This is a genomic window from Tardiphaga sp. 20_F10_N6_6, from assembly GCF_052076045.1.
In the GTDB taxonomy this organism is placed as follows: Bacteria; Pseudomonadota; Alphaproteobacteria; order Rhizobiales; family Xanthobacteraceae; genus Tardiphaga; species Tardiphaga robiniae.
The window spans coordinates 2,945,237-3,057,842 of the sequence record NZ_CP197239.1 but is presented as its reverse complement, the minus strand read 5'-3'; the positions used below and the strand labels follow the sequence as shown (position 1 = coordinate 3,057,842).

The 112,606-nt window shown below is 58.7% G+C and carries 107 protein-coding genes, 3 tRNA genes and 1 pseudogene (2 of these 111 cut by a window edge); 72 read left to right on the top strand and 39 right to left on the bottom strand.

The window, feature by feature from the left end:
* Positions 1–1,017, bottom strand: the start of a protein-coding gene (locus tag AB7813_RS14795; RefSeq protein ID WP_439064920.1) for a glycosyltransferase family 4 protein. 1,260 nt of this gene lie to the left of the window's left edge; only the first 1,017 of its 2,277 coding nucleotides appear in the window; the start codon lies at positions 1,015–1,017; its stop codon lies beyond the left edge, outside the window.
* Positions 1,018–1,315: 298 nt separating this feature from the next.
* On the opposite strand from AB7813_RS14795, the gene AB7813_RS14790 reads away from it, so the two are divergent.
* The 5 genes from AB7813_RS14790 to AB7813_RS14770 all read left to right on the top strand — a co-directional run bounded on the left by AB7813_RS14790 (position 1,316) and on the right by AB7813_RS14770 (position 6,997).
* Positions 1,316–1,444 (top strand): hypothetical protein, encoded by a 129-nt coding sequence (locus AB7813_RS14790; RefSeq protein WP_256461248.1) that lies wholly within the window; start codon positions 1,316–1,318, stop codon positions 1,442–1,444.
* Positions 1,445–1,564: 120 nt separating this feature from the next.
* On the top strand, positions 1,565–1,756 hold the full coding sequence (locus AB7813_RS14785) for a hypothetical protein (RefSeq protein ID WP_439064919.1): 192 nt from the start codon (positions 1,565–1,567) through the stop codon (positions 1,754–1,756).
* A gap of 516 nt (positions 1,757–2,272) precedes the next feature.
* Positions 2,273–3,499, top strand: coding sequence for a tyrosine-type recombinase/integrase (locus AB7813_RS14780; protein ID WP_441228234.1), 1,227 nt, complete (start codon positions 2,273–2,275; stop codon positions 3,497–3,499).
* A gap of 553 nt (positions 3,500–4,052) precedes the next feature.
* A complete protein-coding gene (locus AB7813_RS14775; protein ID WP_441228233.1) occupies positions 4,053–5,891 on the top strand; it encodes a DUF3696 domain-containing protein in 1,839 nt (612 codons plus the stop codon).
* Positions 5,888–6,997: a hypothetical protein gene (locus AB7813_RS14770; protein ID WP_441228232.1), complete on the top strand. Its 1,110-nt coding sequence runs from the start codon at positions 5,888–5,890 to the stop codon at positions 6,995–6,997. The genes AB7813_RS14775 and AB7813_RS14770 overlap by 4 nt, the downstream gene beginning before the upstream one ends.
* 202 nt (positions 6,998–7,199) lie before the next feature.
* Here AB7813_RS14770 and AB7813_RS14765 read toward each other — a convergent pair whose 3' ends face one another.
* From AB7813_RS14765 to AB7813_RS14750, 4 genes are all read right to left on the bottom strand, one after another.
* Positions 7,200–7,853, bottom strand: coding sequence for a DarT1-associated NADAR antitoxin family protein (locus AB7813_RS14765; protein WP_441228231.1), 654 nt, complete (start codon positions 7,851–7,853; stop codon positions 7,200–7,202).
* 18 nt (positions 7,854–7,871) lie between these two features.
* Entirely contained in the window at positions 7,872–8,405 is a 534-nt protein-coding gene (locus tag AB7813_RS14760) for a DarT ssDNA thymidine ADP-ribosyltransferase family protein (protein WP_441228230.1), read from the bottom strand.
* A gap of 649 nt (positions 8,406–9,054) precedes the next feature.
* Positions 9,055–10,038 carry a GTP pyrophosphokinase gene (locus tag AB7813_RS14755; protein WP_441228229.1) on the bottom strand — a complete coding sequence of 328 codons (984 nt, stop codon included), beginning with the start codon at positions 10,036–10,038 and terminating at the stop codon, positions 9,055–9,057.
* Positions 10,035–11,111, bottom strand: a complete 1,077-nt coding sequence (locus AB7813_RS14750) for a nucleoid-associated protein (protein ID WP_441228228.1) — start codon at positions 11,109–11,111, stop codon at positions 10,035–10,037. Before AB7813_RS14750 ends, AB7813_RS14755 begins: the two co-directional genes overlap by 4 nt.
* 348 nt (positions 11,112–11,459) lie before the next feature.
* On the opposite strand from AB7813_RS14750, the gene AB7813_RS14745 reads away from it, so the two are divergent.
* Positions 11,460–12,068, top strand: coding sequence for a recombinase family protein (locus AB7813_RS14745; protein WP_441228227.1), 609 nt, complete (start codon positions 11,460–11,462; stop codon positions 12,066–12,068).
* Positions 12,069–12,291: 223 nt separating this feature from the next.
* On the opposite strand, the gene AB7813_RS14740 is transcribed toward AB7813_RS14745, so the two are convergent.
* The gene (locus tag AB7813_RS14740) at positions 12,292–13,197 is read right to left on the bottom strand and encodes a hypothetical protein (RefSeq protein WP_441228226.1); all 906 of its coding nucleotides are present in this window, start codon (positions 13,195–13,197) and stop codon (positions 12,292–12,294) included.
* 161 nt (positions 13,198–13,358) lie between these two features.
* Between AB7813_RS14740 and AB7813_RS14735 the strand changes: the two genes are divergently transcribed.
* The 6 genes from AB7813_RS14735 (at position 13,359) to AB7813_RS14710 (ending at position 21,892) form a co-directional block, all read left to right on the top strand.
* Positions 13,359–14,594, top strand: a complete 1,236-nt coding sequence (locus tag AB7813_RS14735; RefSeq protein WP_441228225.1) for a hypothetical protein — start codon at positions 13,359–13,361, stop codon at positions 14,592–14,594.
* Positions 14,595–15,319: 725 nt separating this feature from the next.
* Positions 15,320–16,015: an NlpC/P60 family protein gene (locus AB7813_RS14730; RefSeq protein WP_441228224.1), complete on the top strand. Its 696-nt coding sequence runs from the start codon at positions 15,320–15,322 to the stop codon at positions 16,013–16,015.
* A gap of 234 nt (positions 16,016–16,249) precedes the next feature.
* On the top strand, positions 16,250–17,161 hold the full coding sequence (locus AB7813_RS14725; RefSeq protein ID WP_441228223.1) for a hypothetical protein: 912 nt from the start codon (positions 16,250–16,252) through the stop codon (positions 17,159–17,161).
* Positions 17,118–20,024, top strand: a complete 2,907-nt coding sequence (locus tag AB7813_RS14720; RefSeq protein WP_441228222.1) for an nSTAND1 domain-containing NTPase — start codon at positions 17,118–17,120, stop codon at positions 20,022–20,024. Before AB7813_RS14725 ends, AB7813_RS14720 begins: the two co-directional genes overlap by 44 nt.
* Positions 20,025–21,086: a hypothetical protein gene (locus tag AB7813_RS14715; RefSeq protein ID WP_441228221.1), complete on the top strand. Its 1,062-nt coding sequence runs from the start codon at positions 20,025–20,027 to the stop codon at positions 21,084–21,086.
* Positions 21,087–21,691: 605 nt separating this feature from the next.
* A complete protein-coding gene (locus AB7813_RS14710; protein WP_441228220.1) occupies positions 21,692–21,892 on the top strand; it encodes a hypothetical protein in 201 nt (66 codons plus the stop codon).
* Positions 21,893–22,039: 147 nt separating this feature from the next.
* Here AB7813_RS14710 and AB7813_RS14705 read toward each other — a convergent pair whose 3' ends face one another.
* From AB7813_RS14705 to AB7813_RS14685, 5 genes and pseudogenes are all read right to left on the bottom strand, one after another.
* Complete coding sequence (locus tag AB7813_RS14705; RefSeq protein WP_441228219.1) at positions 22,040–22,357, bottom strand: hypothetical protein; 318 nt, start codon at positions 22,355–22,357, stop codon at positions 22,040–22,042.
* A gap of 46 nt (positions 22,358–22,403) precedes the next feature.
* Entirely contained in the window at positions 22,404–23,333 is a 930-nt protein-coding gene (locus AB7813_RS14700; RefSeq protein ID WP_441228218.1) for an efflux RND transporter periplasmic adaptor subunit, read from the bottom strand.
* A gap of 27 nt (positions 23,334–23,360) precedes the next feature.
* Positions 23,361–24,392: a DUF1254 domain-containing protein gene (locus AB7813_RS14695; RefSeq protein ID WP_441228217.1), complete on the bottom strand. Its 1,032-nt coding sequence runs from the start codon at positions 24,390–24,392 to the stop codon at positions 23,361–23,363.
* Positions 24,393–24,455: 63 nt separating this feature from the next.
* Positions 24,456–25,508, bottom strand: coding sequence for a SphA family protein (locus AB7813_RS14690; protein WP_441228216.1), 1,053 nt, complete (start codon positions 25,506–25,508; stop codon positions 24,456–24,458).
* Between the two features lie 107 nt (positions 25,509–25,615).
* Positions 25,616–25,845, bottom strand: a pseudogene (locus tag AB7813_RS14685) (SUMF1/EgtB/PvdO family nonheme iron enzyme); the annotation flags it as partial.
* A 225-nt stretch (positions 25,846–26,070) separates the two neighbouring features.
* On the opposite strand from AB7813_RS14685, the gene AB7813_RS14680 reads away from it, so the two are divergent.
* A complete protein-coding gene (locus tag AB7813_RS14680; protein WP_441228215.1) occupies positions 26,071–26,832 on the top strand; it encodes an IS5 family transposase in 762 nt (253 codons plus the stop codon).
* A gap of 457 nt (positions 26,833–27,289) precedes the next feature.
* Here the strand turns inward: AB7813_RS14680 and AB7813_RS14675 are convergent, their stop codons facing one another.
* Together AB7813_RS14675 and AB7813_RS14670 are read right to left on the bottom strand one after the other, a co-directional pair.
* Entirely contained in the window at positions 27,290–27,775 is a 486-nt protein-coding gene (locus tag AB7813_RS14675) for a hypothetical protein (protein WP_441228214.1), read from the bottom strand.
* Positions 27,776–27,838: 63 nt separating this feature from the next.
* Positions 27,839–28,222 (bottom strand): hypothetical protein, encoded by a 384-nt coding sequence (locus tag AB7813_RS14670; protein WP_441228213.1) that lies wholly within the window; start codon positions 28,220–28,222, stop codon positions 27,839–27,841.
* A 130-nt stretch (positions 28,223–28,352) separates the two neighbouring features.
* Between AB7813_RS14670 and AB7813_RS14665 the strand changes: the two genes are divergently transcribed.
* Positions 28,353–28,730 (top strand): helix-turn-helix domain-containing protein, encoded by a 378-nt coding sequence (locus AB7813_RS14665; protein ID WP_441228212.1) that lies wholly within the window; start codon positions 28,353–28,355, stop codon positions 28,728–28,730.
* Between the two features lie 3 nt (positions 28,731–28,733).
* Here the strand turns inward: AB7813_RS14665 and AB7813_RS14660 are convergent, their stop codons facing one another.
* Together AB7813_RS14660 and AB7813_RS14655 are read right to left on the bottom strand one after the other, a co-directional pair.
* Entirely contained in the window at positions 28,734–29,126 is a 393-nt protein-coding gene (locus tag AB7813_RS14660; RefSeq protein WP_441228211.1) for a DUF3768 domain-containing protein, read from the bottom strand.
* Complete coding sequence (locus AB7813_RS14655; protein ID WP_441228210.1) at positions 29,120–29,707, bottom strand: hypothetical protein; 588 nt, start codon at positions 29,705–29,707, stop codon at positions 29,120–29,122. The genes AB7813_RS14660 and AB7813_RS14655 overlap by 7 nt, the downstream gene beginning before the upstream one ends.
* Positions 29,708–30,134: 427 nt before the next feature.
* Between AB7813_RS14655 and AB7813_RS14650 the strand changes: the two genes are divergently transcribed.
* From AB7813_RS14650 to AB7813_RS14635, 4 genes are all read left to right on the top strand, one after another.
* Positions 30,135–31,598 (top strand): amidase family protein, encoded by a 1,464-nt coding sequence (locus AB7813_RS14650; RefSeq protein WP_441228209.1) that lies wholly within the window; start codon positions 30,135–30,137, stop codon positions 31,596–31,598.
* 61 nt (positions 31,599–31,659) lie between these two features.
* A complete protein-coding gene (locus AB7813_RS14645) occupies positions 31,660–32,151 on the top strand; it encodes a DUF302 domain-containing protein (protein WP_441228208.1) in 492 nt (163 codons plus the stop codon).
* A 31-nt stretch (positions 32,152–32,182) separates the two neighbouring features.
* A complete protein-coding gene (locus AB7813_RS14640; RefSeq protein WP_441228207.1) occupies positions 32,183–32,764 on the top strand; it encodes a TetR/AcrR family transcriptional regulator in 582 nt (193 codons plus the stop codon).
* 356 nt (positions 32,765–33,120) lie between these two features.
* Positions 33,121–33,294 carry a hypothetical protein gene (locus AB7813_RS14635; protein WP_176454720.1) on the top strand — a complete coding sequence of 58 codons (174 nt, stop codon included), beginning with the start codon at positions 33,121–33,123 and terminating at the stop codon, positions 33,292–33,294.
* Positions 33,295–34,292: 998 nt separating this feature from the next.
* Here AB7813_RS14635 and AB7813_RS14630 read toward each other — a convergent pair.
* From AB7813_RS14630 to AB7813_RS14615, 4 genes are all read right to left on the bottom strand, one after another.
* The gene (locus AB7813_RS14630) at positions 34,293–35,387 is read right to left on the bottom strand and encodes a hypothetical protein (RefSeq protein WP_441228206.1); all 1,095 of its coding nucleotides are present in this window, start codon (positions 35,385–35,387) and stop codon (positions 34,293–34,295) included.
* A gap of 214 nt (positions 35,388–35,601) precedes the next feature.
* Positions 35,602–35,862 carry a hypothetical protein gene (locus tag AB7813_RS14625; protein ID WP_441228205.1) on the bottom strand — a complete coding sequence of 87 codons (261 nt, stop codon included), beginning with the start codon at positions 35,860–35,862 and terminating at the stop codon, positions 35,602–35,604.
* A gap of 51 nt (positions 35,863–35,913) precedes the next feature.
* Positions 35,914–36,597, bottom strand: coding sequence for a hypothetical protein (locus AB7813_RS14620; RefSeq protein WP_441228204.1), 684 nt, complete (start codon positions 36,595–36,597; stop codon positions 35,914–35,916).
* Positions 36,598–36,804: 207 nt separating this feature from the next.
* The gene (locus AB7813_RS14615; protein WP_441228203.1) at positions 36,805–37,080 is read right to left on the bottom strand and encodes a helix-turn-helix transcriptional regulator; all 276 of its coding nucleotides are present in this window, start codon (positions 37,078–37,080) and stop codon (positions 36,805–36,807) included.
* Between the two features lie 154 nt (positions 37,081–37,234).
* Between AB7813_RS14615 and AB7813_RS14610 the strand changes: the two genes are divergently transcribed.
* A complete protein-coding gene (locus AB7813_RS14610) occupies positions 37,235–38,239 on the top strand; it encodes a hypothetical protein (RefSeq protein WP_441228202.1) in 1,005 nt (334 codons plus the stop codon).
* A 4-nt stretch (positions 38,240–38,243) separates the two neighbouring features.
* On the opposite strand, the gene AB7813_RS14605 is transcribed toward AB7813_RS14610, so the two are convergent.
* The 8 genes from AB7813_RS14605 to AB7813_RS14570 all read right to left on the bottom strand — a co-directional run bounded on the left by AB7813_RS14605 (position 38,244) and on the right by AB7813_RS14570 (position 45,861).
* Positions 38,244–38,318, bottom strand: a tRNA-Gln gene (locus AB7813_RS14605).
* 312 nt (positions 38,319–38,630) lie between these two features.
* The gene (locus tag AB7813_RS14600) at positions 38,631–40,289 is read right to left on the bottom strand and encodes a urocanate hydratase (RefSeq protein WP_439064918.1); all 1,659 of its coding nucleotides are present in this window, start codon (positions 40,287–40,289) and stop codon (positions 38,631–38,633) included.
* 19 nt (positions 40,290–40,308) lie between these two features.
* A complete protein-coding gene (locus AB7813_RS14595) occupies positions 40,309–41,397 on the bottom strand; it encodes a DUF917 domain-containing protein (RefSeq protein WP_439064917.1) in 1,089 nt (362 codons plus the stop codon).
* A gap of 64 nt (positions 41,398–41,461) precedes the next feature.
* Complete coding sequence (locus tag AB7813_RS14590; protein WP_439064916.1) at positions 41,462–42,841, bottom strand: dihydroorotase; 1,380 nt, start codon at positions 42,839–42,841, stop codon at positions 41,462–41,464.
* 64 nt (positions 42,842–42,905) lie between these two features.
* A complete protein-coding gene (locus AB7813_RS14585; RefSeq protein WP_120286993.1) occupies positions 42,906–43,565 on the bottom strand; it encodes an amino acid ABC transporter permease in 660 nt (219 codons plus the stop codon).
* The gene (locus AB7813_RS14580) at positions 43,565–44,266 is read right to left on the bottom strand and encodes an amino acid ABC transporter permease (RefSeq protein WP_199711958.1); all 702 of its coding nucleotides are present in this window, start codon (positions 44,264–44,266) and stop codon (positions 43,565–43,567) included. The genes AB7813_RS14585 and AB7813_RS14580 overlap by 1 nt, the downstream gene beginning before the upstream one ends.
* Before the next feature lie 3 nt (positions 44,267–44,269).
* Positions 44,270–45,031: an amino acid ABC transporter ATP-binding protein gene (locus AB7813_RS14575; RefSeq protein ID WP_439064915.1), complete on the bottom strand. Its 762-nt coding sequence runs from the start codon at positions 45,029–45,031 to the stop codon at positions 44,270–44,272.
* A complete protein-coding gene (locus tag AB7813_RS14570) occupies positions 45,028–45,861 on the bottom strand; it encodes a transporter substrate-binding domain-containing protein (protein WP_439064914.1) in 834 nt (277 codons plus the stop codon). The genes AB7813_RS14575 and AB7813_RS14570 overlap by 4 nt, the downstream gene beginning before the upstream one ends.
* A 166-nt stretch (positions 45,862–46,027) precedes the next feature.
* On the opposite strand from AB7813_RS14570, the gene AB7813_RS14565 reads away from it, so the two are divergent.
* The 6 genes from AB7813_RS14565 to AB7813_RS14540 all read left to right on the top strand — a co-directional run bounded on the left by AB7813_RS14565 (position 46,028) and on the right by AB7813_RS14540 (position 52,132).
* Positions 46,028–47,248: a LysR family transcriptional regulator gene (locus AB7813_RS14565; RefSeq protein WP_439064913.1), complete on the top strand. Its 1,221-nt coding sequence runs from the start codon at positions 46,028–46,030 to the stop codon at positions 47,246–47,248.
* A 183-nt stretch (positions 47,249–47,431) separates the two neighbouring features.
* Complete coding sequence (locus tag AB7813_RS14560; RefSeq protein WP_439064912.1) at positions 47,432–48,640, top strand: ABC transporter substrate-binding protein; 1,209 nt, start codon at positions 47,432–47,434, stop codon at positions 48,638–48,640.
* A gap of 155 nt (positions 48,641–48,795) precedes the next feature.
* Positions 48,796–49,668 (top strand): branched-chain amino acid ABC transporter permease, encoded by an 873-nt coding sequence (locus tag AB7813_RS14555; RefSeq protein ID WP_439064911.1) that lies wholly within the window; start codon positions 48,796–48,798, stop codon positions 49,666–49,668.
* Position 49,669: 1 nt separating this feature from the next.
* The gene (locus AB7813_RS14550) at positions 49,670–50,674 is read left to right on the top strand and encodes a branched-chain amino acid ABC transporter permease (protein WP_439064910.1); all 1,005 of its coding nucleotides are present in this window, start codon (positions 49,670–49,672) and stop codon (positions 50,672–50,674) included.
* Complete coding sequence (locus AB7813_RS14545; RefSeq protein WP_309943632.1) at positions 50,667–51,425, top strand: ABC transporter ATP-binding protein; 759 nt, start codon at positions 50,667–50,669, stop codon at positions 51,423–51,425. The genes AB7813_RS14550 and AB7813_RS14545 overlap by 8 nt, the downstream gene beginning before the upstream one ends.
* Positions 51,425–52,132 (top strand): ABC transporter ATP-binding protein, encoded by a 708-nt coding sequence (locus AB7813_RS14540; protein ID WP_309943634.1) that lies wholly within the window; start codon positions 51,425–51,427, stop codon positions 52,130–52,132. The genes AB7813_RS14545 and AB7813_RS14540 overlap by 1 nt, the downstream gene beginning before the upstream one ends.
* Positions 52,133–52,136: 4 nt before the next feature.
* Here the strand turns inward: AB7813_RS14540 and AB7813_RS14535 are convergent, their stop codons facing one another.
* Together AB7813_RS14535 and AB7813_RS14530 are read right to left on the bottom strand one after the other, a co-directional pair.
* The gene (locus AB7813_RS14535) at positions 52,137–52,610 is read right to left on the bottom strand and encodes a hypothetical protein (RefSeq protein ID WP_439084142.1); all 474 of its coding nucleotides are present in this window, start codon (positions 52,608–52,610) and stop codon (positions 52,137–52,139) included.
* Entirely contained in the window at positions 52,607–53,518 is a 912-nt protein-coding gene (locus AB7813_RS14530) for a helix-turn-helix transcriptional regulator (protein WP_309943636.1), read from the bottom strand. The genes AB7813_RS14535 and AB7813_RS14530 overlap by 4 nt, the downstream gene beginning before the upstream one ends.
* Before the next feature lie 158 nt (positions 53,519–53,676).
* Here AB7813_RS14530 and AB7813_RS14525 point away from each other — a divergent pair, with 158 nt between their 5' ends.
* The 20 genes from AB7813_RS14525 to AB7813_RS14430 all read left to right on the top strand — a co-directional run bounded on the left by AB7813_RS14525 (position 53,677) and on the right by AB7813_RS14430 (position 76,554).
* Positions 53,677–55,227, top strand: coding sequence for a benzoate-CoA ligase family protein (locus tag AB7813_RS14525; protein WP_309943638.1), 1,551 nt, complete (start codon positions 53,677–53,679; stop codon positions 55,225–55,227).
* Positions 55,228–55,248: 21 nt separating this feature from the next.
* On the top strand, positions 55,249–56,067 hold the full coding sequence (locus AB7813_RS14520) for an alpha/beta fold hydrolase (protein ID WP_439064908.1): 819 nt from the start codon (positions 55,249–55,251) through the stop codon (positions 56,065–56,067).
* Between the two features lie 36 nt (positions 56,068–56,103).
* Positions 56,104–56,574 carry a DUF309 domain-containing protein gene (locus AB7813_RS14515; protein WP_439064907.1) on the top strand — a complete coding sequence of 157 codons (471 nt, stop codon included), beginning with the start codon at positions 56,104–56,106 and terminating at the stop codon, positions 56,572–56,574.
* 111 nt (positions 56,575–56,685) lie between these two features.
* Positions 56,686–58,374, top strand: coding sequence for a 2,3-epoxybenzoyl-CoA dihydrolase (gene boxC, locus AB7813_RS14510; RefSeq protein WP_439064906.1), 1,689 nt, complete (start codon positions 56,686–56,688; stop codon positions 58,372–58,374).
* A gap of 105 nt (positions 58,375–58,479) precedes the next feature.
* Positions 58,480–59,925 (top strand): benzoyl-CoA 2,3-epoxidase subunit BoxB, encoded by a 1,446-nt coding sequence (boxB, locus tag AB7813_RS14505; protein WP_120286981.1) that lies wholly within the window; start codon positions 58,480–58,482, stop codon positions 59,923–59,925.
* 77 nt (positions 59,926–60,002) lie between these two features.
* Positions 60,003–61,196: a benzoyl-CoA 2,3-epoxidase subunit BoxA gene (boxA, locus tag AB7813_RS14500; RefSeq protein ID WP_439064905.1), complete on the top strand. Its 1,194-nt coding sequence runs from the start codon at positions 60,003–60,005 to the stop codon at positions 61,194–61,196.
* A gap of 93 nt (positions 61,197–61,289) precedes the next feature.
* Positions 61,290–63,179 carry a feruloyl-CoA synthase gene (locus AB7813_RS14495; RefSeq protein WP_439084143.1) on the top strand — a complete coding sequence of 630 codons (1,890 nt, stop codon included), beginning with the start codon at positions 61,290–61,292 and terminating at the stop codon, positions 63,177–63,179.
* Positions 63,180–63,798: 619 nt separating this feature from the next.
* On the top strand, positions 63,799–64,518 hold the full coding sequence (locus tag AB7813_RS14490) for an aspartate/glutamate racemase family protein (RefSeq protein WP_089266079.1): 720 nt from the start codon (positions 63,799–63,801) through the stop codon (positions 64,516–64,518).
* A 75-nt stretch (positions 64,519–64,593) separates the two neighbouring features.
* A complete protein-coding gene (locus AB7813_RS14485; RefSeq protein ID WP_439084144.1) occupies positions 64,594–65,454 on the top strand; it encodes a VOC family protein in 861 nt (286 codons plus the stop codon).
* On the top strand, positions 65,454–66,575 hold the full coding sequence (locus AB7813_RS14480; protein ID WP_439084271.1) for a M14 family metallopeptidase: 1,122 nt from the start codon (positions 65,454–65,456) through the stop codon (positions 66,573–66,575). The genes AB7813_RS14485 and AB7813_RS14480 overlap by 1 nt, the downstream gene beginning before the upstream one ends.
* A 21-nt stretch (positions 66,576–66,596) precedes the next feature.
* A complete protein-coding gene (locus tag AB7813_RS14475; RefSeq protein ID WP_439084145.1) occupies positions 66,597–67,610 on the top strand; it encodes a quinone oxidoreductase family protein in 1,014 nt (337 codons plus the stop codon).
* Positions 67,607–68,032 carry a PaaI family thioesterase gene (locus tag AB7813_RS14470; RefSeq protein WP_439084146.1) on the top strand — a complete coding sequence of 142 codons (426 nt, stop codon included), beginning with the start codon at positions 67,607–67,609 and terminating at the stop codon, positions 68,030–68,032. The genes AB7813_RS14475 and AB7813_RS14470 overlap by 4 nt, the downstream gene beginning before the upstream one ends.
* Before the next feature lie 87 nt (positions 68,033–68,119).
* On the top strand, positions 68,120–69,694 hold the full coding sequence (locus tag AB7813_RS14465; RefSeq protein WP_439084147.1) for an ABC transporter substrate-binding protein: 1,575 nt from the start codon (positions 68,120–68,122) through the stop codon (positions 69,692–69,694).
* 14 nt (positions 69,695–69,708) lie between these two features.
* Positions 69,709–70,677, top strand: a complete 969-nt coding sequence (locus AB7813_RS14460; RefSeq protein ID WP_439064900.1) for an ABC transporter permease — start codon at positions 69,709–69,711, stop codon at positions 70,675–70,677.
* Between the two features lie 3 nt (positions 70,678–70,680).
* A complete protein-coding gene (locus AB7813_RS14455) occupies positions 70,681–71,526 on the top strand; it encodes an ABC transporter permease (protein ID WP_439084149.1) in 846 nt (281 codons plus the stop codon).
* 7 nt (positions 71,527–71,533) lie between these two features.
* Positions 71,534–72,556: an ABC transporter ATP-binding protein gene (locus AB7813_RS14450; RefSeq protein WP_439084272.1), complete on the top strand. Its 1,023-nt coding sequence runs from the start codon at positions 71,534–71,536 to the stop codon at positions 72,554–72,556.
* A complete protein-coding gene (locus tag AB7813_RS14445; protein ID WP_439084150.1) occupies positions 72,534–73,523 on the top strand; it encodes an ABC transporter ATP-binding protein in 990 nt (329 codons plus the stop codon). The genes AB7813_RS14450 and AB7813_RS14445 overlap by 23 nt, the downstream gene beginning before the upstream one ends.
* 24 nt (positions 73,524–73,547) lie before the next feature.
* Positions 73,548–75,056 (top strand): class I adenylate-forming enzyme family protein, encoded by a 1,509-nt coding sequence (locus AB7813_RS14440; protein ID WP_439084151.1) that lies wholly within the window; start codon positions 73,548–73,550, stop codon positions 75,054–75,056.
* Complete coding sequence (locus AB7813_RS14435) at positions 75,053–75,814, top strand: SDR family NAD(P)-dependent oxidoreductase (RefSeq protein WP_439084152.1); 762 nt, start codon at positions 75,053–75,055, stop codon at positions 75,812–75,814. Before AB7813_RS14440 ends, AB7813_RS14435 begins: the two co-directional genes overlap by 4 nt.
* Positions 75,815–76,038: 224 nt before the next feature.
* Positions 76,039–76,554 carry an Lrp/AsnC family transcriptional regulator gene (locus AB7813_RS14430; RefSeq protein WP_089266090.1) on the top strand — a complete coding sequence of 172 codons (516 nt, stop codon included), beginning with the start codon at positions 76,039–76,041 and terminating at the stop codon, positions 76,552–76,554.
* Between the two features lie 434 nt (positions 76,555–76,988).
* On the opposite strand, the gene AB7813_RS14425 is transcribed toward AB7813_RS14430, so the two are convergent.
* Positions 76,989–77,063, bottom strand: a tRNA-Thr gene (locus AB7813_RS14425).
* A 90-nt stretch (positions 77,064–77,153) separates the two neighbouring features.
* The gene (locus AB7813_RS14420; RefSeq protein ID WP_439072914.1) at positions 77,154–77,306 is read right to left on the bottom strand and encodes a hypothetical protein; all 153 of its coding nucleotides are present in this window, start codon (positions 77,304–77,306) and stop codon (positions 77,154–77,156) included.
* A gap of 81 nt (positions 77,307–77,387) precedes the next feature.
* On the opposite strand from AB7813_RS14420, the gene AB7813_RS14415 reads away from it, so the two are divergent.
* The 5 genes from AB7813_RS14415 to AB7813_RS14395 all read left to right on the top strand — a co-directional run bounded on the left by AB7813_RS14415 (position 77,388) and on the right by AB7813_RS14395 (position 81,304).
* Positions 77,388–77,609: a hypothetical protein gene (locus tag AB7813_RS14415; RefSeq protein ID WP_439084153.1), complete on the top strand. Its 222-nt coding sequence runs from the start codon at positions 77,388–77,390 to the stop codon at positions 77,607–77,609.
* Between the two features lie 35 nt (positions 77,610–77,644).
* Positions 77,645–79,354, top strand: coding sequence for an FAD-dependent oxidoreductase (locus AB7813_RS14410; protein WP_439084154.1), 1,710 nt, complete (start codon positions 77,645–77,647; stop codon positions 79,352–79,354).
* A gap of 20 nt (positions 79,355–79,374) precedes the next feature.
* Entirely contained in the window at positions 79,375–79,683 is a 309-nt protein-coding gene (locus tag AB7813_RS14405; RefSeq protein ID WP_092145281.1) for a UBP-type zinc finger domain-containing protein, read from the top strand.
* Between the two features lie 41 nt (positions 79,684–79,724).
* Positions 79,725–80,648: an alpha/beta fold hydrolase gene (locus AB7813_RS14400; protein ID WP_439064893.1), complete on the top strand. Its 924-nt coding sequence runs from the start codon at positions 79,725–79,727 to the stop codon at positions 80,646–80,648.
* A gap of 149 nt (positions 80,649–80,797) precedes the next feature.
* Positions 80,798–81,304: a hypothetical protein gene (locus AB7813_RS14395; RefSeq protein WP_093756961.1), complete on the top strand. Its 507-nt coding sequence runs from the start codon at positions 80,798–80,800 to the stop codon at positions 81,302–81,304.
* Positions 81,305–81,335: 31 nt separating this feature from the next.
* Here the strand turns inward: AB7813_RS14395 and AB7813_RS14390 are convergent, their stop codons facing one another.
* Positions 81,336–82,007, bottom strand: a complete 672-nt coding sequence (locus AB7813_RS14390) for a TetR/AcrR family transcriptional regulator (RefSeq protein ID WP_244628296.1) — start codon at positions 82,005–82,007, stop codon at positions 81,336–81,338.
* A gap of 101 nt (positions 82,008–82,108) precedes the next feature.
* On the opposite strand from AB7813_RS14390, the gene AB7813_RS14385 reads away from it, so the two are divergent.
* The 14 genes from AB7813_RS14385 to AB7813_RS14320 all read left to right on the top strand — a co-directional run bounded on the left by AB7813_RS14385 (position 82,109) and on the right by AB7813_RS14320 (position 92,424).
* Positions 82,109–83,044 carry an SDR family oxidoreductase gene (locus AB7813_RS14385; protein ID WP_089266097.1) on the top strand — a complete coding sequence of 312 codons (936 nt, stop codon included), beginning with the start codon at positions 82,109–82,111 and terminating at the stop codon, positions 83,042–83,044.
* Between the two features lie 42 nt (positions 83,045–83,086).
* The gene (locus AB7813_RS14380) at positions 83,087–83,752 is read left to right on the top strand and encodes an epimerase (RefSeq protein WP_439064892.1); all 666 of its coding nucleotides are present in this window, start codon (positions 83,087–83,089) and stop codon (positions 83,750–83,752) included.
* A gap of 126 nt (positions 83,753–83,878) precedes the next feature.
* A complete protein-coding gene (gene murA / locus AB7813_RS14375; RefSeq protein ID WP_439064891.1) occupies positions 83,879–85,168 on the top strand; it encodes a UDP-N-acetylglucosamine 1-carboxyvinyltransferase in 1,290 nt (429 codons plus the stop codon).
* A gap of 19 nt (positions 85,169–85,187) precedes the next feature.
* On the top strand, positions 85,188–85,634 hold the full coding sequence (locus AB7813_RS14370) for a DUF2948 family protein (protein WP_439064890.1): 447 nt from the start codon (positions 85,188–85,190) through the stop codon (positions 85,632–85,634).
* 103 nt (positions 85,635–85,737) lie between these two features.
* Positions 85,738–87,033: a histidinol dehydrogenase gene (hisD, locus tag AB7813_RS14365; protein WP_439064889.1), complete on the top strand. Its 1,296-nt coding sequence runs from the start codon at positions 85,738–85,740 to the stop codon at positions 87,031–87,033.
* Complete coding sequence (locus AB7813_RS14360; protein WP_089266102.1) at positions 87,030–87,527, top strand: UPF0262 family protein; 498 nt, start codon at positions 87,030–87,032, stop codon at positions 87,525–87,527. Before hisD ends, AB7813_RS14360 begins: the two co-directional genes overlap by 4 nt.
* Positions 87,528–87,533: 6 nt before the next feature.
* Positions 87,534–88,001 carry an arsenate-mycothiol transferase ArsC gene (locus AB7813_RS14355; RefSeq protein ID WP_068734774.1) on the top strand — a complete coding sequence of 156 codons (468 nt, stop codon included), beginning with the start codon at positions 87,534–87,536 and terminating at the stop codon, positions 87,999–88,001.
* 74 nt (positions 88,002–88,075) lie between these two features.
* The gene (locus AB7813_RS14350; protein WP_184511824.1) at positions 88,076–88,699 is read left to right on the top strand and encodes a Maf-like protein; all 624 of its coding nucleotides are present in this window, start codon (positions 88,076–88,078) and stop codon (positions 88,697–88,699) included.
* A complete protein-coding gene (gene yacG, locus AB7813_RS14345; RefSeq protein WP_175366280.1) occupies positions 88,689–88,865 on the top strand; it encodes a DNA gyrase inhibitor YacG in 177 nt (58 codons plus the stop codon). Before AB7813_RS14350 ends, yacG begins: the two co-directional genes overlap by 11 nt.
* Before the next feature lie 158 nt (positions 88,866–89,023).
* Positions 89,024–89,099 (top strand) — tRNA-Phe (locus AB7813_RS14340).
* A gap of 177 nt (positions 89,100–89,276) precedes the next feature.
* Entirely contained in the window at positions 89,277–90,536 is a 1,260-nt protein-coding gene (locus tag AB7813_RS14335) for a tyrosine-type recombinase/integrase (protein ID WP_441228201.1), read from the top strand.
* A gap of 88 nt (positions 90,537–90,624) precedes the next feature.
* Complete coding sequence (locus tag AB7813_RS14330) at positions 90,625–91,164, top strand: lytic transglycosylase domain-containing protein (protein ID WP_441228200.1); 540 nt, start codon at positions 90,625–90,627, stop codon at positions 91,162–91,164.
* A 194-nt stretch (positions 91,165–91,358) separates the two neighbouring features.
* Positions 91,359–91,634, top strand: coding sequence for a hypothetical protein (locus AB7813_RS14325; protein WP_441228199.1), 276 nt, complete (start codon positions 91,359–91,361; stop codon positions 91,632–91,634).
* Positions 91,603–92,424: an IS110 family transposase gene (locus tag AB7813_RS14320; protein ID WP_441228198.1), complete on the top strand. Its 822-nt coding sequence runs from the start codon at positions 91,603–91,605 to the stop codon at positions 92,422–92,424. Before AB7813_RS14325 ends, AB7813_RS14320 begins: the two co-directional genes overlap by 32 nt.
* Before the next feature lie 846 nt (positions 92,425–93,270).
* On the opposite strand, the gene AB7813_RS14315 is transcribed toward AB7813_RS14320, so the two are convergent.
* The 3 genes from AB7813_RS14315 to AB7813_RS14305 all read right to left on the bottom strand — a co-directional run bounded on the left by AB7813_RS14315 (position 93,271) and on the right by AB7813_RS14305 (position 96,740).
* Positions 93,271–94,431, bottom strand: a complete 1,161-nt coding sequence (locus AB7813_RS14315) for an IS30 family transposase (protein ID WP_441228164.1) — start codon at positions 94,429–94,431, stop codon at positions 93,271–93,273.
* A gap of 146 nt (positions 94,432–94,577) precedes the next feature.
* On the bottom strand, positions 94,578–95,768 hold the full coding sequence (locus AB7813_RS14310; RefSeq protein ID WP_441228197.1) for an FAD-dependent monooxygenase: 1,191 nt from the start codon (positions 95,766–95,768) through the stop codon (positions 94,578–94,580).
* A gap of 33 nt (positions 95,769–95,801) precedes the next feature.
* Entirely contained in the window at positions 95,802–96,740 is a 939-nt protein-coding gene (locus AB7813_RS14305) for a tripartite tricarboxylate transporter substrate binding protein (protein ID WP_441228196.1), read from the bottom strand.
* Positions 96,741–96,979: 239 nt separating this feature from the next.
* On the opposite strand from AB7813_RS14305, the gene AB7813_RS14300 reads away from it, so the two are divergent.
* From AB7813_RS14300 to AB7813_RS14280, 5 genes are all read left to right on the top strand, one after another.
* Positions 96,980–97,741 carry an IclR family transcriptional regulator gene (locus tag AB7813_RS14300; RefSeq protein ID WP_441228195.1) on the top strand — a complete coding sequence of 254 codons (762 nt, stop codon included), beginning with the start codon at positions 96,980–96,982 and terminating at the stop codon, positions 97,739–97,741.
* An 88-nt stretch (positions 97,742–97,829) separates the two neighbouring features.
* Positions 97,830–99,431, top strand: a complete 1,602-nt coding sequence (locus AB7813_RS14295; protein ID WP_441228194.1) for an FAD-dependent monooxygenase — start codon at positions 97,830–97,832, stop codon at positions 99,429–99,431.
* A gap of 66 nt (positions 99,432–99,497) precedes the next feature.
* Positions 99,498–101,231, top strand: coding sequence for a thiamine pyrophosphate-requiring protein (locus AB7813_RS14290; protein ID WP_441228193.1), 1,734 nt, complete (start codon positions 99,498–99,500; stop codon positions 101,229–101,231).
* A gap of 53 nt (positions 101,232–101,284) precedes the next feature.
* On the top strand, positions 101,285–102,262 hold the full coding sequence (locus AB7813_RS14285; protein ID WP_441228192.1) for a Bug family tripartite tricarboxylate transporter substrate binding protein: 978 nt from the start codon (positions 101,285–101,287) through the stop codon (positions 102,260–102,262).
* Positions 102,263–102,286: 24 nt separating this feature from the next.
* Complete coding sequence (locus tag AB7813_RS14280; RefSeq protein WP_441228191.1) at positions 102,287–103,960, top strand: FAD-dependent oxidoreductase; 1,674 nt, start codon at positions 102,287–102,289, stop codon at positions 103,958–103,960.
* Between the two features lie 61 nt (positions 103,961–104,021).
* Here AB7813_RS14280 and AB7813_RS14275 read toward each other — a convergent pair whose 3' ends face one another.
* Positions 104,022–104,570 (bottom strand): MarR family winged helix-turn-helix transcriptional regulator, encoded by a 549-nt coding sequence (locus AB7813_RS14275; RefSeq protein WP_441228190.1) that lies wholly within the window; start codon positions 104,568–104,570, stop codon positions 104,022–104,024.
* An 80-nt stretch (positions 104,571–104,650) separates the two neighbouring features.
* On the opposite strand from AB7813_RS14275, the gene AB7813_RS14270 reads away from it, so the two are divergent.
* Positions 104,651–105,442, top strand: coding sequence for an SDR family NAD(P)-dependent oxidoreductase (locus tag AB7813_RS14270; protein ID WP_441228189.1), 792 nt, complete (start codon positions 104,651–104,653; stop codon positions 105,440–105,442).
* Positions 105,443–105,597: 155 nt separating this feature from the next.
* The gene (locus AB7813_RS14265) at positions 105,598–106,758 is read left to right on the top strand and encodes an IS30 family transposase (RefSeq protein ID WP_441228164.1); all 1,161 of its coding nucleotides are present in this window, start codon (positions 105,598–105,600) and stop codon (positions 106,756–106,758) included.
* Between the two features lie 124 nt (positions 106,759–106,882).
* Here the strand turns inward: AB7813_RS14265 and AB7813_RS14260 are convergent, their stop codons facing one another.
* From AB7813_RS14260 to AB7813_RS14250, 3 genes are all read right to left on the bottom strand, one after another.
* The gene (locus tag AB7813_RS14260; protein ID WP_441228976.1) at positions 106,883–108,814 is read right to left on the bottom strand and encodes a caspase family protein; all 1,932 of its coding nucleotides are present in this window, start codon (positions 108,812–108,814) and stop codon (positions 106,883–106,885) included.
* Positions 108,815–109,199: 385 nt separating this feature from the next.
* A complete protein-coding gene (locus AB7813_RS14255) occupies positions 109,200–110,123 on the bottom strand; it encodes a dienelactone hydrolase family protein (RefSeq protein WP_441228188.1) in 924 nt (307 codons plus the stop codon).
* Between the two features lie 109 nt (positions 110,124–110,232).
* Positions 110,233–110,430, bottom strand: a complete 198-nt coding sequence (locus AB7813_RS14250; protein ID WP_231079525.1) for a hypothetical protein — start codon at positions 110,428–110,430, stop codon at positions 110,233–110,235.
* A 67-nt stretch (positions 110,431–110,497) separates the two neighbouring features.
* On the opposite strand from AB7813_RS14250, the gene AB7813_RS14245 reads away from it, so the two are divergent.
* Positions 110,498–112,606: the 5' portion of a CHAT domain-containing protein gene (locus AB7813_RS14245; protein ID WP_441228187.1), read on the top strand. Its footprint extends 1,056 nt past the window's final position; 2,109 of the gene's 3,165 nt are visible here — the first part of the coding sequence; it begins with the start codon at positions 110,498–110,500; its stop codon lies beyond the right edge, outside the window.

Below are 112,606 nucleotides of genomic sequence, written 5' to 3'. Positions count from 1 at the left end.
GATCTCGACGCCGATCGCATTCGCATCCGCGAACGGGACGATAATGCCGCGGCCATCGGCAAGCAGTTCGCGGGCATGCCAATAGGGAGTCGATACCACAGCCTTTCCCAAGCCAAAACTATAGGCCAGGGTGCCTGACGTCATCTGAGATTCGTTCAGATAAGGCGTGACATAGACATCGCACATCGAGATGAAATCGAGCAGGGTCTCCTGGTCAACGAAACGATCAAGGAAGACCACGTGATCCGCGACGCCAGCTTCGCGGGCCCTTGCAATGAGGGATTCGCGATAGGCCTCGCCTTCGTCATGTACCAGATTTGGATGGGTTGCGCCCAATACGACATAGACTGCACCCGGACAGGTGCTCAGGATGGACGGCATCGCATCGATCATGAATTCGATGCCCTTATTGGGCGAAAGCAGGCCGAAAGTCAGAATGACAGACCTGCCGGCAAAGCCGAGCCTCGTTTTTGCATCGTCGGGCTCCACAAAAGCGAATTCCGGAATTCCATGTGGAATGATCTCGATCTTCTCTTCGGTGACCTGATAGATGGTTCGAAGCAGTTCCCGACCTTTCTCCGCCATCACCACCACTTTCGACGACATCTCGACAACGCGTGTGAAGACATCCTTTTGTGCGGCGGTGGGCTCTGCAAGAACCGTATGAAGTGTCGTCACGATCGGCATCTTGAGTAGCGAGAGAAGCTGGATGATATCGCTCCCGGCTTCGCCGCCGAAGATACCGAACTCATGTTGAAGCGACACCACGTCGAAATGGCCGCTGTTCAGGAATTCCGCTGCACGTATGTAGTCGTTGATCAGCTCGTCATTGATCTGAATGCCAACGGTGGCTGGATAGTCATAGAAATGACCGTGATCGGTCATCGCCACGATGACGGTTTTGGAGTCTGCGCGGGCGGCTGCTACTGCGCTTTGCAGATCGGTGGTGAACGTGGCGATCCCACATCGGCGTGGAAGTGAATTGCCAATGAATGCAATGCGGCTGAACACCGTCAATCTGCTGCCTCGCGATTTCAATGTTGAAAGGGCAATCGCTCAAAATTGGCAATGCTGCGCCAGCCGCGGCATATCGGACAATTTCGTGACAAAAGCAGCGCGCGCTCGGCAGGGACCATCAGGGTCATCAATGCGCGCGAGCGCAGGGTGCGCTCTTTCTTCGCGAATAGCCATCAGTATCTTCGAGGGCTGGGAGGCGGAACAAGTCGGTGGGAGGTTGGCGAGAGAGCGGTGATAATAAATCGGTCTTTAAGCGCCAGCCGTGGTAACGCTTGGGCTCACACAGCGGGAGTACGATATGGCCAAGGGAAATCGCGAAACCAAGAAGCCGAAGAAGGTGCCGGTCAAGACGATCGCTGCTGCAGAGAGCCTCAAGGGCGGCGGTCCCAAGATCATGCCGGCACTGGGGGCGGTCAGAAAGAAATAGTATCACTCCTCGCGCGGTAGCACTGGACGCTTCCCGTCCGGCGTTGAACAGAGAACCCGCTCACGCGGCGACGATGCGCCAACGTTACGTCATCGAAATGTTCACAGATCGAGGAAAGACATGTCGATCAAGTCGACCATTCGAGATGCATACGGCACGCCTGCGATGTTCGCCGGCTCCAAGACAGGGCAGGAAGATGCACCGTTTGTTTTCATCAATGTTGGCGGCGAGGAACGTCGGATGAGATCTGCCGAGTGGGAAGCGCTGCCGCCATGGCTAGGCGAGCGCCCGGCCTGGGCAGGCAAAGGCTGATATTCGAGGTCTCTCCCCGCCTGCTGGAACGTAAGTGCATACGGCGACTTGTCGGGCTTGAACAATACCAACCAGAAAATATGAGGCCCTGCAGTAGCGGGACCTTTTTATTGGAGGACGCCCATGGCCGATGGCATTGCTCTATCCGCACCGTCAGCATCTCTCTCGGAGGCTTCAGGTCTGACCTTGTCGGCCACCCGCAAGCGGCGCGCGTAAAAGCTGGCGAACGAACCGTCAACAGTTGTTCAGAATGAGCAGAAAAACGCTGTTCAGAACGAAAATGGCGCAAAGTCGATAAGGAATTGAAATCGCTTGCTAAAACATGGCTGGGGCGGGAGGATTCGAACCTCCGCATGGGGGAATCAAAATCCTAGCCGGCAGGCTGACACATGCCGCCATGTTACGACTGTACTACCTGAAGCTCTTTGTTTTCATTGACTTAGCGCATTTCCATCCCGACTGTGCCCGTCAGCAGTATGGCACACGGGGTCGACTCGGGGTCGACTTAGGAATCGCATGTCTGTCCAAAAAATAACTAAGCGCGTAGTCGACGCTGCCTCGCCTCCCACCGACATTATACGCGACACTGAGGTGAAGGGCTTCCTGCTTATCGTCTCAAAAAACGGACATAAGACTTACGGTATCGAATATCGTGTAGGAAATGGACGCGGCGCACCGAAGCGCCGGTATTCAATCGGCGCTCACGGTTCACCATGGACGCCGGATCAAGCTCGCTCCGAAGCGAAGCGGCTACTCTCGCTTGTCGCTCAAGGCACTGATCCACTCACCTCCCGTTACGCCCATCTGGAAGAGATGACGCTTAAAGAGCTGTGTGAGCATTACCTCAAGGAGGGTACCACTCATAAGAAGATTAGCACCCTTCGTGGAGACAAAAGTCGAATCAACCACTACCTGATTCCGCAATTAGGCAAGCGGCCGATTTCATCTGTTCAGCGAGCAGATGTGGAGCGGCTCGTCAGGGAAGTCTCCACGATGCCTGCCAAGATGAAAGCCAAAAAGCCCAAAGGCGGAATCATCGGAGGTCCCGGCGCAGCTTTTCAGTGCTTGGCTGTTCTTGGCGCAATTTACTCCTTCGCAGTCCGTAGGGGCTTGTGCAAATTTAACCCGACCAGCGGCGTCAAAAAGCCACCCGTCCGCAAGATGGAACGCTTCCTATCGGACAGTGAGGTCGCGGCCCTCGGCGATGCGTTGGCCACAGAGGAGAAAGCATCGGGCACCCTACATTTAGCCGCTGCAATCAAATTGTTGCTGCTGACGGGATGTCGGAAGGGTGAGATTCTCGATTTGCACTGGAAGGATGTCGATTTTGAAAACCGGTGCCTTCGCCTTCGGGATAGCAAAACGGGTGCTAAGATTGTCTATCTCAACGACGGTGCTTTAAACATCCTTAGGCGATTGCCGAAAGTTGACGGAAATCCATTCGTGATCGTTGGCTCGAAGGTCGACAGTGGGCACGCCGGGATTGACGGCGTATGGCACCGCGTTCGGCGCGGTGCAAAGCTTACCGACGTTCGGCTCCATGACCTTCGGCATTCGTTCGCCAGCATCGCTGTCAAAAACGGTCTAAGCCTGCCAATCGTTGGCGCCCTACTTGGTCATAAGCACCCTGTGACGACGATGAGATATGCGCATCTCGCGGCCGAACCTCTGCGCTCGGCGGTCGACACAATCGGAATGAATATCGCCCTCGACACACCTGATGATTCGAGCAAACCGTTGTAAGTGGCGACCGGAAGCTCGCGTTCGGATAAAATCGTAAAATCAACGATTAATGCGGGCCTTGATTGCGTTCGCGAAGCGCTGGTGCGCGGTTATCGTTGGTTCAAAGTTGGGAGGCGCCGCTTGCGTCAGATACGCAAGGTGCCGCGAGTTCTTCGAGTGGGAGACTAGCCCATCGTTCTATACCATGGATCTTGGATAACATTGACAGCTGCGATCTATTGGTCAAAGCTTCAATTTTTGGTTGAAACGTTGAGGCCTGCTTGCCTGATTGTGCCGCATTTTAGTTCATGACTGGTGCTCATTCCGTTCCGAAGAGCTTTGCAAGTCGTTCGAGCAATTGACCGGCCAAACGCCGAGTTCTCTGCGTAGAAAGTACTGGCATTTACTGCCAGAACTCTCGCATGTGAGGAATCGCACAGCTGCCGCATGGATGGAATATGCGAATCGGAACAGCGTATGCGAATAATGTTGAAGAACCGCTCGCGCAAACAGAGCCTGAGTATTGCATTTTGACGGAGCGTTTTCCACGACGCGGTGACCCCACAGGTGAGATATGCTTAAGCGCTGGTCTATCGAAAATTTCAAATCTTTTGCTGGGCGAACCGATTTAGCACTTGCTCCCATCACGATTTTCGCTGGCGCAAACAGCAGCGGAAAGAGTTCGATCATTCAAAGTATCTTACTGCTGAAGCAAACGCTTCAATACGCCCCCCCGAGCCGGTCAATGGCGTTGAACGGCCCGTTGGTGAAGCTCGGAACGTTTGATGATATCAAGAACTCGAAGTCCGATGCGGGCTACATAGGGATTGCTTGGGCGATGGATGTAGAAAATACATCCCAGCGGCTGAGATCTTCCTACGATACGTACTCCGATCAATTCTATTATGTCGGACGAGATAATGTTTCGACCGTCACTGGTGATTTTAGGTGGGATGCGGCCCCGTCCTTGGGGGTGGTCGGTCCAGCAATTAAGCTCGTGAGCGCTGATCTGCTTCAACTGAATCCGCGAATTCTTACCACTGCTCTATTGGCAACATCGAACGAAACCGATGCTCCCCCGGTCATGTTGTCGATGGAGCGTCAGCCGGATAGTAAGCTCACGGTCGAGGTTATCGACGATTTGTCTGAAGCCGAGGTCTTCGATACAAAGCCCGAATGTTCGATTGTGGGTGGGACTTTGCGACACTTCTTTCCTGCCGCAGTTGCCGTGAATTTCAACGCGACACTCAATCGCGCTCGTGAGATGGCTAAATTGATATGCGGGGAAAATAGTTTCCTAACGTATCGGCAGCGCGACATCGGGAAGCACGAAGTTTCAGCAGAAATCGCGAACGAGATATTCGTTATACTCACCGGCGAATCTCGTACAGCAAACCTTTCGTTGTTCCCCGAGTTAGATAGATCAACGAACGTCGAAGAGATCGCCAACCGTTACAGGCGTTACCGTCTTGGTCACCGCTCAAAGCAGAGCGAGATGAAGATTACACGAACGCCGAATGAGCTCCGCACAGAAATTGAGGCGGTTCTCTTTCGCGATCAAACGTCTCAGTTCAAAACTGAACTTAACTTCCCCGGGATTCTTAACGAAGGCGAACAATACGCTGCACAGTATTTCATATCGTCTGTAAGATATCTCGGCCCGCTTCGCGATGAACCTAAACCCATCTATCCGCTCGAAGCGCTGGCAAGCACAACGGAGGTGGGATTTAAGGGGGAGCACACTGCTGCCGTCCTCGACTTGCATAGGGACAAGTCGGTGCGATACTTGCCAAGCTCCTTTATGACGAAGGATGGTTTCAACCTAAATTCCAAGTATGTAACATTGCACGATGCTGTAGTTGACTGGTTGACGTACGTGGGTGTGGCGAGCGAGGTGTCAACTGAAGATCGCGGGAAGGTTGGGCACCAACTTCAAGTCAAGACGGAGGGGCTAGATCGCTTTCATGATCTGACCAATGTTGGCGTCGGTGTCAGTCAAGTGCTGCCTATCATCGTTTCGGCGCTGCTCGCTGAATCCCCGGCACTTTTGATCTTCGAGCAGCCCGAACTTCATCTGCATCCCAAAGTTCAGGCAAGGTTGGCTGATTTTTTCCTTTCGGTTGCGTTGATTGGAAAGCAATGCATCCTCGAAACACACAGTGAATATCTCATTGATAGATTCCGCCACCGAGTCGCGGCAGCAGCGGGTGATTCATTAGTAGGCACAACAAAAATCTACTTTACCGAACGAGATGGGGGCACGACAAAGTGTCGTGAGGTCCCTGTGACCAGATACGGAGCCATCTCAGATTGGCCCAAGGACTTCTTTGAGCAATCTCAAATGGAGTCCGAAGCAATTCTTCGAGCTGCCGCCGCAAAGCGCCAAACTGAAAAGAACGCTCGGAAGCAATGATTTTAAATTTCGATCCGGCACTGTTGGCTGTGCCAAATCATGCAACTAGTCAGGATGAGGCCGAACAGATAATCGGCCGTCTCAAGTATTGGGCTAAGCCGTGTTTTTTTGGAGGAGAATTTCGCGCCCTGCTTCCATCGTCCACTTTGGATTTTCTGGCAGATAACGGTTTCTTCCCCAGCCCGCCAAACATTTCGACGTTGTTGGATAGTTGGAATTTACGTCACGTATATTCAACTGAGGATGTCAGGCGCTCGATCAATTTCATTCTGAGCCGAGCAGGGGCGATAGAAGATGTTATTGATGTTGAAGTAACGGAGGCGCTGTATGAGTCCTCGGTCCCTGATGTTTCTGCGTACCAGCAACGCCCCCTGCTTTTTGATGCAACACTTCGAATGTTGGTTACTCTCGCTCTGCAGACGTTAACGCCAAAGTCGGACGTGTGTGGAAATGTGGTAGTATCGAGCTTTGCAGGGCATGCGGGCCTGATCTCGTTGAAGGCAACCGCGCTAGAGGGAGCGGTAATAAGTTCGGTCGGCGATGTCGATTTCCCTCTCAGTACAAAGCATAGTTACCTTCTCGTGGAGAACGTTAGGGAGTTGGCGCTCAGTTTTGGTGCGCGCGCCTTGTGGTCGCGTGCTGGCGATGCGGACGGTTTGCATTTTGCAATTGTGGTTGAGATCTTGCAGCTTCTTGCGACTAACAATCCCGGATTGCAGGCGAATGTGCCGAAGTTTAGAATCGGATCAGGTTTCTTTACATCGGCACAGAGCCACGGTGCGATAGGAGCAAGTGCAGCCAACGGCGATTTGTTGAGAGAGGCCTGCGCAAGGATAGCAGTTGGTCAGCCAAAAAATGAGATCGGAGACCTAAAGCGTGCGGACCACAAAGGTGATCTGCACCCCGTTGTCCGAAGCGCGGATGGTGCAGCAGCGCGTCGAACTCATTTGCAGAAAAGCCACGAGGCGTTGCGCTTGATGTTCTGGGAACATAAAGACGGAAGCATTGAATTCGCAAACATAGGACCCAAAAATGAACTTGAAATCATCGAGGGCTCCGGCGTGTGTGTGACGGAGCACGCATGCTGGTCGGATGATGGAGATTGATTGGTTTGATTAGTCGTGCCGAGGACGTGAACCGAAGAAAATCCGGTAATCCGTCCCAACAGTAGTAGCTGTGGCTGCTAGACCGCGATGTGATCCGTTATCGAATGCGTCTGATAGTGTTAGCCAAATCGGCGAGCCGCCTCGCCGTTTGCCACCCGGACGAAGCGGGTGACAAGGAGAACTGATTTATCTTTCGCGCATTCTAAAGTTGTGGCCAATCCATGACTGATTTAAAGGTTTCGAATGAAGATACAGCTTCGTCGAGTTCATCGCGACGTAGAAGGCAGATAAAGGCAGCAAACGATCTCGCCTGGCAATTGATCGAGCGCTGCGGATTAAACTCAATGTCCGTGAATCCCATCCATTCCTCTCGTTCGCTGATCCACGCTCGGTGCGGATACAAGGCACCGAAGTAAAGCCAGTCATAGAAGACCGTAGGTGGCGAAAGGGGAAAGTCGGTCCCATGAAGCCTAAAGCCGACAAGTCGACCTGATGTTTTCAAACGCTCGTCTCGTTTTGCCTCACGACTATCGACCCAATACAATTCTTCAAACGGTCCACCATGCTCAAAGACTTTGCTGCCTTGAAAAGCGCATTCAACCGTAGTTTCTCTTTCATCAATTTTAGTTTTCAAATGGAAAGCGCTTAGACTCCGTCCGATCTTGAATTCGGACTTGCTCGATATTTCGAGAAGCGGAGACAGATTATGAGTTTCCGCTGCGGCCAAGTGAAGTTCGGCCACATTCTTTTTCTTTTGGGAAGCTGCGAGTCCAGAGTGCCACTTGAAGCTTATAGCAATCTCTTCAACAAGTAGCCTTCCAGATGTTGTTGGCACAAAGACTGGTCGTTCAGCCATGGTCTCGATCAGTCACAGTTATAAGCCATGTATTATCGCCTCCACGGGTACTCGATCCGGAATAAGAATCTCGTATTTTTCCGCTGCTTGCAATCGCGTCTGTATTTCCGGCAATTTCCAGTCAGTGCGTTTGTAAAGGACATCTAGATCTAGGCCGTCAAGCGCCTCGGCAGCGGATACGCGCACAACTCCATGTTGATTGGAGGCGGCATTCGTAATCATTACCCCCGGAAATTTCAAAACTTCGGGGCTGATATGAAGATAGACAGGATTTAGGCCCCGCTGAGTTCGCGCGATGTATTGCATAGGGTGGCCGGTGGTGAAGCAAAGGCATACATATTGGTCGGTGCCTTTGGCCGCGTCAGTCGCAAGACTGTTTGCGTCGCCGCCCGTCGCAACATCCTTTAGAAGATTTTTCTGGCGTAATTGCTGCGTAGACAGCAACCCATGCGTTCGTATTGATCCGATATTACTCTGGTCGGTGAAATGATAGAAGCGCCTATGTTGAGTGCTTGTGCGCACGAAATCTGCCAAAAACTTCTCGATATCCATTGAGTTGGCTCCCAGGTAATGATCACCCTTAAATAGATTGTGTGATAAATTGCAACCTTCGTAGACATGGGATATCACTTCTTTGATTTCGAAATGGATTGTAGAAGGCTCTACGCTTACCTACTAAACAGGGCGCGACCCTATGGATCGGTTTGACCACGTTTGGGCCCAAAAGCAGATCCCGGTCATTGTCCGAAGAACTGGGAAGGGTGAATTGCTCCAGATGCGACTGCCATATTCGGGCGACAATCGGCAGTGGATCAGAAATAGTCGGAAGACTCATCCCGAGTGGGTCGCGTCTAAAGGCTATTGGGAATTGCCAAAAGCTTGGTTCAACGACCTTGTTGATCGATGCCTAGTTCGCTTCAAGAGCGTTTACATCATCCAGCCATACCAAGAGCAAGAAAAGTGCTCCCCAGCTTGTCAGAATGCTGTAGGCCACGAGTGCCAGTGTTCGTGCATGGGTCTGCATCATGGTGCTGGCAACGACGGTAGCTGGTTTGAGGTCTCGGAAACATTCTCAACTCGCTGGCAATCCCGAGAACTGGCGTGTCGGCTCCTTACTGAAAAGAAGGGCGCTGGCATTTGATTGGACAAACAATCAAACTGGACAGCTGGCATATGAGTCGGATGATGGAGAGGCGACGTACTAACCATTCATCGCCAAGCCGAGGTCGGCGTATATTGGAGCCAATTCGCTCCGTGTCAAAGGCCAACGGTTTAGTGCGTCTGACGGACGCTCTGATACGGCTAGATAAGCAATCAGTATGCTAGGTTGCCTAAATAGGATTTTTATTTTTGCTCTATTCGCGATTTTCTCGCTGACAAACGATTTTTGATTTAGGAATGCGGTGACCTTCTCCAGAACCCCGTCCGAGTTTGGTGAAAATGCTTCCATCAGAAGTGAGTCCACACGCGTCATTTCCGCGCGAATTCCTGTTCTCTGCTCGTATAGATAGGCCAGCTGATCAGTGAGCTTCCGAGTGTCGCTTACTGCCACCTCGATACGCGCGGCAACTTGTTCAAAATAGTCGTTGGTCGCCTCGATTAAAGCCATTGCTTTTGACACGGCTCGTTCCATCTCTGGCGTTTTTTCCACGCTAGGCTTGTAAATCGTGTCGTGCGTCAGCTCGCTGTGAGCATGTTGCATCAGTGTCCGGATTTGAATTTCGCAAGGCAGTGATTCTGGAATATCGATATTGGCGATACGCATAGGCGTCTTGTTACGGACAACGTAGTGGACTGATTGATACTCAAAAGCCGATGGCCGAGCGGCGACTTCGGACTCGTAGTCGCGATCTTTAGAGTAGTTCCATGCGTCGCACTGTTCGATGGCCGAGGTAACCTTGGATATCTGGCTTGCGAGAAGCACAACTAGCCGAACGCCGACCTTATCTGTGATTTGCTGAAACGGGTCGTCATATGTTTTGTTTGGATTGTAAAAGGCCTTCGTCAGAAAGGAGCCGGTGGTTTTGACCCGAGGTAAAATGGGGATGCGTACAAACACATCGGTTGTTACGGGAGCTACGATGGCCTCAAGCGCTTTTATGAGACGGTCTGCAACGTATTGCCCCCACTGCTCGTACGCAGGGCGTTCGGCGTGCCATCTTTGGATAAACTCATCTTCAGTCATTGATCTTCACGGATGTGATCGCGAATTGTAATGCGCGTCCATTCCTGCGGCGATCCATCACTTCCTTCACCATTAATGGTTTCAACGGTTACCATGTCTTTAAAGGCCTCCGGTGGAGCGGTAAATTTGATGCTGTTCGAGAAGACCATTTTTCTTAACCGCAGCACCCCTTTCAAGTCGGATGTGTCTTTCTGAACGGTACCGGACGGAAACTTTTTCTGCTTCATATAGTGCGAAAAATCGTCCACCGTGTTCGCGGGTAGATAAGTCTTGGCGAAAGAGCTAACGCTAATCGTTGGTGTCTGATCAACTTTCAAATACGTATAAAGCCCTGTAAGTAGATCCGCGCGCTCTTCGCGCGGGATGCTGAGTCCTTTCACGAATTCTTTCGTGTGCTCGAAGAATTCCTTCGTTAGAAAAGAACTGTTCTTGGGAATCACGCAGCCTAAAAATGCTTCGTAGAAGTATTGAGCTGCACCGTCTCGCTTTGCGCTGCTCATATGGCTGTCAAATACAAAGGCCTGCCACCCGTTGGGAAATTCGCTGATACCAGAAGGCGGAGCAACGAAGACACCAATCTTATAAAGCTTCGCAGCTGGCGTTAGGAATAGATCTTTCAGGTAAGCAGCATCCATCCCACTTCTGCTAACCTCACGCAGAAACCCCGATTGAGTTTCTGCTTTTATGATGCCGAGATATTTTCGACTTGGGCTTCCGATTTGCCCCGAGAAAACAACAACGATTCCACCGGGCAGAGTGCGCGATATCTGAGTTTTTGCAAGTTCGTCCGCTATCGTCTGCGAAAGCGTGATGAACTTGTCGTCGCGTGCCTTGATCAAATCAGTTGCAATATGGGGAACACTGCCAACGTTGGTGTTGGAGATGGTCATTTCCATGCTCTTGGAATTGTTGCCGAGGGCTTCGATGACCCGACCACTGAAATCGTCGAGCGCTTCTTGCGGCAGCGAAATCATATGGCCGCCGTAGCGCGGCGGCACCAGTAACTTGTCGTCCTTTCGTTTGAAAACCTCGTGCAGAATTATTCTCTCAACCGAGATGTTTTCGAAGATCATCGTTCCCCCCCAAATAATATCCGGGAACTTATGCAGATTGCTTCACAGGCGCAAAGTGGGTCGATAGCACTCTTAAGTCGTATATGTTGACCGCATAAGGCTGGGATGAGCTGAGTGTTCGATCCGAATCCAATGTAAGAACAAAAAGAGAACAATGCAACGGTTCAGGAGGTTGAGGCCTCGTCGGGCCATTGGTGCTTGCGAGCCATATCCCCACTCAATGGGCCGTACCGAAAACCCTGCCAGAAAATGGTGCATTGGGGATTGAAAAACATCAGTATTTTCAGCATCTTGTGGCCATGCGAAAAACATGTATTATCCGTATAGTCGCGAGGAGGTGGCTGGCGGATGCTGCGGCACAAGCGAGTTGCCCTTTATTTACGGGTATCGACGCAGGACCAACGAACCGACAATCAATTGCGCGAACTGACGGCCGTCGCCGACCGGGCAAGTTGGCGAGTAGTCGGGACGTTCGCCGACACTGGCATATCTGGAGCCAAAGGCCGCAAGGACCGTCCCGCATTCGACAAGTTACTTAAGGCGGTCACGCGTCGGGAAGTCGATTTGGTCGCGGCGTGGTCGGTCGACCGCTTGGGTCGATCCCTCACCGATCTCTTGTCGTTCCTCGGAGAGCTGCACGCTAAGGGCTGCGACCTATACCTTCACCAGCAGGGGCTCGACACCAGTACGCCTGCCGGACGGGCGATGTTTCAGATGATGGGCGTATTTGCCGAGTTTGAGCGTGCCATCATTCGTGAACGCGTTGTGGCAGGGCTATCCCGAGCAAGAGCCGAAGGCAAAGTGCTGGGACGCCCAACGGTCGGAACCGAAATTGAAAACGCGATCAGGCGAATGCGTGGCAGCGGTCTCGGTATTCAGAAGATTGCGAGGACGCTTGGCGTTGGAGTGTCCGTCGTCCAGCGTGTGGTAAAGACAACGACAATTCAAGCGCGTTGAGCCGCAGATTTCGAATCCCCGGCTCCCGGATTACCCAATACCACATTTAACGTCGCTGATGCGCCATAGCGTACGGCCTCCAACCGAGGCGAACCAATACCATTCCACTCGGAAATCGAAGGGAGTGTTCCATTTTTGCGCGTTCGCAGCGGCTAAAAGTGTGGGCTGTGTTGCCTATACGGACGCGCGGTCAATTCGCGAAAGGCTTCGGATCGCTCGAACACTACTGCGACCTATGGAAGTCTAGTAGCCGGGCGGCGACTCCGAGCGATTCGCGTATCTGTTCGTCCGACACGGTTGACCAAAGCTCTGGCGGCTTTGAAACTTCGACCCGAAACACTGTTGTTGTTCCAATGACGAGAAAGCGAGCTCCTGTCGGAGCCGCAGATAACTCTGTTGGTCTATTTGTCGCTCCACGCCAATAGGACAGGTCCACAAAACCGTTCTTTACTTTCCAGTCGATTGTCGTGAATTTTGGTAAGTCGCCTTTGAATATAAGCCACCACGAATCGCTGCCCTTATCATCGGGCTTCTTCATCATCAATTGTGGGAATTCGGCAGTCGCTGTTCGATAAACGCGCTGCCACAAGTTCGTGACCTCGGGCGCAGGGATAGCGAACGAAGGTTTCCTTCCTTGCTGAACCGCGCGCAACAAGAGCGAGGCGCGGTGCTGTGCACGAGCCGTTCCCAAGTCGCCAATTGCAAGAGCAACATCTTCGTATGTAACGACGATGTCGAACAATTTTGCTGCGGCGTTCACCTCGGAATACTTCGCCGGGGAGATAAGAATGCAGAAAACCAATCTCCCGTCGCTCAAGAATGCTTCAGCACGTTCCTTGTACCGTTCGGGCTGTCGCGGTTGAAATACCGCATCGATCTTGTTCTCAATCAACAGAACGCCAGACGCACCATCAACACTAAATCGTGCCAACAAATCGGTTTCGCCGGTCTCATCGATGACAGAAAGCAGGCATTCGTTGATCGATATCGTTGAAGAAACGCCTATAGCTCGAGAAAAGAGGTCGCAGACGCGGTCGTTGAATAGCAGTTCCTCCTGCAAAAGCACATCGATATCTCGCTCGTAAAGTCTTGGTAAGTTGATGGATATGATCTCTGGCGTCTTCGGCATTCTTGATACCTCTCCCAGCTTTCGATTCACCCGCGAGTTTGCGAATGATTTGTATAGCGATTGTGATTGATTGGTAAAAAGTCAGATGCCTTGGGCGTTGTCTCGTCATATAATGGGGTGTGACGCGGGTCATTGAAACCGAACGCGAGAGCCGTCGATAAATGTCGAGCTTCTATCATTCGATTACTGGATATTTCGATAAGGGCAAGCATGGCCGTTTCTTAGCTATCCTGCTGCTCGAGTTGGCGCGGCACGAGCCCCAGAGCTTCGCCGCTCTCATTGAGGCACATCGTGCTCCTCAAAGATCTAAGCGTGCAGGTTTTTGGAGGCGGAAAGCCTCAATAATCAAGGCTGGTGAGTGTTCCATCGAGCGGGAGTATCCGTTCATGGGGCTAAAGGGGGAGCGGCGGGCCGATCTCGCATTGGTCACGGGTAAGCATGTCGATATTGCGTTTGAAGTGAAGGAGTTTGATGGAGCGCACTCCAAGCACAACACAAGTCAATTGGAGGACTACTTGCGTATGGTGAAGCCGGACCGTGGCTTCGTTTACGTTTACAGATTCCTACCAGATGACCGGACCAGAAGGCGTCTGGAAGCTGAACAGGAAAAAGATAGGCCTGTAGCCTTGCTTAGCTACGACAGAATTCATTCGACCCTGTCGCGGTTAGATCAGATGAAAGCACCACTGGCTCGGCTTTTGTGCAGTTACATGGAGGATATCGGGGTGGGCATCTACACAAAGCTCAATCTTCGCGGTGATGACAAGAGCGCTGCAATTTTCCTTCTTTCGCAGATTCTCGGGATGCCTCACGCAAGTGGATTTAAGAAAAACCAAAGCGATCAAAGCGTCCGCCGGGGAGCGGATATTATTAAGCTGATGTATTCAAACACCGAAGTGCTCATGGAATGGATGCGGCATTCAAACACCAAAATAATGCCAAAAAAATCGACACGTCGGCTCTGGATCAATCCGGTCTTTGATATCAAGAAGCTCCGAGGCGATCTTAACGTGATGCCGAAAGCGTCGAAACCAAGACAGCTACCCAAGAAAATGTGGCCCTATGTCATGGGTGGTGATGTGTATTTCGAAAGTAGTTGCGGTATCCGTTCGCCTGCATCCATCAGCCGACGGTTGTCATTGAAAATCGGTATCTCACTCAGCCTCCGTAAAGAAGGTAAGCACGTCAAGGCGCAGTTTTACGCTTACTTTGAGCCCGCCGCTCGATCTGAAGGCGACGACATTGAGCCTGTAGAATCGGTCATCACATTTCCGACCGAGGAGACGGCTCAGCGCATCGTTTTGCGACTGGTAGAAAAGCTGATCGAGGCTGCGAGAACATCTGAACAGCCAATTTTTAGATATTTATCGGATTTCGAATTACCCATCACACCATAGGCCGCTGCCGGTCCTCGGGTCCGCTATAGATTGTGAGCACCTTCTTCTGATCTCCACCGCAGCCCTGCTATCGTATTTCAGGCGCCGGCTGACCACGCAATCTTACGGTCGACCTGCAGAAAATACTGTGAACGTTTTGGCTCAGACTGTCATCAGGAGATATCTCAAGGCAGACGGCAGTTTGTTTGAGCGCCATTTTATGCGATGTCCCGTCGCCCATTTTGACCCGAGAGTAGCAACTCTTCAACGTGATGACTTTAAACTCATAGCCCAGATGTCCATTGGGTCGAGGCCCAAGAGGCAATCGACAACTGCGACCCGACTGCGAAATGTGATGTTCACTAGCAAAATCGAGTCGGCGAGGCATAGCCCGTTTGGGTCAAACTTTAGTTGTCGGTGTGGGCGTGAAGTCAGCCCAAACGAATATTGTGAAACTCATCCTTGACCGTAGCGGACGCATGACAGCCGAGCCGAAGCCTCTTGTCTGCGGCTGGTAATAAGAACCTCCGCAACGGGGCTAGGGGCGGGAGCGGTATTTGAGCTTAGCAAAGCACCACGCCACAATGGTACCGGTAGCGTGTTGAAGCCTTAAGGACTCTCATTGATGCGGCACTCCCGCGGCGCGCCTCGGCGGCAAGACCAATTGTCGGGCCATATCCGCTCCCACTTGACTCTCGACCCGGGCCATATAATTCTAGCACAGGTTGTAGCGCGTGGGGTGCCAAATGGAGCCGTCGCAGATACAGGAGCGACTGATCGAGCGGGGCTATGACATTGGCGTCCGAGGAGCCGACGGAGACGTAGGCGCCGAGACCATCGCGGCGGTAGTTTCGTTCCAGCGAGCGAATGGCCTTGTGCCGGATGGCATAGCGGGCCCTCTAACGATTGCCGCACTGAGCCGGGATAAGGATCCCCCGCTGGTAGCTGAGCCGAGAGTGCCCAATTGGATCGTGCTCGCGAGGGCCGACCTCGGCACTCTAGAGGGGGTCGGAGAAAGCAACAATCCAAGAGTCATATCCTACTTCGTAGACGCCGGATTTTCGGGGGTGAAAGAAGACGCGGTGGCTTGGTGCGCAGCTTTTGTTGGCGCCCAGTTAAAAAGAGCAGGCATTAGGCCTTCGCTATCGCTCGCGGCCCGATCTTATGAGCGATGGGGAGTCGGAATTCAGGCTCCCGCCTTCGGCTGCGTTGCTACCAAGCGCAGAGGAGGATCTAGCTGGCAGGGGCACGTCGGCTTCGTCGTTGGGGCCAACGACAAGAAAGTATTCTTGCTAAGCGGAAATCAGGACGACGCGGTTTCTATCGCGACTTACCCCAGAGCAGAGTTCACTGCGTTTCGCTGGCCTTCTGAGGTGCCGCTGACCCAAAATGTGCTGCCTAAGACAATCGCGGGCGCTCGCGCTGCGGGTCGCGAAGTATAGACCAGTCTGGCTGAGGGCTCGGAAGTGGGAAGATATCGTCTTAGCATATCCCCGGAATCCGGTGACGAGTATAAACTTGTCTGGGGTGATCCGACGAGCGATCTCCAACCATACTGTGTAAGTGGAACGTTAGTCGCGGAGGCCTCCGAGAGCGTTCGTGCTGTTCTAAACGACATTAGTGCGTACCACCGCCAATGCGAGGTTACTCTTGAAGCTCCTGACTACCGAGCGTTCATGAATCGACTTGCATCCGCGGGTGAATCGCTCGCGGAGTCGATTCTTCAACCTACGAGTGGCGATAGATCTTCAGCGGAAGCTGCGCGTGAGTTAGTTAAGCAGATACGATCAAGTGTTCCTTTGAGTATTGTCGTGTCAGGAACGCCACTGCACGTTCCATGGGGATTCTTGTACCGCGGTCAGGCGGATGGTGAGTTTCAATACTCAGGTGACGCATCGGATTTTGATGATTTCTGGGTGAACCTCTTTGATCTCAACGTGAGCTACAGTCGGACGTCGTTTCTAGCGCCCTCGAATAAAAAGGTTAGCGAGAGTTCGTTTATACTGCATGCTCTACACGCGGAAAATTTCTCCGCGGCGAAGAATCTCCTTGGAAAAAATGAGCAAGCGCAAATTGAAGCGCTGCTGAACCTAAAGGTTGGAAATTTTACCGACTGGCATTCTTGTCGAAAAAATTGGCGAGAATGCCAAGACGTAGATAGCATCATATATGTTTTTGGGCATTCCGATGGTAAGAGCATCTATCTAGAAAATGGCACCGAAGATGCCAAGTTTCGAATGGACGCAAACAGCTTCTCAGCAAGTTTTCGGAAGCGTTCTAATACGAACTCGCGCACCATCTGTTTTCTCAATGGTTGCCGCAGCGGAGCAGGGGATCTCGGTAGTAGCTTCCTAAGCGTTACGTCTAGTCACGGCTTCTACGGCTTTATTGGGAGTGAGGCGGAAGTCTCCAATACTTTCGCAGCACGATACGGTGCTGCTTTTATGAAAATGCTGTGTCTGGAAAGTGCATCCGTGCAGGAAGCAATGGCTGCCCTTAAGGCCACGCATGAATTCTTCCCGATGAATCTCTTTTATACTTGTTATGCATCTCCCGATTTTCGGTTGCATGACAAAGCGGGGGTTTGACGTGCTTGTGCCTCCATCCGAACTTCACCGATTGAGTGACCAGCCAAAGTCACGAGATTGGCCAGCCGAGCCATACAAAGGGCTCAACTATTTTCAGTACTCGGACGCGCCTCTTTTCGGGGAGAGAGACGCTGATATTCAGAATTGCTGCGCGCTAATCGGTCTCGCGACAAATAAAGTCTTGTTACTTCACGGTAGAAGCGGAACTGGCAAATCGTCTTTCCTGCGCGCTGGCCTCCTGCCGACGTTGGAGCTGGCTCGTTTCTCAAGCTTTCGAGGTAACGTTCATAAGGGGCCGCTCTTAATTCGATGCACTGCGGATCCTGTAGGACAGATCCATACATGGCTGCTCGAGCGGTTGCAGGAGAATACTTATGAATTTATCGACAAAGAGAAGCAGGTCGCGGCAGTCGAAGCGTTGCAGCGAGGTGATTATCTGCAAAAGAGAGAGCTGGTTTCCTCGATATTAGAGGCATGCTCGCTCCTTTCGAGGGCGTCGATGCGCCCCCTCGTAATAGCGTTAGATCAAGCGGAAGAGATCTTCACATTGGGGGTCGTCCCGGACGCCTTGGCCGCGCTTTTCAATTTGATTGAAGAGCTCTGCATCCGAAGCATTGATATCAAACTGATTGTTGCGATACGAACAGAATATTATGGCCAGTTCTGCGATCAACTCAGGATAGATCCCAATCTGAGTGTGTCCGCCAGACGCACCTCGTTGGATCAGTACATGTTGCATGGACTGAAGGATAAAGAGCAACTCGTATCCACAATTGTGCGACCCACAATTGACGTGCAAATCGGAGCCATGATCGCGCCGCGCGAAGTCTACAGGTTCTTCTACAGTAAAAGATTACCGGAGATTATCGCCGACGATTTACTCGCCCATTGCGGGACGGAAGCAAGTGTGCTGCCCGTCCTCCAGATAGTTTGTCGTGATCTTTACCGTTCAAAAACTGAGGATCAAGTAACCCACCTTAGCGAGATAACCCATGAGCAATATGCAGCGCTAGGTAAAGTGAATGGACGTGTAAACGCTTTCGTCGAAAAATCGATTGCTGATGCTATCGTTCAAGTGGAAGGATCTCCTCCTAGCAGACAGGAAGTGGAGCGGTGGCAGGAGCTGCTTTCCGATCTTGTAGGAAGGCAAGAAGGTGGAGTTGTAACGACCCTGCTTATAGACGAGGAATCATTCATTTTGGATGCCGAAGCAAAGGGCATCAAGGGCTCCATTCGCCTAGTGCTGGAGCAAATGGCTGACCAGAGTAATGGGCTGCTAAGAATATCAAGACATTTGGACGTCGAGGGGACCCCCTCCCGACAGTTCAGTTTGGGGCACGATTCCTTAGCTCCGTCGCTCTTCGCTTGGGGCGAAAACCGATACGATGTGCTGCAGGTACGAAAGGCATCTAGGCGCCTCAAAGTGTGGCTTGTGCTGTCGCTGGCCGTGATTGTCGCGGCGGTTGCCGCACTTAGTTATCAGACATATGCGATCAGACTCCGGAACGTTCGTCTGCTCGAAGTGCGAGCTGAAGCTGACACGTCTGTCGGGTATCGCTCGCGCATTTTATTGACCTTAGCTGCAATTGACGCAGGGCAAGGGGTATTCTCGCGTTATCTCTCTGCCGAGGCTAATTTGGTCCGCTTAAAGTCTTTGATAGAACGGATTCCAGCCTATGTTAGCGAGCCTAACCTAGCTCTAGCCGAATCTAGATTGCACAACAGTTTTGTCGGATTGAACACGAGAGGACAGATTCAGCTTATTGATCGAGCTTCCTACGTTTCGACTGCAGTTGGTACGATCACGGTTCGGTCAACCAGCGAAGTTACGTCTCCTCAAGCCGCCATTGGATATGTGGATGGTTTGAATGCCCCGGTCGTGTACCAAGGTGGAGTATTGTCTTGGTGGCCAAATGAACGCCTTCCGCTACAATCTCCGCCAGATGAAATAAATATTGCAAAAATTTTCCCATCGGCCTTTGGCGACCAAGGTTTCACGTGGGTTGAGGTCGCAAAGGGTCATTTGAGACTAACTCAGGTAACCTTCGCCCCCCGTACCTACAAGTTTGTGGAGCTAAAATTCGACGGAGCGAACTTTCGAGCCGGTGATGTCATTCCTATGGCGTGGCCCGGCGCAATTTGGCCGACGTTTTCAAATTCCTCGGATCGGTTTGCATACTTCAACGCCAATTTAGAGCTTTTTCATTCTTCGCGCTTGCGTCCGGGAACAACGACTAAGGTCGGGGCGCCTCCCGAAAACAGTCTAAAAGGCGGAGCGCAATCTGCTGAACAGTTCTTTCAATCGCTAGGGTTCTCGTCTTTGGAAGAAGCTATCGTGTCGCGAAGGTCGCGTGCGGAAATTTTCATATACCCGTTTGCTTCGCCCGATGCCCCGATCAAGTTAGAATTGTACGAAGCCAAGCAGGATCGGCCGGTTCGTCCCCGCTTCGGAAGTTCGCGTCCACTGATCGCGGCAGTGCGCTTGGGGAACGTTTGGCGTGTGGCTTGGATGTCGGAAGAGGGCATTAATGTCGTCGAGGGGGCAGGTGGCCGGATAGCGAAGTTAGTAAAGCCCCAAGAGCTGCTGCCAGCCGTTCCGGCCGATTCCATTGTCAGACTTGAATTCGCGGCCGACGGAAATAGGCTCGTAGCAGTGTCTCAGTCGAGTTTCCAAGATCCGTTGATCTTCAAAATCTGGGACCTGAGCGACGCATGGCGTGCGAAGGTCGATGGCATGAACAAAAGTGAAGCACAAACCTACGCATGCAATCGATTGGGCAAAAGGGACGCTAATCTAACTGCTCTTGAAATTAACAGCTGGTTTGAAGGACGACGGGTTCGGCCGCCATGCGAGGGGGATTAGATGTCTCAACTATTAACACGTGCGAGTGAGTTGCTCGAGCGATTGATCTCAGCGCCTTATCCGAGACCCACTCTGGTCCGTATGCCTTCGTCCAGCAGCTTCCCGTCGGGAGTCGCAGGCGTCAAAATTCCGAAGGACAATGGATATTTTAGCGTTCGCATCAATGAGCTGTTTCTGTTGGATGGCCGCACTTGGTTTGAAACGTTCGATCCAATGGCCGTTGTTGTTACCGAATTCTTGTATGGCGATAAAAGACTTGCCGTTCCGTTCGTGGTCGGTTCAGAGCTGTTTAAGCATCAGCCGGGAAAATTACCTCATGGACTTCTTTTCAACGACATCTTAGTCGCAGGTCCTCATCCGTTTCGAGGCGGAAATGTTTCTATAAGCATAGTTCTATACAAAGTTAGGCGCGATAACTACGCCCGGAACGTACTGAAGTTCGTAGAGGGGCTGTCATCTGCGGTCGGGATTCCTGCAGACGTCGCGTTTCTGGCAAAAGCCGGGGAATCGGTGCTGGATGGAATTGAAGCACTATTGGGACTCGCGGATACTCAGCCAATTATGGGGCATCGAATAGAGCTCGATACTTCTTCGATGTCTGGTCTATCTTCGACCACATGGATGCTATCGAAGAACAGTGTCGATGACCCTTCAAAATTGGTTGTCGAGGACGGAAGGCTTTTCGTTCGAAGCGCGGAGAAGGCATCAGATCCATACCGAGGCTCCGATTACATTCTTTATAGCATCACCGGCAACTCCCGTCGGGGCGACGAGAGCAGCCTCCCATTTTACGGTCTTCGAAAGCAGGCATTCGAAGCTATTCTTGGTGGTGACGAAGGTTGGAAGCGTGCGAAGGCAATCCTGTTGTCGGTTTATCAGCAGATGGTCACTAGTGACGACCTGACCGCCGCTGAGGCCGACGAGCTGTTTCAGAAGTATAAAAATGAATTGGTGGAAGCACGGGAGGTATTCAAAGGGACGACGATGCTGTCTCGGGCAAAAGGACTTGAGGCGGTGCGTGAGTCTCGCTTAGACATCGCTACTAGCATTCTAGATCTGTAAGCAGAGCATAATTGCTTCGTATCCCGCTGGCGTTGCGAGTTGTGTTCTGTCGACGATCTCTGGATCATCGCCGTTTGCTAGTCGTTAAAGGCATTGTCCTCGGCCACTGGCCGGACTGACACTAAGCGCCAATCACTTCGGCCTCGGCGCCGGTGGACGAGTGGAACGACCGTGACCTGTGCCATGTCTCAGGGCATTCGCCTTCGACAACCGTTGTCCCGTTCACACCATCGCTCACTAACTCCGTTGGCATTCTACTTGGCTGCTGCCGGAGTTGAGCGCGCCGCAGTTAACGACAACAATCAGAAGTCCGGGGCAGGCGATTGACCCTCGCTACGATGGCGTTTAGCTAGTACATTGCCTACATACCGAGTTTATTATGAGTATAAAATATTTTGAACTGCTCGCCGACGAAGTTTGGGAAGGTAACCCGGCCACAATCTCTTCAGTTCGCCATCTTGGCGACCGCGAACGAAATGCGCTGGAGGCAACGATCCTCAATAAGTACGGGAAGTCTCTGAGCCTCCGAGGAACGCCCGCGCAAGTTCACGCAACCCTTGACGCGGCAAAGCGTTCCTAACAACACACGTTGGCAAGGAGCCTTGATGCCCTACGCTTTGTTTGATGATGACCAGCAGCGGAGTAAGCAATTTCCAACCAAGGACGACGCTTGGAAGCACGCTGACGAAGCCGGGCTTGTCGATGTCGTTGATGGGAAGACTGTATTGGAAGACGGTTACACGATACAGCCGTGCGGCTTGGACGAGAACGGTGTGGTGGTGGCGATGCCGCCAGCAGTCCAATAGGCGGCACAAACTAGGGCGTGTACTCATAAATTGAGGTTCGGAGCGCTCGAACGATTTCCGCTATCCGGCGTATTGCAGACTGCATCCGGAATTCGCCTTAGATGCGTCAATTGCAATAACGGACGTGCTTCCATTCGCGCATTCAATTCAATGTTTCAGCCGCATTTCTATGACCTGGATTGCAAGCAAATCGGTGTAGCGACGTTCCATCGTTTCAACCCAATCGTCCGCAAAGTGTGCCCCGCTTTCCTGTGACAGTGCTTGCCAGGCCGCTTGCTTCTCGTCACGACAGGACAATATTGCCAGGCGTGAGACCACCAGAGCGGGTTCAGTAGTTTTTGCGTATCGTGTCGCTGCGGCGTCGGCGCAGGTCCGCCACTTCTTGACTGCGATTTTTGATTCCTCTTCTGCTGTCGCGGCAAAAGAGACGAGGCATACGATAGCAGCAAGCATAAATTTGTACATTCGTTGGCTCCTTAGATTGATCGGAAATGTCCATTCCTTGCAAAGTCTAGAGATAAAGCGCCAAGGCTCTACCGTAGAGCAGCACCCAACCAAAGAAATCAAACGGTGCAGAATTTGCTGCATAGGCGGTTGCGGTGCCGGACATGCCGGGCCGCAGCGCGGCGGGATCGATTCCCTTAGGTCGATCGATCAGCGCGGGATACTCGGCCGTCATCGGGAGGGACGTGACGCGCGTCAGTTCTCCTGACGAGGCAATCTGCCCCTCGCCGACGCCGCTGACGACCTCGCCGATCGTCGAGGTGTAGAGGTGGCCGGGATTGTTGGAAAGCGCGAACTGGACCCGCGCGCCCGGGCGGATGGCCTGGTATCCGTTCTGCGAGAAGATGCCCACCAGTTGGACGGCGTCGCCGACGAGGAACGAGAGGACCGCCTTCGATGATGTCGCGCGGTCGCCGCTGCTCAAGGCCAGATTGGTAACGGATCCGTCGGCGGGCGCGAACACCGTCGTCTGCGCGAGGTCGTACTTCGCCTTGTCCAGTTGCGCCTTTAGCTGGTCGACCTCGGACTGGCGCTCCTGCACGTCGAACGCCCGGCCGGCACTGCTGGCCTGGAGATCCTTCATCTGGGAGAGCCGAAGCTCCTGAAATCCGAGCTGAGCCTCGACGAGACGGACTTGGGCTTCGTAGGGAGCCGGGTCGATCCTGAACAGCACCGCCCCGGCCTTCACGGGCGCGTTCGGCTTCACCGAGATCTCCGTGATTTGGCCGGTGACGTTCGGCGTCACCTCGACCACGCGGCTGATCACGACCACCCGGCCGGTGGGTGCCAGGTAGTTCAAACAGCCCGCGAAGAGCGCCGCAATGAACAGCCCTACCAGCACGGTCGCCGTTCCAGTCCCCCATCCCCAGCGAAGCCATTTCAGCTTGGCAAAGACGAGCCAGACGATCAGTGCATACACGATCGCAATGATGACCATGCTGGATCTCCGGTCCCCGGTCTCCCTTTAGCTCGCCGGCTTCATCTCTGGAAACTTCCACGTTCCCTTCAATATCTCGTCGCGCGGCCGGTAGAGTCTCGCGGCGGTATTCCAGCCTTTCATGATCGGCAAGCAGTTCGGGACCTTGCCGTCACAACCGCCGAACTGAATGGTTATCGAGCCGTCAGGGTTTTTCTGTCCGGTGATGTTGTTGATCGAATAGGCGTTGTACGGGTTCTTCTCGAAGTAGCCTTGGCCGTTATAGACGCTGACGGACCAGAAGCCGTTCACCGGGACGTCCTTGACAGTGAGCTTATAGACACCCTCGCCGTCGTTCTTGGGTGGTATGATCGAGACATAGGTTGCGTCCTTGTCAGGATTACCTCCCCAACCCGAGGCGGCTCCGAGTATGAAGCGGATCGGGTCCACGGACTGCTTGGTGCCGAAAGCCCTCTTGTAATCAGGCAGGGTCGCGGCAAGGACCAGCAAGGCCTCGCGCACCTTCTTGTGGCTGTCAGGCTCCCAGTTGGGAATTTCAAATTTGCCCACGTCCTTTTGTCTGATCTTGACGCCGTCCTGCAGGGCCTGGACCTGTTCCACATCCTTGGGGTTGGCAGGATCGACCAGAGTTCGAAGGAAGGTCGCGGCGTAGCGCGTGCCGACCTTCTGCCTGGTTAGTGTGTAGGACCCGGCGCCATATACGACCTCTACCGTGTACTGATCCTCATTGACCACCTGCATCGACATGAAGCGCTTGCCCGAATTAGGCAGCGTGATCGTTACCGGTCCTGCATCGAGGTCGAACACCGCGGTCGAATACAGCGTGTCGCGGTTCATCCGGATCACGGTCTGGTTATCGATCGAGGCCGGCTCGCGGGCATGGTGATACTTGCTCAGTCCGCCGCTTTCCTTGACCAGCTTTGCGAAATAGACGTCGCTCTCGGCGCGGGTGAAATTCTCTACCGTGACCGGAACGGGATTGCCCGTTTGCGACTGCGCGAACGCCTGTCCGGAAAGGCTCAACAAGACGGCTAGTGACAGTCTGGCGTTGGAAATCATCCTGATGGCTCCTGAGGCGTTAAGAACGGATACGGCGCGGATTTCGGCGCGGATTCTTCATGCTTACTTCGTCACCAGATGTTTCGTCGGCGTCACGGCTTTCGGCGCTTCTTCCGAGATCGAGAAGGTCAACCACGTATTCCAACCCGCCGCCCTGTTGGCCTGAGCGAACTCTCCATAGGCCTTCACGCCGAGAAATCCTTGCATCTCGGCAACGGGGAACACGTATCCGAGCTGGGGGCCGACGCCGAGAACGCGCGATCGGAATCCGCCGAGCACCGTTGGCTGGCCGAAATCGTCCGTCACCTGCTGGTATGCGTATCCGACGACGCCCACGAAAACCTGCTTCGACAGGAACTTCGAGGCGCCCCAGTCGAAGTGGAAATCGATCCCGCTTTGGTACTGCGTATCCGGATTCTTGAAGTTGTAGGTGACCCCCGCGACCCCCGAAAATTCGATGCCCGCCGCCGGGTTGAAGTAGGTGTAACCGCCACCGAGGTCGATTGCGCCGTGTCCCATGCCTACGTTGGAGAGGCGGCCGGGGTCGTAGTCTCCCACCGGAATGTCGCCGGCGGCGTAGACCATGTAGTTGTGGACGCCGCTATTCCATTTCAGCTTCAGCGTCGGATATAGGTCGCCGTAGGAGACAAGCGTGTCCTCGAGGAATCCTTGCCTGGTAGTGAAGAGCGGACCGGCCGCAGCCGTCAGTGTGCCGGCGATGCTGGCGCTGCTCCTCCCATAGACGCTTGCCAATGTCGCAGATAGCTGGCCGCCGAACACGGGCGTCGCAAACGTGTAGGTCGGCGCGACGAAGATCAGATCGCCCTGGCCGCTCAGCGACAGGTTCAGGTTGACGTTCACGGTCGGAGAGAACCTGCCGACCTGTGCCTCGCGCGCGGCGGCGGCGGCGCCCGACGCGTCCACGCTGGTGTGGTAGTAGATCGTGCCCAAGGACCAGCCCGGCGTCGAAGGCGTCGCCGCTTGGCTGCCGTACTGGCCGGGAAGCCAGAACGAGAGCCCGCTATCGTCAGCGCGCGATGCCGCAGGAGCGCACGCGAGAGAGACGGTGGTTGCGGCGACGACGATCCGGCTGCATGCCGTTTCATAGAGTTTCATCCGGCCAACCCTTTCGACTTCGACGGAGGCCGACTGGCCCAGAGAGGCACTGCAGCTTCTTCTTCGAGGATCATCGCGCAGCCCGCGCTACTCGCAATAGTCCATAAACGCTGCGTGAACGTGATGTGACCAGTCGCGTTTACGAACTCCTTGAACTGGCGGTTGGCTGCGGGGGGCGGTCGATCCAGAAACCGTCCACCGTCACCCGATGCGCCGGCGCTTCTTCGGGATAGTGGTCGTTGGAGCCCATGCGGAAAGTGCCAGTGGGAATCCAAACCGTGGTTTTGTGCGCATCATCTTGCGATGACCGATGGCTTCGCCCCTTGTCGGCTGGCATCAACGTCATGGCGCACTCTACAGTGGCGGGCGTACGGTACGGCGAGTGCGGATAGCATACAACCAGACCGGGTCTTTGTCAGCCCCGATGGTGCGCTTGGGGCCATTCGCGTCGTTTTTGACATATCTCCGGCATGTCCGCTGTCCGGCCCATCTCAGACCTGCAATTCGCGTTACGAACACCGATAGTGGCATGATTCAAGCTTTCGAACCGGGGCCTCGAATCATGAGATACGAACTCACGGACTTTGAGTGGACTGCAATCAAACCATTCCTTCCGAACAAGCCGCGCGGCGTGCCGAGGGTCAACGACCGACGTGTCCTCAACGGCATCTTCTGGATATTGCGGTCAGGCGCACCATGGCGTGATCTGCCGGATAGCTTTGGGCCCTACACGACCTGCTACAATCGGTTTGTTCGTTGGCGGATGGCTGGCATCTGGGACTTGATTATGGAGGCGCTCGCCGAAACCCATGACAATTCCATCCAGATGATCGACACTTCCATTGTCCGCGTCCATCAGCACGGCGGCTCCGCGGGAGGAGCCGAAACGAGGTTGATGGGGCGGTCGAGAGGTGGGCTAACGACCAAAATACACGCTTGCGTCGATACCAACGGTATGCCCGTCCGCCTTGAATTGACCACTGGTGAAGCCCACGATAATCAACTCGTCACCGAGCTGTTGTCTGATCTAAAACCAGGCGCGATGTTGCTTGCTGATCGAGGATACGATGCCGACTGGATCAGAGCATTCGCCGGTGAACACGGTGCGTGGGCCTGCATTCCTCCGAAGCGAAATCGCAAAGACCCAATTTGTTTTAGCCCATGTCTGTACCGGGCGCGCAATTTGGTAGAGCGCTTCTTTAACAGGATCAAGCAATGCCGGCGCGTCGCTACCCGGTATGACAAACTCGCCGCAAACTACCTAGCCTTCATCAAGCTCGCAGCCATTCGGATTTGGCTACGCGCTTATGAGTCCACGCCCTAACCGTCGGTGCGCTTCAGCCGACTGAGTGGTCAGGGAAGCCACGCCACTTTGTGCTTGGAGGTGCAAATCGAGCGGTTGGCTTGAGGCCCGCCGGGAGCGCGTGAGCCGCGCTACCGAGGAATGGGCTCGCAATCGCCCTAAAACGAGCCGTAGGGCCATTTCCGGTGCGTTGGGAGGTATGGGGCAGGGAATATGAGGGGAGCGTCGCCGTCGCGTGCCTCAATCGATTATCAGGAGGTATAAAAATACCTAAACTTGAGCATGCGCTTCGTCCACTTGCGTAGGGATTAAGTCCGATATGAGTCGGCCTGCTCGGGGCGCGTCCAACCTCGATCCGACGTTGAACGCTGCGAGCGGCCGCACCAAGAGGCTATCCACAGCGAGCCTTTGGAATGCCTCAGGTGCGCCGAAGAGTGCAAACGAAGCGTAGAGCGGGCCGGGCTCGCTCGAATGACGATCAATTAGTGTCTTTTGTCAGCTGCGAATTTTTATCTATCATTTTTATGTCGCTGAGGACCAATGCCGCGTTTCGCGCAAAGTATCTGAGGATCTTGTCGTTGCCCAAGTCCCATTCGTAAAGGTCGCCATTTGGCGTATCAAAAAACTGAAACTGTTTGTTGCCGAATTGGTCTGAAAGGGAGCTCGTCGATGGCATTTCAGCTGTGCCCCGAAAGGAGACTACTATTGACAGTAAAGGGGCTCCGGGGAAAACCGATGAGAATATAAAGTGCATGTTGTCGCATGAGATACCAAACGCGTTGGTCAGTTGGGCATATTCAGCCGGTACACGAAAGCAAGAGCGAAAATTCTTAGTACTGATTAGCGCTTGCGTTTCGTCAAAGCTCGTTCCCGGAGTAAAGCCCATGATATCCTGCTTGCCGGCGCTCCAGCAGGAAGGGGTCATAGCAACCAGCCCGACAATAAATGTCAAAAAGCGAAGCATAACATCTCCAGTCGGGAACAAGGGATACTCAAGGAAGCATCTGCTGCACGTCGCGTTGACGGCTTAGCGAAATTTGTAGTCCGCTGATCCGGCACTTGTGCCGAATTTGGCGCGCACAACCCGGCAAAAACTCACGAGGCCGACACCGCCTCCCACCTCGAGGCGGATCGGAAAAATCTGAGCGTTGGGATTGGCGAGGTTTAACATTGTCGTGACCTTGCAATCGTCACGGTCGTTAACCTGTGCACTCTGTATGTCGACCGCCTTCTGGCCGATATTGATGACCTGCAGCTGATCGCCTCCGATAAGTGTCACCTTCAGCTCGGGAGATCGCCTGAACAGGGACACGACAAAAATCGCCGTCAGAGCGGCAAGGCCAATCTGCCACCAGCGCCAGCGCTTTTTGGGAAGCGCGGTTTGTGTTGTTTGATTCGGAACGTCAGTCATCTGATCCCCGTGTACGGTAGGGTCGCTCGGCTTCAACCCGGAGTTTAACAGCGGGTATCTGGCTTGCACAACAAATTTCCTGAGTTTTACTCGGTGGTCGTGGATCGTGTGCCCGAGCAAAACTCCGGGTATGGCAAAGCCTGACCTGAAGCTGAAATTTGGCATGCGCATCCGAGGACTTCGGGAAGCGCTGGGCATGACACAGGACGAGCTGGCTGAGAAAATCGGGCGCGGCGTCGACACCGTCAGCAATATCGAGCGGGGCGTCTACGGGACCCCTATCGACGTGGCGGGTCGGATTGCGACGGCTTTGAAGGTCAACCTGTCCGAACTGTTCAGCTTCGATGATGAAGCGCAGCCAGCCGCAGGTCGCGAACATCGTCGTATCGTCCAAAGCCTGACGGCCATTTTGAATGGGTTGGACATGAAGAGTCTCTTGGCGATCAAGGAGGTTATCGAGGCCTCGGTGAAATTGACCGGTCGTCGGAGCGGGCGTTCGCATCGCTAAAGCTCAGTACTCAGATGCGAGCATGATCGTCATCACGCGGGTCGTGACGGAGGCGTCAGTTGGGTCGGGTGAGCCGAACTGCATCCACTGATCGTATGCGTTGATCTTCCAGAACACTCGAATGTCGTCCTGATCAAACGCCCCGAAGTCGTGCTCGCCATGCGGATCGTTATCCGGGCTGAAATCATTGAAGCTCCGTACACTGAGGAGCAGCTGCGCGACCTGCGCGGCCCCCAGCGATGCGACACCGGGGGTCAAGTTTAGTCGATAGCCCTTGCTCGTGCGGGGCAGCTTGTGTCGAAACGCATCGTTGAGTTCACGGATTCTGAGCGTGCGTTGAGTTTCGACGCTCGCACTGGCCGCTCCTGATGTCGAGTGCTGTTCAGCGCTTAACATGGCTTCACCATCTTCGGATGCAGCAAGGCAACTTGGGTTATCTTTCGAGTGAACGTGCCGAGCTCAGGGTAGTCCTTCCAAAGCAATGTTACCGTTTGGCTTTCGAGAACCACGTTTTGGACCTCGCAGTAAAACCAGCCCTGCGTAGGTTCGTCGGTGGCTAATACGAGCGACCCTCGGACCAATGCACCCCAATCGTCTGATGCACCGGCTTTGGCACTAGCTGCAGGAGGCACAGCTTCTTTATCGGCGTCGCCCGAAGACGGTTTTGGCGGGGAGGCGGGAGGTTCGGTCCCGGCGACTGCGAGTAGTTTGTTGTAAAGCGCAGGCCGGACAAGCGGCACCACCGTTGTGCCTTTTGCCGACACCGTGCCCTTGGGAAGTTTCGAGGCGATGGCGCGCTGCTCATCGCTGACGATCCTGATGGTCCGCATGCCCATCAGCCGGGCGGCCTCCTGAGCCGATTTTGCGGCTTCGGCACCGAACCGCGATGCGTGAGGTCGTTTGCGTCGGTCAATTCCAAATACCGCCAAAGCGATGTCGGCTGGGATCTTCTGAGCGGTGTTTCGTTTCGCCGTCATGCCTGCCTCTCTGAAATGCCGAAGGGGGCCAGAAGCCCCCTTGTTTCGGAAAGTTCGGATGATGTCGGTTGGCTGGTTGGCCATCCCACGGTGGGATCAGTCGGTCGAAACGCCAAAGGCATAATTTCCTCCAATAGGGGTTTGGGCGTGTATCCCAACGATACGGTAATATGGCACCTCTTGTCAATACCTTTTATAAATCAATGGCTTATGAATATTATCCTGCGTTTTGCCCAAAGTGCGAGCTGATCTTCCAGATTTGCTTTTGAACGAGCTCTCCACGAGCTCTCACGCCTATGTGTTCGCTGAGGCCAAAGAGGACCATTGAATTACGACCGTAATTTAATATGATCACCGTCATGGAAATGAGCTGCGAGACAATTCGCGGCTTCAAAAATGACCCGTCACCGCTCTTTGCGAGGATCTCATGGACGACACGACTGCCACTTCGCGCCGGGTTGCGCGAGAAACCACAGATCTTACCTCGCTCGGGCTTGCAGCCGCTGCGGCGGCAGTTCGTAACGGCGACATAACGTCGGAAGCTTACACGACGGCGCTTCTGCAGCGCGCCCGAACGCTTTCCGAGCTTAACGCCTTCATCACCATAGACGAGGATGCCCTGTTGGCGGCCGCGAGGGACGCGGACAAAGCGCGTGCAGCCGGATCGGCGGCGCTGCTACTGGGCGTGCCGCTCGGGGTGAAGGACAGCTATTTGACGAAAGGGCTGCCTACGAGCCTAGGTCTCGGCGCTCTTGCTCACTTCGTGCCGCGCGAAGACGCGGACGCTGTCCGCGCAATTAAGGCTGCAGGAGCCCTCGTCTTCGGTAAGAACAATCTAGTGGAGATGTCCTACGGCTTAACTGGCCACAACGAGCGCTACGGCCAAGTGAAGAATCCGCACGCTCGCGATCACGTTTCGGGCGGCTCCTCAAGCGGCTCTGCCGCATCCGTGGCTGCCGGGATCGTACCCGCCTCCTTAGGTGGGGATACGGTCGGCTCGATCCGGGTGCCCGCATCGTTCTGCGGCGTCGTGGGATTCAAGCCAACTACCGGGCGTTGGCCGCGCAACGGCGTTGCCCCAATCTCCCCTACTCTCGACACGACTGGCGCATTCGTCCGAAGCGTCGAGGACTGCATTCTAGTGGATCAGGTCGTGACCGGTGAAATGGCTGCAGAGCACTCAGACGGGCGATACGACTTGAAGGGAGCCAGACTGGCCATTGCGCCGCGACAGTTTCTGGATCTGGTGGACTCGGAAGTCGAGGGCCGTTTCCGTGACGTGGTTCGGCAGTTGCAGAACGCCGGTGCCGAGGTCGTTGAGGTAGATCTTGGCGACGATTTCAATGCTCTCATCCAAACCGCGACATGGGGCATCTTCGCCCATGAGACGATGAGTGCGATCTCGGAATTCCTCCGCCGCCACGACATTCCAACCACGTTCGAGGCGATTTACGAGGGCCTCAAGCCCCAGCTTCAACAGGCTTGGGGGCAGATCGTGCTGCCGGGCGGTGCGGGCGCAATCTCGGTAGATGCCTATCAGACGGCGCTCAACTTGAGTCGCCCGGAAATCCAGCGCCGCCTCAACACGGCGTTCGTCTCTCATGGGGCGCAGGTCATTCTGCAACCGACCACGCCCTGCACGGCACCTTTGATTGAGGAGCAGGTGACCGTCCATATCGCAGGGCAGGAAGTCAGCTACCTCGCGTTAGCGAGCCACACTGTGTCAGCAAGCAGCGTGGGAATGCCGGGTATCAGCATTCCTGTTGGCTTGTCTCGCGCTGGGCTACCGATTGGCCTTGAGCTGGACGCCCCCCTTGGGAGCGACCGCGCGCTCCTTGAAGTTGCCCGACGCATCGAGGGCGTCGTGGGTACCCCGTCGACTACGATCTGATGTTTGGCCCCTTCCGAAGGGCCGATTACTCACAACGACAAGCAACTTAGAGGATCAACAGATGGGAAATGCACAATACTCAACGCGGGCCACTATGGTCGAGCACGTGACCATCAGCTCAACACAGCCTTTCGAGGAGGTTCAAGCCAAGCTCACGGCCTTGGCCCCCCGCATCGATGACGGCATCTTCACTCTATTGCGATACGGTGAAAGCACGCGCGCGCTTCGAGAGTTGGAGGCCTGTCCGCCGCTCACCATCTTCGGCCAGCGCGACCATGGGGCGCTGCTAGCTATTGCGCGGCTGACGCGCCGATCTATCCAGTACGATATCGGAAATCCGCTCACCGCCTCCAAGATGACTCGTCATCATCTTTCGACGGGGCTCTATGCGCCCATCCGGGTCCTTCTGCGGGAGGATGACGACGGCGGTGTCGCGTTTGAATATGATCGACCAGCATCCGTTTTCGGCCAGTTCGGCAGCGATAATGTCGACATAATAGCCCAGCAGCTTGATCGCGACCTCCAAACCTTGTTGGAAGCGGCTGCAGCCTGACGGCTGCGGGATATTAATGGGTGGAGAGAAGATGCGTTTCGAAAAAGGTCGTAAGGCAGCGACGCGACGTCACATCGTCGATGTGGCGTCAAAGTGCGTGCGCCGAGACGGCATCTCCGCCGCCGGGATCGCCGGGATCATGGGCGAGGCTGGCCTGACTAAAGGTGCATTCTCACCGCACTTCGAGTCCAAGGACACGCTCGTTCGCGAGGCGCTGGCGAGCGCGCTCGGCGACCAGCAAGATCGTCTCGATGAAGATCAGCGGAATGGCCTAGACCTTGAAGGCGCGATTCGGAGATACCTGAACCGCGCACATCTGGAAGATCCGGCGGGCGGTTGCCCCTCGGCGGCGTTGCTCCCCGAAATCGCCCGCCAACCCCGCTCCACTCGGCAAGACTACGAGAAAGCGCTGCAAAGCTACGTGTTTACTCTGGCTGCACTGCTTCCTGACGCCGATTCCGCAGCGAGCAGCCGCCGCGCGACGGCTATTTTCGGTCTCATGGTGGGTACCCTCCAGTTCGCGCGGGCCGTGCCCGACGCTGCACGGGCGGAGCAGATACTGGAAGGCGGCGTGGAGGCCGCGTTGCATCTGGCACGAACTCCGTCTTTCTAGATTAAACGGCGGCTCGCTCTAAGCGTTACACTTCGACTTCAGATTCAATGCGACCAGCAAGTCAACGAAGCTGTTGCTGGCCTGAACGCAGGCCTTTTGCTCCGGTGCCGCTCGGCGGCGAACTGGACTGCGATCACTGGAGCTAGATATCGGGCGATGAGTCCAGATCTCACGAGGCGGCTCGCTCAAGTGCAGGGACGACTTCGCGGGATCTACCAACTAGAAAGCGACCAGGTCGCAACTAGCGCATATCAGCTTTGACCACATTCGGGATGCATCGGGCGCGAATCTGAATTACTCGACCGTCTTCAAATCCTCGTTGCTAAGCTGGGCGGTTCCCACGCTGGGATCCGTTCATGTCTGACGTTTCGCGCCGTGCGCAATTGATTCTGCTCAAAAACGATTTGCACGTGTTGCGAGGTCGAGCCGAACGGTTGGATTTGCCGGAACTGGTCTCGCTCTTATCGGAAGCGATGGCGGTTATTTCCAGTCAGCCCGAATTACCGAAGTCCGAGCAACCGCCCGTTTGACGTTCTCACCTTGTCGCGCAGTTGGGGATTAAGATCGAAGCCTAAGTGGCAGCTCGCTTTAGGCGTTACACCTCGGCTTCAAGTTCAATGCGACCAGCAAGTCAACGAAGCTGTTGCTGGCCTGAATGCACGCCTTCTGCTCCGGTGGCGCTCGAACCCGAGCGACATTCTGCTTCGGCTTCTTAATGGGTATACTCGGTTTTGCGAAAGATACCGGCTTCTTTGGTTGAGCCTTGATGCTCGATGGCTGCCGACTTAGCCCCACTGTGCTGATATCGGGCGGGGTTGCGATTGGGGGAGCTAGCTCAGTGTCCGAAGGAGCGTCAGAGAACGGCGCTGGGCGATCCTCAATAGCTTCTGGCACGTAGGCGACACTAAGTTTGTCAGTCTTCGTTAAGGTATCGACGACGGTGATAGCCTGCGAGGGGAGTGGCGTGGTCTGTACGACAGGCGCTTCGATGGGCGGAGGGGACGTGCCAGTGCCGGCTTTGGTTGCAATCAGGCCACCAACGCAGAGCAATGCGAAAAACGCCAACCAGACCGTTCGCACTACAGATCTCCTCAGCTTGAACTTGAGGCTAACTCCAGCTGCATCAGGGTTCCTGATTGCGGCGCAAGCGGGGCGACGCTGAAGCAGCGCCGAGGCGGCCCCCGTTAATATAACTAAGTCGTAAACGACGCGACGAGCAGATCTATCAACGGCAGACGCTATTAGTTTCGGCTGAAATGTCCGGGCGCGACCGCGTGATATCTGGGTGTGCACTGGCATTCTTGAAACCGAACTCCGCGCAGGTATTTTCCGTTCGGCAGTGGGGTTGACCTCGCCGGGAAAAGTGCCCCGGATACCGGCCCCTGTGAGGCCTCGGCAGGCCCTTTTGGGCATCACAGGACCTGATCAATGCAAAGGTCGCGTGCCGAAGCTATTTAAGGAATCCGCCTCGGCAGCAGCCGACCAGCCCGGCCAATACCTCACTTAGGTAGCTTGTTGATGCGGGTAGTCACTGATCCTCCACCTTCCAAGGCCGAAGATGCTCGGCGCGCAATACGTCATTCTCAAATCGGTAGCTATAGTCCCTTGTCCATAGGCTGCCGGTGTCCGTTGGTGTGACCCGCTCCGGCAAGCAACCACTGAACTGCCGTTGTCGCTTGGATCGCATCGAATGCGGAAGGTCCCTCAGGGCATCCTTTCGGATAGCTTTGAGGGTTTCCCGTCCCCGCGCGCCTCCAGCAAACACCAACTTGTCGAGGTGGTAAGCTGCAGTGACAGAGCGAACGGCAAGCTGAACACGTGGGCTAGCTTGCTCATCTGAATACTGTCGGAAACGGCCAGTAGATTGCTTAGTCACCTCGCCGGTCTCTGGATCGACGACGTCCTCGCGCATCGCGAAGACCCTATAATCCTTGATGGGCTCTTTGGTGATGTAGTTAGAAAGGCAGGGCAGGGTGCCCGGCGTAATTAAGCTCACGTCCGCTGCGGGGCAGCCCGGGATGAATGCGCCGTGCAGTCGGTTGATCCGGTCTCTTACCGCGAATAGCTCATCGTGATCGGCGTTCGATGTAACAATGTGAGGGTGGAATGAGAGGAATGGCCCAAGTTGGTTGCCTCTGGCAAAGTTCGTGTACGGGGCGATATCGACATGAGCGACAAAGTCGAAGCCACGCATTTCCCGACGCACCCATGCCTGAAGGCCACGGATGTTGAAGGAGCGGGCCTCTGGAAGCGATTTGGTATTGCGGTCTAAGGTGAAGGTGACCAAATGGTTGACCGTCTCGCGTCCGAATATGCCGAGGTGGTGGCTGAATATCTGATTGAACTTGATACACGCCTCCGGATTATTCATCGCGAGGAATGGCGCATCACAGGGCAGGAGTTCGCGAAGCAAAGCTTCCTTCTCTCCCTTCGATTTGCGGCAAAATCCCGTGTTGATGTGCCACTGCAAATACGCCGCATGAAGTCGAGCGTTTTTGGAGTATTGAAACTGGTCGAAATTGATGCGCCATAGGCGCTCAGCTTCATCCCGTTTAAGCCTCTCCTTACGCTTACGACGATGCTCCTGTTTGCGCTTCTTGTAGGCTTCACGGTCATAGGTCATCGTTCACCTGCTGAAGTGTGGGGTTAGGGGATCGAGGGGGCTGGGGGTCAAGGATTGCCCCTTCGCAGCCACGGATTGGGGCAACGAGGGGCTGGTTGGACGCGCGAGGCGGAAAGTTAGGGTTACAAGGAGGCGGTCACCTATGCTTTACCGACGTCCCCCGGGTTAACTCTGCGCGGCAGCTACCCGAGCTGCTAATTAGCTTTTCAGATCGCTATCGGCCGCAGAAGCGGCACTCGAAGTCAAGGTTGAGCGCTGCGTCTTGTATCGCTTCTATAACCTCCGACCGGGAAAGGTCGTCCGGCGCATCCTTCGCGGCTTCGAGCGCTATTTCATATATAGCGTCGTCATCAAATCGCTGATTGATGACGTTGCCGTGCATACATCGCACACCGGCGGCGTCTTCGATCAGTTTATGTTCCGCCCAAGCGCGAATTTCAATTCGGCGCTCAAAACATCGCTTTGAATAACTCATCATCATTCTCCATGTAAAAGGTCGCGTGTCGCTTAAAGAGACAGCGAGCACTTAGCTTTTTTCCTCGATGCGTTTCTGAAGTGTCACGCCGCTCTTCAGGCGAAGACGAAGGGCTTCAACTGTATCGGAACCGGTCAAAAGCTTCACAAAGGCTGCTTCTCCGGCCGCTCGCCGACCATCAACTTTCTTCCAATGGACCATCAGCAAGGACACCTGTCCTTCGACAGGCGGCGCTGATGAGTCCAATGCCACGCGCCCAGATATAGATTTGGCATCGGAACTGCACTCGGCCTTCTGGCTGTTACTCGCAGCGATTTTCTCAAAACCGCCGCGACGCGAGAGTTCGTTGGCCAATCCGTTAATTTCGATGCCCTCATCCAGCAGCGATTGCACCGCGATGACTTGGCGGCTTACGCGTTTTTCTGCTGGTCTTCCGCCGTCATCCATCAGGCTGAACACCCAGCGAAGCGCCCTGCCGTCACATGCCTCCGGTGGAAGTTGCCGATTGCCAGTGCGCCAAAGCGAGAGATCGCGAAATCTCGCCCACAGATTGGCGTCCTCCGAAATAGCGTGCGAAATCGACGCGCAATGGGCAGCGCCGACGTAGAGGGCCTCGCGATACCCCAGGCGAGCGCCTCGCATTGCGCCGCGAATACTGAAGATGGCTGCTTCCAGCGAGCTGTCGGCCAGCAGGTCTACGCGGGACGTCGGAATTTTCGCTATGTCGATATTCATTGCCGTCTCCTAATGAGCTGTTTGAAGGATTTGGCGCGCAATTGAGGCCGCTCGCCGGTGGTACCAATACTATTGCCGCTCGCGCCCTTGCTCGATTAGCGTAAGGATGGCCTTTCATTCGTCACATCAAAGTTCCTTTTTTCTGATCTTGGACACAGGTGAACCACCGCCGGAATGACGGGAGCCTTGGTGATTTTCAAAATTGAGTTACGAGCTTGCCGCTGGCGCGGGCTCGTCGCTATCGTCGCTGCCGTTCAGGTTTCGATTGACCTTCATATTGTCTCGCGGCATCTGCTTTTGGCTTCGCAAGTCGGAAGTTGAGGTGGCGACATGATCGGCGACCCAAGCGTCAACCTTGGACTGCAAATATCGAACCGCTCTGCCCATTTTGACAAACTCGGGACCTGTTCCATCGATGCGCTTTCTCTCAAGGGTGCGCGTCGACAGATTCAGGTATTTTCCGGTAGTTTTGGTGTCCCACATTTCTGCGCCTCATTTTCTGAGACTTTGATAGCGCGCTATTTCGGTCTTGGTGAAGGAACTAATTAAGGTGAACTAGCGAGATCAAATATTTCCGCCGCGTCATGGACCTCGGCCTAAAAGGCTTTCAGCATTCTAGTCAGATCGGAAATTTGCTATGCCAAGCATCACCCCCAAGAAGTCCAATACTTTGCTACGTGAACGGAAACTCGTTCAGGAACATCTGCTGTTCGATCACAATCGACGTGTCCAGATGGGCCTCTATCGTCGATTGCCGGAATTTATTGAGAGCTCTACCTCTGTAACCGACGAACAAAGTAATCGCCTTCAGCTTTGTCTAGGCGCTCGCGTTTCTAACGAAGGGCGCCGATCCTTGTCCGCAATGATAACTTCGTTCGTCGAGCACGAGCTCATTTCAATAAGAGCGCCGAGCGAAAAGAAGGTACTGAAGGAAATTAAAAATCTTTGTGATTCGGCGATCTCTTGTCTCAGGTCGTTGAAGCAGCTTCAGTTAGCCTTCAATACGGATGCGCACACGTTAGCCGCTCCTTCTCATAATATTGAGCAAGCAATAAAAGGAGTTGGTGGGTTTCCGAGCGCCAAAGTCGCGGCAATCGATTTGATTAAGAGAAGCCTTCACGGCCCTATACCTGCGACGTTGGCACTTGGGCCCCTTGTGGAAGCCTGCTGGGGTTTGCAGGAACGTTTCTCGCGGGGAAAAACCGGGCCTCAAACTCCGCTGTATTTTTATCTTTTTCTGGTGTGCCTCCTAAACATCGCGAAGAATGCGGAAGCCGAAATTTCGTTACCGACAAAGGATGAGGTCGGCCGCAGCGGGTCGGGAAGAACGACCGCCTTTTTCAGATTTGTTCGAGAGGCCTTGGTCGTTGCGAAAGAAATGGCGGAGCGTCTCTTAGCTCAACCGACGATCACAACGTACGAGCGAGAAAAGGCGTTGGATCGGTTCGAAAGAGAGCATTGCGGCTTGTCGAACTCACAGCTTCGTCTCAGACTGGAAACCGTTATTTTGGGCAATATGCCCGGATTGGACGAATTTGTTGCAGAAGCGACCCGTCCCCCTCGACAAGGTGCTTCCGCCGGGTCGACTCCGGGTCGATCAAACGGTCGCCCTCGTCGCAAAAAAACAACTAAGTTGTTGTAAAAGCTGGCTGGGGCGGGAGGATTCGAACCTCCGCATGGGGGAATCAAAATCCCCTGCCTTACCACTTGGCGACGCCCCAAAGGCCAAGGCGATAAAGGGCGGGCTGGGCCCGCGGATCGCTTTGGCTCCGTCGGTCTATAGAGAGAGCTCCGCAATTTCAACCACCTGCCAGCGGTGTTCCCCGCTTCCGGATGCGACTGACTTTTGTGCAATTGGGGGTGTCGGCGTCTGCCGGCGCGCGTGAGCCCCTGACGCCCTGAATTTTCCGATTTTCACGGTTGCATAATGCGCGATACGGACTGGGAGCTGGCGCTCGGCGACGTTCCCGAAGCCTGTCCGCGGGCGCGGGCACTCGCCCAACACGCCATAGAATGTGTTCGGAACGACCGTTCTAGAGTTGTATATGCGGGATGTGCTTGAGCGAGACCTCGTCGATGGCCTCGCCATACCCCGCATCCGCGTAGCGGATGACGCCGAGGCCCGTGTCGTTGTCGAGGCTCATGGCGAGTCGTTCTGCCGCGGCGGCCGTGCCGTCGGCGATCAGGGTGACCCCGGCGCTGGTCATGTAGCCGGCATAGCCGCCGCCGCCGGAATGAACGGCGACGAGATCGGCCTGGGACGAACACAATGCCATGGCGTCGAGCAGTGGCCAGTCAGCGATGGCATCTGAACCGTCGCGCATGTTCTCGGTCATGATGTTTGGATGCGCCATGCCGGCGGCGTCGAGATGATCGCGCGAGAAGGCGACCGGTCCCTTGAGCGTGCCATTGGCGACGAGTTCATTCACGCCCAGCGCCAATTCGCTGCGCTCGCCATGACCGAGCCAGGCGATGCGGGCCGGCAAGCCTTCGAAAGGTACGTACTGGCGAGCGAGCTTGATCCAGTTCGAAACGATCTGGTTATCGCCGAACAGGCTCAGGACGAGATCGTCGATGGCACGGATATCGTCGGGATCGCCCGACAGCGCCATCCAGCGGAACGGACCGATGGCGCGCGCAAAGAGCGGGCGCAGATAGGCTTCCGTGAAAATGGGGATATCAAAGGCATTTGCGACGCCGCCTTCCTTGGCGTGAGTGCGAATGAGATTGCCGTTGTCGAACACTTCCGCGCCGCGCGCCTGAAAGGTCAGCATGGCGCGCACATGGTCGACAATCGACGCGCGGCTCTCCGCCATCAACTGTTCTGGCGCGGTCTTGCGCATGGCACGCGCCTCGTCGAGCGATCGGGTCCGAGGTACATAGCCGAACACAAGATCGTGGGCCGCGGTCTGGTCGGTCACCACATCGGGAACGATGCCGCGCTGGGCGATTTCCGGATAGATATCGGCGGCATTGCCGACAAGGCCGACCGACAACGCGCGGCGCTCCGCCTTCGCGGCAGCGATCATATCCAGCGCAGAATCAAGATCCGGGGCGATCACTTCGAGATAACCGATCTCCTTGCGCTTGCGCGCGCGCTCCGGATCGATGTCGACGGTGAGGATCGCCGCACCGGCCATGCGCCCGGCGAGCGGCTGTGAGCCGCCCATGCCGCCGAGCCCGGCGGTGAGGATAAAGCGGCCGGCGAGCGTGCCGCCAAAACGGCGCTCGGCGATGCGCATGAAAATCTCGTAGGTGCCCTGAATGACGCCCTGCGAGCCGATATACTGCCAGGCGCCGGCCGTGAGTCCGCCCCAGCAGATCAGGCCTTTGCGCTCGAGCTCGTAGAAGATCTCAGCCTTCGCCCATTGGCCCACGATGTTGCAATTCGCCATGATCACCAGCGGCGCCTTGGCGTGCGTGCGCAGCAGGCCGACCGGCTTGCCGGACTGGATGACGAGCGTCTGGTCTTCCTCCATGGTCGTCAGAGCCTGCACGATCGCCTTGTGTGCTGGCCAGTTACGGGCCGCGCGCCCCAGTGCGGCATAGACAACCAGGTTCGACGGATCCTCACCGACCGCGAGCACGTTTTCCAGAAGGCGCAACAGACCTTCCTGCCGCCAGCCCTTGGCGCGCAGCTTTGGGCCGCCAGGAATCGGAAAATCGGGGTGCCGTGGATTCGCTGATGTCATGACGGACTCCTGCGGTGTCTCAGGCCAGTGCGTAGCGCGCGATCTCGATGCCCATGGCGCGTTCGACGGAGGGATAGACCGCCGGATCCTTGACGCTGGAGGCAAGCGGAATGATCGTCTTCGGCACATGGAACAGATGCACGTTCATGCCGACTTCGAGATGGCCGACGCTCATCGGCTCGGCCTCGTCGGACAGTGTGGCGATGATGTCCGGGAAGGTCGCGAGACGCTTACCATTTGCATCGACGATGGCCATGTATTCGTTCATCACATGCAGCGTGATGGCGCGGTCGCCTTCGCCGATGGTTAGGGTGCCGATGTCGAAGGCTTCCGGTGTGTAGACCACATTTTTTGCGGTGATCTTGCCGCTGCCGAGGATGGAGCCACCGGTGTCCTTGCAGATCGCGTCGATCACGGCAGTCGCTCCTTTCGGCTCGGCGGCGAGGATGGCTTCACCGAGGCGCAGCGCTAGCGAGATGCCGCCGAGAGCAGCGTTGTCGCGCACATAGGACGCGCGGACCGGATTGCGGCAAGAAGCGATAAAGCCGCCGGACATGTCGCCGGCAGTACGCAGGATCGGCGATACCTTGGCGGTGGCGCCGCGCACGGTAAGTTCGATGTAGCGGTTCTCGGCGCGGTTGCCGCCAGCGGCGGTCTGGATCATCGGCTCGGGCGAGCCAGCAAGGCCGATCGATCCCATGTCGCCGGTCGGATGCGCGCGCATGTCGCCCACGGCATCCACCACCTTGGTGCCGAGCAGTGCCGATGGCAGCCACGCATTCATGGTGGAGGACTTGCCGTTCTGACCGATGATGAGGCCTTTCAGCGGTTCACCCAGCGCGTCCTGCAGTAGTTGCACGGCGCGGACGTAATCCTTGCCCTGCATCTCCCAGGCGGTGGTCGACGCCGGCGCGCCGATCGCAGCGGCAGTGGCGACCCAGTCGTCGTCGTCGAGTTCGTCGATCGACACGAGTTCGGGCTTGCCGACGAGAATCGCGGCGCGGCCGAGCATGCGCCCGTGATCCGCCCAGCCGCCGCCACCGGCAGCGTAGACACCGCCGCCGCGCACGGCGGCTTCAATATCGCGTTCGGTCAGAATACGTCCCATCGGAATGTCTCCTCGGCAGATGTTCTTGTGTTCGATACGTGGTCGGTGATCGGAACGGCGGGCGTCACGCCACCGGCAGTCGCTCTGAGAGAAGCAGCGGTGGCCGCACGAATTGTCCGCTGCCAGGTTCGGCGAGAACCTTGCTGCCATCGAAAGCGAGCTGGCCGCGCACGTAGGTCGCAGCCACGGTCCACGGCAGCGTGATGCCGTTATAGGGGGACCAGCCGACCACGTTGTTGCCGCTTGCGGCACCGTCATAGATGATGGGCTTGTCCACCAGCACGGTGATGTCGGCGTCGAGGCCAGGCGCCAGCGCGCCCTTGCGATCGTCGATGCGGAAGTGCCGCGCCGGATTGAATGACGTCAGCTTCGCGGCATGGGTCAGCGGAAGCTTGCGTTCGACGAGGCCCTTTACCAGCAGCGGCACCATGGCTTCGAGGCCGGGGACGCCAGACGCGTTGGCGAGCATGTCCGGATTGATCTTGCGATCTTCCGACCAACTGACGTGATCGGTCGAGACCAGCGAGACGCGTCCGGCTGCAAGCTCTGCCCACAGCGCCTCGACATCGGCACGCGGGCGCACCGGCGGATTGATCTTGGCCTTGCCGCCGAGGCGGGAGACGTCGTTCTCCTCGTCGAGCACGAGATAGTGGATGCAGCATTCCACTGTGGCGTGATAGCCCTCGGAGCGATACCACGCCGCAATATCATAACCGCGTGCCACAGAACAATGCACCACATGGGCGGGACAACCGGTCTTGGCGCCGGTCTCATAGATCTGCAGCATCGCCAGGATTTCGGCGAGCGGCGGGCGCGACATCGCGTGCGCACGCCAGTCGGTAATGCCTTTTGCCTTCACCTTGGCGACGGCATCGCGGATGAATTCGTCGTCCTCGTTGTGGACGCCGGCGGCGAGGCCGGTCGGCGCAATGGCGGCGAAACAATCGGCTAGCAGCGGTGCGGGGATGCGCGGAAAGCGCTTCGGGTCGGTGCCGAAGGTGGAGAACTTGAAGGCGGCGACGCCGGCCTTAGCCTGTTCGGCGATACGTGCCGGACCTTCTTCGGGGTCGATGGTGCCATAGAGCGCGAAATCCACGCGCGCCTGTTTGCTCGCATGGGCGATCTTGCGCTCGACCGCAGCAGCTGAACAGACCAGATCGCCTTCATCATAGGGCATGTCGACGATGGTGGTCACACCGCCGGCTGCGGCGGAGCGCGTCGACCAGATGAAATCTTCCTGATTGCGCTGCGACAGCGAGTGCACCTGCGCGTCGATGGCGCCCGGCAGGATCATGCCTGACTTGAAATCCTGCCGCTCGCGCGCGGCAGGCGGCGTGCCTTCGCCGACGGCACCCACGCGCCCGTCGCGGACCGCGACCCAGCCGTTCTCGATGATGCTGTCGTGACCGATCACCTTGCCGGTGAGAACCAGATCGAAATCCATGTGCAACTCCACATTCGCCGCCGGCGAGCCGGCCTGTCGTGATGATCCCGCGGGACCGTGTGTCCTAGAGCCTGTGCTCCAGCCGCGCGATCAGCCGCACGACCGGCAACAGCAGGAGCAGATAGATGATGGCCGCGAGGATCAGCGGCGATGAGTTGTAGGTGAGCGAGCGCGCCAGATTGGCGGAATGCAGCAGCTCCGGCACCGAGATGACGCTGGCCAGCGTCGTGAGCTTCACCAGCTCGACCGTGTTCGAGAGCAGATCGGGCAGCACGTTGCGGATCGCCTGCGGCAGCGTCACGTAAAGCAATGTCTGTGTGGCGGAGAGTCCGGTCGACCGCGCGGCCTCGCGCTGGCCCTTCGGCACGCTAACCATGCCGGCGCGATAGATCTCGCCGTAGTAACTTGCCGAATTGATCAGGAAGGCAACGGCGACTGCTACCAGCGCGGGCACGCGCAGCCCGATAAAGGGCAGGCCCGCATAGACGAAGACCAGCAGCACGAGCGGCGGAAAGGCGCGAAAGAAATCGACGGCGGCGATCGCCGGCCAGCGCAGCAGGCGATAGGAGCTGGTGGTCAGCAACATCACGAGGATACCGCTGACGAGGCCGATCGGGATCAGGAACGAGCATAGCAGAAGCGTCTGCAGCAAGCCCTGCAGCAGGAACGGTGCGACCTTCGCCATGACGTCGAGATTGAAGAATTCCTGGGTGAACTGCTCCATCAGTGCTCACCCCACCGATAGTTGCGTTCGAGCGTACGGGAGGCGATAACCAGTGGAATGAAGACCAGCACGTAAAGTAGCGCGCCCATCGTCAGCGGCGTCGCATTGGCGGACATCGACAGCGCGGAATTGGCGCGGCCAAGAATCTCGTTGACACCGATGGCGCTGCCAAGCGCGAGGTTCTTGGTGATGGAGATCGCGCGGTTTGTGAGCGGCGGAATGCCGAGGCGGACCGCCTGCGGCAGGATCACATAGCGCAGCGTCTGAGCGAAGGTGAGCCCTGTTGAGCGCGCGGCCAGCCACTGGCCCTTCGGCACAGAGGTAATGCCGGCCCAGAAGATCTCTTCGGCAAAGGCCGCAAGCACCGCGCCGAGGGACATCCACAGCACGATGAGGCTGGGCAGGACGATGCCGATATTTGGGAAGCCGAAGAATAATACCAGGATGATTGCGAGCGGCGGCAGGGAGCGGAAAATGTCGACGAACACGATGATGAGGAAATTGACCGGCTTCCAGCCGATCGCCCGGAGCGCCGCGAGGCCAAAGCCGGCACCGATACCGGTGATGACCACTGCGAGGCCGGCGAGAATGGTAACGCCGGCGCCCTGCAAAATCTCCCAGCCGTACTTCATCGCGATATCCGCATTGAAGAAGGTGAAGACGAAGCGGTCCCAGTTGCTCATCGCGTCGGCGGCGGTCATGACCTAGTGCCTGATCTGCGCGAGGAAACGTTTGGTGCGATCTTCCTGCGGCCGGAGGAAAACGTCTTCGGCACTGCCTTGCTCGATGACGAGACCGCCATCGAGGAACACCACCTTGTCGGCGGCCTCGCGGGCGAAATTCATCTCGTGGCTGGCGATCACCATGGTGATGCCGCGGGCACGCAGATCCTTGACGACGGCGAGCACGCTGCCGACCAGTTCCGGGTCCAGCGCCGAAGTCGGCTCGTCCATCAGGATGATCTTGGGATTGAGCGCGAGCGAACGTGCAATGCCGATGCGTTGCTGCTGGCCGCCGGAGAGTTGTGCAGGATAGGACGCTGCCTTGTCGGGCAGGCCCACCAGCGCCAGCATCTCCGCGGCACGGGCATTGGCGTCGGCTGTGCTCATGCCGGCGACCTTGCGCAGGGCCAGCGTGATGTTCTTCTGCACAGTGAGGTGCGGATAGAGGTTGAAGCTCTGGAACACCATGCCGATCTGTCGCCGTGCGGCATTGATATCGGTGCGCGGCGACAAAAGGTCGACATTGTCCATGATGATGGAGCCGCCGTCCGGCTCCTCAAGGCGATTGCAGCAGCGCAGCAAGGTACTCTTGCCCGAGCCGGATGGGCCGATGAGGAACACCAGTTTGCCCGGCTCCACCAGAAGGTCGACGCCCTTCAGAACTTCGGTTGGGCCGAAGCTCTTCCGGACGCCGCGCGCTTCCAGCAGATAACGGGACGCAGACGTTGCTGCCGTCGAGCTCATGAGCAGGTTGGCTTCTGCTCGGTCGCATCATAGCCGGCGACACCCGGTGCGCCATAGCCGGGATAGATGGTGGTGGTCGCCGATCCGGCCTCGGGCTCGACACCGAACCACTTCACGTAAAGCTTCTTCAGCGTGCCGTCCTGCTTCATGCAGACGAGTGCGTCTTCGAGCTTGTTGCGCAATTCGGTATTGCCGTTGCGCAGCGGCATGCTCCAGACGAGGCCCGTCTTGTAGAGAAAGGCATTCTTCAGCCGCGGATTATTCTTCACGATCCAGGCGACGACAGTGGCGGCCGAGATGTTGGCGTCGGCACGGCCGGCGAGCACGGCCTGCGCCGCGTCGGTGCTGGTGGCGAAGGATTCCGACTTCCAGCCATATTTGGCGGCGTTGTCGTTGACCCATTTCTCGTAGATCGCGCCTTTCTGCACGGCGATGGTCTTGCCGGAGAGATCTTCGAGCTTGGTGATGGGAGGTGCCGAAGCCAGCGTCATGAAGCGATAGTCGGCGTCGACGAAGCCTTCCATGAACAGCAACTGCTGCGCGCGCTCGGGCGTGACGGTCACCACAGCGGCGAGGAAGTCGTAGGTGCCGGCCTGCAGCGCCGGAAGGAGGCCTGCGAACTGCGCGCCTTCCACCGTGATCGGGCGTTTGATGCGCTTCGACATCTCATCGACGACATCGATATTGAAGCCTTCGAGGCCGCCCGACAGTTTGGGCATGGCATGCGGTGCGAAGGTCGAGTCGATCGCGGACTTCAGCGGTTCCTGTGTCTGAGCGAATGTGGGACTGGCAAGGGCCAGAAGCCCGGCGGCAAGGATCATTGCTTTCATCGAACACCTCCATTGGTGCGGCCAGGCCAAGCCGGCATCTGGCTCCGCGGTCCCTGTTATGAAGGCTAACGCAATTGCGCATCGGGGGGATATCCCATTTGGTGGACATCCTATACGCTCTCGCTGCAGCGCGGAAAAATCGACTACAGACCCGGATGACAATGGAATGGACATTGCGACCTTGGTGATGACAGCCGTGGTGCTCCGTTGCGGCAATGTGCGTGAGGCCGCGCGCCAACTTGGACGCGCACCCAGTACGCTCTCGGCAGCGGTGAAACGGTTCGAGCGCTCCATCGCAGCGCCGTTGTTGAATCGCGTAGGTGCCGCGAGCTTTCTCACGCTTGAGGCACGGCGAATGCTGGACGAGATTGAAGCCGCAGCGGATATCGCGATGGGGATGATCGCGCCCGATAGGGCAGGCGATGCAGCACGGGCTTTCTGCGCCGAGTGTGATGTCAGTCTCACGGCCTTGCAGCGTGTCGCATTGGTTGCGGAAACTGGCAGCGTTCGTCGTGCCGCACGCATCATCCGTCTCGGTCAGCCGCAACTCGCGCGTCAGATTGCACGCGTTGAAGATGAACTCGGCAGCGTGTTGTTTCATCGCTCCCGTATCGGTGTCACGCCGACGCCGGCATGCCAATTGCTGGTCACGTCGCTGGCTGAACTTGAAAAAACCATGCAGCGACTGTCACGGCGTGCGCGTGAGCGTTTTCGTTCGACCAATGCCACCATCAGGCTCGGGGCGGTGATGCCGCTCGGCCATGAAAGCAATGTCGCGCGGCTGCTGGCCTTTCTCGTCGCAGCCTGGCAGCGGGATCGGCCGACGCAGCCGCTGTTTGTCACCAATGGTACGGCAGAGGATCTGCTGACCGGCCTGAAAGACAAACGGTGCGACGTCGCGCTGATCGACAGCGATACGATCCCGGCCGATGTCTCGTCTCGGGCGCTGGTGCGATCGAAGCTTGTGGTCGTCGGCGCGCGCGCGGTGCTGGGTGACCAGCCCGATGTCATGCAGGTGCTTCGGCAACAGCCGCTAGCGCTACCCAGCCGACGCACCGGGCTCGGCCAAGCCGCGCACAAACTGCTGGCGCAATTGCTGCCTCAGGCAGAGATCGATGCGCTGACAATCACGGAAATCGACTCGATCCCGATCATTGCCAACCTGATGCTGGATTTCGGCTTCGTGTCAGTGCTCCCCGAAAGCGCGCTCGTCTCGTTCGATGCACGCCTCGTGGCGCTGCCGGTTGATCCCGGGCTTGAACTTATCCTGTCGCTGGTCTGGGTACAGACCGAAGGCGCGCGGCGCGGCGCCCGCTCCATTCTTGCTGCCCTGCGCAACTATGCGCCGGCAACGCCAGCAGCCGCCATGATGGTGAACAGCGATTGATTTGAATGAGCGTGGCTACCCACTGCCGCTGACTATGAATTATAATTCTTGATCTTTTCCAATTTCGTGCATTATGCTGCAGAGATGCGAGCGCGGGTGGAGGGCAATGCTCCCACCTGGCGTCAATCTGCATTGGTAGGCCGGATCAACCGGTCATCAATTATTCCGAGGGGAGACGAGCCGATGACCACCAAGGGGTTTCTGCGTCCGTTGACGCGGCGCGCCATGCTGTCCGGGACCGCCGGTGCAGCAACATTCATTGCGACGTCGCCGCTTCATAGCCCGGCCATCGCGCAGAACGCGCCATTGAAGGTGGGGATGATGCTTCCCTACACCGGGACCTATGCGAAGCTTGGCAAGTTCATCGATGACGGCTTCCGCCTTTATGTCGAACAGAAGGGCGGCAAGCTCGGTGGGCGCGACATTGCGTTCGTGCAGGTGGACGATGAATCGAAGCCGGAATCAGCCACCGACAACATGAACCGGCTGGTCGGCCGCGAGAAGGCTGACGTCGTTGTCGGCACCGTTCATTCCGGCGTGGCCATGGCGATGGTCAAGGTCGCGCGCGACACCAAGACACTTCTGATCATTCCGAATGCTGGCGCCAATGATGCGACTGGTCCAGCCTGCGCGCCGAACATCTTCCGTACGTCGTTCTCGAACTGGCAGAGCACCTACCCGATGGGCAAGGTGATGGCCGATGCCGGTATCAAGAACGTGGTCACGATCACATGGCGTTATACCGCCGGTGCGGAGATGATCGGCGCCTTCGCTGAAAACTTCACCAAGAACGGCGGCAAGATCGTAGCTGACCTGACGGTGCCATTTCCGGAGGTGGAATTTCAGGCACTGATCACGCAGATAGCACAGTTGAAGCCCGATGCCGTGTTCAGCTTCTTTGCAGGCGGTGGCGCGGTGAAATTCGTCAAGGACTATGCGGCGGCCGGCCTGAACAAGACCATTCCGCTTTATGGCGCGGGCTTTCTGACCGACGGTACCATCGAAGCGCAGGGTGAAGCCGCCAAGGGCATCAGGACGACGCTGCATTACGCGGACAATCTCGATAATCCCGCCAATCTCGCCTTCCTCAAAGCCTTCAAGGCCAAGACAGGCAAGGACGGCGATATCTACGCCGTACAGGGCTACGATGGCGCGGCGCTGCTGGATATCGGGCTGACCGCCGTCGGCGGCGACTTCAATGCGCGCGACAAGATGATCGCGGCGATGGGGGCTGCGAAGATCGACAGTCCGCGCGGGCCGCTGTCCTTCAACAAGGCGCATAACCCGATCCAGAACATCTATCTGCGCGAGGTCCGCAACGGGCGTAACGAGATGATCTCGATCGCCCAGGCCGATGTCGACGATCCCGCGCGGGGCTGCAAGATGACCTGACGCATCGTTGCGCGGTCTGTCGATGAAGATCGAATCGTCGAAGCCTGTTACGCGCAATACCGTCCGTGACGGAGGCGTAGCTGCGAAGCCAGGTACGGCCTCATGCTTGATTGCGCCGGCGACTGAAGGTGGCCCGCCGTGACTGGATTGATCTGATGGACCTCATCACACTAGGCGTTCAGTTGCTGAATGCGGTTCAGTATGGCGCAGTCCTGTTCCTGGTCGCGAGCGGCCTGACACTGGTGTTCGGCATCCTGGGGGTCATCAATCTCGCCCATGGCGCGTTCTATATGCTCGGCGCCTATCTGGCTTACTGGATCACGTTGATGACCGGCAGTTTTGTGGTCGCCTTGCTTGGCGGCGTGCTGGTTGCCTTCATCGCCGGCATTCTGCTTGAGACCGTCTTCGTTCGTCTTCTCTACGGCCGGGATCATCTGGCGCAGGTGCTGCTCAGCTTCGGCCTCATCCTGGTCATCGATGAAATCAGGCAGTTGCTGTTCGGCAAGGACGTGCACGCGGTTGCTCCACCCGCGTGGTTGTCGGGGTCGATCCAGCTGACCGACAATCTGTCCTATCCGGTCTACCGGCTGGCGATCTGTGTATTCTGCCTGATGGTGGCACTCGTCATCTTCTTCGTAATCACGCGCACCAAGATCGGCATGATCGTGCGGGCGGGCTCGGAAAATCGTGAGATGGCGCGCGTGCTCGGCATCAAGTTCGACCGGGTCAATCGCTACGTCTTCGCCGCCGGCATCGCGCTGGCGGCGCTCGGCGGCATCCTGATCGCGCCGATCTCGACAGTGTTTCCCGGCATGGGGGATGGCATGCTGATCCTGTCCTTTGTCGTGGTCGTGCTCGGTGGCATCGGTTCGGTCGCTGGCGCAGCCGTCGGCGCACTACTGATCGGCCTCACAGATACGTTCGGAAAGGTGTTCTTTCCCAGTGTGTCCAGCATTCTGATCTATGTGGTGATGGCAGCCGTGTTGCTGTGGCGGCCCAGTGGAATTCTCGGACGCCAGGATGCTTGATATGGGCATGCCCAATCTGCGGGCCCGGTTGTTCGGCATAGCCTGTCTGGCTATGGCGATTGCGCTGCCATTCTGCGTGTCGACCTATTACACGCAGTTTTTTGCCAAGGCGCTCATCATGGGCATGCTGGCCATGTCACTGAATCTCGTGGTTGGCCATGGCGGTCTGGTGAGCCTCTGTCATGCCGCCTTTTTCGGCCTCGCCGGATATGTGCTTGCGCTGATGTCGCCTCGTTATGATGCGGCGTCGCTGTTAACGACGCTTCCGATTGCGATCCTGTGCTCTGGCACGGCGGCCCTGCTGATTGGCGCACTGGTGCTGCGCACCCGCGGTGTCTATTTCATCATGGTGACGCTCGCCTTTGGCGAGATGCTGTTCTTCTTCTTCCACGATACCAAATTCGCGGGCGGATCGGATGGTATCTCCATCAATATCCGGCCCGAGATCGCCATTGCCGGCCGTCAATTGCTCGATCTCGACAAGCCCATGACTTTCTACTTTGTCGTGCTGGGTTTCCTGGTGGGCGTGATCGCTCTGCTCACGATGGTGGTCCGCTCAGCGTTCGGGCGGGCGCTGGCGGCAGCCCGGGACAATGAGCGCCGGGCACGGTCGCTCGGCTTTCCGATCTTCCGCCTCCGCCTGACGGCGTTCACCCTGTCTGGCGCGCTGGCGGGCGTTGCCGGTTATCTGGCCGCGGCGCAGTTCGGTTTCGTCGCGCCGCAGATGCTGGGATGGCACCAGTCGGCGACAATCCTGGTCATGGTGCTGATCGGTGGCCTGCGCTCGGTCACCGGGCCGCTGGTCGGTGCGCTGGTTCTGATCGGCATGGAAGAAGTGCTGAAGGCGCATCTCGACAACTGGAAGCTTGTCGAAGGCTTGATCATCATTGGCATCGTCATCCTGCTGCCCAATGGTGTCCGGCAGATCTGGTCGATGGTGTTCGGCGCGTCGCCGCAACGCGCGGCCGAAATCAAGCCTGCAGCTGCGGAAGCTCGTCATGCATGACATTGCGCTGCGTGCCGCTGGATTGCAGAAGCGCTTCGGAGGCCTGCTGGCCGTTTCCGACGTGTCGATCGACATTCGCGCCGGCGAGATCCATGCGGTGATCGGCCCGAACGGTGCCGGAAAATCCACGCTGATCAATCTCTTGGCCGGCGAACTTCTGCCAACCTCGGGTGAGGTCTTGCTGAATGGCGTGGATATCACCTCCTTGTCGCCGGACCGCCGCGCGCGTGCTGGCCTCGGCCGCGCCTATCAGAAGACGACGTTGTTTGCGCAGTTTAGCGTGCATGAGAATGTGCGTCTTGCGGCGCAGGCCCGTTCAACCGCGCCGCTCCGGATGTTTGGTGGCACGCGGTCCGACCGGCCATATCTCAAGTTGGTCACCGATGCGATCGACCGGGTCGGGTTATCCGCACGCTCGCAGATCGTTGCCGATAAGCTAAGTCACGGCGAACAGCGCCAGCTCGAGATCGCGATGGTGCTGGCGACCAATCCGCAGGTCATTCTGCTCGATGAGCCACTGGCCGGCATGGGACCATCGGAGGCGCGGGGCATCATCGGATTGATTGCGTCGCTGAAGGCCGACCGTGCGCTGCTGGTGGTGGAGCACGACATGGATGCGGTGTTCGAACTTGCAGACCGGTTGACGGTGATGCAGGACGGTCGTGTCATTGCCACAGGTTTGCCACAGGACGTGCGCGTGGATCCTGGCGTACGCGCCGCCTATCTCGGGGCTGATGGAGGCATCGCGTAATGGCCTTGCTCGAGGTGGAAAAGCTCGATGCGTTTTACGGCGCCAGCCAGATTCTGCACGGCGTCGATCTGACCTTTGCGCCGGGCGAGCAGGTGGCGCTAATCGGTCGCAACGGTATGGGCAAGACCACACTGCTGCGCTCGCTGATGGGATTGATGCCCCTTTGCCGTGGCAGTTTGCGTTTCCACGGCCGTGATATCCGCAATGCAGCACCCGAAACGATCGCGCGATGCGGCATGGCGCTGGTGCCGGAGGGCAGGGGCATTTTCGGCTCGCTATCGGTGATCGAAAATCTGGTGATGGCTGCGCGACCAGGCAATCACGGCCGTCAGTCCTGGACCCTGCCGAAAATCTTCGAGCTGTTTCCGCGTCTGCATGAACGCCGCAATAATGGAGGGCACCAACTGTCGGGGGGCGAGCAGCAGATGCTGACTATCGGTCGCGCGCTGATGACCAATCCCGATATGATCATGATCGACGAAGCCACGGAAGGTCTGGCGCCGCTGGTGGCGCTGTCGATCTGGCAGACGCTGGCGATCGTCCGGGGCGAAGGCATCGCGACCATCGTCGTCGACAAGGATTTTCGGAGTCTGGCGAAAGTCGCCGACCGAATGGTAATCCTGTCGAAGGGCTGCGTGGTGTTCGACGGAACACCGGTGGCATTGGCCGCGCAGCCGGACGTGCTGGAGCGCCATCTCGGCGTTTGAGCGGTCAGGCCACGACGACGGTCAACGCATCGTCATTGGCCGCAATAATATTGTCGGAAAGCGGTTCCGGCCATTGCACCACGAGGCGGCCGAACAGATCGTTGAGCTCTTCCCGGTCAATGGCGTCGTAAAAACAGGGCGTCGTGGCGCGCGCGATGAAGCTGTGTAGCAGGTGCGCGGCGTCGTAGTCGTAGACGATATCGCCGGGAACGCTTCCCGGCTTGCGCAGCAGGAAGGTTCGCAGGCTTGTCAGGCGTGCCTGCCCGCCGTCTGTTGCGGCAAAGGAGAGCACGGCTGTCTGATGCGCGACGCGCGGGCCGTCCTGCATCCGGTCATACATCGGCAGCGCATTGGCGCTGATGACATCGGCGAGATCGCGGAAATCGTTTGAGACGTCTTCGATATGCAGGGTATTGCGGATCGCCATGACCCCGACGGGATCGAAGCCGCGTGCTTGCAGAAGCTCGCCCAGTGTCACGACGCAGCGCTTCTTAGTCCGAAAGCCTGGGCATTGGTGTTCAACACGCGCGACACCGCGCCGACCAGTTGCGCGGCAGCCTTGTCCTTGCTGAGGCCGGCCGTATCGACAATGGCGGATGCCCGGGAATAGAGCGGTTCGCGGCTCAGCAGGATCGTGCGCAATTCCTGCATGGCGGAGCGGTCGTCGGCCATCGGGCGCAAGTCACCTTGGCGGCGGACGCGCGCCATATGTTCTTCGGGCTTGGCCTTGAGCCAGATTGTGTAGAACGACGACAATACCCGATCGAAGGTCACGGGTTCCGAGACGATGCCGCCGCCGGTCGCAAGGACGATGGGCTCCTTGCGTCCCAGCAGGCCGTTCAGCGCCGCCTGTTCCATGCGGCGAAAACCCTCCTGTCCATAGAGGGCGATGATCTCGGCGACCGATAGTCCGTTGTGCTGCTCGATCTCCTTGTTGAGTTCGACGAAGCTCCAGCCGATCTTGTCCGCCAGCAATTTGCCGAGGGTCGATTTTCCGGCGCCGCGCAGCCCGATCAGGGCGATGCCGCTGAATGACATATAATTCTGGAACTGACCGTTCCCCCGTCCGGCGAGAACGTCCTTGGCCTGGGCGATCTGGTTCGGTGTCGCGTTACGAACGAGGTCGCGAATGATCGGCCATTCCGTTGTCGGTTCGTCCGCTGGAATCAGATCTTCGAGATGGGCACCCATGGCGCCGGACACCCGGCGCAGCAGCACGATAGACACGTTGCCCTTGCCGCTTTCCAGTTGCGCGATGTAGCGCTCCGAAATCCCTGACACTTTTGCCAGCACCTTTCGCGACATGCCGCGCAGGCCGCGCATGGTGCGGACACGCTGACCGAGCTGTTCAAGAAAGGCAGTTTCGGGATCGGCCTGGTCGGTCATGTGGTGTGCGTGCTCGCAGAGGATTTCAGGAAAGATAATTCCGGATGCGATTGACAGCAACCGGAGTTGGTGACTTTATATGAATTATAATTCAAAAAAGACGATAGGGAGAGCACCGTGAGCAACGGTTGTGGAATCGCCCAAGGTGCAGACGCATCATGAGTGGGCCGTCCAGTTCTTACAATGCGGTGACTTGGCTTCTCGACCGCAACATCGATGAGGGCCGTGGCAGCAAGCTCGCCTTCACCGATACGGTGACCGAACTGACCTATGGCGACCTGCAGGTAAAAAGCTGCCAACTGGCCAATTTACTGAAGCGGCTCGGTGTCCGGCGCGAAGAACGCGTCGCGATGATTATGCTCGACACCGTCGACTTTCCGGTGGTGTTCCTCGGCGCGATCCGGGCCGGCATCGTCCCGGTGCCGCTCAACACTCTGCTGACCTCGGACCAATATGCCTATGTGCTGGCCGATTGCCGGGCGCGCGTGTTGTTCATTTCCGCGGCGTTGTTGCCGGCGGTCGACGACATGCTCGGTCGTTTGCCGGATCTTGAGCATGTGATTGTGGTCGGTGGCGCTGGCAATGGCCGCAAGAGTCTGGCTGACGAAGTCAGGAATGAGAGCACAAGCTTCACCACGGTCGCGACCCATGCGGACGAACCTGCCTTCTGGTTGTACTCGTCCGGATCCACGGGCATGCCGAAAGGCGTTCGCCATCTGCACGCCAGCCTGGAAGCAACGGCGACCACCTATGGCAAGCAGGTTCTCGGCATCCGCGAGGACGATGTCGGACTCTCTGCGGCCAAATTGTTCTTCGCTTACGGCCTCGGCAACGCCATGACATTTCCCATGTCGGTTGGCGCCACGACGGTGCTCAATCCGGAGCGACCCACGCCGGCCACCATGTTCGGCTTGATGCGCCGATATCAGCCGAGCATCTTTTTCGGGGTGCCGACATTGTTCGCGGCGATGCTGAACGATGAGGGTTTCAAAACGGAAGCTCGCCTCCCGCGCCTGCGCATTTGCACCTCGGCCGGCGAAGCGCTTCCGGAGCCGGTTGGGAATGGCTGGAAGAGCCGCTTCGGCGTCGATATTCTCGATGGCGTCGGCTCAACCGAACTGCTGCATATCTTCCTGTCGAATGCTCCCGGCGATATCAAATACGGCACGTCCGGCCGGCCGGTGCCAGGCTATCGCGTGCGGCTCGTCGATGATGCGGGCCTCGATATTGCCGATGGAGAAATCGGCGAGTTGCTCGTCGATGCGCCGTCCGCAGGCGAGGGATACTGGAATCAACGCAGTAAGAGTCGTCGCACCTTCGAAGGTCATTGGACGCGCACCGGCGACAAATATGTCCGCGATGCCGACGGGCGCTATACGTTCTGCGGACGTGCCGATGACATGTTCAAGGTGTCCGGCATCTGGGTGTCACCGTTCGAGGTCGAGAGCGCGCTGATTGCGCATCCCGCCGTATCCGAAGCGGCGGTTGTGCCGGAGGCCGACGCCGAGGGGCTGTTGAAGCCGAAGGCCTTCGTGGTGCTGAAGCCGAATGCCGTGGTCGAGGGCCTGCGCGAATCCTTGAAGGATCACGTCAAGCAACGGATCGGTCCGTGGAAATATCCACGCTGGATCGAGGTTGTCGATTCCCTTCCCAAAACAGCCACCGGCAAAATCCAGCGCTACAAATTGCGCGATGGAGCGACGGTCTGAAACCGAGAGATGGATCATTAGATGAGCGCATTGCAATCTGCGGGACGGCTGACCATCGGTGCGTCCGGACTCGAATACCGCATGATCGGTCCGCAACCGGACGCGGCGCCGACCATTGTGCTGCTGCATGAAGGGCTGGGCTCGGTCGCGCTGTGGGGCGACTTCCCGGACAAGCTTCAGGCAGCGACCGGCGCCGGCGTCTTCGTCTATTCGCGCGCTGGCTACGGTGCATCGACGCCGGTCGCGCTGCCGCGGCCGCTGGACTACATGCATGTCGAAGCACTCGAGGTGCTACCGCAACTGCTCGATGCCATCGGCTTTCGCCGCGGCTTGCTGGTCGGTCATTCCGATGGCGGATCCATCGCCGCAATCTATGCCGGCGGCATTCAGGATCATCGCATCCGCGGCGTCTCGATGATTGCGCCGCATTTCGTCGTTGAGGATATTTCCGTCACGTCGATCGCCGAAATCAAAACGAGTTACGAGCAGGGCGACCTCAAGGCCAAGCTCGCGCGCTGGCATGATGACGTCGACAACGCGTTCTATGGCTGGAACGGCGCATGGCTCGATCCGCAGTTCCGTGACTGGGATATTTCCGATTATCTCGCTTACGTGCGCGTGCCCGTGCAGATTTTGCAGGGAGCCGACGATCAGTACGGCACCATGAAGCAGATCGAGATCGCCGAGGTCGAATGCTATTGCCCGGTGGATGTCGAGATCATGCCCGGCGCTGCGCATTCGCCCCATCGCGAAGCCCCCGAGGCAACCTTGCGGGCCGTGGCGGATTTCGCCAATCGTCTGCTGCATTTTCACGGCGAGGGCGAATTACGCGCTGCGTAAGCGAGCACGATCGTGACTGTCACTCCTTCTCTCGCGATGCCGCGCTGGCCCTATCGGCTCGGCAAGCAGACGAAGGCTGATCACGACACGCTCGCGCAGGCCAAGGCGCTGGTCCCGCTGCGCTATGCCCGGTTCGTCCCGGCGGATGATCCGGCGTTGCGCTACGGGCTCGCGCTCAACGATGCCGGCTTCTTCTGGGAGGCTCACGAAATTCTCGAGGCTGTTTGGAAGGTGGCGCCGCAAAGAGGGCGCGACCGGATTCTGCTTCGCGCCTGTATTCAGGTTGCCAATGCCAATCTGAAACTCAGTCTGCAGCGGCCGCGCGCGGCACATCGATTGCTACAGGACGCACTGTCCGAACTCGATGAACTCGCCATGCGCCCGCCGGCGGGTATTGCCGGAAGCTTTTCCGAGCACTTTCCGGTCGCGATGCTGGCGTCTGCGCTCGCGCATCAACTGGCGGTCGACGAGGCCGAGCGGGGTCCGGTCAAGATCACCGGGACATGAAAGAAAATGCATAATTCTATCGGATTTCCCTAGACGCCCCCAATATCATGAATTATTGTGCATATAACCAAGGCGCACGGCGCATAAATCAAGACTGTCAAAGGGTGGAGCATGGCCGCAGAGCAACGCGTTCTCTCGAACGGCGCCAAATTTATCGACTTCCAAACCGATCCGTCGCGCTACCGCCACTGGAAGCTCAGTGTTGATAACGACGTGGCGACGCTCACCATGGATGTCGATGAGAATGGCGGTCTGTTCGAGGGCTATCAGCTCAAACTGAACTCCTACGATCTTGGCGTCGATATCGAACTGGCGGATGCCGTGCAGCGGCTTCGTTTTGAGTATCCCGAGGTCAAGGTCGTGCTGCTGCGCTCTGGCAAGAACCGCGTGTTCTGCGCTGGCGCCAATATCCGCATGCTGGCCGGCGCTACCCATGCTCACAAAGTCAATTTTTGCAAATTCACCAATGAGACTCGCAACGGCTTTGAAGACTCGAGCGAAAATTCCGGCCAGCGCTTCATTTCGGTGATCAACGGGACAGCTGCAGGCGGCGGCTATGAACTGGCGCTGGCCACCGATCACATTATCATGGCAGACGATGGATCGGCGGCGGTGGCGCTGCCGGAAGTGCCGTTGCTGGCGGTGCTGCCGGGCACTGGCGGTCTGACGCGCGTGGTCGACAAGCGCAAGGTGCGCCGCGATCACGCAGATTACTTCTGCACGATCGAGGAAGGCATCAAAGGCAAGCGCGCAGTGGCGTGGCGGCTGGTCGATGACATCATTCCGAACAGCAAGCTTGAAGCCAAGGTCGCGGAGCGGGCCAAAGAGTTTCTGGCGACGTCGAAACGTAGTGGCGCCGGCGATGGTCTCAAGCTGGCACCGCTGAATCGCCGCTTCGATGACAGCGGTATTCGTTACGGTCTGGTCAATGTCGATATCAATCGCGCAGAGCGAATTGCTACCATCTCGATTAAAGCGCCTGACGCGGCGGCGCCGTCGGATGTCGAGGGCATGATGGCGCAGGGCGCTTCCTTCTGGCCGCTGCAGGTGGCGCGCGAGCTGGACGACGCCATTCTGCATCTGCGAATCAATGAACTCGAGACCGCCATGCTGGTGTTCAAGTCGCATGGCGACGGCGCCAATGTACTGGCTCATGACGCCTTCCTCGAAACGCACAAGGCGCATTGGCTGGTCAACGAGATCCGGCAATACGGGAAGCGGGTGTTGAAGCGCATCGATGTGACGTCGCGCACGCTGGTGACGCTGGTCGAGCCGGGCTCGTGCTTTGTCGGCACCTTGGCCGAACTCGTTTTCGCTGCGGACCGCTCCTACATGCTGGTCGGCCAGAAGCAGGGCGACAACCGCGCGCCGCCGGCTATCGTGCTGAGCGCGATGAACTTCGGGCCTTACCCGATGAGCCACGGGCTGACGCGGCTGCAGTCGCGCTTCCAGGCCGATCCGGAGGATGTCACCCGCGCGGAAGCGAGGATTGGTGAGCCGCTCGATGCGGAAACTGCCGAGCAGCTTGGGCTCGTCACCTTCGCGCTGGATGACATCGACTGGGATGACGAGGTGCGTGTGTTCTTCGAAGAACGCTGCAGCTTCTCACCCGATAGCCTCACGGGCATGGAAGCCAATCTGCGATTTGTCGGGCCGGAGACGATGGAATCGAAAATCTTCTCGCGGTTGACCGCCTGGCAGAACTGGATCTTCCAGCGGCCCAATGCGGTCGGTGAGAACGGCGCGCTTGGACGTTACGGCACCGGCCAGAAGGCGCAGTTCGACATGACGCGCGTGTAAGCCTCCGCAACTGGAACAGCGCGGCCATGTGTCACTCTTTGGATAAATGCAAGTCGGTGGCTTGCCCAATTCGAACGATCAGAAATACAGCGGGAGATCCCAGTCATGAACATCATGAATGTCGACTACAGCACGAAGATTCCGAACAACGTGAATCTGGCCGAGGATCGCCAGGTGCTCAAGGCGCTGGAGGGATGGCATCCGGGCTATCTCGATTGGTGGAATGACATGGGGCCTGAAGGCTTTCAGGAATCCCTCGTCTATTTGCGCACCGCGATATCCGTCGATCCCAAAGGCTGGGCCAAGTTCGACTATGTGAAGATGCCTGAATATCGCTGGGGCGTGTTGCTGGCGCCGCAGGATACTGAGCGCAAGGTGAATTTCGGACGACACATGGGCGAACCCGCTTGGCAGGAAGTGCCCGGCGAATATCGCGCGATGCTCCGCCGTCTCGTGGTGATCCAGGGCGACACCGAACCGGCCTCGGTCGAGCAGCAGCGTCATCTCGGTCAGACCGCGCCGTCGCTCTACGACTTGCGCAACCTGTTCCAGGTGAATGTGGAGGAGGGCCGCCATCTCTGGGCGATGGTCTATCTGCTGCAGAAATATTTCGGCCGTGACGGCCGCGAGGAGGCCGACGATCTTCTCCGTCGCCGCTCGGGCGATGCCGATGCGCCGCGCATGCTCGGTGCGTTCAATGAGGCCACGCCGGACTGGCTGTCCTTCTTCATGTTCACCTTCTTCACCGACCGCGACGGCAAGATGCAGTTGGAGAGTCTCGCGCAATCCGGCTTCGACCCGTTGTCGCGGACCTGCCGCTTCATGCTGACGGAGGAGGCGCATCATATGTTCGTTGGCGAGACCGGCGTCGGCCGCGTGCTGCAGCGAACCTGCGAAGCGATGAAGGCGGCGGGGATCGAGGACCCCAACGCCATCGAGAAGATCCGCGCGCTCGGTGTGATCGACCTGCCGACCATGCAAAAGAAGATTAACCTGCACTATTCGCTGTCGCTCGATCTGTTCGGCTCTGAAGTCTCGACCAATGCCGCGAATTTCTACAATTCCGGACTGAAGGGCCGCTTCCAGGAGACCAAGATCGAGGACGATCACCAGCTCACCAACGACATCTATCAGGTCCTGAAATTCGTCGATGGCGAAATCAAGCTGGTCGACGAGCCGGCGCTGACCGCGCTCAACATGCGTCTACGCGACGATTACACCGCGGATTGTGCCAAGGGTGTTGAGCGCTGGAACAAGATCATCGAGAAAGCCGGCGTCAATTTCCGCTTCGATTTGCCTCACACCGCATTCCATCGCCAGATCGGTGAATTCCGCGATGTGAACGCTTCGCCGAAGGGCATCATCATGAGCGATGCCGCCTGGGCGAAAGCCAGGAACGACTATCTGCCGTCCGTTGACGACGGTGATTTCATCGCATCGCTGATGACGGCGGTCAGCGAGCCCGGCAAGTTCGCCAGCTGGATATCGGCGCCGAAGGTCGGCATCGATAACAAGCCGGGCGACTTCGAATACGTAAAGATTGCGGCCTGAAACGAGCGGATGCGGCGGAGGGATTTCCAGCTTCCCCCCGTCGCTGTCAGTCCTCGATGGCACGTGCGGGATTTGCCATGAACGCCCCTTTCAAACAGCATCTGATCGATCCGGAAATCTGCATCAGGTGCAACACCTGCGAAGAGAGCTGCCCGGTGGATGCGGTGACGCATGACGACAACAACTATGTCGTCAACGCAGAGATCTGCAATTACTGCATGGATTGCATCTCGCCATGTCCGACCGGCGCGATCGACAACTGGCGTGTCGTCGCGGCGCCGTATTCGCTCGACGAGCAGTTCTCCTGGAGTGACTTGCCGGCGCAGGAGGAGATCGCGGACAATAGCGCTGGTGCGGGCGCCATCGAAGCACTCGAGGATGAAATCGGCGCGTTGCTCGAAGAAGCGCGTAAGGGACTGGGCGGCAAGCCCGTCGCGCCGCTGTCGTCGAGCAAGGCGTCGGTCAATCTTTATAACCGCGGCAAGCCCGCGCTGGCCACGGTGACCGGCAATTTCCGGCTCACCCACGCGACGGCCGACTCCGACGTGCGCCATATCATCCTGGATTTCGGCGAGCAGCCGTTTCCCATCCTCGAAGGCCAGAGCATCGGCATCGTCGTGCCGGGCCTGGGTGCGGATGGCAAGCCGCATCAGGTGCGGCTCTATTCGATTGCGAGTTCGCGCGATGGCGAGAAACCGAACACCAACAATCTCGCGCTGACCGTGAAACGTGAGGTCGGTGGGCTGTGCTCGAACTACCTGTGCGATCTGCCGCGTGGCGCAAAGGTCGAAGTCACTGGACCGTTCGGTGCCACCTTCCTGCTACCGAACGATCCTTCGGCGAATGTTCTCATGGTCTGCACTGGCACAGGCTCTGCGCCATTCCGCGGCTTCACGGAGCGCCGCCGGCGCGCGATGCCTGGCGCGCCCGGGCGGCTACTCCTGTTCTTCGGTGCGCGCCGGCCCGAGGAGTTGCCCTATTTCGGCCCGTTGCAAAAGGTCCCGGAGGAGTTGCTGGGCAAGCACTTCTGCTATTCGCGCGTGCCGGGCGAGCCACGAGTCTATGTGCAGGATCGTATCCGCAGCGAGGCTGCTGCGATCACGTCGCTGCTGCGCGACGCACAGACCCACGTCTATATCTGCGGGTTGAAAGGCATGGAAAGCGGCGTTGAAGAGGCGTTCGCGGATATTTGCCGCACCGCCTCGATGGATTGGTCGGATATGAAAGCGGCGATGCGCGGCGGTGGAAGATATCACGTCGAGACTTACTGATCGATGTTGCATCCGATCCGAGCCGGCAACGACCGTTTCGATTGAATAGCCCGAATAAGAACAAAGACGGGTACGTTATGGGGGAGAGAAGCGATGGTTCTGGACCGCGACAATGCGGCTGGCTCAGGCAGTCCATTTTTTCTGACGCCGTCGGTTGACGCAGAACAGCGATCCGACGGTACGATCCTTCTTCGATCCGATACAGCACTGCGCCCTTATGCGCGTTGTGTCGGGGACTGGCTGGAACATTGGGCACAACGGGCGCCGGAGCGGATCTTTTTGGCGGAGCGGTCCAATCCGGATGTGCCTTGGGTGACGCTGAGCTATGCCGAGACGCTTCGACGGGTGCGCGGCGCGGGTAGCTGGATTCTTGCACAGGAGATGAGTGCGCAGCGGCCCCTCGCAGTGCTATCGGACAACGGCATCGAGCATGCCGTTCTGGCCCTGGCAGCGATGCATGTCGGTGTGCCCGTTGCTGCGATTTCCCCGGCCTATTCGCTGATGTCGAAGGATTTCGAAAAGCTGCGTGGCGCGATCCAGCTTCTTGATCCCGGTGCCATCTACGTCTCGAACTTGCATCAGTTCGGTCCGGCCCTCGCTGCGATAGGCCCGTTTCACACTGCCGCCATCATCGGCGGTGGCGCGGCTGCCGGAGCGGGATACTCATATGCCGATGTGATCACGACGCCGGTGAGCGCAGCGATCTATCATGCCTTCGCAGCGGTCGATGCCGATACGATCGCCAAGTTCCTGTTCACGTCGGGATCGACCGGCGCGCCGAAGGCAGTCATCAATACCCAGCGCATGCTGACCTCAAGCCAGCAGGCCAAGGCACAGACTTGGCCGTTTCTCGAAACTCAGCAGAGCGAACTCGTTCTTCTCGACTGGCTGCCCTGGAGTCATACGTTCGGGGGAAATCACAATTTCAATATGGTGCTGCGCAACGGCGGAACGCTGTACATCGACAGCGGGAAGCCCGCGCCCGGATTGTTCGCGACGTCGATCGCCAATCTGCGCAGCGTCATGCCGACGGTCTATTTCAACGTGCCGCGCGGCTTCGATATGCTTATCGCCGCTCTGCGGAAAGACGACGAGTTGCGAGAGCGATTCTTCAGCGAGGTGAAGTTCGTCTTCTATGCCGGTGCGGCTCTGCCGCAGAGCACGTGGTCGGCGCTGGAGACACTTTCCATCGAGACAATCGGGCGTCCGTTGCCGATGGTCTCCGCTTGGGGATCGACGGAAACATCGCCGCTCGCGACCGATTGTCATTTTCAGGCGCCAAGATCAGGCAATATAGGCGTGCCGATTCCCGGTACGGAGCTAAAGCTCGTGCCCTCGGACGGCAAGTTTGAGGTGCGGGTGCGTGGGTCTAATGTGACGCCGGGCTACTGGAAGGCGCCGGACCTCACCGCGAAAGCTTTTGATGCGGACGGCTTCTATCTGATCGGAGATGCCGTTGCATTTGCAGATCCGGCTCATCCCGAGCAGGGCTTGCTGTTCGACGGGCGCATCGCCGAGGATTTCAAGCTGACATCAGGCACATGGGTCAACGTCGGAACGCTGCGCGTGGCAGGAATCTCCGCCTTGGCGCCGCTGGTTCAAGATATTGTCGTGGCCGGCCATGGCGGCGAGGATGTGCGATTCCTTCTCGTTCCCAATCTGGCTGCCTGCCGCGCGGTGTCCGGCCTGCCGGAATCAGAGAGCATCAATGCCGTGCTTGACTGTGAAAATGTGCGTTCGTCCATAGGGGAAGGGCTCGCAAGACTGAAGGCGGCAGGCGGAGGGTCTTCCACCTATGCAACTTGCGCGCTTTTGCTGGCAGAGCCGCTATCTGTCGATGGCGGCGAGATTACTGACAAGGGCTACGTCAACCAGCGCGCCGTTCTGGCGCGCCGTGCAGCCGACATGGAAGATCTGAACAGAGGGGTCTCAGGTCGCCTGATAATCTGCGCGAGTGTCGAGCAATACGCCCGTCATGCCTAGGACGTTCAGAATCCCAACGATGCATCGGGATAAAAAAATATCGCGTTGATGGAAGGCATCAGGTCGAACGACCACACGCAAGACTCAGCCGATGCGATCAACTGTCACATGCCGTGTCATGCCGTCGTCACACACCAGCGCGAGCGCCGTGGTCAAATATGGCGCTCTTCCCCAGAGCACATGGACCGGCGCGAGGGCATTCGCGCGCTCCACGAGGTCGCCTTTCCCTCCAGGAGGCGACCTCGTTTGTTTCCGATGAACGGCTCATGCGGAGTGTTCGCGGAACGTGTCTGATCCGCATGCGTGTTAAGTTGCCCTGAGTTCTACTCCCGGTGCAGACCGAACTCCGGCATTCTTCTCACACAGTGAGATTTCACGCGACACACACGGCAACTCCCGGCGTTGCACGTCGTTGCATCATTCTGGTCTGTCAGGGCCGAGCGAAGAAACGTTGATGCGACGGATCGGAAAATTTGAAATCCTATTCCGCCGATCGCTCGAACTATGAAGTTTCTTCTCAGGCAAACTGAGTATGATGACCACGATCCGCAATCGGATTGCGCGGTGCCGATGCTATCGTTCCGTCAAGCACATCGACTGGACAGAGCGAGCAATAGTAATGCGGACGATTGGTTTGATTGGTGGAATGAGCTGGGAAAGTACTGCTGTTTACTATCGCCGGCTGAATGAGCAGGTCCGCGCCGAACTTGGTGGGCTCCACTCCGCGGATATTCTGATGCGCTCGATCAACTTCGACGCGATTGTCAGCTTGCAGAAACAAGGGCGTTGGGACGAGGCCTGTCAGGTTCTCGCTGACATCGCGCGCGATCTGGAAGGGGGCGGTGCTGGTTGCATTCTGATCTGCACGAATACAATGCACAAGCTTGCCGACGAAGTGCAGCAAGCAGTGTCGATCCCGCTTCTTCACATTGCCGACGTTACTGGCGCTGCCGTGAAGGCTGCAGGGCTACAGCGGCCGCTACTTCTGGCAACGCGCTACACCATGGAGCAGGACTTCTATGTGACGCGATTGCGCGAGGGGTTCGGGCTAGATCCCGTTATTCCCGCTGAGGACGATCGTGTGTTCATTCACGACATCATCTTCGATGAACTATGCCAAGGTGTTGTTCGCGAGGAGTCGCGTCGACTCTATCTCGATGCGATTTCACGAGGAAAAGAGCGTGGCGCTGACGGCGTAATTCTTGGTTGCACCGAGATCTGTCTGCTGATCGGCCCCGAGCACATCGATCTTCCCGTCTTTGATTCAACGCTTCTTCACGCGGATGCGGCGCTCGCCTTTTCCATGGCGAAGGAAGAACCGCGACCACGTGCTGCATGACATCGGCGTGATTGATCTTTGGATTGGCATCGATCTTGCTGGTCTCCCTAACCTGGAAGGCAATGAGGCTTTCGTATGAGTGATATGCGTACCGTGCAACGGAAGATCTCGCCGGTCCTCGATCACGTTGTCATTGACGTGATGGGCCAGCTTGATGAGGCTGCTGCGCAATATACTCGCCTCGGCTTTCAGTTGACGGAGCGCGGTCACCATACGCTCGGCTCCAGTAATAACCTGGCGATCTTCGGCACGAACTATCTCGAATTGCTTGGCTATCTGCCGGGGCGCGAAACGATGCGTGCTGATCTCTGGGCGCATCCACCAGGATTGAGCGGTCTGGTTTTCAAGTCTGTCGATGCCGATCTGGTTTATGCGACACTGAAGGACAACGCCGTTCCCGTCATGGAGCCAATGAGCTTCGCGCGGCCGGTCGAATTGCCGGGCGGCGCCCAAGACGCGCGTTTCAAGGTCATCCGCGTGGCGGGCGACGAAGTGCAAAACGGCCGCACGTTCTTCTGCCATCATGATACGCCGGAACTGGTGTGGCGCCCTGAATGGCAGACGCATGCCAATGGTGCCACTGAAATCGTCGAATTTGTCATCGCCTCGCACCAGCCGGCGCGAACTGCAGCGCTCTATGAACGCATGTTCGGCGCACCGCTTCTGACGCCGACGGATGGCGGCTTTTCGTTCAATGCCGGTGCCGCAACGATTGTCGTGCTCGATCCTGCAGCGGTCGCGGATCGCTATGCCGGTGCGGCGCTTGCCAGCGAGGATGGCACTGATCGCATGGTCGCGCTGGTGTTCAAGGTCGCGTCGCTCGACACGCCGCGCGCCGTGTTCGATGCGGCCGGCGTTTCCTTCAAGCCCTATGCTGACGGCATCATTGTGTCGCATGCCGACGCAGCCAATGTCGCTCTGGGGTTCACGGCGTGATGGTAGCGCTCCCCAATGATTTCACTCGGAGTTTTGCGCTCGACTATGACGGCGCGCGCGTGAAGTTTCGCAACGCTGCGAATGACGTCGGCGCTGCGTTGACCACCTACACCCATCCGGCGCTCAAGGGTCCGAATGGCCAGGATCTGTGCATCGATGTGGCGCGGCTCGGCGATCCGCGCGCAGCTTCGCAACTGGTGATCCTCAGCGGTACGCACGGCCTCGAAGGCCTCAGCGGTTCGGCGGCGCAGATCGGCTGGATGCAGAGCAATTTTGCACGCGCTCTTCCGCGCGGCGTGTCGATTCTCTTCGTTCACGCGATCAATCCCTACGGCTTTGCCTGGGGTACGCGGACCACTGAAAACAATGTCGATCTCAATCGCAACTTCATCGATTTCGCCGCTCCCCGTCCGGCCAATCCGGGCTATGCGAAGCTTTATCCGCATCTCCTTCCGGAGGACTGGACGCCGGCAGCCCTGCAGATCTACGCCGACGCCGTGGAAGCCTTCAAGGACGCGCATGGTGACGACGGTCTGTTCGATACGCTGGCGCGCGGGCAGTACGACTTCCCGGATGGCTCCAATTACGGTGGTTCCGGGCGCGAATGGTCCAATCTGACTCTGGAGGCCATCGTCGCCGATCATCTCGGCGCGGCCGAGCGCGTCGGCTTCATCGATTGGCATACAGGCATCGGTGATTTCGGCGAGTCCTTCTTTCTCTGCTTCAACCCTGAAGGTGGTGCGCTTCATGCGGAAGCCGTGCGCTGGTGGGGTCGTGACCGCATCGTCGGCCAGAAGCCGAACCACTTTGCGCGGCCCAATTATCAGGGCCTCGTGTTTCACGGCACGACCAGATTCCTCGGGGCGCGACCGATGGTCGGCGCAGTGATCGAATTTGGCACGCGCGGCACCAAGGTTCGTCGCGCCCTGCAGCTCGATCTCTGGCTGAAGTTCAAGGCCGAGAAAGACAGTGAGCGCGTTCGCATGCTGCGCGCGGACCTGCATGACTGTTTCGTCCCGGTGTCGTCGCACTGGCGCGAAGAGACTACCGAACAAGCGATTTCAATCACCCAACAGGCGGTAGAGGGGCTGGCGAGCTGGTCCCTTTCCGCCGCAGCCTGAACCAACGGAGCGAAACAGACCATGCGAGCAGTTGTCCTTCACGAACACGGCGATAACGATAAGCTGCAATTTACGGCGGATTATCCGACGCCAAAGGCCGGCGAGGGCGACGTTGTCATCCGCGTGCGGGCATCGTCGATCAATTATCACGACGTCTTCACTCGCCGTGGTATGCCCGGCATCAAGGTGCCGCTGCCTGTCATCGTTGGCCTCGATGTGGTCGGCGAGATCACAGAACTTGGCGCGGGCGTCACTGGTTGGAACATCGGTGATCGCGTGCTGATCGATCCGGTCAACCGCGTCGAAGGCGGTCTGATGGGCGAGACGCAGGATGGCGGACTCGCCGAATTCTGCCGCGCCAAGGCGCATCAGCTCGTCAAGATTCCGGAAGGTGTCAGCTTCGAGCAGGCCGCCGCGTTGCCGGTCGCCTATGGCACTGCTATCCGCATGATGAACACCATCGGCCAGATTAAGGCCGGCGAGAAGGTCCTGATCCTCGGCGCCAGCGGCGGCGTCGGCGTGTGCTGTGTCCAGCTCGCCAAGCTGGCCGGCGCTTACGTGATCGCCTGTGCCGGCAGCGAGGAGAAGGGCAAGCGGCTCACGGAGCTCGGCGCGGACGAGATCATCCTCTACACGCAGTCCGACTTCATGAAGACGATCTATGAGCGCCACGGCAAGCCGCATCGCCGTCGTTTCGTCGAAGGCGGCGGTGTCGATGTCGTCGTCAATTTCACCGGCGGTGATACCTGGGTCAAATCGCTGCGTTGCCTGAAGCTCGGCGGCCGCATTCTGACCTGCGGCGCGACTGCCGGCTACTCGCCTACTGAAGATCTTCGCTTCATCTGGACCTTCGAACTGGAGATCAAGGGCTCCAACGGCTGGGAACGTGACGATATCACCAAGCTGTTCGATCTCGTCGCAGCCAAGAAGCTGCAGGTTCTGATCGACAAGACCTATCCGCTGGAAGAAGCGAAGGAAGCGGTGCGCGTCATCGAGGACCGTGCGGTCTTCGGCAAAGTCGTGGTGACGCCGTGAGCAAGCCCGACGTCAAGACACTGACAGCTGCCGAGATTCAGCAGATGCTGGACGTTTCGCCGTTCAACCTGTTTCTCGGCCTTGAGGTGATCAAGGCCGATCCGGCAATGCAGGAAGTGACGATGCGGTCGCCGATGCGGCCGGAATTCGAACGTCGGCCGGGCTCCAAGCAATGGCATGGCGGCGTCATTGCCTCGGTCATTGACACAGTCGGCGATTTCGCCGTCGGCATGATGGTCGGGCGCGGCCTTCCGACCGTGAACTTCCGGGTCGATTACCTGAAGCCGGCTGTTGATACCGCCTTGGTCGCCGTGTCGCGGGTGCGCCGTGCCGGCAAGAGCGTCGGTGTCGCTGACGTCGATGTGTTTGACGAAAAGGGGGCGCTGCTCGCCATCGGCCGGGGCACCTATTCCACGCTTTAAGCAAAATAGCAGGAGCGGGCGACGGGGCCGGTTCCTGTTTGCAACAAAGGAAGAACAATGAGCGGTTTTAGCAGACGTGATTTTTTGATGACGACAGCCGGTGCTGCTTTGGCGTCCGGCTTCGCCGGCTCTTCCAGTGCTGCAACGGCCACGCCGAAGCGCGGCGGCACGCTGGTCGGCACGTGGGGCGGATTTGAGCCGCAATCGCTGTTCGTTCCAGCGGGGGGCGGCTCCAGTCCGTATTTCACGTCGACCAAGGTGTTCGAGCGGCTGATCCGCCTGACCGCCGACCTCAAATTCGAGCCGGTGCTGGCTCTCGGGATCGAACCGGCAGAGGATTTCCGCAGCTACACGATCAAGCTACGTCCGAACGTCACCTGGCATGACGGCAAGCCGCTGACCTCGGACGATCTGGTCTTCAATGCGATCCAATACTGGAAGCCGATCTCCGCTGGCGTCACGCTCGATGCTCTGCTGACCGCGGAGGCCGTGGATCCGCTGACCGTGGTGCTGAAATTCAAAGTGCCGGTGCCAGAGTTCTTTCTCAAGTCCGTGCTGGCCGGCAAGGCCGGTCTCGTCATTCCCAAGCATATCTATGACGGGTCGAACATCATTACGAACCCGATCAACAACACGCCGATCGGCACCGGTCCGTTCAAGGTCAAGGAGTGGGTGCGTGGCAGTCATGTCGAATATGCCCGCAATGACAATTACTGGAATTCGGGCCTGCCCTATCTCGACAAGCTGGTGATCCGCTGGTGGCGAGATCCGGCGTCGCGGTCGGCCGCGTTCGAGGCTGGCCAGCTTGATATAGGCACGTTCAATCCGATTCCTGCGCCGGACATCGCGCGCCTGACGGCAACCAAAAAGTTCGTTGCCGAGACCAAGGGCTATTCGAATTCGGCGTGGATCACGAGTGTCGAGTTCAACCAGCGTCGCGAGATCTTCAAGAAGCGCGAGGTGCGTCAGGCCCTGCTTCATGCGATCGATCGCAGCTTCATCGCGGATACGGTTTTCTTCGGTCGCGCGCGTCCCTCGCTTGGCGCGCTCCACTTCTCGAATTCGATCTTCTTCACCAAGGACGTCCAGGATTATCCGTTCGACGTCAAAAAGGCCGCGGCGTTGCTTGATGCTGCCGGCTATCCGGTGAAATCCGGCTCGCGATTCAAGATGAGCCTGGTATCGGCCGGGTGGTTCGAGGAAAACGTCAAGATCGGTCAGTACCTGAAGCAGGCGTTCGAGGACGTCGACATCACCGTCGATCTGGCGATCCCCGATCGCGCGACCTCGCTGAAACGCATCTACACCGACTATGACTATGACGTCGCGGTATCGAATAATTCAGCCAGCATCGAGCCGATCCCGCAGACAACGCAATACTACACCACCGATGGTATCGTGAAGGGGGCAGCCTTCCGCAACGCCACCGGCTATTCCAATCCAAAGATGGACGAGACCGTCAGCAAGATGGCGATCGAGACCGATGAGAAGAAGCGCGTATCCCTGGTGCACGAGTTTGACAAACTCGCAGCGAGCGACGCGCCGGTCCTTCCGATGGTCGACCTTGAACCCGTGACGATCGCTCGTTCTGATGTTCGCGATCATTCGCTGACAGCGGACTTCATGGGCGAAAGCTGGGCCGAGGTCTGGCTGGACCGCTGAGAGCGGAGGCAAACGTGCGTCGCATCATCATCCGCAGGCTCGTGCAAATCATTCCGCTGATCTTCGCGGTCATTGTGATGAATTTTGTTCTGATCCATCTGGCGCCGGGGAGTCTGTTTGACGTCATGACGTCCGAGCAGCAGATCACCGATCCGAAGATGCTGGATCAGCTGCGTCACACCTACGGCGTCGATCAGCCGGTGTCGGTGCAGCTTGCAAAATATATCTGGTCGGTGATGCGGCTCGATCTCGGCTATTCGTACCGGCAGAACGCGCCGGTGTTTGATGTGATCATGCAGCAGCTTCCGGCGACCTTGATCCTGATGCTGGCGGCAATCGGAATTGCTTTGCTCGTTGGCGTCACGGCCGGCGTGCTGGCGTCGATCAAGGTCAACACAATCTGGGATAATCTGATCTCGCTCGGTGCGGTATTCTTCTTCGCTGCACCGAGCTTCTGGCTTGGCATCATGATGACGGTGATGTTTGCGGTGAAGCTCGGCTGGTTTCCGGTGGGCGGCATGCGCACCATCGGCGTCGACGAAAGTGCCTTCGGTGCCGTTCTGGATGTGATGCATCATCTCGTCCTTCCCGCAACGGCACTAGGACTGTTCTACGCTGCGACCTTCGCGCGCGTGATGCGGGCCTCAATGTTGGAGGTGGCCCGGCTGGATTTCGTGCGGACGGCGCGTGCCAAAGGCCTGTCGGGCGGTCGTGTGGTCCTGGCACATGTGATGCGCAACGCGATGTTGCCGATCGTCACGCTGCTCGGACTGCAGCTTGGCACCATGCTCGGCGGCAGCGTCGTCATCGAGGCCGTGTTCAGTTGGCCCGGCATCGGCAGCCTGCTGTTCGACAGCGTGATGAGTCGCAATTTTCCCATGGTGCTCGGTGTGCTCATCCTCGGTTCGCTGCTGGTCGCGGTCTGCAACGCGACCGTCGATCTGCTGTATCTGCGGCTCGATCCCCGGATCAAGGCGAGGTAGATCATGCTGACATTGTTCTTCGACTTCGCCCGGCGCTTCGCCCGCAACCGCGCGGCGCTGGTCGGTCTGTTTCTCGTCCTGGTCGTCGTCGGTGTTGCTATTGCCGCGCCATGGTGGTTCCCGCGCAACCCGCTTCGTATTGTCGGGCGGCCGGAGATCTGGCCCTTCATGTCGTCGCGTTATCCGCTTGGCACGGATTCTCTGGGTCGTGATATTGCAGCGATGATTGCCCACGGCGCCCGCACCACGCTTCTGATCGGGCTCTGCGCCAGCCTGACCGCCACCATGATCGGCATCACCGTTGGCGCCACCGCGGCCTATGTCGGCGGCTGGGTCGATGAGCTGCTGATGCGCCTGACCGAATTGTTCCAGACCATCCCGAACCTGATCTTCGTGCTGACAATCGTGTCGATCCTCGGGCAGAAGATCGAATATGTCACCATCGCCGTGGGTGTCGTGACCTGGACGCCGATCGCACGGCTGACGCGTGCCGAGTTCATGTCGCTGCGCGATCGCGAATTCGTGCAGGCCTGCCGCGCCATGGGGATGGGCAGTCTACGGATCATGTTCGGCGAGATACTGCCGAATGCACTGCCGCCGGTGATCGTGCTGTCATCGCTGGTCGTTGCCGGGGCCGTTCTGTTCGAGTCCGCTGTGGCATTCCTCGGGCTCGGCGATCCCAATGTCACCAGTTGGGGACAGCTGATCGGGGACGGCCGGACGCTCATTCGCTCGTCCTGGTACATCTGCGCAGTGCCGGGTCTTGCGATCATGCTCACTGTGCTGGCGCTCAACCTTGTAGGCGATGGCCTCAACGATGCGCTTAACCCCAAACTGCGGGATCGCTGAGATGATCATGGGCAGCAAAGCCGGTCCAGCGCCAATCCTCTCCATTGAGAACCTGCAGGTATCGTTGTTCACCCGCCGCGGCGTATTGCCTGCGGTCGATGGTCTGTCGCTGACAGTCTCGGCCGGCGAGACTCTCGCCATCGTCGGTGAATCCGGCTGTGGCAAGTCGTTGACGGCGCTGGCGATCATGCGGTTGTTGCCGAACCCGCCGGCAAAGATCGTCGGGGGCGCCGTCCGCTTCATGGGGCGTGATCTCGCTGCCATGTCCGAGCGCGAGATGCAGCGGGTTCGCGGCAAGGACATCTCGATGATCTTCCAGGATCCGATGACATCGCTGAACCCTGTGGTCGCGGTCGGGGATCAGCTGATCGAGGCAATCAGGCGCCACAATGACGTGTCGCGTCACGAGGCGAGAGACCGCGCGGTCGAGTTGCTGCGCCGGGTGCGTATCCCGGATGCGGAACGCCGCTTCAACGATTATCCGCACCAGATGTCTGGTGGCATGAGCCAGCGTGTCATGATCGCCATGGCGATTGCTTGTGGGCCAAAGCTCCTGATCGCCGACGAGCCGACCACTGCGCTCGACGTTACTATCCAGGCGCAGATCATCGAACTGATGAAGGAGTTGCAGTCCTCATCCGATATGGGCCTTATCATTATCACCCATGATCTCGGCGTGGTTGCCGAAGTCGCCGACCGGGTGGCCGTGATGTATGCCGGCCGCAAAGTCGAGGAAGCGCCGGTGGAGGCTTTGTTCGAGCGGCCGCTGCATCGCTACACGCGGGGGCTGCTGGGGGCGACGCCGTCGGCACAGCGCCGACGTGGCAGTCGTCTCGTCGAAATTACGGGCAACGTGCCGGCGCTGTCCGATTTGCCGCAGGGCTGCGCCTTCCAGAACCGTTGTCCCGATGTACTCGATCGCTGCCGTGCCGAGCGACCACAGCTGGCGCCGTTGCTACCGCACCGTTCCGCCGCCTGTTTTGCTGCCGAGAAGGAGTTATCGCGCGATGCCGCTACTATCGGTGCTTAGTCTCTGTGTCCAATACCAGAGCGCACAGGGCGTCGTGCGGGCGGTCGACGATGTGAGTTTCGACCTGGAGCCCGGCGAGACTGTCGGGCTGGTAGGGGAATCCGGCTGCGGCAAGTCCACGCTCGGCAAGGCGATCATGCGCCTGGTGCCGACGTCCGACGGACGCGTCTTCCTCGATGGTGACGATGTCACGCGGATGCAGGCAGGCGCGTTGAAGGCCTCGCGGAAGTCGATGCAGATGATCTTCCAAGATCCTTATGGATCGCTCAATCCACGCCACGACGTCGGCACCATCGTCGGGCAACCGCTCAGCGTCGCCGGCTGGTCGCGCCGTGATATCAAGGATCGTGTCATTGAGCTGATGGGACAGGTGGGCCTACCGGCCGATGCGATGCGGCGCTATCCGCATGAGTTCTCTGGCGGCCAGCGCCAGCGTCTCGGCATTGCGCGTGCACTTGCGCTCAAGCCCAAGGTAATCATCTGCGACGAGCCGGTATCTGCGCTGGACGTTTCGGTGCGCGCGCAGGTCATCAATCTGCTTGAGGACCTCCAGCAGGCAACGGGCGTGTCGTATCTGTTCATCTCGCACGATCTCTCGGTCGTCGAGCATATTTCGGACCGGCTGATCGTGATGTATCTCGGTCGGATCGTCGAAACAGGCCGCAGCGAGGACGTCTGGGATAGACCGGCGCATCCTTATACGGAGGCATTGCTTGCCGCCGCGCCGATCGCCGATCCGCGCACCGCACGCAGCCGCACCCGCAGCGTGCTGCAGGGTGAGTTGCCCAGCCCGCTCAATCCGCCGCCAGGCTGCAGCTTCAATACGCGCTGCCCCTACGCTCAGGCGCTTTGCCGCGAGGAGCGACCGATGCTGCGCGCTGTCTCCGATGGCCGCAAGGTGGCCTGTCACTACGATCTGCTTGAACAACCCGCGGCGCTGCCGCGTGTCGCGCGGGTGGCCAATTGAGTTCTCAGAAGTGGAGCATTGCCAATGCGGTGGAATAATCTCGGTGACCTGATCGATCGCAGCGGTGACCTTGATCGGGAGGCGGTCATCGATCTGATCGATCCCGCGCATCCCAGGCGCTACACGCACCGTCAGATCGACGAGATGGCAAACGGGGTCGCCCAGTATCTTGTCGATAGTGGTTACAAGCGCGGCACGCATGTCGCGATCCTGTCGCTTAATCGCGCCGAATACATCATGTGCTATTTCGGCATCATGCGCGCCGGATGCATCGCTGTTCCGGTCAATATCAAGGCTGCGCGCGATACGGTCGATTTTGTGATGGACGACGCGAAGATCGCGCTGGCCTTCGTCGACAACGCCAATCGGCCGATGGTGCGCGACGACATTCCCGTCATCAATTTCGACGATAACGGCCCAAGCGGCTTTGCTACGACCATCAAGCCTGCCTCGTTCACCGCCGTCGAGACGACGCGGGAAGAGGTCGGGCAGATGCTCTACACCTCCGGCTCCACCGGCCGCCCCAAAGGCGTACCGCTATCGCATTACGGCCAGCTTTGGGCGATCTCGACGCGGACCAGCGGTGCGCTCAATCAGGATGATCGCTACATCATCGCGCAGCCGCTGTTTCACATGAATGGCCTGTTCGCTATCAAAACGATCTTCGCTCAGAATGCATCTGTGGTGGTGCTGCCGTCGTTCGAGACCCGCAGCTATATTGAGGCCATCGCCAAGTACAAGGTGACCGCCGCCACGGCCGTTCCCACCATGTGGGCTCGTGTCGTCAAGGAAACGGAACTGCTAGCGAAGAATGATATCACCTCGGTTCGTCGCCTGATGCTTGGGTCGTCGCCGATGACCATGGGTCTGTGGGACAGGATCAAGCAGGCGCTGCCGAACGTCGTAATGACGATGGGCTATGGTACGACTGAAGCAGGGCCGGCCGTGTTCGGTCCGCATCCCGACAAGATTCCGACGCCGCCTTTGGGGCTAGGTTATCCGATCCGTCTGGAAGATGTCCGGCTCGTCAATGGTACCGAGAATGAAGGCGTGCTGTTGATGCGGAATCCAGCAGTGCTGGATCACTATCACAATCTGCCGCAGCAGACCGCCAAGGTGCTGACCGATGGTTGGTATTACAGTGGCGATGTGATGCGCCGCGATGCCAACGGCTTCTATTTCTTCGTAGGCCGTGCCGACGACATGTTTGTCTGCTCCGGCGAAAATATCTATCCGGGCGAAGTCGAAAAGCTGTTGGAGCGTCACCCGCAGATCCAGCAGGCGGCAGTAGTGCCGTTGCCCGACGAGGAACGGAGCCAGGTGCCGGTTGCGTTTATTGTCACGCGCGAGCAGCCCACGCCGAGCTTCGACGACATCCGTCAGTTCGCGATCGCCAATGGTCCGGCATATCAGCACCCGCGGCGGGTTGAGTTCGTCCACGAACTGCCTTGGGCGGGCACGAACAAGATCGATCGCAAGGCGCTGATCGACAGGGCGCGGAGCCTGGAAGCCAGTCACGGCTGGTCCGCATGAGCGGGCTGGCAGGAAAAATCGCGCTGGTCACTGGCGCGAGTCGGGGGATCGGTCAGGCTATCGCGCTTCGCTTGGCGAAGAACGGCGCAACCGTTGCGGTTCATTACAACGCCTCGGTCGATGCCGCGAATGCGACGGTGACGGCCATCTCCGCCGCTGGCGGCAATGCCTTTGCCATCAAGGCCGATCTCTCGGAACGCGGTGGCGCAGCCGCCTTGGCCGAGGATTTTGATGCCGAACTGACCGAGCGCTATGGCAGCCCTGCATTCGACATTTTGGTCAACAACGCCGGCGTCGGAAAGCGTGCGACCATCGAGGATATTTCCGAGGACGACTTCGACCTTCTGCTGCAGACCAATCTGAAATCGCCTTTCTTTCTGATCAAGGCGTTGATGCCGCATCTTCGCAATGGCGGCCGTATCATCAATATCTCGTCGATGGGGACGCGTTCGGCCTATCCGACCATGGCCGCCTACGCGCCGGCCAAAGCGGGTCTGGAAGCGCTGGGCCGATTGCTGGCCGTTCAACTCGGTGGTCGACAGATCACGGTGAATTCCGTGATGCCCGGTGCGACCGCGACCGACATGAACATCGTCGCGCGCGATCCGGTAGCCAGTCGCGCAGTGGCTGAGACAATCGCGCTCGGCCGGGTCGGGCAACCCGACGATATCGCAAGGGTCGTCGCCTTTCTCGCGTCGGGCGAAGCGGGCTGGGTCACTGGCCAGCAGATCGATGCCAGTGGTGGCCAGCGACTGTAAGAGGCCACGCGTTCAATCAACGCGCCGATATCACGACACGCGGTAGCGAATTCATCTTAGCACTGCGTTCGCGGAGGCGTCGCTTTTGACGCCAGCCTGCTGCTCGAATGCGCAGCGATGATAATTGTTTATGCTCGCGAACTTTCAAATCTCGCAATAGCATTGCGTCACGATGGCAATGAACGGCAGAAATATTCTGCGTACACCTTTCATCGGAGGCAACTATGCTCGACGAGCTCGACCGCAAAATTCTCGCGGCACTCCAGGTAGACAGCAGCCTTTCAATGCAGGACCTGGCTGATCGCGTTGGCCTGAGTTCCACGCCGTGTTGGCGCCGCATCCAGAAGCTCGAAAGCTCTGGCTACATCAAGCGACGCGTTGCACTTCTCGATGCAGATAAGCTGAATTTGGGTGTCAGCGTTTTCATCGCCGTGCGAACGAACCAGCATAACGCGGAGTGGGTTCAGCGTTTCCGGAAAATCGTCGTCAGCTTCCCCGAGGTGGTCGATTTCTATCGCCTGAGCGGTGACGTGGACTATCTGATCCGGGCTGTGGTCTCGGATATCCGGGCCTACGACGATCTTTATCAGCGGCTGATCGCCAAGATTGATCTGCATGATGTGTCGTCGATGTTCACGATGGAGCAGATCAAGTCGACGACCGAATTGCCACTCATGAATGCTTTGGTGAAGCAGGGGCGGGGCGATATCTCGTCGGCGGCGCATTCCCTGTCGCATTGAGAGGCCGCGGCTCCGAAGCTGCCGCATGGAGTGTAATCGTTCGTGTGCTGCGGGCAGCACCGTTCCACGATTTCTCGCTAGAGCGGCACGTGCCGGCTGATCGCATCTGGCGTCACACTACGGTTCGATGGGCCGGGTCGAGGCATTATGTGCCCCAAACGAAAAACCGGCCGGTTAGGGCGGGGTCCGCGGCGGTCGTCTCGATTTTGGTCCGTCATTCAAAGCCACAAGCGTACAGCCCCCGCGAGGGGTCTGTTCCAAGTTCGTTTGAGTCCGGTGATACGGCGGCTGCTTATGCCGGATGATTGGAACAGGCAGGGAACAGACCCCGGATATTCCCGTATTGAACCGCGATTTCGCGTTCTGTTCTGCCGCGCGCTGCCTGATTGTCAGGTGCCTCGGTCGGGAAAACTTATTGATTTAACAGGGGAAAATGGTGCTGCCAGACAGGATTGAACTGTCGACCTCTCCATTACCAATGGAGTGCTCTACCACTGAGCTACGGCAGCATGCTGGGTGCAGGAATCAGCCTCGAGGGCGCCTACCAAGCGGGGCGATCCTTGCCACAAGGTCACGGGCGGCGCAAGCGCGGGTGGCACTTAGAATGCATCATTATAACAGGGGTGTGGTCGGCCTGTTGCGGTTGCGGCCGCCTTGCGCTTCGCCATTGGCGAGTCGATCCGGTTCCCCATGGCCTCGATAGCCGCCGGCAGAGCCTTCATTGGGCGGATCATCACCTCGAAGTCGATCATCTCGCGTGATCCGTTGAAGGCGGTTATGTATGGGGTCACAGGATCCAATCTGGCGCATCTGTGCACGCCATTCGATCGACCATGACAGCCATGACCGATAAGCCGAGCAAACCCGCCAAGGAAAGTGCAGCTGCCCGTCAGGACAGGCTGCGCCAGGCGCTGCGTGAAAATCTCAAGCGCCGGAAGGTGCAAATGCGCGGGCGCGCCAGTCAGGCCGGCGATGTCGTCGCAGTCGAGGCGTCATCGGATGCCGATAAGATACAGGACTTCTGTTCAAGACCCGTCGATCCCGATCGGGATTGATGGCACCTGTCCGCCGCGTGAGCATGCGAGTTTAAATGTCATCAGAATCCCAGGCATCATCCAGCGCCGAGCTGCCGGCCTACGCGCCGCGGGCGGCGCTGCCGCGTCACGATCAGACTTTTCCCGTGCTGACGGCGGCGGAGATCGAGCGGATGCGCCGCTTCGGTGAGATCCGGAATTATAAGGATGGCGATTGCCTGTTCGAGACCGGCAAGCCCGGTCCCGGCATGTTCGTGGTGTTGTCCGGACATGTGACGATCACCCAGCGCGACGGTTTCGGCCGTATCACGCCGGTGGCCGATCAGTGCACCGGACAGTTCGTCGCCGAGATCGCGCAACTGTCGGGCCGCGTCGCGCTGGTTGACGGTCATGCTGAAGGCGATGTCGAGACGCTGCTGATTCCGCCGGAACGGCTGCGCGCACTGCTGATCGCGGAAGCGGATCTGGGCGAGCGCATCATGCGTGCGCTGATCCTGCGTCGGGTGAACCTCCTGCAGGGCAGCGCTGGCGGTCCGGCTTTCATCGGCGCAGCCAATTCCAGCGATGTCATTCGCCTGCAGGGCTTCCTATCCCGCAACGGTTATCCGCATCATCTGCTCGACCCCGCAACGGACAAGGACGCCGCCGATCTGATCGCGCGCTATACGCCGTCGCCGGAGGAGCTGCCGCTGGTGGTGGTGGCCGACGGCACGGTGCTGCGCAATCCGTCATTCGCTGAACTCGCCCGCGCGATGGGCATGATCAGCCATATCGCCAAGGGCAAGACCTATGACGTCGCCATCGTCGGCAGCGGACCTGCGGGCCTGTCCACCGCGGTGTATGGCGCGTCCGAAGGCCTGTCGATCGCGGTGTGCGATGCCAAGTCATTCGGAGGACAGGCCGGCGCCAGTGCGCGGATCGAGAACTATCTCGGTTTCCCCACCGGTATCTCCGGGATGGCACTCACGGCGCGTGCCTTCAACCAGGCGCAGAAGTTCGGTGCCGATATCATGATCCCGGCGGCCGTGAAGTCGCTGGATTGTTCACGCAAGGACGGACTGTTCGCGCTGGAGCTGGACGATGGCGATGTCATGCGTGCCAAGGCCATCGTGGTGGCATCGGGCGCACGCTATCGCAGGCCGGATATCGAGCGGCTCGCCGATTTCGAAGGTCGCGGCGTCTGGTACTGGGCGTCGCCGATCGAGGCCCGGCTCTGCAGGGAGCAGGAAATCTACCTGGTCGGCGGTGGCAATTCGGCAGGTCAGGCGGCGGTGTTTCTCGCGAGCCATGCCAACAAGGTGCATATGGTGATCCGCGGCGGCGGCCTCGGCGCCAGCATGTCGCGCTATCTGATCGAGCGCATCGAGGCGACACCGAATATCGAGCTGGCCTTCAACACCGAAGTCGTGGCGCTGGAGGGGACGCAGGAGGCGGGGCTCGAACGGATCTGTACCCGTAGTCGGCTGTCCGGCGAGGAGTCCTGCGCTGACATCCGTAATCTGTTCCTGTTCGTCGGCGCCGATCCCGCCACCGAGTGGCTGGCGGACTGCGGCGTCACGCTCGATCGTCATGGCTTCATCATCACCGGCATTCCCGCCAATGGCCGCAGCGTGCAGGCGCTGGAGACGTCGGTGTCCGGTGTCTTTGCGGTCGGTGATGTGCGCTCGGGTTCGGTGAAGCGTGTCGGCGGCGCGATCGGCGAGGGCGCCCAGGTGGTGGCGGCGCTGCATGGTTTTCTCGGCGATACGGCCACGCCAACCCTTTGAGCTCATAACGGGAGATCATCATGCCGAAAGGCTGCACGCATATTTCCGGCATTCGCGATGTGACACCCAGCGCACTTGGTTGCGAGGAATGCCTGAAAACGGGCAGTATGTGGGTGCACTTGCGGATCTGCCGGACCTGCGGTCACGTCGGCTGCTGCGACGACTCCCCGAACAAGCACGCGACCAAGCATTTCCACGCCACGAAGCATCCGATTATCGAAGGCTACGATCCACCCGAAGGCTGGGGCTGGTGCTATGTCGATGAAGTCATGTTCGATTTGTCGGATCGAAAGACTCCGCACAACGGGCCGATTCCGCGCTACTACTGAGACAATCGTCCCGACGCGGGCGACGTTTCAGTGGGGACTTCATGCACATTTTTACGATCGGACGCCGGGCTTTGTTGGGTGTGCTGCTGGCCGTCCTGGCAGCGCCGTTTCTCCCCGTATCCGCTTCAGCGCAAGCTCCGCAAAGCCGCTTCGCCACCATCAACGGCGTCAAGCTGCATTATCTCATTGCGGGCAAGGGCGATCCGATCGTGCTGCTGCATGGCTATGCCGAGACTAGCCATATGTGGCGCCCGTTGATCGCAAAACTTGCAGCCAGTCATACGGTGATCGCACCGGATCTGCGTGGCTTCGGCGATTCCGACGCGCCGGCCGATGGCTACACCAAGGTGGCGATGGCCCGCGATATCCATGCGCTGGTGGTCGGCCTGAAATATCCCAAGGTGAAAATTGTCGGCCACGACATCGGCCTGATGGTCGCCTATGCCTACGCTGCGCAATATCCGAGCGAAGTCGATCGTATCGCGTTGATGGATGCCTTTTTGCCTGGTGTTGGCGACTGGACGCATGTCTGGCTGTTGCGCGACCTCTGGCACTTCCATTTCTACGGCAAGACGCCGCTGGCGCTGGTCGCGGGCCGCGAGCGCATTTACCTTGAGCACTTCTGGAATGATTTCGCCGCGGACCCGAAGAAGTCGGTGCCGGAAAAGGACCGCGTGTTTTACGCCAAGGCCTATGCGAAGCCCGGCCATATGGCAGCCGGTTTCGAGGTCTTCCGCGCTTTTGAGAAAGATGCCGCCGAGTTTGCCGAACTTGCCAAGACCAAACTGCCAATGCCGATGCTGGTCCTCTCCGGTGAGAAGGCCGGTGGGTCCTTCCTGATCGAGCAGGGGCGCCTCGTCGCCAGCAATGTGGACGGTGTTATCGTCAAAGGCTCAGGCCATTGGCTGATGGAAGAAGCCCCCGATCAGGTGATCCCGAAACTGGTTGAGTTTCTCAACAAGTAGGATTTCGCGGCTCTATCGATCGAACGCAAATATCTTGAACGAAACGGCACCTTGCACGCAAATGTATATGATGAGTGTCAGCCAAAAATCATTGGCAAGTTCCCGTGTCGCACCCTAAGATTTGAGGGGTTCTAAAGCAGGGGTGCATCATGGTTTTGGGAATGAGCTTGGCAACGTTCACGTTGCTTCATGTGGTGGTCAGCCTGATCGGCATCGTCGCGGGCCTGGTCGCAATGGTCGGCCTGCTGAAATCAAAGTCGCTGCCCGGCTGGACCGGTCTGTTTCTGCTGACGACGATCCTGACCAGCGTGACCGGCTTCTTCTTCCCGGTCGAGAAATTGCTGCCGTCGCATGTCATCGGCATCATTTCGCTGGTGCTGCTGGCGATCGCCTGCCTGGCGCTCTATGGCCAGAAGCTGGCGGGGCGCTGGCGCTGGATTTATGTGCTGACTGCGATGATCTCGCTTTATCTCAACGTGTTCGTCCTGGTGATCCAGAGCTTCCTGAAGGTCCCGCCGCTTCATGCGCTGGCACCGAGCGTGCCGCCGAGTGAGCCGCCTTTTGCGATCGTTCAGGGCATCGTGCTGGTGTTCTTCGTCGTCACGACCTTCCTTGCGATCAGGAAGTTTCGCCCGATGCCCGGCGGCTTCGCCTGATCGCCGGGCGGCGATCTCCCGCCGATAGCCGCTAGGCTTTGCCTTTTCGGGCGGGCGATTCCCGGAGGATCGCCCGTATCTCGCCGAAGGTGCGCTTCACAAGCGCCTCGGGTCTTTCGCCTGCGTCCTGCGCCAGCCAGATCTCGCCGCCGATCCGCATCGCGCCTGTCGTGATCATGGCGACCAGCCGCGCCTGCAATTGCCCGGATTTGTCTTTGGCGCGGTTGCCGAGCGCGGCAGCGATGGCGCGCTCCATCTTTTCGTATTTCACGTGGTCGCGCGCGCGCAGCGCGGGATTGCCGTGCTTCAATCGCGCAATGGCGATCGCCTCGGAGCTCTCGAGCTGCTGTGCCATCGAGAGCAAAGCATTTTCCGCGGCCAGCAGCATCGGCTCGTCTGCGGGCCTTGCGGCGATCGCGGCCACAAGGAAATCCGTGCTGGCATCCTGCCACGCCAGCACGAGGTCTTCCTTCGACGCGAAATAATGGAAGAAGCTGCGGCGCGAGATCTCTGCGGCGGCCGCAATGTCGTCCAGCGTCGTTTCCTCGAAACCGCGCTTAAGAAACAGCTCCATCGCGACCTTGGTGAGCCGCTCTCGCGTCTGCTGGCGCTTCCTTTCGCGCAGGCCGGTCGGCGGCGCAGCAGGTGCCGCAACCGATTCCGCTTCTGTTTTCCTCGGCTTAGCCGGCATCCTGGCGGTCACAACAATCCTCGATCTGCACCTATTGCAAGTTTGCACTGAGTGCACATTTATGTCCGGCGGCCGCGCCGCGCAACGATTCTCGATCCTGGGGAGATATAAGCATGACGGACTGGAGCATCGACCATATTCCACCCATGACCGGCAAACTGGCCGTGGTGACCGGGGCGACAGGTGGCCTCGGCTTCGAGACGGCAATGGCGCTTGCGGGAGCTGGCGCCGAAGTGGTGCTGACCGGCCGTAGCGACACCAAGGGGAGCGCTGCGATCGAGCGCATCTGCGAGCGACATCCCGACGCGATCATCAGCTATGAGCACCTCGATCTTGCCAGCCTGGACTCGGTCGCTACTTTCGCACGCCGTTTCGATGCGATGTATGCGTCGCTTGATCTGCTGATTAATAATGCCGGCGTGATGGCGCTGCCGACGCGCCAGACCACCGCCGACGGCTTCGAGATGCAGCTCGGTACCAATTATCTCGGTCACTATGCGCTCACGGCGCGTCTGCTCCCGGTGCTTCGCCGCAACAAGGCGCCGCGTGTGGTCAATCTCAGCAGTCTTGCGCATCGTTCGGGCCTCATCGATTTCGACGATCTTCAGGGCGCGACATTCTACAAGCCGTGGAAAGCCTATCAGCAGTCGAAGCTCGCGATGCTGATCTTCGCGATCGAGTTGCAGCGGCGCAGCGATGCCGCAGGCTGGGGTCTGATGAGCAATGCCGCGCATCCCGGTTTCGCGCTCACCGATCTCATTCCGAACGGCCCCGGCAGCGGTGGCTTGATGGGGCTCGGAAGCCGGTTGCTGCGTCCGCTGAGCCATTCAGCCGCCGCCGGTGCCTTGCCGACATTGTTTGCAGCCACCTCACCCGATGCGAAGCCAGCTGGCTATTACGGCCCGAACGGCGTCTACGAAATGAAGGGGCCGCCGGCTCCCGCGAAGATCATGCCGCGAGCTCAGGATGCCGCCGTCGGCGCGCGGCTGTGGGAGGTCTCAGCTGCGCTCACCGGCATGTCGTTTGATCAGGTCGCAATTGCCGCCTGATTGCATCGCGCGATCGACTGTCAGTCATCCAAAGGAAGTCTCATGAAAGTCATTCTGTTCGGTGCGACCGGCATGGTCGGGCAAGGCGCGCTGCGCGAATGCCTGCTCGATCCCGATGTCGAGGCCGTGCTCGTGGTCGGCCGCAGTCCTACCGGGCAATGTGATGCCAAGTTGCGTGAGATCACGCATACGGATTTTTTCGATCTGTCGGCCATCGCGCCCGACTTGACGGGCTATGGCGCCTGCCTGTTCTGCCTTGGCGTCTCGTCGCTGGGCATGAGCGAGCCGGACTATCGTCGGATCACCTACGACATCACCCTCGCGGTGGCGAACACGCTGGCGCGGCTCAATCCTGGCATGACCTTCGTCTACGTGACCGGCCAGAGCACCGATAGCACCGAGCAGGGCAGCGTGATGTGGGCGCGGGTCAAGGGCAAAACCGAGAACGACTTGCTCAAGCTGCCGTTCAAGGCGGCCTATATGTTTCGCCCCGGTGGCATCCAGCCGCTGCACGGTGTGCGCTCGAAGACGGCGTGGGTTCAGGCGATCTACACCGCGACCGCGTCTCTCTGGGCGCTGCTGGTCCGGATCGCGCCAAAATACGTCACCACGACGGAGAAAGTCGGCCGCGCCATGATCCGGGTGGTTCGTAACGGTTATTCCAAGCCAATCCTGGAAACCCCGGATATCAATCAGGTCGGAGCGTAAACGGGCCGATTCGGCCCTTTTTTAGATTTGCTGCCGGCCTCATCGAAAAACCGCAAATTTCGACGCTTTTGCTTTAAAGAGGCCATCCGCCCTATAGTCGGGGCACAGCAATCAGCGGGAATCGGTATGGATCGCATTCGCATCGTCGGCGGCAGCAAACTCAATGGCACGATCCCGATTTCGGGCGCCAAAAACGCGGCGCTGCCATTGATGATCGCCGGTCTGCTGACCGACGAGACGCTGATTCTCGACAACGTGCCGCGTCTGGCCGACGTCGCGCAGTTGCAGCGCATTCTCGGCAATCACGGCGTGGACATCATGTCGGCCGGCAAGCGCCCGGGCGACCATGAATATCAGGGCCAGACCCTGCATATCTCCGCCGCCAACATCATCGACACGACAGCGCCCTACGAACTGGTCTCGAAGATGCGCGCGTCCTTCTGGGTGATCGCGCCGCTGCTGGCGCGTATGCACGAAGCCAAGGTGTCTCTGCCCGGCGGCTGCGCCATCGGCACCCGTCCGGTGGATCTCTTGATCATGGCGCTGGAGAAGCTCGGCGCAGAACTCACCATCGACGGCGGTTATGTCATTGCCAAGGCCCCCGGCGGCCTCAAGGGCGCCGAGATCGATTTCGCCAAGGTCACCGTGTCCGGCACCCATGTAGCGTTGATGGCTGCGACGCTGGCCAAGGGCACGACCGTCATCAACAATGCTGCGTGCGAGCCGGAAATCGTCGACGTCGCCGACTGCCTGAACAAGATGGGCGCGCGCATCTCCGGCGCCGGCACCCCGACGATCACGATCGAGGGCGTGGCCAAGCTGAATGGCACGCGCCACACCGTGCTGCCGGATCGCATCGAGACTGGTACCTATGCCATGGCCGTGGCCATGACCGGCGGCGATGTGCAACTTTCAGGCGCACGGCCTGAATTGCTACAGTCGGCGCTCGACGTACTGGTCGAGGCCGGCGCGACGGTGACGCCGAACAACGACGGCATCCGCATCTCGCGCAACGGCGCGGGTATCAAGCCGGTGAACGTGTCGACGGCACCATTCCCCGGCTTTCCGACCGATCTGCAGGCGCAACTGATGGCGCTGATGACGACAGCCACGGGCTCCTCGCGTATCACCGAAACGATCTTCGAAAACCGCTTCATGCATGTGCAGGAGCTGGCACGCTTCGGCGCGCGAATTCACCTCGACGGTGAAACCGCGACCATCGACGGTACGGCCAAGCTGCGCGGCGCGCCCGTGATGGCGACCGATCTGCGCGCCTCGGTCTCTCTGGTGATCGCCGGCCTCGTTGCGGAAGGCGAGACCATGGTCAACCGCATCTATCATCTCGATCGCGGCTTCGAGCGGCTCGAGGAAAAGCTGTCCGCCTGCGGCGCCACCATCGAGCGCATCAGCGGCTAGGTTCTCACATGAGGTCGTCGTGACGGGTCAACGCAAGCTGATTGCACTGGATGCCGACGACCTCGCGGTGATTTCCGCGCATGTTCAGGATGCGGCTGTCAATGTCGGCGACATTATCTGGCGGCAGAGCGAGAAGCGGCTCGTGGTCGGCATGAGCCGGCTCGACTGGGATCAGACGATTTCAGGGGAAGTCACGCCGCGCCGGCTGGTCTCGGCGCTGCGCTTCGACCGCGTGCTGGCCTGCAAGTCCCGCGATATCGATCTCGACACGCCCGACATCGCGCTGGAACTGTTCGGCATCGAATTCCATGCCGCCGAGCCTCCTGGCGGTAGCGTCGTCCTGATCTTCGCCGGTGGGGGCGCACTCCGGCTGGATGTCGAGTGTCTCGAGGTCGAACTGGCCGATCTCGGCCCGGACGATCTGACCAGCGATGCCGGCACCGAGGCCTCCGGTCTGGACGCCTGATCCGCTATTCATCCTTTCCATGGCAGCACAGGGTTGACGGCCCTTTGTCGCCGCGCCATTGAGCAGGGGGCCTTGGCCGGCAAGGCCCCGCCGGAACACCAGAATGCCAATTCGTATCGATACCGCCAGCGCCGATTTCACCCAGCGCTTCAATGCTTTCCTGACCATGAAGCGTGAAGTAGCGGCCGATATCGAGGCCGCCACCCGCGCCATTGTCGACGATGTCGCCGCCCGCGGCGACGATGCGCTGCTCGAAGCGACCCGCAAGTTCGACCGGTTGGACCTCAAGGCCTCCGGCCTGCGCGTGACCGCGGCCGAAGTCGATGCCGCCGTGGCGGCCTGCGATGCAGAGACAGTGGATGCCCTGACATTCGCCCGCGACCGCATCGAGCTGTTTCACAAGCGCCAGCTGCCCAAGGACGACCGCTTCACCGATGCGCTCGGGGTCGAGCTTGGCTGGCGCTGGAGCGCCATTGAAGCTGTCGGTCTCTATGTGCCCGGCGGCACCGCCGCCTATCCATCGTCGGTGCTGATGAATGCCGTGCCGGCCAGGGTCGCCGGCGTCGAGCGCGTGGTGATGGTGGTGCCGTCGCCGGACGGCAAGCTCAACCCGCTGGTGCTGGCCGCGGCGAAGCTCGGCGGTGTGTCCGAGATCTATCGCGTCGGTGGCGCGCAGGCCGTGGCCGCTTTGGCCTATGGCACCGCGAGCATCGCGCCGGTGGCCAAAATCGTCGGTCCCGGCAATGCCTATGTGGCCGCTGCCAAGCGCCAGGTGTTCGGCAAGGTCGGCATCGACATGATTGCCGGCCCCTCAGAAGTGCTGGTCATTGCCGACGATACCGCTAATGCCGACTGGATTGCCGCCGATCTGCTGGCGCAGGCGGAGCACGACGCCAATGCGCAGTCGATCCTGATCACCGACAGCGAGCGCCTTGCGGACGATGTTATCCTTGCCGTCGAGGCCCAGCTCACCACACTGCCGCGCGCCGAGATCGCGCGTGCGTCGTGGGAGAGTTTCGGCGCGGTCATTCTGGTCGATAAGCTCGATGACGCCGTGCCGCTCGCCAACGCCATCGCCGCCGAGCATCTCGAAATCATGACGGCCGATCCTGAGGCGTTCTCGCTCAAGATTCGCAATGCCGGCGCCATCTTCCTCGGCGGCCATACGCCGGAAGCGATCGGCGATTATGTCGGCGGCTCGAACCACGTGCTGCCGACCGCACGCTCGGCGCGGTTCTCGTCGGGTCTCGGCGTACTTGACTTCATGAAGCGAACATCGATCCTGAAGTGCGGGCCGGATCAGCTGCGGGCGCTGGGACCGGCTGCGATGACGCTGGGCAAGGCCGAAGGCCTCGATGCTCACGCACGTTCAGTCGGATTGCGCCTCAATTTGCGATGAGTAATGCCCCTCCACCAGAGGATGACAGCAACAACCGCATCGTCGCGGTGACGCTCGATGAGGAATCGATCGGCCGTTCCGGGCCGGATATCGAGCATGAGCGCGCGATCGCGATCTACGACCTGATCGAGCAGAATCTGTTCGCGCCGGAAGGCGCACACGTCGGCCCGTTTACGCTGCATATCGGCATCACCGGCAGCCGGCTGATGTTCGACATCCGCCGCGAGGACGGCACGCCAGTCGTCGCGCACCTTCTGTCGCTGGGGCCGTTCCGCCGCATTGTGAAGGACTACTTCATGATCTGCGACAGCTACTATCAGGCGATTCGCACCGCTACGCCCGACAAGATCGAGGCCATCGACATGGGCCGCCGCGGCATCCATGACGAAGGCTCGCGGACGCTGCAGGAACGATTGGCCGGCAAGGTGCGCGTCGATTTCGAAACGTCGCGCCGGCTTTTTACGTTGATCTCTGTCCTTCATTGGAAAGGCTAGTCGCTGATGGCCGCGCCGCCACGCGCGCGTACGCCGCAGGCGGTGTTGTTTGCCTGCGGCCAGAATAGCGTGCGCTCGCCGATGGCCGCCAGCCTGTTGCAGCAGATGTTTCCGCAGGCGCTGTATGTGAAATCCGCCGGGGTGAAGAAGGGCGAGCTCGATCCCTTCGCAGTGGCCGTGATGGCCGAACTCGGCCAGGACATCTCCAGACACAAGCCCATGACCTTCGAGGAGCTTGAGGACTGGGAAGGGCTCAATTTCGATCTCATCATTACGTTGTCGCCGGAGGCGCATCACAAGGCGCTGGACCTGACGCGCACCGATGCCGCCGAGGTTGAATACTGGCCGACGGTGGATCCCACGGGAACCGAAGGTAATCGCGACCAGAAACTGGCCGCCTATCGCGAGGTCTGCGATGGACTGCTGCTGCGGATCCGCAAGCGTTTCGCCAAAGGCGGTGCTGCCAGCGGTTAAATAACCGCACCGCGGTTGTCGAAGCAGAGCCCTTCCGATAGGTTCCGGCCGCATTTCCAGGATCATCGCCCCGCATGCTCGGCCGCCCCAAATTCGTTCTCGCCTCCGGTTCGCCCCGTCGTCTCAGCCTGCTCAATCAGGCCGGGATCGAACCCGATGCGCTGCGCCCCGCCGATGTCGACGAGACCCCGAAGCGGGGCGAGTTGCCGCGCGCCTGCGCCAATCGCCTGGCACGCGCCAAGGCGGAAGCGGCGCTCAAGTCAGTTCAGCTCGACGACGAACTCCGCGGCTCGTTCATTCTTGCAGCCGATACCGTGGTGGCCGTCGGTCGTCGCATCCTGCCCAAGGCGGAACTGGTCGATGAGGCTTCGCAGTGCCTGCGGTTGCTGTCGGGCCGCAACCACCGTGTCTATACGGCGGTCTGCATCGTCACCCCCAAGGAAAGCTTTCGGCAGCGGCTGATCGAGACCAAGGTGCGCTTCAAGCGCCTTAACGAAGAAGACATCTCGACCTATATCGGCTCTGGCGAATGGCGCGGCAAAGCCGGTGGCTACGCCGTGCAGGGCATTGCCGGTTCCTTCGTGGTCAAGATGGTCGGCTCCTACACCAATATTGTCGGCCTGCCGCTCTACGAGACCGTCACACTCCTCGGCGGCGAGGGCTTCCCGATCCGTTTCGGATGGTTGAATGCAAGCTAAGGCGTCCAAATCTGGCGAAAAGCCGTGCCCGATCTGCGGCAAGCCCGCGGTGGAGGCCTCCAAGCCGTTCTGCTCCGAGCGTTGCCGCGACGTCGATCTCAATCGCTGGCTGTCGGGTTCCTATGCGATTCCCGGCAAACCGACGGATGACGAGGACGCCGAATAGGCTTGACGGGCATTCGCGCTGTCCAAGCCGGTCCGAAGCGGTCATTTCCCATTGTTTTGACGGGAAAATCTTCGTTCACAGAAATGCCATCGGGCGGGTGGACAGGGCCGATTTGCCTGACTATAAACCGGCGCTCCCTGGACCTGATCCGGGGCGGCGCCCAGGTAGCTCAGTTGGTAGAGCATGCGACTGAAAATCGCAGTGTCGGTGGTTCGATCCCGCCCCTGGGCACCATTTGTATGTCCCCCAGCTTCCTCCTCTGTCCGCCGATGTGCTATAAGTGCTTGAATTAGAGCGCTTTCTCGTTCGCTGACATTCGCGACCGTCCGCCGGCAGCCGTTGTTTTTGTTGGTATCGCTGTTGGTATCCCGTCGATCGTGTGTTGGTAGATTGACTGCGGGGACCTAATCGATGCCGCTTTCGGATGCCGCCTGCCGTGCCGCCAAATCCGCCACGAAGCCCTACAAAATCAGCGATGGAGGCGGGCTGCATTTGCTTGTTGAAAAGAACGGGTCGCGGCTTTGGCGACAGGCGTATCGGTTCGACGGAAAGCAGAAGCTGATTGCGCTGGGCGCCTATCCGGCGGTCAGTCTCGCCGATGCCCGCGCCGGTCGGGACGCGAACAAGGTGCTTCTGGCCAAGGGCATCGATCCGTCCGCGCAGCGCAAGTTGGATCGCAGCGCGGCGCGCATCGCACGCAGCAATACCTTCCGGATCGTCGCGGACGAACTGATCACGAAGTTCGAAGCCGAGGGCGACGACCCAAAGACAATAGAAAAGAAAAAATGGCTTCTCGGCTTCATCAACGCCGATTTGGGCGATCGACCGATCGCCGAGATCAAGGCGTCGGAATTGCTTGATGTGCTTCGAAAGATCGAGAGGCGAGGGCGATATGATACGGCCCGACGTGCCCGCAGCATTAGTGGTCGTGTCTTCAAATATGCGATTAGCACCGATCGCGCCGAGCGCGACCCATCGGCTGACCTAACGGGGGCTCTCATAGTGCCAAAGGTCAATCACCGGGCCGCCATCACCGAGCCGAAGGCCGTCGGCGCGCTTCTCCGCGCGATCGACGACATGGACGGTCAGATCACAACACGGGCAGCGTTGCAGTTGATCGCCCTTACCTTCGTTCGGCCGGGCGAACTACGGCACGCGGAATGGAAGGAATTCGATCTGCGGGACGCCGTCTGGAACATTCCGAAGGAAAAAATGAAGATGCCGCGGCCACACAAAGTGCCGCTGTCTCGACAGGCGATTGCGATCATCAATGACCTTCGCGAAATCACAGGCACGTCCCCCTACTTGTTTCCGCAGATCCGCTCGTGGCATCGTCCAATTTCCGATGGGACGCTAAACGCTGCGCTTCGCCGGCTTGGGTACACGAAAGCGCAAGTGACCGCGCATGGCTTCCGGTCGACGGCATCGACACTGCTGAACGAAAGCCGCCGCTCGGATGGCAGGCGCCGTTGGGATAGCGATGCTATCGAGCGTCAATTAGCGCACCAAGAGGAAGACGAGGTTCGCGGTGCCTATAATGGCGCCGAATATTGGGAAGAACGCGTCCCGATGATGCAGTGGTACGCAGATTACCTGGATGACCTCCGCAGGTCCGGAACCGTTCTGTCGACCGCGAAGGCCCGGCGATCCCGATCGTCGTCAGCATCCTAGCCGTCGAACCTACCGTACTAGCTAGACAACGCCGCTTCAATCGGTCGCGGCGCCGCTTGCTGTACCGGCGCACTGGATACGCGCCGTGATGACCGTCGAAAGTGCCGGTGACCCGCGGGCCAGATCGCCAAAAGGTGCGATGGGATTGATGCAGATCATGCCCGAGACCTGGGCGGACCTGCGCGCACATCGCCGCTTCGGCAACGATCCCTACGATCCCCATGACAGCATCCTGGCCGGTGCTGTGTACCTCCGCGAACTGCACGACCGCTATGGCTCGCCCGGTTTCCTCGTCCCGTACAATGCGGGCCCGTGCCGCTACGAACACTATCTCGCGGGCCGTCCACTGCCGGCGGAGACCCTCGCCTATGTGGCAAAGATTACTCTTTTGTTGGGTGGCGGTGAACTCGCCGGTCCGCCCTCCGTCGCTGCTGTTCATTCGAAGTCATGGACCGAGGCGCCGCTGTTCGTCGGGCGATCCGAACGCGCAACCGCTGCCGATCAGGTGTCGGCTGAGCTTCGATCGAACCGCGCTTCGACGAGTGATCCGATGCGCGATCTCCCAGCAATCGTGCCGCAAGCGCGCAGCCTGTTTGTTGCTCGATCTAATGCCGGTGGCCAGTCATGACGGGATGTGCAGTCTCGCGCGCCATAGCGTGCTTCGGGATAGAACGGCTGGGAGGGCGAGAGCAGCAGGGAAACACGACGACGGCTCTTCAAATCGGGCTTCGAGAAACCGGTGCACGAGAATAGCACGGCCGTGGCGGAATCCGAAGCGTGGTGCAACGACTTATGTGGTCGTTCACACAACGGAGAGCTCCAATGAAACTGTATGTTGGATTGGACGTCGGCCTTGAGGAAACCAGCCTTTGCATCGTCGATAGTGAGGGTCTTACGGTGCGCGAGGTAAAGATCAACACGGTGCCGGCGGCGATCCGCTTCGCTCTTGAAAGCTACGCGGATCGCCTCGATACGGTCGGTGTCGAAGCGTCGTCGCTCGGCATCTGGTTGTACCGTGAACTTTCAGCCGGCCGGGGTCCCGATCATTGTTGTCGAAGCGCGCCATATGCGTGTCTCGCTGTCGACGATGCGCAATAAGACGGACCGTGACGACGCCCGAGGCATTGCGCAGATGATGCGCCTGGCCTGGTACCGCGCGGTCCATGTCAAGAACATCGAGATGCAGAAGATGCGCTCGTTATTAGCCAACAGGAAGCTCCTCAAGCGCAAGCTGATCGATATTGAAAACCACATTCGTGGTACGCTTAGGGCTTGCGGTCTGATGGTTGGAGCAGTCGGCCGCGGGGGATACGAAGTGCGAGTCCGCGAGTTGATCGAACACGGCGATCCGGTATTTACCATGATGATTGAAGCTATGCTGGAGGTGCGGCGAGCGATCTTCGAAGGCTACGAACGATTGCATAAGGTGCTCCTGCAGGTAGTCCAGCATGATGCGATTTGTCGTCGATTAATGACCGTACCCGGCGTCGGTCTCGTTGCGGCCCTTTCGTTCATGGTCGGTGTTGATGGTCCTCTTCGTTTTGCGCGATCTCGGACACTTGGTGCGCATTTTGGCCTGACGCCGAGAGGGCACCAGTCTGGAACCTCCATCGACTATGAAGGCCGAATTACGAAGCAGGGTGACGTCGCGGTTCGCGAGGCGCTTTGCGAGGCGGCCGCAAGTCTTCTGCTGCGGGTCAGGAAATGGTCGGCGTTGCGGGCGTGGGGCCCGCGGATAGCCAAGCGGTCAAGCATGCTGTGCGCGATCGTCGCGGTCGCGCGCAAGCTTGCGGGCATCCTACATCGAATGTGGGTCGGCGAAACGGACTTCCATGTCGGCTTTGGTGCAAAGGCGACGCAGCGACTGCGATTGAAGCCTGCAAAGTAACTGCTGCAGGAGCACGAAAGCTTAACGCTGGTGTTGCACCCGGCATGTTGAGGAGGAGCAAAGATTAGAGATCCGCGCGCGCGTTGAGCGTCCGCTGGCGGGGCCGTGAAACGGGGAATGTCCGCTATCTCTTGCCTGCTTCCGTCCACGTGAGGAGAGCGCCGGACTGCTTGAACAGCCCTGTTTACGAACCTGATGAAGAGCATGCGACAGCCAAGTGCTGAACGCGAAGGAACGCATGGACCCCGCCTGGAGAATGCAGATCGTGCACGTGGTTGTGGCGGACTCTGCTCACCATCAGCGCAGAGAGAAAGGAATTGGTGATATGCGGAAAATCGCGAAAAAGCGTAGCGAAGTGTTGACTTTGACCGCCCGATTAGGAAGGCGAGATAAAAGAGGCTCGCCGCTTAAACCACAAGCCATTGGAATGGCTTGGGTTCGGGCGTGCCGTCGGTCGGGGCGCGTGCCGCGCCTGATGCTTTCGCCAATGAATTCAACAGTGTTTTCGGCACTGCCCGGCATTCCCTGTTCGTGGAGCCTTTGCGATGAGCGCGGGCGACAGCGATTTACGCATCCGGCCTGGCCGCATCCGCGGCACGCGAGCGCCGAAGCCGAAGAGCTTCATCAACTAGGTGCTGCCTGCGCCGGCCGTAGGCTTCAACCTGACAATGCGGTTGTACGGTTCCCAAACTCCGATACGGATCGTACCGGCTCCTGCGGTCAGTAAAGTGAACTAGCGAAGGCGGCATGAGCGGCTACGACGTTTTCGCTGCGCTGGTGAGACAGCATACGCACGGCTTATCGCGATCTGCGGGAAGGTGAGAACGACCGCTTCTGGCGGCGAGTTCAACCGATCGCTGCAACACACTCGGCGAACTTCTCAGCTGGCGTCTGATAGAGCAAGGTTTTTCGCGGCCGCTCATTGAGCTGTCTTGCGATGGCGCTAAGCTTGGCTTGACTGTGTAAGGACAGATCGGTGCCGCGCGGCAGATATTGGCGCAGTAATCTGTTGGTGTTCTCGTTTGATCCGCGCTGCCATGGGGAGCGAGGGTCACAAAAGTAGATGTCGACGTCGGTGGCCAATGCCAGTCGCTGATGGTCGGCGAGCTCCTTGCCTCTATCCCAGGTCAGGGACCGGTAGAGTTCGCCAGGCAATCGCCGTGACTGCTTGATCAGCGCAGAGACGACGCTTTCGGTGTTCTTGTTCGCAACCTTGATCAGCATCACGTAGCGCGAATGGCGTTCAACCAGCGTTGCGATGTAGCTATTTCTCGATCCGCCGATCAGATCGCCTTCCCAATGGCCTGGGACCGCACGATCTTCAACAGACGGCGGTCGTTCGCTGATGGATACGGCGTTCTTGATCTGGCCGAGTCCGGTCCGTTTCATGCTCGCGTGCCTAGAACGACGAACCGTGCGTTTCGCCCTCAGGTGCTCGAGAAGCTCCTTTTTCAACACGCCGCGCGCCTGAATGAATAGGCTGCGATAAATCGTCTCGTGTGACACCTGCTTTTCAGGCTCCGCCGGGTGTGTGCGCTTCAGCCAGCCGGCGATCTGCTCCGGCGACCATTGTCTCTGCAGTAGTCTCGATACTGTCCGTCTCAGGAAAGGACGGCAAGCCAGCTTGCAAAGCTTGGGGCGACGGGCCCGATCCCACGCGCTGTGATCAGACTGCGCAGCACGGTAGCGATCCGTTCCGCCATTGCGTTGAACCTCACGGCTGATCGTCGACGCAGATCGTCCCAGATGACGCGCTATCGATCGCAAGGAGCGGCGCATGCTGAGCCATCGGGAGATCTCCTCTCGCTCAGTAAGGCTAAGAGCCCGTTCGGCGCGACGCCGATCTGGCGGACGGATGCCTCCGGACGGAGATATAACCGAGAAAACCGATGAAGAATCCCGTTCAAACCGACGCCCAATCGAACTCATCGGCTCGCCTGCCTGCCAACGATCCCAGATCAAAGATCGCTGGGCTGCCGAGTAATAGATGCGAGGTCGCTGTTTCATGCCTGCACTCCATCTTTCCCATAAGATTAGAGTGTTGCGCTGACCAATTGAGCCCGCCGCGCAAAGCGGACATTCGGCCCAAGACAAGCCACAAGGATCAGCTCAAAGCTTTTAGGACAAGCGTTTGTCGTGCACGAAGACGGTCGTTAGCCTTTACCAACTGCGTCGTACTCGAAAAGCCAGTTGTACCGCTCGCGGACCTTTGCCTCATTCCATTGTGCTGACACATATTGGTTTGCGTCTTCAGCGTCCATCAAACGTTCATTATGGAAGATCTCGCGGTTTCGCTCTGCCGCAACAACGCAGCGGTTAGCGCGTGCGACACGTTCGGCTTCGTAGTTGGCGAATGCCGTCTCGTGATCATCGCGGCTCGCTGCGAGAGCCCGGGCCAGCGTGATCGAGTCCTCAATGGCCATAACAGCCCCTTGCGCCATGAAGGGCAACATCGGGTGACAGGCATCGCCGACCAGGACCACGCGTCCGGCTGACCATCGCTCCATCGGCGGGCGGCTCATCAAGGCCCATCGGTAATGCACGTCGATATTGTCGATGAGCACGTGGACGTCGGGGTGCCATCCCGCGAAATCGGCAGCGCACTCCTCTCGCGTACCCTTGGCCATCCAGGATTCGGTTTCCCATCCGGAGCGCTCGACAACGCCGACAAAGTTGAACAGCTCGCCTCGTCGCAGCGGATATGTCACCACATGGCGGCCGGGGCCGACCCAGTTCGTGCCGACGTCACGGCGGATATGCGACGGCAGGCGCGATGATGGAATGACTCCGCGCCATGCCATGCAGCCGGTGAAATGCGCCGGTCCAGCGCCGAACAGCGCCGACCTTACGCCTGAATGGATGCCGTCGGCTCCGATCAGGATATCGCCGCTGACGCGTTCGCCACTCGACAACGACACCGTCACGCCATCGGTGCAGTTCTCGACCTCGACAACGCCGGCGCCCTGACGGATCGCGTCCGGATCGAGTTGCTTCACGGCGTTTGCCAGCGTCGTGTGCAGGTCGCCGCGATGGACCATCAGATAGGGAAAACCATATTCGGCGACCGACATGGCGCCGAGATCGAAGAGCGACCACGTCTCACCGCTATTCCACAAACGGATCGTCTTGGCCGTCGGCTCGACTGCCAGATCTCGCAACGCATCGAGCACGCCGAGGGATGCGAGCACCCGCGTTCCGTTCGGGCTGATCTGCACACCGGCACCGGTCTCGCGCAACGTTTCGGCCTGCTCGCAAATCGTCACGTGAAAACCGCGCTGTATCAGCGCGATCGCCGTGCAAAGCCCCGCGATGCCGGCCCCCGCAATCAGAATTCGCTGCGTCATGATCGGGTGTCCTGCGGGCGCGGTCTGCCTAGGCTATTCAGAGGTGATCTCGGCATCCTTGACGACTTTGGCCCAGCGCAGACGATCTTTCGCGATGAGCGCTGCCAATTGATCGGGTGGGCCGCCGCGCGCGATCAAGCCTTGCTTGTCGAGAAGCGCCCGAACGTTTGGCTGGTTCAGTATCGTGTTGAACTCGGCATTGTAGCGGTCGACGATCGCCTTCGGCGTGCCTGCCGGAGCGAGGACGCCGTACCACAGATCCACGTCGAAATCGGCAACGCCGGCTTCCGCAAGTGTCGGCACATTCGGAGCCTGCGGCGCCCTGGACTTGCTCCCAACGGCGAGGATGCGGATCTGTCCGACTTCTGCGAGAGGGAGTGCAGTATGGATCGGCAGGAACATGGCTGACACATGTCCGCCCGCCAGATCCTTCACGGCGCCGGCCGAACCCGGATAGGGAATATGCGTCAGCTTGACCTGCGCCGTCAGCTTGAACAGCTCCATCGCAAGATGTTGCGGCGTGCCGCGGCCGGGCGACGCGTAGTTGATCTCGCCGGGCTTGCTGCGCGCACGCGTGATCAGTTCCTGCAGCGTGTTGACGTTGAGCGAAGGATGCACGACCAAGGCAAGCGCACCCGTCGCGATCTCCGCGATCGGCGCGAAACTCTTCTCCGGATCGTAAGGGAGCGCACGATAGAGGCTCGCATTCATCACGAATGTATTGACCGTCACCAGCAAGGACTGGCCATCCGGCGCAGCACGGGCCGCGGCCTCGGTGCCGATATTGCCGCTCGCTCCGGCCTTGTTCTCGACGATCACCGGCTGATTCCAGCGTTGGCGCAGTTCTTCGCTGAGCAGGCGCGCGAGCAGATCGGGGCCTGTGCCCGGCGAAAAAGGAACATTGAGCCGGATGGGCTGCTGCGACGATATTTGGGCGAAGCCTGGCCGGGCAGAGAGAGGCGCCAGAGCCATGAGTCCAAGTACCGTACGACGTGAATGTCTTGCGGGCATGCGTTTCCTCGCTGTCACGGCCGCCGGTGACACCCGGCTGGCAAAAAATGACAAAATCTCTTATTGTAAGATTATGGAGAGTATGGGCCGATCCGGTCGGCCAGTTCAAGATTGATTTTAGTCATGCGGAAAAAGTATCTGCCGTGAGAGCCGCGACGCGGCACCGAATTGGAGCGACGACAGATCATGCGTCCTGCGAGATGAAACCAAGCAACAGTCTGGAACGGGTGCTCGCGGTCCTCGAGGTCTTCTCGGAAGAGCGGTTGGAGTGGACGTCCGAAGATCTGATGGCGCATCTCGGCTATAGCCGGCCTACGCTCTATCGATACCTGAAAATCCTCAAGGACGCAGGCCTTTTGATGTCGTCGCGCAATGCAAGCGTGACGCTCGGACCAAAAGTCGTCGAGATGGATTATCTCGCGCGACGATCCGATACGCTGGTGCTGTCGGGCCAGCCGCATCTGAAGGCGCTGACAACGCGCTACTCCTGCAATGCGATGATCCTGCGCTGGTACGGAAACAAGATCCTCTGCGTGGTGTCCGAAACATCCGCAAAGAATCTCGTCAGTTCCTATCCGCGCGGCCGTCCGATGCCGCTCGGCCGCGGAGCGATCGCGCGTTCGATCATGGCGTATCTGCCGCGCGCGCGCCTGGTGCCCCTGATCGAGCAAAATCTCGACGACCTGCGTTCCGTCGGACTCGGTATGACCGTCGACGAAGTGCGGCAGAGCATGAAGCGCGTGCGCAAGGCAGGATACGCGGTCGCGTTCGGCGAGGTTACCGCGGGTGCGGTTGGCATTGCTGCGCCGGTGCTTGACGACCGTGGCACGCCGATCGCCAGCGTATGCGTGACGATCACAGGAGCGCTGGTGGATGGCGCCGGAATCGACCGGATCGCCGCCGACGTCAAAACGGTCGCAAATGAGATATCGGCAGCCCAAGCAGATCCCGAGAATTCATAGAAATCTCACATTGTAAGATTATGCTTGACTTCGCAAGCTCGCTGCGGTCCCTTCGCCCCAACGAGTTCGAGAAGCGGGCAGGCGAGGAATGACGGCTGAGACTTTGTCCTCACCGCAGGTGATCATTGTCGGGGGCGGGCCGGTAGGTCTCGGACTTGCAATCGATCTAGGCCAGCGCGGTGTCCGATGCGTCCTGATCGAGAAGTACGAGAGCCCGCAGCCGATTCCGCGGGGCCAGAACCTGACCCAGCGTACGCTGGAGCATTTTCACTTCTGGGGCGCGGAACCAGCGCTTCGAGCGGCTCGTACGATACCGCGAGAATATGGCATCGGCGGCATGACCGCGTATGGCACGCTCCTGAGCGATTATCGCTACGATTGGCTGCAGCGGGAATTGGTGCGCCCCTTCTATTTCATGGACAACGAACGCCTACCGCAATATGCGACCGAAGCTGTCTTGCGTCAGAGGCTCAGTGAGCTTCCGTCGGTCGAAACGCTGTACGGCTGGACCGCCGAAACGGTGGCGCAGGACGACAATGGTGTCGAAGTTTCGCTGCGCGCGCGCGGCAGCGGCGAGACGCGTCGGCTGCGGGCGGAGTATGCGGTCGGCTGCGACGGCAGCCGCTCTCTGGTCCGCGATGCCTGCGGGATCACCCAGACGAAATCAGACCATGATCGGCTGATGGTCCTTCTGGTGTTCCGTTCGGAAGGACTCCACAAGCTACTCGAGCGCTATCCGAACAAGTCGTTCTACAACGTCCTGCATCCGGACCTGAAAGGCTACTGGCGCTTCTTCGGTCGGGTCGATCTCGGCACGACTTGGTTCTTTCACGCGCCAGTCCCGATGGGCACTACCAAAGACAACTTCGATTTCCGCGCGCTGGTGCATGAGGCAGTCGGTACGGATTTCGATATTGAATTTGAGCATGTCGGTTTCTGGGAGTTGCGCGTCGCGACCGCAGATCGCTATCGCAGTGGCCGCGTGTTCGTTGCGGGCGATGCTGCCCACAGCCATCCGCCCTATGGCGGATACGGCATCAATACCGGTCTCGAGGACGCCGCCAATCTCGGGTGGAAATTGGCTGCGGTGCTGCGAGGCTGGGCTGGCCCGGAACTGCTCGACACCTATGACGAGGAGAGACGCCCCGTCTTCATCTCGACCGCGCGCGACTTCATCGAGAAGGCGATTGAGAGCGACCGCGATTTCCTCGCAGCATTTGATCCTGTGACCGACAAAGCAGCCTTCGAATCCGAGTGGCAGGCGCGTGCGTCAGGTGCTCGGTCGGAGGTGCATTCGTTCGAGCCGAACTACGAGGGATCGCCGATCGTGACGGGGGCGGACGGCCGCGCGCCGAGCGCCATTGGTGGACATGAATTCACGGCCCGCGCCGGACATCATCTGGCGCCATACAGAATGGCTTCGGGCCGCGACGTCTATGACGAGCTAGGCAAGGATTTCACTTTAATTGATCTCGGCGCTGCTCCGGAAACCGTCGCGGAATTCAAATCCGTTGCAGGCGCCCTACGCGTGCCGTTGAAGATTATGACGGAGACAAGCGACGCAGCGCAGACGCATTACGATGCACGCTTGATCCTGGTGCGGCCCGACCAGTTCGTGGCGTTCAGCGCGCAAGATGCGTCGAGCGATCCCGCACGCGTGCTGCAGCGGGCCATCGGTAGCACCGGCTGAACTTACGCAACGACGACCAAGACGACGACGCCGAAAACGGCGCGAAAACAAAGGGAGACCCAAGGCATGAGCCGTCACAGCGCTGCGCATTATTTCCTTGAAGGGCTCGTCGATCTCGGCATTGAGTACATCTTCGCCAATCTGGGCACAGACCATGTCTCTCTGATCGAGGAGATCGCGCGCTGGGACGCGGAAGGCCGCAAACATCCCGAGGTCATTCTCTGCCCACATGAGATCGTGGCGGTGCATATGGCGGGTGGCTACGCCCTCGCGACCGGACGGGGGCAGGCCGTCTTCGTGCATGTCGATGCCGGTACCGCGAATGCCTGCATGGCGATCCAGAATCTGTTCCGCTATCGCCTTCCAGTGATGCTGTTCGCGGGCCGCGCGCCGTTCACGCTGCATGGCGAGCTGCCGGGATCGCGCGACACGTACGTGCACTTCGTGCAGGATCCGTTCGACATCGCCAGCATCGTCCGGCCTTACGTCAAATGGGAGTATTCGCTGCCGTCGGGCGTCGTCGTGAAGGAAGCGCTGGCGCGCGCCAGCGCTTTCATGCAGAGCACGCCTCCAGGACCGGTCTACATGATGCTGCCGCGGGAAACGCTGGCGGAAGAGTGGGACGCCGATCAGATGCCGTCCTACACGCCTGCGCGCTATGGCAACGTCGAACTTGGCGGCATCGATCCGGAGCGTGTCGACGCCATAGCACGCAGGTTGATGGCGGCGAGCAATCCGATCGCGATCACCGCCTATCTCGGACGCAATGCCGACGCCGTGGAAGCCCTTGAAACGCTCGCGCTTGCAAGCGGCATCCGTGTCGTCGAATTCAATTCGATCGACTTCAACATTTCACAGGCCTCGCCATGCTTCGCTGGCTTCGATCCGCAACCCGTCCTTAACGACGCTGATCTCGGACTCTTGCTCGATACCGACGTGCCTTTCATTCCGCAATATGCGAGGCGCTTCGCCGAGATCGACTGGATCCAGATCGATGTCGATCCGCTCAAGGCGGAGTTTCCGATGTGGGGTTTTCCGACCGATCTGCGCATTCAGGCCGACTGCGCAAAGGTACTCCGCCAGGTTTTCGAGCGCGTGCAGTCACTCGCGGACGACTCCTACCGCGCGTCGGTCGCGAAACGCATGGCGTCGTGGGACGATGCGCGCCGCGCCCGCGAGGGGAAGCGCAACGCTGTGGCAGCCGCGCAAGGGACGGTCGGCAGCCTCGGCACAGCTTACGTTCTTGCGACGCTGAACGACAGGCTTTCATCGCAGGACGTCGTCATCAACGAGGCGATCCGCAACGGCCCGATCGTGCAGGAGCAGATCGTCCGCACCGAACCGCAGAGCTATGTCGGTCTCGCTGGCGGCGGGCTCGGCTTCTCGGGCGGCATGGCGCTCGGGCTCAAGCTGGCCCAGCCGCAACGCCGCATCGTTCAGATCATCGGTGATGGCGGCTTTCACTTCTCGTCACCGGATTCGGTCTATGCCGTCGCACAGCAATACGGAATCCCGATCCTCACCGTGGTGCTCGACAACGGCGGCTGGCAGGCGGTCAAATCGTCGGTTCAGCGCGTCTATCCCAAGGGTTCAGCAGCCGCCAGTAACGCTTTCCAGTCGCAGTTGCGCTCCGGAAGGCAGGACGAGCGGCGAAGCTTTTCCGAAGTCGGGCGAGCGTTCGGCGCACACGGCGAGCATGTGCGGGACCCGGAGGCGCTTACGGCCGCGATCGATCGTTGTCTCGCCGTCGTGGATGGTGGCCGCGCAGCCGTCTTGCATGTCGAAATTACCCCGCTGTAAGGGGCAAGCGGCCGCCAGAGCCGTGTATCATCATGAACATTCGGGAGGAAACCATGAGAGCCGGACATATCGCCGTGTTGTTTTGCCTAGGTCTCGCGCTGCATGTCACCACCGCAAGAGCCACGGATGAGGCGAGCACGTACCCGAACCGCCCGATCCGCCTCGTCGTCGGCTTCACCGCCGGTGGGGGCAACGACATCATTGCCCGGGTGATCGGGCAGAAACTGTCGGAAAGCCTCGGCCAGCCTGTCATCGTCGAGAACAAGCCGGGAGCCGGCGCCGTCGTCGCTACCGAGTATGTCGCGCGTTCCGCGCCCGATGGCTACACGCTGCTGATCGGCGCGAGCGGCGCCATGGTCATCAACCCAGCGGTTTACGAGAAGCTCAACTATGACACGCTCCGCGATTTCGCGCCGATCTCCGAGTTAGGCTCGTTTCCACTGATCCTGATCGTCAACGCCTCCTCGCCGTTCAAGTCGGTCGCGGATCTGGTCTCCTATGCGAAAGCCAATCCAGGTAAATCGAACTACTCGTCGGCTTCGGCCGCGTTCCAGCTTGCGACTGAACTCTTCAAGCAGAAGACCGGGGCGCCGATGCAAATGATCCCCTACAAAGGCGCCAACGACAGCGTAACGGCCGTCATTGCCGGCGAGGTTACCGCGACGGTCGCTGACGCCGGCCCGGTGATGGGCCAGATCACGGGCGGCCAGGCGCGCGCGCTCGCAGTCGCCGCGCCCAAGAGGATGGTGGAATTGCCGGATGTGCCTACCATGAAGGAAGCCGGCGCGGATTTTGAAGCTGTGCTGTGGAGCGGGGTTTTCGCACCGAAGGCGACGCCACCCGCAATCGTGAAGAAACTGCAAGACGAGTTTGTGCGGATCGCCCGGACGCCGGACGTCGTCGCGCGTCTGAAGACTCTCAGCATCGACTCAGTCGGTAATACATCGGATGAGTTTTCGCGGATTATCGCTTCCGATATCGAGCGCTGGGTCGCAGTCGCGCGCGCCGGAAACATCCGGCTCACGCAGTAAGCGTCTCGGGCAGAGGACTTCGTCATGAGCGATGATCCCATTCGTCTGAATGCCGATGTTGTGGTCGTCGGCGCGGGGCCCGTCGGGCTCACGCTCGCGATGGACCTCGCCTCGCGCGGCGTCGAGGTGATTGTACTAGAGGCCCGCCCGCGCGGTGAGCCGCCGAACGTCAAATCGAACCATGTGTCGGCCCGATCAATGGAAATCTTCCGTAGGCTCGGCGTGGCCGGAAAGGTGCGCGATGCCGGTCTGCCCGCGGATTATCCCAATGACGTTGCCTATCGCACCGCTTTTCTTGGACGCGAGATCACGCGCATTCCGATTCCCTGTCGTGCAGACCGCTATACTGCCTCGGAAGGCCCCGACACCGACTGGCCGACGCCCGAGCCACCACACCGGATCAACCAGATCTATCTGGAGCCGGTCTTGTTCGCGCATCTCGAAGTGATGCCGAAAGCTCGTATCCTCTCCGCGACTGCATTAACAAACTTCACACAATCAGAGGACGGCGTCACGGTGCGCGCGACGGACGCGCAAGGAAGGGAGATCGCGATCGCATGCACCTATCTGGTCGGTTGCGATGGCGGTCGATCGGGGGTTCGGAAAGCTATTGGCGCGACGTTGAGCGGCGATGTCGCTCTACAGCATGTTCAGTCGAGCTACATCCGTGCGCCAAGCCTTTTGCCGATGCTGCGCAAGAAGGGCGGGGTACCGGCCTGGGCGTCGTTCTCCCTGAATCCGCAACAGTCAGGAAATGTTTACGCGATCGACGGACGAGAGACCTGGCTGGTCCACGTCTATCTCAGGCCCGGTGTGACGGACTTCGAAGCAGTCGATCGCGATCAGGCGATCCGTACCGTCCTCGGCGTCGATGGGGCGTTCGCCTATGATCTTCTGAGCAAGGAAGACTGGATCGGCCGCCGTCTGATCGTCGATCGAATGCGGCGCGACCGTGTCTTCATCTGCGGTGACGCTTCTCATCTCTGGGTGCCCTATGCAGGCTACGGCATGAACGCGGGTATCGCCGATGCTGCGAACCTGGCGTGGCTATTGGCGGCGCGCCTTACGGGTTGGGGCGCCGACGGCATCCTCGCAGCCTACGAAGCGGAACGGTTGCCGATCACCGAACAGGTGTCGCGTTTCGCGATGGATCACGCCCATGCGATGACGAAAGCGCGCGGAGCGGTCTCGTCCCAAATCGATGCCGAAGGACCGGAGGCAGACGTTTATCGCGCCTCGATCGCCAAATCGACCTACGATCTCAATGTCCGGCAATATTGCTGCGCCGGACTCAACTTCGGCTATTACTACGAGCGATCTCCGCTTATAGCCTATGACGGCGAAGCTGCTCCTCCTTATTCGATGAGCGAATTCACCGCTTCCACAGCGCCCGGCGCGCGCGTGCCGCATTTCACGCTTGCGGATGGGCGATCGCTGTATGATGCGTTCGGTCAAGGCTACACTCTTCTGCGCTTCGATCCCACCGTGGACGTGACAGCTTTGCTGAGAGCCGCGCGCATATCAGGCGTTCCGATCGACCTCCTCGACGTCACCGCTGTATCAGCACCTGATGTTTACCGGCACAGGCTCCTGCTCGCGCGCCCCGACCAGCATGTTGCGTGGCGTGGCGACCAAATCCCGGCGGATCCGGAAGCGCTTATTAACGCGATCCGAGGGGCAGACACGATCCGCGTCTGAATGACCGCTATTGGCGCAAAGCGGACATAAAGCGTTTTCCGGTGACCAGTTCCTGCCGAAGCTAAGCGTCACGCTCTGATCGCTTTGAACCAGCAGGCCGCCCGGCCCTATAAGCGTCAAGAAATTTTCTGGACGAGACGCCATCTGCAAGCGCCCGAAGTTGAGTGGCCGAATCGTGTCCGAGTACCAGCTCGGTGCGACGATTTGCAGTGATCCACAACTTGATCCCTTCGGCCAAACGCTTTCTGCCCAGCGCTGTAAGTGATGCGTGTTTCGTTCGTTTGTCGTGTTTGTCCTGCTCAAGCTTCATCAAGCCATCGCGCACCAATGGACGCAGCGCATATGTCAATGATGAGATGCTGAGTGCGAGACGTTCGGCAAGCGTATTTAGAGTAGGGCCATCCACCCCGCCGAGACGATCGGCCTGGAAAAGTAGGCCAACTTGCGTAGCCTTCAGGCCGGTTGGTGCCACAGCCTCGTCATAGAGATGGCCGAGCCGTCGGGCAGCCTGACGAAGCGCTGTATGCGTGCAGGGAAGCTCGTCCAACTCATAAGCCGACGAAATCTCGCTGTTTTTCCGGTTTCTCATATCCTCAAGATAGTTGGGCACCGTAGCATTGAAAAGGCCTGATCATCACCTAAATACTTGTGTGCCCAACAATTGGGTGCCTAAGTTTATGGAGAAATGCCATGTCTGCACGGAAAACCGCTGTTATCACAGGAGCGTCCTCGGGTATCGGCGCCGTCTACGCCGATCGTTTTGCCAAGCGCGGCTACGACCTTGTGCTCGTCGCGCGGCGCGTTGATCGCCTTGAGGATGTAGCCGACCAGATCCGGAAAGCTCACGGCGTGAACGTCGAAGCGCTTCAGGCTGACCTCGAAAAGGATAATGACATCGCCAAGGTTGAGCGCGTTCTATCAACCAATCCGACAGTCCGAGTTCTGGTAAACAATGCTGGTTTGGCTCGGCTGAAACCGCTTGCGCAGTCTCTCCTTCAAGACTCGCTCGCGCAGATTGCGCTCAACATGACGTCTTTGACGCGCCTCACCCATGCCGTTCTGCCGGCCTTCGTGAAGGCGAATGACGGCTTGATCATCAACATTGCTTCGGTGCTCGGAATTCACGCGCTGCCGGTCAGCGCTGTTTACAGCGGCACGAAGGGCTTTGTTATAAATTTTACGCGCGGCCTTCAAGAAGAGCTCGCCAACACCGGTGTCAGGGTTCAGTTGGTCAACCCGGCTACAACCGCAACCGAGATATGGGACAACTCCGGAATTCCTCTTTCGGCACTCAACCAGGAAGCGGTGATGACGACTGAGAACATGGTTGATGCGGCATTGTCGGGCCTAGACAGCGGCGAGAAGGTTACTTGGCCGTCGGTCGCCGACGCGACTCTCTGGGATAGGTACGACGAGGCACGCTCGGCACTTTTCGCCGCGACTCAAACCGGAAAGCCAGCTCCGCGCTATAATATTGCCTGATAAGAGATAGTAGAGAGACGCGCAATCTGTTGGCCAGAGCGTCGGCGGCGCGCGTCTCGCACGGAACGAATGCAAGATTTCCATGACCGCTTATGGCGGCGGGCTCAATTGGTCAGCGCAACACTCTAATCTTATGGGAAAGATGGAGTGCAGGCATGAAACAGCGACCTCGCATCTATTACTCGGCAGCCCAGCGATCTTTGATCTGGGATCGTTGGCAGGCAGGCGAGCCGATGAGTTCGATTGGGCGTCGGTTTGAACGGGATTCTTCATCGGTTTTCTCGGTTATATCTCCGTCCGGAGGCATCCGTCCGCCAGATCGGCGTCGCGCCGAACGGGCTCTTAGCCTTACTGAGCGAGAGGAGATCTCCCGATGGCTCAGCATGCGCCGCTCCTTGCGATCGATAGCGCGTCATCTGGGACGATCTGCGTCGACGATCAGCCGTGAGGTTCAACGCAATGGCGGAACGGATCGCTACCGTGCTGCGCAGTCTGATCACAGCGCGTGGGATCGGGCCCGTCGCCCCAAGCTTTGCAAGCTGGCTTGCCGTCCTTTCCTGAGACGGACAGTATCGAGACTACTGCAGAGACAATGGTCGCCGGAGCAGATCGCCGGCTGGCTGAAGCGCACACACCCGGCGGAGCCTGAAAAGCAGGTGTCACACGAGACGATTTATCGCAGCCTATTCATTCAGGCGCGCGGCGTGTTGAAAAAGGAGCTTCTCGAGCACCTGAGGGCGAAACGCACGGTTCGTCGTTCTAGGCACGCGAGCATGAAACGGACCGGACTCGGCCAGATCAAGAACGCCGTATCCATCAGCGAACGACCGCCGTCTGTTGAAGATCGTGCGGTCCCAGGCCATTGGGAAGGCGATCTGATCGGCGGATCGAGAAATAGCTACATCGCAACGCTGGTTGAACGCCATTCGCGCTACGTGATGCTGATCAAGGTTGCGAACAAGAACACCGAAAGCGTCGTCTCTGCGCTGATCAAGCAGTCACGGCGATTGCCTGGCGAACTCTACCGGTCCCTGACCTGGGATAGAGGCAAGGAGCTCGCCGACCATCAGCGACTGGCATTGGCCACCGACGTCGACATCTACTTTTGTGACCCTCGCTCCCCATGGCAGCGCGGATCAAACGAGAACACCAACAGATTACTGCGCCAATATCTGCCGCGCGGCACCGATCTGTCCTTACACAGTCAAGCCAAGCTTAGCGCCATCGCAAGACAGCTCAATGAGCGGCCGCGAAAAACCTTGCTCTATCAGACGCCAGCTGAGAAGTTCGCCGAGTGTGTTGCAGCGATCGGTTGAACTCGCCGCGCAAAATAGTCGTTCATGCTCGCGCTCGTGTGTGAATTGTGAACACCTCCTGGGGCGAAGCGATTGACACATCTCCAGCGCCGGCGCGGCGCGTACAGGAATTTCGGATTTGTGCTCAGTTACAGACTTCGAAGTTTCCGGCGTATCCGTTGCGCGTCTGCACTAGTTTGCATCCCTTGCCGATTGGGCGGCAGCCACCATTACCACAAATGATTTGCGCGGACGGCGCTGCGGGCGCCGCTGCCTGGGTCGTTGAAGGGGCGCGCTTAGTCGGCGGCTTCTTGACTTCGATTTTTTCGCAAGCGTTGTTGTCTCCAACCTCATAGCCGGCGCGGCATGTTACTTTCGTGCAGCGATCGCCATCGGCCTTGTAGCCGCTTTCGCAGACCAACGGGCAGATGCGGCCTGTTTTACTTTTGACTAGATCGAGCGCATCAAGACTTGCAAGTTTCACATCTAGGGTGGTGCCGGCGTGCTTGTTAAAGAGACCGAGTGCGCGCTGGGCGGCGCCGTTCCACTCGCTGGTAACGGCTCCGGTGTTGCAACCAACTCTACGCAGCTCTGCTTGTACTTGACGAGGTATATCAATTGCATTTTCGGGGGATCGTGATGAAGTTTCGAACTTCGAGTCGGATGCAACACTGGCCACCGGCCCAGTAGGTCTGTCCGTATCCAAATTCGGCGAGATCGCCTGGCGTCCATCAGCCTCGCGCTTCTTCTCCGGTAGATTTGGGCCATCGGTAGCGTTTTTCTTCTCCGCCGCAACGCGTGCTTCTTCCGCAGCCTTCGCTACCGCCGCGATCTTGGCGCGCTCTGCTTCGGCCAGCTTGGCGTCTTCCGCCGCTTTTTTCTTTTCCGCTGCAACGCGCGCCTCTTCTGCAGCCTTCGCTACGGCGGCGGTCTTGGCACGCTCTGCTTCGGCTAGCTTGGCGTCTTCCGCTGCTTTTTTCTTTTCTGCAGCGATCCGAACCTCGTCGGCTGCCTTCGCGGCTTTCGCTGCTTTCGCTTGTTCCGCCGCACGCGCACCGTCGGCAGCGAGCCGGGCTTTCTCTTCGTCAGCGATACGTGATCGCTCGGCCGCGGCGCTGCGAGCTTCCTCGGCCAATAACTTTGCGCGCTGCGCCTTGGCGAGCTCCGTGTATAGGCCTCTCGGATAGTCGACAATAAACGCCTCCCAAACCGCTTGGGTACCGATCGTCACTGCGGCGTCGTAGTCACGCCGGGCATCGGCATTGGTGGAGCCTGGCAATGAAGATGGGGGGGCAACTACAGTCGGTGGTAGAACCGCACCCGACGGCACTAGCGACACGTCGTTGCCGCCGAGGGACCCGTAAACATAGGGCTCTTGCTTGTTGTCGGTAGCTTTCATCACATCGTCGCGAATGAAGCCGAAAGCCTTACGCAGGTCCAGTCCGGGTTTAGGCAGGTGATCCACGAGTGCGGTGGCGAACGGGCTATTGCGGCTCGTGCCGTCTGAAGCGGTCGAACCTGCTTTGGCGGCGAATGCAATCATGGTATTGGGCGTGGTAGGCTCAACCTTTGCCAAGCCTCGGCCAATCGCGCGAGAACCCAACGTACGCTTCATGGTCTTGGCGAACGGGTTGTCGCGACAAGCATCAAGAATTACCAGCCGCAGCTTTTTGGCGGGCTCAACAGCGACAAGGATACGGTCGAGCGAGACCGCTTCATCGTAGATATCCGTGTCCTGCTCAAGAGTCGCGTCGATCGGAATAATGTAATTGATGCCGTCGACTTCAATACCGTGTCCCGCGTAATAGATAACGGCTACGTCTGCATCACGCGTCTTTGCCGTGAAGTCACGCAGTACTTTTCTCGTGTCACTTATGGAAAGATCACGACGCGAATCGACCGTATCGAAACCGGCTTTTCTCAACACTGTTTCGATGGCGGCCGCGTCATTCGCCGGATTCGCAAGTCTTCCGACGTGACTGTAGGCGGAGTTTCCCACGATCAACGCGACTCGTTTTTCTGCCGCCGCCGCTGTAACCAACGTGCAGTAGAGCCCAGCCGCGATCAAAAGGCGTATGACGGTCACTATCAAAATTCCAAAAAGTATAACTTAGATTGCTACAGAAGCCCCCTGTTGGGTAGCGTAAAATTCGTCTGGTTAGCTTGGACTACCTGGCAGGCAACAAAAAAAAGATAGCGACGGGCGTTTCTGCGTTCACCATCAACCTCCGTGGCGATCGCCGCTAATGAGATTAACCAGATACCGCTGTAATTAACCGTACCGGAACTGCCCCGCCAGAGCGGGTAGGTCCTTTAAGATCCGGTTGTATTGAAAGGAAATCGTTCGAACTACCGCCTCTCGCCAATCCTGAACGGTTGCAGTCAGGGCGCCTCGCAGATGCCAGTCCTTCAGTGTCGGAGGAGCGGGGGTCTATTCCTGTGGAGAGAGTCTGTCACCACAGTTATTTGCCCCGGTGCGGAGCGGCTAGGAATTGAAATAACCGCTTGGATGAGTCTGTCGTGACGTCCTGTCTAAACTTATAAGAAATTAGGTTCCCGCGTAAATCCGTCTTGCTACGACCGTCGAGTTGCCGGCAGTCCCAGCAGTGGCCAGTGTCAGGGTAGACATGCCATTCTACGGCTGAGCCAGCTGACTTGGCTTCATGCAGTTTTTCAACGCATTCGCTGGCGGGGGTTTCATTGTCGGTGGCGCCCATGAGAACCAGTGTCGGCTGGTTCATGTCATCGCTGACGATGTCAAAGCTCGGCGTATTTGGCCGCGAAACGCGGAAGCACCCGGGATAGAAACTTGCAACGGATGCGAACGGGCGACCGCCCAGCGCTTCCGCGTACCTTGCGCTGGAGACGATAAGGCCAACCATCGCTCCCCAAGAGAACCCGACGAATGATAGCCGAGTCGGGTCCACGAACGGATATTGACGGAGATGGTCCGCCGCTTGAAATGCGTCCTTTGCTCCGCGGAATAGATTGACGCCGTTTCGCGGCCCGAAGCACAACGTGCTAACCTGCCGAGGCGTCAGACTGTCGATCAGGAGAACGACATAGCCAAGGCTGACAGCTTCGCGCGCCCAGAGGACGATCGCTTGGTTCACACCTGCGCACTGATGGACCATCACCAGCGCAGGAAACGGGCCATCGCCGTCAGGCTTCAGAAACGCAGCTTGGGACGAAGTCGGTTCATCTCCCGCCTTGACCGGCTGCGGATAGGTGAGATCCTTCGCGAATGACGCGGCGCGGCTGGCGATTTCAGAAGGAAGCATACGTAACGGCGGGACAAAATCTTCCGCCAGAGAGCTCGTCAACAGGCCGGCGGTACCTGCGATCAACACTAGTGCAACGTAAGACACTCGGCAAATGGTCGCCATCTCGTCTCCGAGCTTTACTACAATGAACCCTGGTTCCATGCGGAACCTGTCTCAACGCGCTTGTCGATCAAATTGGTTTGCGGCTAGGATCACGTCATATTTTGATAAGTTATTTTGGAGCCGTGATCATGCAAGCGGTCATTTCCAAGCGATTGATAATTTGGCATGTGGCTTTATGCGCATCGGCGACGCTCTTCATCAGCGCAGCGCTCGCGGTGTTGTCGCAGGCGGCATTTGCGCTCACGCAGGAAGCTGCGATCGAGCAGTGCCGGATGTCGGTTGGAAAGCCAATTGTGATGTCCTGCATGCGCGGTGGCGGCGGCAGCCTGGAGGCATGCCGGACGAAGGCCACTCCCGCAGTACGCTCTTGTGTGATGTCGAGACTGAACGCGGCAAACGGGCGTGCCAATGTCGCCGTCGCCGTCCCCGCCGATGTCACGCCGAAGATCGCACCGGAAACGGCATTGCCGGTCGGCTTTGTCGCACCGCCGCGCTCGATCTCCGATATCACGGCGATCCTCGATACCGAGAAGCCGGACGAGAAAAAGATCGAGCAACTGAGGGCCGAAGCAGACGTGAAGCCTCCCGGCGGAGCTTCGCGCGTCTCGCTTGCGCAGTTCTATCTCGACCGTGCGGGCGCAAGAAGCCAGCTCGGTCGGCTAACGGATTCCATCTCCGATCTTGAAAAAGGGATTGAGGCGGGCCGCGGTGCTGCTCCGCCCGGACTGATGGCGCGCCTGGTTCAACTAGTGGCTGTCCAGTACGGCAGTGCGGGCGATCCGAAGAAGGCGCTCGAAACATATCAGCGGCTACTGCGCGACACCGCGAACACGCCGGGTGCGAAGGGGTTCGTACATACAGCTAATCGCTCGATTGCCAATTCGCTGATCCAGATGGGCGATATCGTTCAGGCAGAAGGCTACATGCGCCGCAGCCGCCCGGCGATCGAGGAGGCGCGAACGAGTGGCCATCCTTCCATGCGCGCAGCGTATGCGCGTTACGGCCAGAATTGGGAGGCGGAGATCGAGCTCGGGAATGCTGCCATTTTCGAGGCACGTGGACAGTTTAAGGAGGCTGAGGCTTCGCTTCGCATTGCGGAAGCCCGCAAGCGCGCAGGCATGAAGGGCCTTCTCAGTGGCGAGAATCCGCCGACGGAGTCGGCATTGCTTCAATCCATCGATTTTATCACGCTCAGTCTTGCACGCACTAAGGCCCGGCAGGGCCGTCTTGCGGAGGCCGAATCCGATGCACGTCGCGCGCTGTTGTCCCGGTTGAAGGACCAAGGCAAATATCATTACGCGACGCCGCGTTTCATTGCAGGTCTTGCGGGCATCCTGGTCGAACAGGGGCGCCATTCCGACGCCGAAAAGCTGCTGCGCGTGGCACTCGATATCGGCAAGACGACGGGCGTTCCGGATGAAGCGCCACAAACCGTACAGATGCTTTCACAGCTTGGCGGCGTCCTTAACTTGCAGCGCAAGAGCCGTGACGCCGTCGCGGTTTATGCCCAGATCGACAGGGCAATCGCCAACTGGGAGCCGATGCGGCGTCAGGTATTCGAACTGAACGGCTCGCGTATCGCATCGCTCTATGCTTCGGGCCAGATCGAGGCGGGCATTTCCGCGGCTGACCAGTTGGTCAAGAAGCAGATCGCACGCGTAGGCGAGAGCCATTTTGATACGGCGTCGGCGCGCGGAACCCTTGCTATCGGCTTGATGCGAGCAGGACGCGATGAGGAAGCTATCCGCGAATTCAAGACCGCAATACCAATCCTAGTCGCATCGTCGCGAGAGAATGCAGACGGTGACGACACAACCGTCGTTGCGGCCAAGAATCAACGCTTCCAGGCGATCATAGAAGCCTATTTCAGAATGTTGGCCAGGCAGAAGAGCCGGTCCGCAGATATCGGTGTCGAAACATTCAGCTTGGCGGACGCCGTCCGTGGCAGCTCGGTGCAGCAGGCCTTGGCGGCTTCGAGCGCGCGTAGTTCGGTCAAGGATCCCGCGCTGGCCGAGCTGGTGCGCAAGGAGCAGGATCTGTCGAAACAGATCAATGCGCAAATCGGTACGCTGAACAATGTGTTGTCCTTGTCATCGGCTGAGCGAGATGAGAAGGGCGTGCAGACGCTGAATGTGTCGATCGCCAATCTGCGCAGCGCGCGGACCAAGGCGCGACAAGAGATCAATCGGCTTTTTCCGGCTTATGCAGATCTGGTCGCGCCAAGAGCGCCATCCGTGGACGAGATTCGCGATACGCTGGCGCCCGACGAGGCGATGCTATCATTTTACTTTGGTCAGGACGCGAGTTTCGTCTGGGCGGTTCCGAAGACCGGTGCGGTTGCCTTTGCTTCAATCGGGTCCAATGCAGCGGATGTCCAGACCAAGGTAGCTCAGTTGCGCGAAGCGCTCGAGCCGCAGGCGGCTATGATTTCCGATATTCCCGCTTTCGATGTGGCATTGGGATATGACCTGTATTCGTCGCTC

What these genes read in the sequence shown, in the direction of transcription:
- AB7813_RS14790 (WP_256461248.1), top strand. Translation starts at nt 1,316, where the DNA reads ATGGCCAAGGGAAATCGCGAAACCAAGAAGCCGAAGAAGGTGCCGGTC.
- AB7813_RS14785 (WP_439064919.1), top strand. Translation starts at nt 1,565, where the DNA reads ATGTCGATCAAGTCGACCATTCGAGATGCATACGGCACGCCTGCGATG.
- AB7813_RS14780 (WP_441228234.1), top strand. Translation starts at nt 2,273, where the DNA reads ATGTCTGTCCAAAAAATAACTAAGCGCGTAGTCGACGCTGCCTCGCCT.
- AB7813_RS14775 (WP_441228233.1), top strand. Translation starts at nt 4,053, where the DNA reads ATGCTTAAGCGCTGGTCTATCGAAAATTTCAAATCTTTTGCTGGGCGA.
- AB7813_RS14770 (WP_441228232.1), top strand. Translation starts at nt 5,888, where the DNA reads ATGATTTTAAATTTCGATCCGGCACTGTTGGCTGTGCCAAATCATGCA.
- AB7813_RS14765 (WP_441228231.1), bottom strand. Translation starts at nt 7,853, where the DNA reads ATGGCTGAACGACCAGTCTTTGTGCCAACAACATCTGGAAGGCTACTT.
- AB7813_RS14760 (WP_441228230.1), bottom strand. Translation starts at nt 8,405, where the DNA reads ATGGATATCGAGAAGTTTTTGGCAGATTTCGTGCGCACAAGCACTCAA.
- AB7813_RS14755 (WP_441228229.1), bottom strand. Translation starts at nt 10,038, where the DNA reads ATGACTGAAGATGAGTTTATCCAAAGATGGCACGCCGAACGCCCTGCG.
- AB7813_RS14750 (WP_441228228.1), bottom strand. Translation starts at nt 11,111, where the DNA reads ATGATCTTCGAAAACATCTCGGTTGAGAGAATAATTCTGCACGAGGTT.
- AB7813_RS14745 (WP_441228227.1), top strand. Translation starts at nt 11,460, where the DNA reads ATGCTGCGGCACAAGCGAGTTGCCCTTTATTTACGGGTATCGACGCAG.
- AB7813_RS14740 (WP_441228226.1), bottom strand. Translation starts at nt 13,197, where the DNA reads ATGCCGAAGACGCCAGAGATCATATCCATCAACTTACCAAGACTTTAC.
- AB7813_RS14735 (WP_441228225.1), top strand. Translation starts at nt 13,359, where the DNA reads ATGTCGAGCTTCTATCATTCGATTACTGGATATTTCGATAAGGGCAAG.
- AB7813_RS14730 (WP_441228224.1), top strand. Translation starts at nt 15,320, where the DNA reads ATGGAGCCGTCGCAGATACAGGAGCGACTGATCGAGCGGGGCTATGAC.
- AB7813_RS14725 (WP_441228223.1), top strand. Translation starts at nt 16,250, where the DNA reads ATGAATCGACTTGCATCCGCGGGTGAATCGCTCGCGGAGTCGATTCTT.
- AB7813_RS14720 (WP_441228222.1), top strand. Translation starts at nt 17,118, where the DNA reads ATGCATCTCCCGATTTTCGGTTGCATGACAAAGCGGGGGTTTGACGTG.
- AB7813_RS14715 (WP_441228221.1), top strand. Translation starts at nt 20,025, where the DNA reads ATGTCTCAACTATTAACACGTGCGAGTGAGTTGCTCGAGCGATTGATC.
- AB7813_RS14710 (WP_441228220.1), top strand. Translation starts at nt 21,692, where the DNA reads ATGCCCTACGCTTTGTTTGATGATGACCAGCAGCGGAGTAAGCAATTT.
- AB7813_RS14705 (WP_441228219.1), bottom strand. Translation starts at nt 22,357, where the DNA reads ATGTACAAATTTATGCTTGCTGCTATCGTATGCCTCGTCTCTTTTGCC.
- AB7813_RS14700 (WP_441228218.1), bottom strand. Translation starts at nt 23,333, where the DNA reads ATGGTCATCATTGCGATCGTGTATGCACTGATCGTCTGGCTCGTCTTT.
- AB7813_RS14695 (WP_441228217.1), bottom strand. Translation starts at nt 24,392, where the DNA reads ATGATTTCCAACGCCAGACTGTCACTAGCCGTCTTGTTGAGCCTTTCC.
- AB7813_RS14690 (WP_441228216.1), bottom strand. Translation starts at nt 25,508, where the DNA reads ATGAAACTCTATGAAACGGCATGCAGCCGGATCGTCGTCGCCGCAACC.
- AB7813_RS14680 (WP_441228215.1), top strand. Translation starts at nt 26,071, where the DNA reads ATGAGATACGAACTCACGGACTTTGAGTGGACTGCAATCAAACCATTC.
- AB7813_RS14675 (WP_441228214.1), bottom strand. Translation starts at nt 27,775, where the DNA reads ATGCTTCGCTTTTTGACATTTATTGTCGGGCTGGTTGCTATGACCCCT.
- AB7813_RS14670 (WP_441228213.1), bottom strand. Translation starts at nt 28,222, where the DNA reads ATGACTGACGTTCCGAATCAAACAACACAAACCGCGCTTCCCAAAAAG.
- AB7813_RS14665 (WP_441228212.1), top strand. Translation starts at nt 28,353, where the DNA reads ATGGCAAAGCCTGACCTGAAGCTGAAATTTGGCATGCGCATCCGAGGA.
- AB7813_RS14660 (WP_441228211.1), bottom strand. Translation starts at nt 29,126, where the DNA reads ATGTTAAGCGCTGAACAGCACTCGACATCAGGAGCGGCCAGTGCGAGC.
- AB7813_RS14655 (WP_441228210.1), bottom strand. Translation starts at nt 29,707, where the DNA reads ATGACGGCGAAACGAAACACCGCTCAGAAGATCCCAGCCGACATCGCT.
- AB7813_RS14650 (WP_441228209.1), top strand. Translation starts at nt 30,135, where the DNA reads ATGGACGACACGACTGCCACTTCGCGCCGGGTTGCGCGAGAAACCACA.
- AB7813_RS14645 (WP_441228208.1), top strand. Translation starts at nt 31,660, where the DNA reads ATGGGAAATGCACAATACTCAACGCGGGCCACTATGGTCGAGCACGTG.
- AB7813_RS14640 (WP_441228207.1), top strand. Translation starts at nt 32,183, where the DNA reads ATGCGTTTCGAAAAAGGTCGTAAGGCAGCGACGCGACGTCACATCGTC.
- AB7813_RS14635 (WP_176454720.1), top strand. Translation starts at nt 33,121, where the DNA reads ATGTCTGACGTTTCGCGCCGTGCGCAATTGATTCTGCTCAAAAACGAT.
- AB7813_RS14630 (WP_441228206.1), bottom strand. Translation starts at nt 35,387, where the DNA reads ATGACCTATGACCGTGAAGCCTACAAGAAGCGCAAACAGGAGCATCGT.
- AB7813_RS14625 (WP_441228205.1), bottom strand. Translation starts at nt 35,862, where the DNA reads ATGAGTTATTCAAAGCGATGTTTTGAGCGCCGAATTGAAATTCGCGCT.
- AB7813_RS14620 (WP_441228204.1), bottom strand. Translation starts at nt 36,597, where the DNA reads ATGAATATCGACATAGCGAAAATTCCGACGTCCCGCGTAGACCTGCTG.
- AB7813_RS14615 (WP_441228203.1), bottom strand. Translation starts at nt 37,080, where the DNA reads ATGTGGGACACCAAAACTACCGGAAAATACCTGAATCTGTCGACGCGC.
- AB7813_RS14610 (WP_441228202.1), top strand. Translation starts at nt 37,235, where the DNA reads ATGCCAAGCATCACCCCCAAGAAGTCCAATACTTTGCTACGTGAACGG.
- AB7813_RS14600 (WP_439064918.1), bottom strand. Translation starts at nt 40,289, where the DNA reads ATGACATCAGCGAATCCACGGCACCCCGATTTTCCGATTCCTGGCGGC.
- AB7813_RS14595 (WP_439064917.1), bottom strand. Translation starts at nt 41,397, where the DNA reads ATGGGACGTATTCTGACCGAACGCGATATTGAAGCCGCCGTGCGCGGC.
- AB7813_RS14590 (WP_439064916.1), bottom strand. Translation starts at nt 42,841, where the DNA reads ATGGATTTCGATCTGGTTCTCACCGGCAAGGTGATCGGTCACGACAGC.
- AB7813_RS14585 (WP_120286993.1), bottom strand. Translation starts at nt 43,565, where the DNA reads ATGGAGCAGTTCACCCAGGAATTCTTCAATCTCGACGTCATGGCGAAG.
- AB7813_RS14580 (WP_199711958.1), bottom strand. Translation starts at nt 44,266, where the DNA reads ATGACCGCCGCCGACGCGATGAGCAACTGGGACCGCTTCGTCTTCACC.
- AB7813_RS14575 (WP_439064915.1), bottom strand. Translation starts at nt 45,031, where the DNA reads ATGAGCTCGACGGCAGCAACGTCTGCGTCCCGTTATCTGCTGGAAGCG.
- AB7813_RS14570 (WP_439064914.1), bottom strand. Translation starts at nt 45,861, where the DNA reads ATGAAAGCAATGATCCTTGCCGCCGGGCTTCTGGCCCTTGCCAGTCCC.
- AB7813_RS14565 (WP_439064913.1), top strand. Translation starts at nt 46,028, where the DNA reads ATGGACATTGCGACCTTGGTGATGACAGCCGTGGTGCTCCGTTGCGGC.
- AB7813_RS14560 (WP_439064912.1), top strand. Translation starts at nt 47,432, where the DNA reads ATGACCACCAAGGGGTTTCTGCGTCCGTTGACGCGGCGCGCCATGCTG.
- AB7813_RS14555 (WP_439064911.1), top strand. Translation starts at nt 48,796, where the DNA reads ATGGACCTCATCACACTAGGCGTTCAGTTGCTGAATGCGGTTCAGTAT.
- AB7813_RS14550 (WP_439064910.1), top strand. Translation starts at nt 49,670, where the DNA reads ATGGGCATGCCCAATCTGCGGGCCCGGTTGTTCGGCATAGCCTGTCTG.
- AB7813_RS14545 (WP_309943632.1), top strand. Translation starts at nt 50,667, where the DNA reads ATGCATGACATTGCGCTGCGTGCCGCTGGATTGCAGAAGCGCTTCGGA.
- AB7813_RS14540 (WP_309943634.1), top strand. Translation starts at nt 51,425, where the DNA reads ATGGCCTTGCTCGAGGTGGAAAAGCTCGATGCGTTTTACGGCGCCAGC.
- AB7813_RS14530 (WP_309943636.1), bottom strand. Translation starts at nt 53,518, where the DNA reads ATGACCGACCAGGCCGATCCCGAAACTGCCTTTCTTGAACAGCTCGGT.
- AB7813_RS14525 (WP_309943638.1), top strand. Translation starts at nt 53,677, where the DNA reads ATGAGTGGGCCGTCCAGTTCTTACAATGCGGTGACTTGGCTTCTCGAC.
- AB7813_RS14520 (WP_439064908.1), top strand. Translation starts at nt 55,249, where the DNA reads ATGAGCGCATTGCAATCTGCGGGACGGCTGACCATCGGTGCGTCCGGA.
- AB7813_RS14515 (WP_439064907.1), top strand. Translation starts at nt 56,104, where the DNA reads ATGCCGCGCTGGCCCTATCGGCTCGGCAAGCAGACGAAGGCTGATCAC.
- boxC (WP_439064906.1), top strand. Translation starts at nt 56,686, where the DNA reads ATGGCCGCAGAGCAACGCGTTCTCTCGAACGGCGCCAAATTTATCGAC.
- boxB (WP_120286981.1), top strand. Translation starts at nt 58,480, where the DNA reads ATGAACATCATGAATGTCGACTACAGCACGAAGATTCCGAACAACGTG.
- boxA (WP_439064905.1), top strand. Translation starts at nt 60,003, where the DNA reads ATGAACGCCCCTTTCAAACAGCATCTGATCGATCCGGAAATCTGCATC.
- AB7813_RS14495 (WP_439084143.1), top strand. Translation starts at nt 61,290, where the DNA reads ATGGTTCTGGACCGCGACAATGCGGCTGGCTCAGGCAGTCCATTTTTT.
- AB7813_RS14490 (WP_089266079.1), top strand. Translation starts at nt 63,799, where the DNA reads ATGCGGACGATTGGTTTGATTGGTGGAATGAGCTGGGAAAGTACTGCT.
- AB7813_RS14485 (WP_439084144.1), top strand. Translation starts at nt 64,594, where the DNA reads ATGAGTGATATGCGTACCGTGCAACGGAAGATCTCGCCGGTCCTCGAT.
- AB7813_RS14480 (WP_439084271.1), top strand. Translation starts at nt 65,454, where the DNA reads ATGGTAGCGCTCCCCAATGATTTCACTCGGAGTTTTGCGCTCGACTAT.
- AB7813_RS14475 (WP_439084145.1), top strand. Translation starts at nt 66,597, where the DNA reads ATGCGAGCAGTTGTCCTTCACGAACACGGCGATAACGATAAGCTGCAA.
- AB7813_RS14465 (WP_439084147.1), top strand. Translation starts at nt 68,120, where the DNA reads ATGACGACAGCCGGTGCTGCTTTGGCGTCCGGCTTCGCCGGCTCTTCC.
- AB7813_RS14455 (WP_439084149.1), top strand. Translation starts at nt 70,681, where the DNA reads ATGCTGACATTGTTCTTCGACTTCGCCCGGCGCTTCGCCCGCAACCGC.
- AB7813_RS14450 (WP_439084272.1), top strand. Translation starts at nt 71,534, where the DNA reads ATGGGCAGCAAAGCCGGTCCAGCGCCAATCCTCTCCATTGAGAACCTG.
- AB7813_RS14445 (WP_439084150.1), top strand. Translation starts at nt 72,534, where the DNA reads ATGCCGCTACTATCGGTGCTTAGTCTCTGTGTCCAATACCAGAGCGCA.
- AB7813_RS14440 (WP_439084151.1), top strand. Translation starts at nt 73,548, where the DNA reads ATGCGGTGGAATAATCTCGGTGACCTGATCGATCGCAGCGGTGACCTT.
- AB7813_RS14435 (WP_439084152.1), top strand. Translation starts at nt 75,053, where the DNA reads ATGAGCGGGCTGGCAGGAAAAATCGCGCTGGTCACTGGCGCGAGTCGG.
- AB7813_RS14430 (WP_089266090.1), top strand. Translation starts at nt 76,039, where the DNA reads ATGCTCGACGAGCTCGACCGCAAAATTCTCGCGGCACTCCAGGTAGAC.
- AB7813_RS14420 (WP_439072914.1), bottom strand. Translation starts at nt 77,306, where the DNA reads ATGATCGACTTCGAGGTGATGATCCGCCCAATGAAGGCTCTGCCGGCG.
- AB7813_RS14415 (WP_439084153.1), top strand. Translation starts at nt 77,388, where the DNA reads ATGACAGCCATGACCGATAAGCCGAGCAAACCCGCCAAGGAAAGTGCA.
- AB7813_RS14410 (WP_439084154.1), top strand. Translation starts at nt 77,645, where the DNA reads ATGTCATCAGAATCCCAGGCATCATCCAGCGCCGAGCTGCCGGCCTAC.
- AB7813_RS14405 (WP_092145281.1), top strand. Translation starts at nt 79,375, where the DNA reads ATGCCGAAAGGCTGCACGCATATTTCCGGCATTCGCGATGTGACACCC.
- AB7813_RS14400 (WP_439064893.1), top strand. Translation starts at nt 79,725, where the DNA reads ATGCACATTTTTACGATCGGACGCCGGGCTTTGTTGGGTGTGCTGCTG.
- AB7813_RS14395 (WP_093756961.1), top strand. Translation starts at nt 80,798, where the DNA reads ATGGTTTTGGGAATGAGCTTGGCAACGTTCACGTTGCTTCATGTGGTG.
- AB7813_RS14385 (WP_089266097.1), top strand. Translation starts at nt 82,109, where the DNA reads ATGACGGACTGGAGCATCGACCATATTCCACCCATGACCGGCAAACTG.
- AB7813_RS14380 (WP_439064892.1), top strand. Translation starts at nt 83,087, where the DNA reads ATGAAAGTCATTCTGTTCGGTGCGACCGGCATGGTCGGGCAAGGCGCG.
- murA (WP_439064891.1), top strand. Translation starts at nt 83,879, where the DNA reads ATGGATCGCATTCGCATCGTCGGCGGCAGCAAACTCAATGGCACGATC.
- hisD (WP_439064889.1), top strand. Translation starts at nt 85,738, where the DNA reads ATGCCAATTCGTATCGATACCGCCAGCGCCGATTTCACCCAGCGCTTC.
- AB7813_RS14360 (WP_089266102.1), top strand. Translation starts at nt 87,030, where the DNA reads ATGAGTAATGCCCCTCCACCAGAGGATGACAGCAACAACCGCATCGTC.
- AB7813_RS14355 (WP_068734774.1), top strand. Translation starts at nt 87,534, where the DNA reads ATGGCCGCGCCGCCACGCGCGCGTACGCCGCAGGCGGTGTTGTTTGCC.
- AB7813_RS14350 (WP_184511824.1), top strand. Translation starts at nt 88,076, where the DNA reads ATGCTCGGCCGCCCCAAATTCGTTCTCGCCTCCGGTTCGCCCCGTCGT.
- yacG (WP_175366280.1), top strand. Translation starts at nt 88,689, where the DNA reads ATGCAAGCTAAGGCGTCCAAATCTGGCGAAAAGCCGTGCCCGATCTGC.
- AB7813_RS14335 (WP_441228201.1), top strand. Translation starts at nt 89,277, where the DNA reads ATGCCGCTTTCGGATGCCGCCTGCCGTGCCGCCAAATCCGCCACGAAG.
- AB7813_RS14330 (WP_441228200.1), top strand. Translation starts at nt 90,625, where the DNA reads ATGACCGTCGAAAGTGCCGGTGACCCGCGGGCCAGATCGCCAAAAGGT.
- AB7813_RS14325 (WP_441228199.1), top strand. Translation starts at nt 91,359, where the DNA reads ATGAAACTGTATGTTGGATTGGACGTCGGCCTTGAGGAAACCAGCCTT.
- AB7813_RS14320 (WP_441228198.1), top strand. Translation starts at nt 91,603, where the DNA reads ATGCGTGTCTCGCTGTCGACGATGCGCAATAAGACGGACCGTGACGAC.
- AB7813_RS14315 (WP_441228164.1), bottom strand. Translation starts at nt 94,431, where the DNA reads ATGAAACAGCGACCTCGCATCTATTACTCGGCAGCCCAGCGATCTTTG.
- AB7813_RS14310 (WP_441228197.1), bottom strand. Translation starts at nt 95,768, where the DNA reads ATGACGCAGCGAATTCTGATTGCGGGGGCCGGCATCGCGGGGCTTTGC.
- AB7813_RS14305 (WP_441228196.1), bottom strand. Translation starts at nt 96,740, where the DNA reads ATGGCTCTGGCGCCTCTCTCTGCCCGGCCAGGCTTCGCCCAAATATCG.
- AB7813_RS14300 (WP_441228195.1), top strand. Translation starts at nt 96,980, where the DNA reads ATGAAACCAAGCAACAGTCTGGAACGGGTGCTCGCGGTCCTCGAGGTC.
- AB7813_RS14295 (WP_441228194.1), top strand. Translation starts at nt 97,830, where the DNA reads ATGACGGCTGAGACTTTGTCCTCACCGCAGGTGATCATTGTCGGGGGC.
- AB7813_RS14290 (WP_441228193.1), top strand. Translation starts at nt 99,498, where the DNA reads ATGAGCCGTCACAGCGCTGCGCATTATTTCCTTGAAGGGCTCGTCGAT.
- AB7813_RS14285 (WP_441228192.1), top strand. Translation starts at nt 101,285, where the DNA reads ATGAGAGCCGGACATATCGCCGTGTTGTTTTGCCTAGGTCTCGCGCTG.
- AB7813_RS14280 (WP_441228191.1), top strand. Translation starts at nt 102,287, where the DNA reads ATGAGCGATGATCCCATTCGTCTGAATGCCGATGTTGTGGTCGTCGGC.
- AB7813_RS14270 (WP_441228189.1), top strand. Translation starts at nt 104,651, where the DNA reads ATGTCTGCACGGAAAACCGCTGTTATCACAGGAGCGTCCTCGGGTATC.
- AB7813_RS14265 (WP_441228164.1), top strand. Translation starts at nt 105,598, where the DNA reads ATGAAACAGCGACCTCGCATCTATTACTCGGCAGCCCAGCGATCTTTG.
- AB7813_RS14255 (WP_441228188.1), bottom strand. Translation starts at nt 110,123, where the DNA reads ATGGCGACCATTTGCCGAGTGTCTTACGTTGCACTAGTGTTGATCGCA.
- AB7813_RS14250 (WP_231079525.1), bottom strand. Translation starts at nt 110,430, where the DNA reads ATGCAGGACATCACAATTGGCTTTCCAACCGACATCCGGCACTGCTCG.